At 62.2% G+C, this 115343-nt stretch carries 97 protein-coding genes (2 of these 97 only partly in view); 55 read left to right on the forward strand and 42 right to left on the reverse strand.

The genetic code is table 11. The annotated features are described in order from the left end of the window. Both C8J98_RS04885 and C8J98_RS04890 read left to right on the forward strand, forming a co-directional pair. Positions 1-117, forward strand: the 3' portion of a protein-coding gene (locus tag C8J98_RS04885) for a histidine phosphatase family protein (protein ID WP_107911483.1). The gene continues 420 nt to the left of window position 1, outside the view; 117 of the gene's 537 nt are visible here — the last part of the coding sequence; its start codon lies beyond the left edge, outside the window; its stop codon occupies positions 115-117. Next, positions 117-839 (forward strand): adenosylcobinamide-GDP ribazoletransferase, encoded by a 723-nt coding sequence (locus tag C8J98_RS04890; protein WP_107911485.1) that lies wholly within the window; start codon positions 117-119, stop codon positions 837-839. The genes C8J98_RS04885 and C8J98_RS04890 overlap by 1 nt, the downstream gene beginning before the upstream one ends. A gap of 19 nt (positions 840-858) precedes the next feature. On the opposite strand, the gene C8J98_RS04895 is transcribed toward C8J98_RS04890, so the two are convergent. After that, positions 859-3315, reverse strand: coding sequence for a TonB-dependent receptor (locus C8J98_RS04895; protein WP_107911487.1), 2457 nt, complete (start codon positions 3313-3315; stop codon positions 859-861). 128 nt (positions 3316-3443) lie between these two features. Between C8J98_RS04895 and C8J98_RS04900 the strand changes: the two genes are divergently transcribed. The 21 genes from C8J98_RS04900 to C8J98_RS05000 all read left to right on the forward strand — a co-directional run bounded on the left by C8J98_RS04900 (position 3444) and on the right by C8J98_RS05000 (position 29943). Further along, complete coding sequence (locus C8J98_RS04900) at positions 3444-4235, forward strand: TOBE domain-containing protein (RefSeq protein ID WP_107911489.1); 792 nt, start codon at positions 3444-3446, stop codon at positions 4233-4235. Between the two features lie 229 nt (positions 4236-4464). Then, positions 4465-4980 (forward strand): type VI secretion system contractile sheath small subunit, encoded by a 516-nt coding sequence (gene tssB / locus C8J98_RS04905; RefSeq protein ID WP_107911490.1) that lies wholly within the window; start codon positions 4465-4467, stop codon positions 4978-4980. Positions 4981-4983: 3 nt separating this feature from the next. Further along, positions 4984-6477: a type VI secretion system contractile sheath large subunit gene (tssC, locus tag C8J98_RS04910; RefSeq protein ID WP_107911492.1), complete on the forward strand. Its 1494-nt coding sequence runs from the start codon at positions 4984-4986 to the stop codon at positions 6475-6477. Positions 6478-6516: 39 nt separating this feature from the next. Next, positions 6517-7023 carry a type VI secretion system tube protein Hcp gene (locus C8J98_RS04915; protein WP_107911494.1) on the forward strand — a complete coding sequence of 169 codons (507 nt, stop codon included), beginning with the start codon at positions 6517-6519 and terminating at the stop codon, positions 7021-7023. A 7-nt stretch (positions 7024-7030) separates the two neighbouring features. Beyond that, positions 7031-7534, forward strand: a complete 504-nt coding sequence (gene tssE, locus C8J98_RS04920; RefSeq protein ID WP_107911496.1) for a type VI secretion system baseplate subunit TssE — start codon at positions 7031-7033, stop codon at positions 7532-7534. A 4-nt stretch (positions 7535-7538) separates the two neighbouring features. Next, on the forward strand, positions 7539-9404 hold the full coding sequence (tssF, locus tag C8J98_RS04925; protein ID WP_107911498.1) for a type VI secretion system baseplate subunit TssF: 1866 nt from the start codon (positions 7539-7541) through the stop codon (positions 9402-9404). Between the two features lie 2 nt (positions 9405-9406). Then, complete coding sequence (gene tssG, locus C8J98_RS04930; RefSeq protein ID WP_199229849.1) at positions 9407-10408, forward strand: type VI secretion system baseplate subunit TssG; 1002 nt, start codon at positions 9407-9409, stop codon at positions 10406-10408. Beyond that, positions 10405-13113 carry a type VI secretion system ATPase TssH gene (gene tssH, locus C8J98_RS04935; RefSeq protein WP_107911501.1) on the forward strand — a complete coding sequence of 903 codons (2709 nt, stop codon included), beginning with the start codon at positions 10405-10407 and terminating at the stop codon, positions 13111-13113. The genes tssG and tssH overlap by 4 nt, the downstream gene beginning before the upstream one ends. A 20-nt stretch (positions 13114-13133) precedes the next feature. Then, a complete protein-coding gene (locus tag C8J98_RS04940) occupies positions 13134-14177 on the forward strand; it encodes a hypothetical protein (RefSeq protein WP_107911503.1) in 1044 nt (347 codons plus the stop codon). Further along, on the forward strand, positions 14170-14823 hold the full coding sequence (locus tag C8J98_RS04945; RefSeq protein WP_107911505.1) for a hypothetical protein: 654 nt from the start codon (positions 14170-14172) through the stop codon (positions 14821-14823). The genes C8J98_RS04940 and C8J98_RS04945 overlap by 8 nt, the downstream gene beginning before the upstream one ends. A gap of 53 nt (positions 14824-14876) precedes the next feature. After that, positions 14877-15491, forward strand: a complete 615-nt coding sequence (locus C8J98_RS04950; RefSeq protein WP_107911507.1) for a hypothetical protein — start codon at positions 14877-14879, stop codon at positions 15489-15491. Between the two features lie 4 nt (positions 15492-15495). Then, complete coding sequence (tssI, locus tag C8J98_RS04955) at positions 15496-17457, forward strand: type VI secretion system tip protein TssI/VgrG (RefSeq protein WP_107911508.1); 1962 nt, start codon at positions 15496-15498, stop codon at positions 17455-17457. A 5-nt stretch (positions 17458-17462) separates the two neighbouring features. Beyond that, the gene (locus C8J98_RS04960) at positions 17463-17999 is read left to right on the forward strand and encodes a hypothetical protein (protein WP_107911510.1); all 537 of its coding nucleotides are present in this window, start codon (positions 17463-17465) and stop codon (positions 17997-17999) included. Further along, positions 17996-19369 carry a type VI secretion system-associated FHA domain protein TagH gene (gene tagH / locus C8J98_RS04965; RefSeq protein WP_107911512.1) on the forward strand — a complete coding sequence of 458 codons (1374 nt, stop codon included), beginning with the start codon at positions 17996-17998 and terminating at the stop codon, positions 19367-19369. The genes C8J98_RS04960 and tagH overlap by 4 nt, the downstream gene beginning before the upstream one ends. Positions 19370-19381: 12 nt before the next feature. Continuing rightward, the gene (gene tssK, locus C8J98_RS04970) at positions 19382-20722 is read left to right on the forward strand and encodes a type VI secretion system baseplate subunit TssK (RefSeq protein ID WP_107911514.1); all 1341 of its coding nucleotides are present in this window, start codon (positions 19382-19384) and stop codon (positions 20720-20722) included. Between the two features lie 4 nt (positions 20723-20726). After that, on the forward strand, positions 20727-22025 hold the full coding sequence (icmH, locus tag C8J98_RS04975; RefSeq protein ID WP_107911516.1) for a type IVB secretion system protein IcmH/DotU: 1299 nt from the start codon (positions 20727-20729) through the stop codon (positions 22023-22025). Next, the gene (gene tssM, locus C8J98_RS04980; RefSeq protein WP_107911518.1) at positions 22022-25573 is read left to right on the forward strand and encodes a type VI secretion system membrane subunit TssM; all 3552 of its coding nucleotides are present in this window, start codon (positions 22022-22024) and stop codon (positions 25571-25573) included. Before icmH ends, tssM begins: the two co-directional genes overlap by 4 nt. After that, a complete protein-coding gene (gene tagF / locus C8J98_RS04985; RefSeq protein ID WP_107911520.1) occupies positions 25570-26160 on the forward strand; it encodes a type VI secretion system-associated protein TagF in 591 nt (196 codons plus the stop codon). Before tssM ends, tagF begins: the two co-directional genes overlap by 4 nt. After that, positions 26157-26888, forward strand: a complete 732-nt coding sequence (locus C8J98_RS04990; RefSeq protein WP_107911522.1) for a PP2C family serine/threonine-protein phosphatase — start codon at positions 26157-26159, stop codon at positions 26886-26888. The genes tagF and C8J98_RS04990 overlap by 4 nt, the downstream gene beginning before the upstream one ends. Further along, on the forward strand, positions 26885-29623 hold the full coding sequence (locus C8J98_RS04995) for a bifunctional serine/threonine-protein kinase/formylglycine-generating enzyme family protein (protein ID WP_107911524.1): 2739 nt from the start codon (positions 26885-26887) through the stop codon (positions 29621-29623). The genes C8J98_RS04990 and C8J98_RS04995 overlap by 4 nt, the downstream gene beginning before the upstream one ends. A gap of 17 nt (positions 29624-29640) precedes the next feature. Next, a complete protein-coding gene (locus tag C8J98_RS05000; RefSeq protein WP_146171536.1) occupies positions 29641-29943 on the forward strand; it encodes a hypothetical protein in 303 nt (100 codons plus the stop codon). Here the strand turns inward: C8J98_RS05000 and tssA are convergent. Together tssA and C8J98_RS05010 are read right to left on the reverse strand one after the other, a co-directional pair. Continuing rightward, positions 29940-30971 carry a type VI secretion system protein TssA gene (gene tssA, locus C8J98_RS05005; RefSeq protein ID WP_107911528.1) on the reverse strand — a complete coding sequence of 344 codons (1032 nt, stop codon included), beginning with the start codon at positions 30969-30971 and terminating at the stop codon, positions 29940-29942. The two genes, C8J98_RS05000 and tssA, sit on opposite strands and share 4 nt — an antisense overlap. Further along, complete coding sequence (locus C8J98_RS05010; protein ID WP_146171538.1) at positions 30971-31987, reverse strand: LysR family transcriptional regulator; 1017 nt, start codon at positions 31985-31987, stop codon at positions 30971-30973. The genes tssA and C8J98_RS05010 overlap by 1 nt, the downstream gene beginning before the upstream one ends. Before the next feature lie 236 nt (positions 31988-32223). Here C8J98_RS05010 and C8J98_RS05015 point away from each other — a divergent pair, with 236 nt between their 5' ends. The 21 genes from C8J98_RS05015 to C8J98_RS05115 all read left to right on the forward strand — a co-directional run bounded on the left by C8J98_RS05015 (position 32224) and on the right by C8J98_RS05115 (position 56526). Next, complete coding sequence (locus C8J98_RS05015; protein WP_107911532.1) at positions 32224-32931, forward strand: SGNH/GDSL hydrolase family protein; 708 nt, start codon at positions 32224-32226, stop codon at positions 32929-32931. A gap of 51 nt (positions 32932-32982) precedes the next feature. Beyond that, a complete protein-coding gene (locus C8J98_RS05020; RefSeq protein ID WP_233260114.1) occupies positions 32983-33978 on the forward strand; it encodes a sigma-54 dependent transcriptional regulator in 996 nt (331 codons plus the stop codon). Positions 33979-34153: 175 nt separating this feature from the next. After that, positions 34154-34423, forward strand: a complete 270-nt coding sequence (locus C8J98_RS05025) for a hypothetical protein (RefSeq protein ID WP_107911534.1) — start codon at positions 34154-34156, stop codon at positions 34421-34423. A gap of 33 nt (positions 34424-34456) precedes the next feature. Continuing rightward, positions 34457-36031: a phage tail sheath C-terminal domain-containing protein gene (locus tag C8J98_RS05030; RefSeq protein ID WP_107911536.1), complete on the forward strand. Its 1575-nt coding sequence runs from the start codon at positions 34457-34459 to the stop codon at positions 36029-36031. A 10-nt stretch (positions 36032-36041) separates the two neighbouring features. Further along, positions 36042-36569 (forward strand): phage tail protein, encoded by a 528-nt coding sequence (locus C8J98_RS05035; RefSeq protein ID WP_107911538.1) that lies wholly within the window; start codon positions 36042-36044, stop codon positions 36567-36569. 3 nt (positions 36570-36572) lie between these two features. Then, positions 36573-37313 carry a hypothetical protein gene (locus C8J98_RS05040; RefSeq protein ID WP_107911540.1) on the forward strand — a complete coding sequence of 247 codons (741 nt, stop codon included), beginning with the start codon at positions 36573-36575 and terminating at the stop codon, positions 37311-37313. Continuing rightward, on the forward strand, positions 37310-38044 hold the full coding sequence (locus C8J98_RS05045) for a hypothetical protein (protein WP_107911542.1): 735 nt from the start codon (positions 37310-37312) through the stop codon (positions 38042-38044). The genes C8J98_RS05040 and C8J98_RS05045 overlap by 4 nt, the downstream gene beginning before the upstream one ends. Beyond that, the gene (locus tag C8J98_RS05050; RefSeq protein WP_107911544.1) at positions 38041-39285 is read left to right on the forward strand and encodes a DUF4255 domain-containing protein; all 1245 of its coding nucleotides are present in this window, start codon (positions 38041-38043) and stop codon (positions 39283-39285) included. The genes C8J98_RS05045 and C8J98_RS05050 overlap by 4 nt, the downstream gene beginning before the upstream one ends. Next, positions 39282-41294, forward strand: coding sequence for an ATP-binding protein (locus C8J98_RS05055; protein ID WP_107911546.1), 2013 nt, complete (start codon positions 39282-39284; stop codon positions 41292-41294). The genes C8J98_RS05050 and C8J98_RS05055 overlap by 4 nt, the downstream gene beginning before the upstream one ends. Beyond that, positions 41291-41599: a hypothetical protein gene (locus C8J98_RS05060; protein ID WP_107911548.1), complete on the forward strand. Its 309-nt coding sequence runs from the start codon at positions 41291-41293 to the stop codon at positions 41597-41599. Before C8J98_RS05055 ends, C8J98_RS05060 begins: the two co-directional genes overlap by 4 nt. Then, entirely contained in the window at positions 41592-43409 is a 1818-nt protein-coding gene (locus C8J98_RS05065) for a DUF4157 domain-containing protein (protein ID WP_107911550.1), read from the forward strand. Before C8J98_RS05060 ends, C8J98_RS05065 begins: the two co-directional genes overlap by 8 nt. A 40-nt stretch (positions 43410-43449) precedes the next feature. Further along, positions 43450-44106, forward strand: coding sequence for a hypothetical protein (locus C8J98_RS05070; protein WP_107911552.1), 657 nt, complete (start codon positions 43450-43452; stop codon positions 44104-44106). A 7-nt stretch (positions 44107-44113) separates the two neighbouring features. After that, positions 44114-44434: a LysM domain-containing protein gene (locus tag C8J98_RS05075; RefSeq protein WP_107911554.1), complete on the forward strand. Its 321-nt coding sequence runs from the start codon at positions 44114-44116 to the stop codon at positions 44432-44434. Continuing rightward, positions 44427-45563, forward strand: a complete 1137-nt coding sequence (locus C8J98_RS05080; RefSeq protein WP_107911556.1) for a hypothetical protein — start codon at positions 44427-44429, stop codon at positions 45561-45563. Before C8J98_RS05075 ends, C8J98_RS05080 begins: the two co-directional genes overlap by 8 nt. After that, the gene (locus C8J98_RS05085; RefSeq protein WP_107911558.1) at positions 45560-46066 is read left to right on the forward strand and encodes a phage baseplate assembly protein V; all 507 of its coding nucleotides are present in this window, start codon (positions 45560-45562) and stop codon (positions 46064-46066) included. The genes C8J98_RS05080 and C8J98_RS05085 overlap by 4 nt, the downstream gene beginning before the upstream one ends. Positions 46067-46078: 12 nt before the next feature. Next, positions 46079-46402 (forward strand): hypothetical protein, encoded by a 324-nt coding sequence (locus tag C8J98_RS05090; protein WP_107911560.1) that lies wholly within the window; start codon positions 46079-46081, stop codon positions 46400-46402. 13 nt (positions 46403-46415) lie between these two features. Continuing rightward, complete coding sequence (locus C8J98_RS05095; protein WP_233260115.1) at positions 46416-46781, forward strand: GPW/gp25 family protein; 366 nt, start codon at positions 46416-46418, stop codon at positions 46779-46781. Beyond that, complete coding sequence (locus C8J98_RS05100; RefSeq protein WP_107911562.1) at positions 46778-49450, forward strand: putative baseplate assembly protein; 2673 nt, start codon at positions 46778-46780, stop codon at positions 49448-49450. The genes C8J98_RS05095 and C8J98_RS05100 overlap by 4 nt, the downstream gene beginning before the upstream one ends. Positions 49451-49515: 65 nt before the next feature. Next, positions 49516-52620 (forward strand): putative baseplate assembly protein, encoded by a 3105-nt coding sequence (locus C8J98_RS05105; RefSeq protein ID WP_233260116.1) that lies wholly within the window; start codon positions 49516-49518, stop codon positions 52618-52620. Then, the gene (locus C8J98_RS05110) at positions 52620-54866 is read left to right on the forward strand and encodes a hypothetical protein (RefSeq protein ID WP_107911565.1); all 2247 of its coding nucleotides are present in this window, start codon (positions 52620-52622) and stop codon (positions 54864-54866) included. The genes C8J98_RS05105 and C8J98_RS05110 overlap by 1 nt, the downstream gene beginning before the upstream one ends. A 10-nt stretch (positions 54867-54876) precedes the next feature. After that, positions 54877-56526: a DUF6519 domain-containing protein gene (locus C8J98_RS05115; protein WP_107911567.1), complete on the forward strand. Its 1650-nt coding sequence runs from the start codon at positions 54877-54879 to the stop codon at positions 56524-56526. 1 nt (position 56527) lies between these two features. Here C8J98_RS05115 and mgrA read toward each other — a convergent pair whose 3' ends face one another. Next, positions 56528-57568, reverse strand: a complete 1041-nt coding sequence (gene mgrA, locus C8J98_RS05120) for an L-glyceraldehyde 3-phosphate reductase (RefSeq protein ID WP_107911569.1) — start codon at positions 57566-57568, stop codon at positions 56528-56530. Positions 57569-57644: 76 nt separating this feature from the next. Next, complete coding sequence (locus C8J98_RS05125; protein ID WP_107911571.1) at positions 57645-58832, reverse strand: porin; 1188 nt, start codon at positions 58830-58832, stop codon at positions 57645-57647. A 360-nt stretch (positions 58833-59192) separates the two neighbouring features. Here C8J98_RS05125 and C8J98_RS05130 point away from each other — a divergent pair, with 360 nt between their 5' ends. Continuing rightward, entirely contained in the window at positions 59193-59594 is a 402-nt protein-coding gene (locus tag C8J98_RS05130; RefSeq protein WP_199229818.1) for a DUF1622 domain-containing protein, read from the forward strand. A gap of 55 nt (positions 59595-59649) precedes the next feature. On the opposite strand, the gene C8J98_RS05135 is transcribed toward C8J98_RS05130, so the two are convergent. The 9 genes from C8J98_RS05135 to C8J98_RS05175 form a co-directional block, all read right to left on the reverse strand. Further along, on the reverse strand, positions 59650-60477 hold the full coding sequence (locus C8J98_RS05135; RefSeq protein WP_233260117.1) for a transporter: 828 nt from the start codon (positions 60475-60477) through the stop codon (positions 59650-59652). Positions 60478-60838: 361 nt separating this feature from the next. Beyond that, positions 60839-61153 carry a hypothetical protein gene (locus C8J98_RS05140; RefSeq protein ID WP_107911573.1) on the reverse strand — a complete coding sequence of 105 codons (315 nt, stop codon included), beginning with the start codon at positions 61151-61153 and terminating at the stop codon, positions 60839-60841. A 121-nt stretch (positions 61154-61274) separates the two neighbouring features. Next, the gene (locus C8J98_RS05145; protein WP_107911575.1) at positions 61275-61502 is read right to left on the reverse strand and encodes a phosphopantetheine-binding protein; all 228 of its coding nucleotides are present in this window, start codon (positions 61500-61502) and stop codon (positions 61275-61277) included. After that, positions 61499-61828 carry a hypothetical protein gene (locus C8J98_RS05150; RefSeq protein WP_107911577.1) on the reverse strand — a complete coding sequence of 110 codons (330 nt, stop codon included), beginning with the start codon at positions 61826-61828 and terminating at the stop codon, positions 61499-61501. The genes C8J98_RS05145 and C8J98_RS05150 overlap by 4 nt, the downstream gene beginning before the upstream one ends. A gap of 3 nt (positions 61829-61831) precedes the next feature. Further along, positions 61832-62911 carry a glycosyltransferase family 9 protein gene (locus C8J98_RS05155; protein ID WP_107911579.1) on the reverse strand — a complete coding sequence of 360 codons (1080 nt, stop codon included), beginning with the start codon at positions 62909-62911 and terminating at the stop codon, positions 61832-61834. Continuing rightward, complete coding sequence (locus C8J98_RS05160; protein WP_107912591.1) at positions 62908-63717, reverse strand: SDR family oxidoreductase; 810 nt, start codon at positions 63715-63717, stop codon at positions 62908-62910. The genes C8J98_RS05155 and C8J98_RS05160 overlap by 4 nt, the downstream gene beginning before the upstream one ends. A 2-nt stretch (positions 63718-63719) precedes the next feature. Next, positions 63720-64946 (reverse strand): AMP-binding protein, encoded by a 1227-nt coding sequence (locus C8J98_RS05165; RefSeq protein ID WP_158272601.1) that lies wholly within the window; start codon positions 64944-64946, stop codon positions 63720-63722. Between the two features lie 342 nt (positions 64947-65288). Then, positions 65289-65786, reverse strand: a complete 498-nt coding sequence (locus tag C8J98_RS05170) for a hypothetical protein (protein WP_107911583.1) — start codon at positions 65784-65786, stop codon at positions 65289-65291. Between the two features lie 3 nt (positions 65787-65789). Beyond that, on the reverse strand, positions 65790-66890 hold the full coding sequence (locus tag C8J98_RS05175; RefSeq protein WP_158272602.1) for a porin: 1101 nt from the start codon (positions 66888-66890) through the stop codon (positions 65790-65792). 99 nt (positions 66891-66989) lie between these two features. Here C8J98_RS05175 and C8J98_RS05180 point away from each other — a divergent pair, with 99 nt between their 5' ends. The 3 genes from C8J98_RS05180 to bla all read left to right on the forward strand — a co-directional run bounded on the left by C8J98_RS05180 (position 66990) and on the right by bla (position 71062). Then, the gene (locus C8J98_RS05180; RefSeq protein ID WP_146171540.1) at positions 66990-68762 is read left to right on the forward strand and encodes a sensor histidine kinase; all 1773 of its coding nucleotides are present in this window, start codon (positions 66990-66992) and stop codon (positions 68760-68762) included. Continuing rightward, on the forward strand, positions 68759-70135 hold the full coding sequence (locus C8J98_RS05185) for a sigma-54 dependent transcriptional regulator (protein WP_107911589.1): 1377 nt from the start codon (positions 68759-68761) through the stop codon (positions 70133-70135). Before C8J98_RS05180 ends, C8J98_RS05185 begins: the two co-directional genes overlap by 4 nt. 72 nt (positions 70136-70207) lie before the next feature. Then, positions 70208-71062, forward strand: coding sequence for a class A beta-lactamase (bla, locus tag C8J98_RS05190; protein WP_107911590.1), 855 nt, complete (start codon positions 70208-70210; stop codon positions 71060-71062). 63 nt (positions 71063-71125) lie between these two features. On the opposite strand, the gene C8J98_RS05195 is transcribed toward bla, so the two are convergent. Further along, positions 71126-71896: a hypothetical protein gene (locus C8J98_RS05195; protein WP_107911592.1), complete on the reverse strand. Its 771-nt coding sequence runs from the start codon at positions 71894-71896 to the stop codon at positions 71126-71128. A gap of 241 nt (positions 71897-72137) precedes the next feature. Here C8J98_RS05195 and C8J98_RS05200 point away from each other — a divergent pair, with 241 nt between their 5' ends. Then, positions 72138-73175 carry a hypothetical protein gene (locus tag C8J98_RS05200; protein ID WP_107912593.1) on the forward strand — a complete coding sequence of 346 codons (1038 nt, stop codon included), beginning with the start codon at positions 72138-72140 and terminating at the stop codon, positions 73173-73175. A 46-nt stretch (positions 73176-73221) separates the two neighbouring features. Here the strand turns inward: C8J98_RS05200 and C8J98_RS05205 are convergent, their stop codons facing one another. The 3 genes from C8J98_RS05205 to C8J98_RS05220 form a co-directional block, all read right to left on the reverse strand. Then, a complete protein-coding gene (locus tag C8J98_RS05205; protein ID WP_107911594.1) occupies positions 73222-74451 on the reverse strand; it encodes an FtsX-like permease family protein in 1230 nt (409 codons plus the stop codon). A 31-nt stretch (positions 74452-74482) separates the two neighbouring features. Further along, complete coding sequence (locus tag C8J98_RS05210) at positions 74483-75811, reverse strand: ABC transporter permease (RefSeq protein WP_107911596.1); 1329 nt, start codon at positions 75809-75811, stop codon at positions 74483-74485. 1137 nt (positions 75812-76948) lie between these two features. Further along, positions 76949-77869, reverse strand: coding sequence for a DNA-binding protein (locus tag C8J98_RS05220; protein ID WP_107911600.1), 921 nt, complete (start codon positions 77867-77869; stop codon positions 76949-76951). A gap of 104 nt (positions 77870-77973) precedes the next feature. On the opposite strand from C8J98_RS05220, the gene C8J98_RS05225 reads away from it, so the two are divergent. Then, on the forward strand, positions 77974-79059 hold the full coding sequence (locus C8J98_RS05225; protein WP_107911602.1) for a site-specific integrase: 1086 nt from the start codon (positions 77974-77976) through the stop codon (positions 79057-79059). Positions 79060-79109: 50 nt separating this feature from the next. On the opposite strand, the gene C8J98_RS05230 is transcribed toward C8J98_RS05225, so the two are convergent. The 8 genes from C8J98_RS05230 to C8J98_RS05265 form a co-directional block, all read right to left on the reverse strand. Continuing rightward, positions 79110-79778: a hypothetical protein gene (locus C8J98_RS05230; RefSeq protein ID WP_107911604.1), complete on the reverse strand. Its 669-nt coding sequence runs from the start codon at positions 79776-79778 to the stop codon at positions 79110-79112. Between the two features lie 30 nt (positions 79779-79808). Beyond that, a complete protein-coding gene (locus C8J98_RS05235) occupies positions 79809-80534 on the reverse strand; it encodes a hypothetical protein (protein ID WP_107911606.1) in 726 nt (241 codons plus the stop codon). Positions 80535-80708: 174 nt separating this feature from the next. Continuing rightward, positions 80709-81629, reverse strand: coding sequence for a gamma-glutamylcyclotransferase (locus tag C8J98_RS05240; protein WP_107911608.1), 921 nt, complete (start codon positions 81627-81629; stop codon positions 80709-80711). Between the two features lie 150 nt (positions 81630-81779). Next, on the reverse strand, positions 81780-82466 hold the full coding sequence (locus tag C8J98_RS05245; RefSeq protein WP_146171542.1) for a hypothetical protein: 687 nt from the start codon (positions 82464-82466) through the stop codon (positions 81780-81782). 193 nt (positions 82467-82659) lie between these two features. Continuing rightward, positions 82660-85623, reverse strand: coding sequence for a lantibiotic dehydratase (locus C8J98_RS05250; RefSeq protein ID WP_107911611.1), 2964 nt, complete (start codon positions 85621-85623; stop codon positions 82660-82662). 42 nt (positions 85624-85665) lie between these two features. Further along, on the reverse strand, positions 85666-86925 hold the full coding sequence (locus C8J98_RS05255; RefSeq protein WP_107911613.1) for a lanthionine synthetase C family protein: 1260 nt from the start codon (positions 86923-86925) through the stop codon (positions 85666-85668). 897 nt (positions 86926-87822) lie between these two features. Beyond that, positions 87823-89259 (reverse strand): DUF1254 domain-containing protein, encoded by a 1437-nt coding sequence (locus tag C8J98_RS05260; protein ID WP_158272605.1) that lies wholly within the window; start codon positions 89257-89259, stop codon positions 87823-87825. A gap of 24 nt (positions 89260-89283) precedes the next feature. Next, positions 89284-90228 carry a transporter gene (locus C8J98_RS05265; protein WP_107911617.1) on the reverse strand — a complete coding sequence of 315 codons (945 nt, stop codon included), beginning with the start codon at positions 90226-90228 and terminating at the stop codon, positions 89284-89286. Positions 90229-90391: 163 nt separating this feature from the next. On the opposite strand from C8J98_RS05265, the gene C8J98_RS05270 reads away from it, so the two are divergent. Next, positions 90392-90694, forward strand: coding sequence for a hypothetical protein (locus C8J98_RS05270; protein ID WP_107911619.1), 303 nt, complete (start codon positions 90392-90394; stop codon positions 90692-90694). A 50-nt stretch (positions 90695-90744) separates the two neighbouring features. Here the strand turns inward: C8J98_RS05270 and C8J98_RS05275 are convergent, their stop codons facing one another. From C8J98_RS05275 to C8J98_RS05290, 3 genes are all read right to left on the reverse strand, one after another. Then, on the reverse strand, positions 90745-94335 hold the full coding sequence (locus tag C8J98_RS05275) for an ATP-binding protein (protein WP_107911621.1): 3591 nt from the start codon (positions 94333-94335) through the stop codon (positions 90745-90747). A 61-nt stretch (positions 94336-94396) separates the two neighbouring features. Then, positions 94397-95518 carry a two-component system response regulator gene (locus C8J98_RS05280; RefSeq protein ID WP_107911623.1) on the reverse strand — a complete coding sequence of 374 codons (1122 nt, stop codon included), beginning with the start codon at positions 95516-95518 and terminating at the stop codon, positions 94397-94399. 442 nt (positions 95519-95960) lie between these two features. Further along, positions 95961-96857, reverse strand: a complete 897-nt coding sequence (locus tag C8J98_RS05290; protein ID WP_343125715.1) for a class II fructose-bisphosphate aldolase — start codon at positions 96855-96857, stop codon at positions 95961-95963. 122 nt (positions 96858-96979) lie between these two features. Between C8J98_RS05290 and C8J98_RS05295 the strand changes: the two genes are divergently transcribed. Continuing rightward, positions 96980-97954, forward strand: coding sequence for a LysR family transcriptional regulator (locus tag C8J98_RS05295; protein WP_107911627.1), 975 nt, complete (start codon positions 96980-96982; stop codon positions 97952-97954). Here the strand turns inward: C8J98_RS05295 and C8J98_RS05300 are convergent. Together C8J98_RS05300 and C8J98_RS05305 are read right to left on the reverse strand one after the other, a co-directional pair. After that, the gene (locus C8J98_RS05300) at positions 97895-99553 is read right to left on the reverse strand and encodes an MFS transporter (RefSeq protein WP_107911629.1); all 1659 of its coding nucleotides are present in this window, start codon (positions 99551-99553) and stop codon (positions 97895-97897) included. The genes C8J98_RS05295 and C8J98_RS05300 overlap by 60 nt on opposite strands. A gap of 171 nt (positions 99554-99724) precedes the next feature. Continuing rightward, entirely contained in the window at positions 99725-100312 is a 588-nt protein-coding gene (locus tag C8J98_RS05305; RefSeq protein WP_107911631.1) for a TetR/AcrR family transcriptional regulator, read from the reverse strand. A gap of 106 nt (positions 100313-100418) precedes the next feature. Between C8J98_RS05305 and C8J98_RS05310 the strand changes: the two genes are divergently transcribed. Next, positions 100419-101657 carry an epoxide hydrolase gene (locus C8J98_RS05310; RefSeq protein ID WP_107911633.1) on the forward strand — a complete coding sequence of 413 codons (1239 nt, stop codon included), beginning with the start codon at positions 100419-100421 and terminating at the stop codon, positions 101655-101657. A 6-nt stretch (positions 101658-101663) separates the two neighbouring features. Here the strand turns inward: C8J98_RS05310 and C8J98_RS05315 are convergent, their stop codons facing one another. The 6 genes from C8J98_RS05315 to C8J98_RS05340 form a co-directional block, all read right to left on the reverse strand. Next, a complete protein-coding gene (locus C8J98_RS05315; RefSeq protein ID WP_107911635.1) occupies positions 101664-103028 on the reverse strand; it encodes an alginate export family protein in 1365 nt (454 codons plus the stop codon). Continuing rightward, the gene (locus C8J98_RS05320; RefSeq protein WP_199229819.1) at positions 103025-104572 is read right to left on the reverse strand and encodes an MFS transporter; all 1548 of its coding nucleotides are present in this window, start codon (positions 104570-104572) and stop codon (positions 103025-103027) included. The genes C8J98_RS05315 and C8J98_RS05320 overlap by 4 nt, the downstream gene beginning before the upstream one ends. A gap of 20 nt (positions 104573-104592) precedes the next feature. Continuing rightward, positions 104593-104835, reverse strand: coding sequence for a DUF1427 family protein (locus C8J98_RS05325; protein WP_107911645.1), 243 nt, complete (start codon positions 104833-104835; stop codon positions 104593-104595). Positions 104836-104887: 52 nt separating this feature from the next. Next, a complete protein-coding gene (locus C8J98_RS05330) occupies positions 104888-105550 on the reverse strand; it encodes a hydrolase (protein ID WP_107911647.1) in 663 nt (220 codons plus the stop codon). Positions 105551-105766: 216 nt separating this feature from the next. Beyond that, positions 105767-106720: a LysR family transcriptional regulator gene (locus tag C8J98_RS05335; protein ID WP_107911648.1), complete on the reverse strand. Its 954-nt coding sequence runs from the start codon at positions 106718-106720 to the stop codon at positions 105767-105769. Then, positions 106717-107739, reverse strand: a complete 1023-nt coding sequence (locus C8J98_RS05340; protein ID WP_107911650.1) for a helix-turn-helix domain-containing protein — start codon at positions 107737-107739, stop codon at positions 106717-106719. Before C8J98_RS05340 ends, C8J98_RS05335 begins: the two co-directional genes overlap by 4 nt. A 686-nt stretch (positions 107740-108425) precedes the next feature. Between C8J98_RS05340 and C8J98_RS05350 the strand changes: the two genes are divergently transcribed. Then, positions 108426-109385: a cyclase family protein gene (locus C8J98_RS05350; protein WP_107911654.1), complete on the forward strand. Its 960-nt coding sequence runs from the start codon at positions 108426-108428 to the stop codon at positions 109383-109385. Here the strand turns inward: C8J98_RS05350 and C8J98_RS05355 are convergent. Next, a complete protein-coding gene (locus C8J98_RS05355; RefSeq protein ID WP_107911656.1) occupies positions 109331-109825 on the reverse strand; it encodes a DUF417 family protein in 495 nt (164 codons plus the stop codon). The two genes, C8J98_RS05350 and C8J98_RS05355, sit on opposite strands and share 55 nt — an antisense overlap. Before the next feature lie 125 nt (positions 109826-109950). Here C8J98_RS05355 and C8J98_RS05360 point away from each other — a divergent pair, with 125 nt between their 5' ends. Further along, on the forward strand, positions 109951-110901 hold the full coding sequence (locus C8J98_RS05360; RefSeq protein WP_107911658.1) for an AraC family transcriptional regulator: 951 nt from the start codon (positions 109951-109953) through the stop codon (positions 110899-110901). Positions 110902-111045: 144 nt separating this feature from the next. On the opposite strand, the gene C8J98_RS05365 is transcribed toward C8J98_RS05360, so the two are convergent. The 4 genes from C8J98_RS05365 to C8J98_RS05380 all read right to left on the reverse strand — a co-directional run. After that, the gene (locus C8J98_RS05365; RefSeq protein WP_107911660.1) at positions 111046-111582 is read right to left on the reverse strand and encodes a carboxymuconolactone decarboxylase family protein; all 537 of its coding nucleotides are present in this window, start codon (positions 111580-111582) and stop codon (positions 111046-111048) included. Positions 111583-111693: 111 nt separating this feature from the next. Beyond that, positions 111694-111975: a DUF2282 domain-containing protein gene (locus C8J98_RS05370; protein WP_107911662.1), complete on the reverse strand. Its 282-nt coding sequence runs from the start codon at positions 111973-111975 to the stop codon at positions 111694-111696. A gap of 81 nt (positions 111976-112056) precedes the next feature. Continuing rightward, positions 112057-113613: a tryptophan halogenase family protein gene (locus tag C8J98_RS05375; RefSeq protein ID WP_107911664.1), complete on the reverse strand. Its 1557-nt coding sequence runs from the start codon at positions 113611-113613 to the stop codon at positions 112057-112059. Positions 113614-113778: 165 nt separating this feature from the next. After that, positions 113779-115343, reverse strand: partial view of a TonB-dependent receptor gene (locus tag C8J98_RS05380; protein ID WP_107911666.1) — the 3' portion only. The gene runs 865 nt beyond the window's last position; only the last 1565 of its 2430 coding nucleotides appear in the window; the start codon falls outside the window, past its right edge; its stop codon occupies positions 113779-113781.

Consider the following 115343-nt stretch of genomic DNA (forward strand, 5'->3'; position numbering starts at 1 on the left):
GTGACACACGGCGGCGCGATCCGCCTGCTGCGCTGCATGGCGGAAGACCGCGGCTTCGGGGACATGGCGGGCATCGACGTGCCGCACGCGTCCCTGCATCCGATTCTCTGGGTCTGATGATGAAGGCGCTGATCGTGGCCTTGGGATTTCTTACGCGGCTGCCCGTGCCGCGTATCGCCATCGATGCGCAGGCCCAGGCGGCCTCGCTGAAGTGGTATCCGCTGGTCGGACTCCTCCTGGGCGCACTACTGATCGGCGCTTTCGCGTTGTTGCATGTGATGCCCGCGCTGCCCGCGGCAGCGATCGTGCTCGTCGCATGGGTCGCCCTGACCGGTGCGTTGCATCTGGACGGCCTGGCCGACAGCGCCGATGCCTGGATAGGTGGCATGGGCGACCGCGAGCGCACCTTGTCGATCATGAAAGATCCGCGTAGCGGTCCTGCAGGCGTCGTCGCCCTGGTGCTGGTCCTGTTGCTCAAGATATCGGCGCTGGCGACGCTCAGGCATTGGGAGTTGTTGTTGCTTCCTCCGCTGCTCGGTCGCGCTGCTGTTGTCGCGTGGTTCCTGACTACGGATTACGTGCGCTCGCAAGGCCTTGGTGAGCCGTTACGAGGTGCGTCGGCGAACGGCTGCCGCGTCGCGTTGGCGCTGACGGTGGCTTTCTGTCTGTGTTTCGGCTGGGCCGGCCTCGTTGCGCTCGTCGCGGCATGCGTCACGGGCTGGGTTTGGAGGAGGGCAGGTATCCAACGCCTTGGTGGCTTCACCGGCGATACGGCGGGTGCACTCGTCGAGATGGTCGAGGCTGTGGCCATCGTCGCCCTGGTCGCGGCGAACGCGTAACACCGACCCCGAAAATAGCTCAGAAATGCGCACGTAGCGTCACGCCCACCATTCTCGGGTCGCTGGGCTGGCCCAGGATCAAACCAGAGTTTCCGGTTTGCACCGTGAGCGCGGTGACGTAGTTCCTGTCGAAGAGGTTGCGCGCGAACACGTCGACCTCCCAGTTGTCGTTGAACCGGTAGCCCACGCTTCCGTTGACGACGGCGTAGCCGGCGATCTTGGTGTAGATGGAGTTGGCCGTATCGGAGTTGTAACCGCTGCGTGCACTCGTGTCGGCATGGACGAGGAAGGCGTCGTTGCCGATCGGCAATTCGTAATCGAAGCCTAGTGATCCTGCCCATTTGGACAGGCCTGCCAGCGGCAACCCGGTCAGGACGTAGGCACCTGGCACGTCGGGGTTTCCGCGTGGATTCGAGGTCTTGATCGCCAGGCTGGCCGGCGCGACGAGTGGCTGGCATCCGCCGACGGCATTCGGGTTCTGCCATTCAAGCGGGCAGGGGCCCTTGGGATAGTCCGTGTATTTGCCATCGGCATAGGCAAACGACGCGCGCAAGGTGAATCCCCTGAACACGAGGGCTGCGAAGTCGGCTTCAGCGCCTTGCACCCGGACTTCCGGAATGTTCGCCGGGTAAGTGCGCAAGGCTGCGGTCTCGGTACTGGACGTGACGTTGGCCTGGTAGTTCTTGACCACGGTCCGATACGCGGCGAGGTTCAATGTGGCGCGACCGTCCCACCAGGCGGTTTTCAGGCCAGCCTCCCGCGTGGTATTCGTTTCGTCCTTGATCACGGCCGTCGCCAGGGCCGGATTGTTCGCAGCATCCAACGGCAGGCCGGACATATTGAGGCCACCGGATTTGTACCCGTACGCATAACTGACGTAACCCAGCACGTTATCGGTGAACTGATAGCCCAGGTTGACGCGACCCGAGGGGTTGCCACCGCTATCCGATGCGCTGTAACTCTGCGGGCGGAACAGCGACAGCTTTGCGTTGTCCTGTATCGAGCCTGGGGTGGTCGGCAGGCCTCCGGATACTGTCGTCGAGTAGTTGCCGTTCTTGTCTTCGTAGGTATAGCGAAGGCCAAGTGTTGCGGTCAGTCGATCGGTGATCTTGTAGTTCGCCTCACCGAAGGCCGCATAGCTCTTCATCCGGTAGTGCGAATTGCCGAACTGGCCGTAGCCGTCCGCAAGGTTGTCCGGCATGCGAGGGAAGCTCGTGGTGCTGACCAGCCAGTACGTGGCGGCCGGGCCATAAATGCTGATCGGCTTGCCGTTGATTTCCTGGGTGTAGAAGTAGAGGCCGCCGACATAGCTGAAGGGGCCGTCACCGTTGGAGGCGACACGGAACTCCTGGCTGTATTGATCCTGGCGCGAGGGGATGCGCTGGACGGTCTGAATCGGCACACCAATGTAGTCACGGTCGTTGGCGACATCCCATTTCCAGTAACGCCAGGCGGAGATCGAGGTCAGCGTAACGGCGCCCACGTTCCAATCGGCGTTGAGGGATACACCTCCGTCTTGCGTGTCGATATGCAGAGGGGCATCGATGTCAGTCAGTCGGTCGTACACATTGCGGCTGGCCGGCGAATAGGCGGGAAGGCCGTGCGCTGGCAGGTTGGCGATCAGACCATTGAACTGTCGCGCTGCACTACGCAGGCTGCTGCCGACGCGCAGGTAGTTCTGCGTACAGCAATCCGAATCCAGATTGGAGACATCCCCGATCAGGCGGACATTGAGGCTGTCGTCCGGTTTGAACAGCAACTGACCGCGCAGGGCGTAGTTGTTGATTTCGTTTTCGTCCTTGCCGGTGGTGACGTTGTGTAGCGAGCCGTCCTTCTCGGTGAACTGCGCCGAGAAGCGGCCGGCCACCGTTTGAGTCAGTGGCCCCGACACCGTGCCTTTCGCCTGGAAAAACCCTTGCTCGCCGTATGAAATCTCGCCGCTGCCCTCCGGCGTGAAGGTGGGTGCGCGACTGGTGATATTGATAGCGCCTGCCGTCGTGTTCTTGCCGAACAGCGTGCCCTGCGGTCCTCGGAGTACTTCGATGCGATCGATATCAGTGAAGTCGAAGGCCGCCGTTGCCGGACGACCGTGATAGACACCATCGACATAGAAACCCACACCGGGCTCGATGCCGTCATTCGCGGCGCTGACCGACAGCGTGTTCGACCCCAGACCACGGATCGTATAAGCCGTATTACGTGGGTTTGCGGAGTTGTAGTAGAGCGATGGGACCAGCTGGCTGAGCTGCTGCGTGTTGACCGTATACGAACGGTCGAGCCATTCGCCGCTCACCACCGAAACCGCGATGGGAACCTTCTGCAGGTTTTCTTCGCGCTGGCGGGCGGTGACGGTGACGCTATCGAGCGTCGTGACGTCTTTCTTGTCATCGGCCGTCGTGGGAGTGTCCGTCGCCAGGGCGGCAGCGGTAAATACGGGACATAACAGCGCCACAGCGCCGAGCACGAGCCGATGCATGGTGTCTCCCCTTTTCCCTGACGGGCCGGTGCGCCCGAACGCAATATAAAGTGGACTATATAGCGAATTATTGAGCCTACAAGCCGTGCCGGAGCTAGACTGATCCCGTCCTACCCATCGGTGACGGCATGCTCCAGTACGAAGGCTCCCTATGGCTCACCGATGGCGCGCGGCGCTGGGGCGGGCTGGACCGTGTCGAACTGCTGTCCCAGATTGGGCAGACCGGGTCGATTACCGCCGCCGCCAAGGCCGTGGGCATGAGCTACAAGGGCGCATGGGACGCGGTCGAGGCAATGAACAACCTCGCGAGTGAACCGCTGGTGCTGCGCGCGACTGGAGGCAAGGGCGGTGGTGGGGCGAGGCTCACCGCGCGTGCCGAGCGCCTCATTAAGTCCTTTCGCAGCATCGAATCGGCTCACCGCCTGTTCGTCGAGCATCTTGCATCGCTCGGGGACGAAGCGACCGATGACATCCATCTATTGAGGCACCTGACCATGCGAACCAGTGCGAGAAACCAGCTTGCCGGTGTCGTTGATCGCGTCCAGCAGGGTGCGGTAAACGACAGCATCGCCATCCGGACCACGGGTGGCGCCACACTCATCGCAACCGTGACTCGAGAGAGTACGGACAACCTCGCACTGACTCCCGGGCGCCCGGTCATCGCGCTCATCAAGGCGAGCTGGATCATGCTCGGTCTGCCTGGGCAGGGGCGGTTATCCGCATCGAACCAGCTGCCTGGCACGGTGGCCCGGATTCATCCCGGCGCGGTGAATACCGAGGTGACCGTGGACATCGAGGGTGGCGGGACGATTACCTCGATCATCACCAAGGACAGCGTTGATAACCTCGGGCTGGTCGAGGGCATGGCTGTACTGGCGATCTTCGATGCTGCCTCCGTGATCGTTGGTGTTACCGACTGAGAGCGGACTGAAAGCAGGCTGACTGTCGCCACGTCGGCAGCGCAACCTTTTACGTCGAAGCCGATTCGACGAGTTTCGATTTCAGCTATCACATCTCCTTATGCCTCCTATACCGAGCAACGATTTCAGCTCGAGGGGGGGCGTGGTCGAGAATGACCGCTCGATTGATGACGTGAAACACCTTCGTCATCTTGATTGATCGTGTCTATCGATTACGTAGGAAAAAACGATGGCCAAGTCGAGCAGCCAGAAGTTCATTGCACGAAATCGCGCCCCGCGCGTCCAGATCGAATACGACGTGGAGCTCTACGGCGCCCAGAAGAAGGTGAGCATCCCCTTCGTCATGGGCGTCATGACCGACCTCTCCGGTGCGAGCGCCCGCGACCTGCCGCCGGTCGAGGAGCGCAAGGCGCTCGAAATCGACGTCGACAATTTCAACGATCGTCTTGAATCGATACGGCCCACGGTGTCGTTCGATGTCCCCAACACGTTGACCGGCGAAGGCAACCTGGCCATCGAGATGCGTTTTGGCCACCTCGACGACTTTTCTCCGGCGGCCATTGCCCGCCATGTCGAACCGCTGGCGAAGCTCCTCGAAGCACGTACGCAGCTAGCCAACCTGGGTACGTACCTGGACGGTAAGGCTGGCGCCGAGAAGCTGATCGCGCAGGCGATCCAGGATCCGGCGCTACTGGCGGCGCTTGCCGCGACGCGTCCGGCCACCACCGACACAAAGGAGGATTGACCGATGGCGACCACGCAAACCCAGGCGGCCGAGGCCGTCGTCGAAACCACCGAGGGCGGCGATTTTGCCGCCTTGCTCAGCAAGGAGTTTCGCCCGAAGAGCGAGCGCGCCCGTGTCGAGGTGGAATCCGCTGTGCGCACGTTGGCCGAGCAGGTGCTCGATCGCGCGGACATCGTTTCCGACGACGTTACGCAGACGATCAACGCCTATATCGCCGAGATCGACCGCAAGCTCAGCGAGCAGGTGAACCTGATCCTGCACCACCCGGACTTCCAGAAGCTGGAAGGTGCCTGGCGCGGCCTGCACCACCTGGTGTCCAACACCGAAACGGATCCGCAGCTGAAGATCCGCGTGATCAACCTCTCCAAGAACGACCTCGGCCGTACGCTCAAGCGTTACAAGGGCACGGCGTGGGACCAGAGCCCCGTGTTCAAGAAGGTGTACGAAGAGGAATACGGCCAGCTCGGTGGCGAGCCCTACGGCTGCCTGATTGGCGATTACTACTTCGATCACGGTCCGCAGGATGTCGAACTGCTGCGCGGCATGGCCCAGGTCGCCGCGGCGTCGCACGCGCCGTTCATCGCCGCCGCCGCACCGGGCCTGCTCGGCATGGACGGCTGGGGTGAGCTGGCCAACCCGCGCGACCTCGCCAAGATCTACTCGACGCCCGACTACGCGGCATGGCGTTCGCTGCGTGACAGCGAAGATGCGAAGTACGTGGCATTGACCATGCCGCGCACGCTGTCGCGACTTCCCTATGGTGCCAAGACCGACCCGGTGGAGGAGTTCGACTTCGAGGAAGACACCAGTGGTGCCGACTCCACGAAGTACACCTGGCAGAACGCGGCCTACGCGATGGGCGTCAACATCAATCGCTCGTTCAAGCAGTATGGCTGGTGCACGCGCATCCGCGGCGTGGAGTCGGGCGGTACGGTGGATAACCTGCCGGCGCACGTCTTCCCCACCGATGACGGTGGCGTGGACATGAAGTGTCCGACCGAGATCGCCATTACGGATCGCCGCTCGGCCGAGCTGGACAAGATGGGCCTGATGCCTGTCGTGCACCGGAAGAACTCCGACATGGCCGCCTTTATCGGTGCGCAGTCGCTGGCGCGTCCGGAAGAGTATGACGATCCGGATGCCACGGCCAACGCGGCATTGAGCGCGCGCTTGCCTTACATGTTTGCCTGCTCGCGGTTCGCGCATTACCTCAAGTGCATCGTGCGGGACAAGATCGGCTCGTTCAGCACGCGTGAGCAGATGCAGGACTGGCTCACACGCTGGATCCTCAACTACGTCGATGGCGACCCGGTCAATTCCAACGAAGAGACCAAGGCACGCAAGCCGCTCGCCGCGGCACAGGTGGTGGTCGAGGAAGTCGAGGGCAACCCCGGCTACTACACCTCCAAGTTCTACCTCAAGCCGCACTACCAGCTCGAAGGCCTCACGGTCTCGCTGCGCCTGGTTGCTCGCCTGCCGTCCGGCAAGGCCGCCTGAGTCCTTCCCTAATTACGCGTCAATCGAGGAAAAGCGTTCATGGCTTTCGACATGCATCTCAAGTTCGGCCCCGGTCAGGTAAAGATCGAGGGCGCTTCCAACCACGCCAAGCATAAGGACCAGGTGCCGATCATCGCGTGGTCGTGGGGCGCCAGTAACTCGGGCAACCTACATACCGGCGCGGGCTACGCGTCCGGCGGTAAGGCCAATGTGCAGGACATCACGATCACCAAGTTCGTCGACTCCTGCTCGAATGCGCTGCTTAACGCGGTATGCACCGGTGCACGCGTCGACAGCGCGACGCTCTATGTCACCAACGCCACCGGCGAGCAGACTGACTTCGTCACCATCGAACTGACCGAGGGCGTAATGATCACCTCGGTGTCCACCGGTGGCAGCGGCGGTGACGAGCGCCTGACCGAAAACATCACCCTGCATTTCGGCAAGTTCAAGTACGCGTTCCAGCCCCAGGACGACAAGGGCAAGGCGACGGGTGGCACCAAGGACTTCACCTACGACATGCAGCAGGTGAAGGGCACGGCCTGATCGCAACATGGCCGAGCTGACCACCCAGGAGCGCCTGCAGCCGTCGTTATTGGACCGCTTGCGCGACGACGAACCGCACGTCGCGCAGGAGAGCCGGGACAAGCGCGTGATCACGGCGGCGCGCCTGCGCGAGTACGTCGTGCGGGACCTTGCCTGGTTGTTCAACTGTACGCGGCACTGGTCCTCGGAAGAGCTCGCCGGGCTGCCGTATGTCGAGGCTTCGGTCCTCGACTACGGCATCCCGGACCTGACCGGCGCCGCCATCGCGGGGTTGGATATCGAAGTGCTTCGCCAGCGCATACGCGCGGCGATCGCGACGTTCGAGCCTCGCCTGGATCCCGCCACGCTGCATGTGGATGTAAGGGCCGACACCGCAAGGATGGATCGCCTGACGCTGTCGTTCAGCATCGAATCGACGATGTGGGCGCAACCGTTGCCTCTCAACCTTTACCTGAAGACCGAGGTCGACCTGGAAACCGCACGTTTCAGTGTTTTCGACGGCCTCGGCTGAGCCCATGGATCCCAGACTCCTCCGGTACTACAACCAGGAACTCCAGCACATCCGTGAATCGGGTGCGGAGTTCGCCAGCGCGTATCCCAAGATCGCCGGCCGCCTGGGCATGGAGGGGATGGAGTGCGCGGACCCTTATGTGGAGCGTCTGCTGGAAGGCTTTGCCTTCCTGTCCGCGCGCGTGCAGATGAAGCTGGATGCACAGCACCCTGTCTTCACCCAGCACCTGTTGCGCATGCTCTACCCGCAGTACCTCGCGCCGGTGCCGTCGATGACCGTGGTCGAGATGTCGCCGGACAGCGGCGAGACCCTGCCAGGCGAAGGCCATCTCGTCCCGCGGGGCACGGCTTTGCGCAGCCAGATCGGCTTCGGCGAGCGCACGGCCTGCGAATACCGCACGGCCCATGCGGTGAACCTGCTGCCTCTGTCGCTCGACGAAGCCCGCTATTTCTCCAGTCCCGCCGCGATCGCGGCGGCGGGCTTGGGCGTTCCGCCAGGGAGCAGCCCGCGCGCGGCGTTTCGCCTGCGCTTCAGACTGGATGCCGGTGTTCAACTGGATGCGCTGTCGTTCGATGAACTGCCCGTGTTCTTTGCCGGGGCCGGCGACCTTGCCAGTCTGCTTTACGAACAGGTCCTGGCCAACGGCACGGGCTTTTCCGTCGTCGCGGGCGATGCCGTCCGGCATGCGACGCAGGCAAACATCGAGCCGCGCGGCTTCACCGACGCCGAGGCGCTGCTGCCGGTGAGCGATCGCTCGTTCAGTGGTTACCGCCTGCTGCAGGAGTACTTCGCCTGCCCCCAGCGCTTCCAGTTTGCCGCGTTCACCGGGCTGCGCCGTCTCCTTCCGCGTTCCAGTGCGACAGGCTTCGACATCGTGGTCTGGCTGGACCGCGCCGTGACCCGGCTGGACAACGCGGTCGATGCATCGTACGTACGCCTGTTCTGCACGCCGGCGATCAACCTTTTTCCGCGGCGGTCGGATCGTATCCACCTTCGCGAGGGTGCTGCCGAATACCACGTACTGGCAGACCGCACGCGACCGATGGACTTCGAGGTCTACGACGTCGAGGACGTACAGGGGTTTGGCGACAGCCAGGAACCCGAGCAGACCTTCTTTCCGTTCTATGGCGGTAACGCCAGGACCTGGCACCAACCGGCGGAAGCGTTCTATTCGCTGCGCCGCGAACCGCGCGTGGCATCGCAACGGCAACGACGCGACGGGCCGCGTTCGAGTTATGTCGGCGGCGAAGTCTTTCTCTCGCTGGTCGATGGACGCGAGGCGCCGTACGCGAGCAGCCTGCGCCAGCTGGGCATGCGCCTGCTGTGCACCAACCGCGATCTGCCCTTGCACATGCCGGTGGGGAAGGGAGCCACGGATTTCATGCTCGACACCGACGCGCCCGTGCGGTCGATCCGCTGCGTGGCAGGGCCGACGCGCCCGCGCGCCGCGATGGCGGAGGGGCAGGGTGCATGGAAGCTGATCAGTCACCTGCAACTGAACTACCTCTCGTTGCTCGAGCACGACGACGGCGCGGCGGCGCTGCGCGAGATGCTCCTGCTCTACAGCGACGAGTACGACGCGTCCTCGCGCCGCCTGATCGAGGGTCTGCGCAACGTACGTTCGTCACCCATCGTGCGTCGCCTTCCCATCGTAGGCCCGGTCACCTATGGCCGCGGCCTTGAAATCAGCCTGACCTGTGAGGACCAGGCCTTCGAAGGCACCGGTGCCTTCCTGTTCGGCTCGGTCATGCAGAACTTCTTCGCGCGGTACGTCTCGTTGAACTCGTTCACCGAGACCGTGCTGCATACCCATGAACGCAACGAGGTGGCACGGTGGACGGCTCGCTCCGGCACGCGCCCGATCCTGTAGGGCTGCTCGACGCGCTGCGTGCCGACCCGTCGTCATTCGACTGGTTCGAGGCATTGCGGCGGGTCGAGTGCGTCTACGCCGAGCATCCGCGCCTCGGCCATTCCGTGCGGCCGGCGGACGACCCGGTTCGCCTTGCGCATACGCCGTCACTGGGGTTCGCCTCACGCACTATCGATCGTGTCGAGACCGATGGTGTACGACCGCCTCGCATCCACAGCCTGATGCTGGGCTTGTGGGGGCCGAACGGCGCCTTACCCCTGCACCTCACCGAGTACACGCTGGAGCGCGAGCGACTTGCGCGCGATTCCACGTTCACCGCCTTCGCGGACGTGTTCCATCACCGCATGCTCAGCCTGTTCTATCGGGCGTGGGCCGACGCGCAACCGACGGTACAGATGGATCGCCCCGCGGACGACGCCTTCGCGCACTTCCTCGGTGCATTGGTGGGTATCGACAGTCCATCGCTGGCCGGGCGCGATGCGTTGCCGGATCGGTTCCGTCGCTACATGGCCGGACGCATCGTCGCCCAGGCGCGGAACGCCGAAGGACTCGTGGCCCTGCTCGCCGCCTTCTTCGCCGTGCCCGTGCACCTGGAGGAATTCGCGGTGACATGGTTACCCCTGCCTGACGATGGGCGGCTGCGCATGGGCGCCGCCATGGCCGGTATCGGTACGACGGCGGTGCTCGGCGCCGCCGTGCGCAGCGCGCAACACCGCTTTCGCATCCGCCTCGGGCCGATGGCATTTGCCGACTACCGGCGCTTCCTGCCCGGCGGAGAAGCCCTTGGTGAGCTGGTCGCCGCCGTGCGCTTCTACGTCGGTGACGGGCTCGACTGGGACGTCCAACCGGTGCTGCGCCGCGACGAGGTGCCGCTGACGCATCTGGGGCGCGGCAGCCGCATGGGCTTGTCCGCGTGGATGGGCCGGTTCGCCGGCCCGGGCGACGCCGACGACCTGGTCCTGCAACCCCTTTCCCTTCCGAATCGATCGAGGACGCCATCGTGACCGACATCAGCCGTACCGCCTTGTTCGGCAAACTCAATGCCGTGGCCTATAAAGCCATCGAGGGTGCCACCGTCGCCTGTCGCCTGCGCGGACATCGCGAGGTCGAACTCGTGCACTGGCTGCAGCAGATCCTGCAGATGGGTGATTCCGATCTCCACCGCATCATCCGCCACGTGGGTATCGATCCTTCGCGCCTGGCACGCGACGTGGACGAGGCGTTGGAGCGCCTGCCGGGTGGTGCGACCGCGGTCAGCGATCTGTCGGCCGATATCGAGGAAGCCGTCGAGCGCGCCTGGGTGTACGCCACGCTGAGCTTTGGCGAGAGCCAGGTGCGCACGGCCTACCTCGTCGCTGGCATCGTGCGCACGCGTCGCCTGCGTCACGTGCTGACCGGCATCTCGAACGAGTTCGCGAAAATCCGCGCGGAGGGTCTGGTCGACGAGCTTCCGGCCATGATCGCCGGGTCGGCCGAGGAGCGGCTCACCGCGTCCGATGGCTTTCGCATGAGCGACGGCGCGGGTAACGCGGGCGATTCGCCGGCGCCCGCGCAGCTGGGCAAACGGGAAGGCCTGCAGCGCTATACCGTGGACCTCACCGCGCAGGCGCGCGAGGGCAGGATCGATCCCGTCGTCGGTCGCGACGACGAGATCCGTCAGGTCGTCGACATCCTCATGCGTCGCCGGCAGAACAATCCCATGCTGGTCGGCGAGGCCGGCGTCGGCAAGACCGCGGTGGTCGAAGGCTTTGCGCAGCGCATCGTCGCCGGCGACGTGCCGCCGGCGCTTCGCGAGGTGGAACTACGCGTGCTGGACGTGGGCCTGCTGCAGGCCGGCGCGAGCATGAAGGGTGAATTCGAAAGCCGTCTGCGCCAGGTGGTCGACGAGGTGCAGGCGTCGGCGACGCCGGTCATCCTGTTCATCGACGAGGCGCACACCCTGGTCGGTGCCGGCGGGGCCGCCGGCACCGGCGACGCCGCCAACCTGCTCAAACCCGCCCTCGCGCGCGGCACGCTGCGCACGATCGGCGCCACGACCTGGGCCGAATACAAGAAGCACATAGAGAAGGACCCGGCGTTGACCCGGCGCTTCCAGACCGTGCAGGTCGGCGAACCCGACGAGGCGAAGGCGGTGCTGATGCTGCGCACGGTGGCCGGGGTCATGGAAACGCATCACGGTGTCCAGGTTCTCGATGAAGCGATCGAGGCAGCCGTCCGGCTTTCGCACCGCTACATCCCCGCGCGCCAGTTGCCCGACAAGGGCGTGAGCCTGCTCGACACCGCCTGTGCGCGGGTGGCTGTGAGCCACCATGCCGTACCGGCGCGCGTCGCCGACTCCCGCCGGCGGATCGAGGCGCTCGAGGCCGAGCACGGGATCATCCGTCGCGAACGCGCGGTGGGCATCGACACCAGCGAGCGCGAGGTAGCGGTCGAGGCGGCGCTGAGCGTCGAAGTGCGGCGCTTGTCCGACCTGGAAGAGGACTGGACCCAGGAAAGCCGTCTTGTCGCGAGCATTCTCGAGCTGCGAGGACAATTGCGTGACGCGGCGCAAGACGAGTCACGTCCCGTCGACATGGATAGTAGCGAGCGCGAATCGTTGCTTGCCCGGTTGCGCACCCTACAGACGGCGCTGGCCGAACGCCAGGGTGACTCGCCGTTGATCCTGCCTGCGGTCGACCAGCAGGCGGTTGCCGCCGTGGTCGCCGACTGGACCGGCATTCCGGTCGGGCGCATGGTGCGCAGCGAACTGGAGACGGTGATGAACCTCGCCTCCTTGATGGGTCAGCGGGTCATCGGCCAGGACCACGCCATGGAGATGATCGCCAAACGCATCCAGACCTCGCGCGCCGGGCTGGACAATCCTCACAAGCCCATCGGCGTCTTCCTGCTCGCGGGCACCTCGGGCGTCGGCAAGACCGAGACGGCGTTAGCGCTGGCCGAGACGCTGTATGGCGGCGAGCACAACCTCATCACCATCAACATGAGCGAGTTCCAGGAGGCCCATACCGTCTCCACGCTCAAGGGCGCGCCGCCCGGCTACGTGGGCTACGGCGAAGGTGGCGTACTCACCGAGGCGGTGCGTCGCCGTCCTTACTCGGTGGTACTGCTGGATGAAGTCGAGAAAGCCCATCCGGACGTGCACGAAATCTTCTTCCAGGTCTTCGACAAGGGCGTCATGGAAGACGGGGAAGGTCGCCGGATAGACTTTCGCAACACGCTCATCATCCTGACGACAAACGCAGGAACCGAGACGATCGAACGTCTGTGCGCCGACGCGGCGCATGTGCCGGAAGCTGAAACGATGGCGACCGCCCTGCGCGTGCCACTGCTCGATGTCTTTCCGCCCGCGTTACTGGGGCGGCTCGTCGCCGTGCCGTACTACCCACTCAGCCAGCACATGCTTGGCGAGATCGTCCGCCTGCAGGTGGCGCGGATCAAGCACCGTATCGAGGAGCGCTACCGCGTGCCTTTCGAATGCACGGATGCGGCGACGGCGCTGGTGGTCAGCCGGTGCACCGAGAGCGAGAGCGGTGGTCGCATGATCGACGCCATCCTGACCAACACGATGTTGCCCGACATCAGCCGGGAGCTGCTCATGCGGACGATCGGCGACGAGCCGGTGCAACGCGTGCATGTGGACGCGTCGGGCGGCGCGTTCGTCTATCGGTTCGACGGCGTCGATGTCGCTTCGGCGATGGTCGCGGCCTGACGCCGGCGAAGGAGACGAGCATGGCAACCCAACTCACCCGCGAAGAGTGGCTGGCCCTCGGCGAGATCGCGAAGTCTCGCAAGCAGCTCATGGCGCAGATGTTCCGTGGCACGCACCTGCACTTTGGCAGCAGTAGTGCGCGCGATGCAGGAGGCGAACTCCTGCAGATGGGCTACGAGCTTTATTCGGCGATCAGCGATCTGGCGACGCATAAGGACTCATCGACGACTGCGTTCAGCGCGTCGGGTACGAATGCCGACATCAAGAGCTTCATTGCAAAGATGGCGGACATCGACAGTTTCGATACGCTCGTCCAGGTGATCGGTAGCGAGCAGGCCAGCAAGCTGCTCGCCGACGTTACCCCGATCGTCGGCGTGGTCAAGGGCGTCTATGACCTGCAGAAAGTGGCCGTGGCGGTCGTGCGTGACGCGAAGCACCTGTACCGGCATGACTTCTACCTGCAAGGCTTTCGTCCCGGCGCGCCCTATGCCGCCGCGGAATCGATCAGGATCATCATCCGGCGTGACCTTACCTCGCACAGCATCGACTTTGCGCAGCAGGGCATGGCGACGGGCCTGAAAATCGCCGGGCTGTTCGTGGATGTCGGCACGGCGACCAACGCCGGTATCGGCCTGGCCGGTGCGGTCGCCAGCCTCGGCCTCAAGCTCTACGGCATCGGCCTGGACATCAAGGACATGCGTGCAGGCAACCTCTGGCTGGAGAAACCGGAGCAGTTGTCCCTGCAGGTCTTCAACGATAGCCCGATCCTTGGCAGCTACCTGCTCGCCAGTGCCAGTACCTCCGACCTGATCAACATGTTCGTGGTCGACATTGGCCTGAAGGCCGATTGGAAGGATGACGTCGAACGCATGTACGAACAACAGATGTCGCCCCTGGTACAGCTTGCTCGCAAGCATATTGAGGCCTCGCCGCTCCAGCTCGAAGGCCACCACATCACGCTCGGGCCCTCGGGAACCCATGCCGGGAAGTCGTTCTTTTCGGGTCTGAAGGCCCGACTGGCGCGGCACATTCATCGTGGAAGTGGAGCGGTGACCCATGCCTAAGGGCAATCATGTCTTCAATGACTTCGACGGGTGTGTCGCTACGAGCTTCAAAAAGCTCTCACGTGAACTCAATCTCGAACAGGTGCTTATTGCGGCGACCGGCGCGGGGAACAGCCCGGAGGCGACGACGATCCGTGGCCACTTTCCAACGTCCTACGCGACACTCATCCAGATGCAGGCGAAAGATCGCGTCAAGGAAATGCACTGGATCCAGGACGATAAGGAAGTCATCGCTAACGACGGCAACTCCATGGCGTTCGGTCGTGAATCGGCGCGCTTCAGTCAAGCCGTCATCGACTGGGCTTGGGGGCGGGATGACAAGGAGAATCCCATGACAGTGTGGCGTGACCTGGTCAATGCCGGCGAGGACATCACGGCCCGAAGGAACTTCGCCAAAGAAAGTTCCCGAAAAGAGGCGCCTAAAACGGAGGCAGGCCGCGAGGAACTCTGTCAGCAGGTCCGCATGTTCATCCGCGGCGAGCTCTCCAAGCTCGTCGGTAAGTGGCTGGTCCAGCTGCGCGACGACATGACGTCGGCGCGGCCCGCAATGAACGGGGTAACGCCGGTACGGGTCGACTACGACACCAGGCGAAAGGCGTGGATGGAACGACTGGGCAGTGCCGGCGTCATACCCATCCCCGATTAATACCGCGAGCACCGGCGATCGAAGCACATCGATCAGGAACACAAGGCACCCCGATGAGAATCATTCTGAGCACCGCGCGCTACACGGAGTTCCTAAAGGAGTTTCGTCTGGCCGACCGCCAAAATGCGGCAGCCAATAACGAAACCGAAGTGGTGTACACCTCGGGCAATGCGACGCGTCGGTATTTCTACCGTGCGCCGAACTTCGAACTGATCGCCTATGACCTTGGCGGCGGGCGGATCAATCTCGTCACCTACAATCATGTAGGAACCCTGGGCGCCACCGTCGGTAGCACGAACTTCGATGGTGCGCTTCTGGCGGGCGGCGGTGGTGGCAACCAGATGACTGCGGACTTGAGCCGCGTGGTGGCGCTGACCTCGGAAGCGGCGCGATCATCGGTGGTGGAAACCGCCATCAAGAACGTCCTGGGTAGCGCCGCTCGCACGGTCAATCTGGACAGGTTCACCTTGCTTTTCACGTCCTACAAGCACACGGCCAAACACGTGAGGTACTTCGATGCGTCCGGCGCGTACGCGCCCGGTTGGCGTCCGTTGCGCCGCGACGACTACCTGCGCTTTTTCTCCGACAGCACCTACACGGGTGATGCCACGACCCATTGTGCGCTGGTGCGCTCGTTGGCCGACGCGCCGAACCGCGAAGACCCGTAACCTCATGCCCCACGCCATAACATTGACGGCGGCTTCCGTTGATCTGCTGATCGCCAACATGAGCGCGACCGAAGAACTCGGGCGGCTGTCCACCTTTCGTATCGAGGCGGTCAGCAAGAACGCCTCGGTCGACCTGCGTGCGCTGCTGGGTACACCGATGACGGTGACCGTGACGACGCCACAAGGGTACGTCCGGTACTACAACGGCATCGTCGCCGAGGCCGAGCAGGGCGCGTTCGTGCAAATAGAGAACGTGCGGTATGCCGTCTATGCCTTCATCGTGGTCCCTAAGCCCTGGCTGCTGCGGCAGACCTCGGACTGCCGCATCTACAAGAACAAGACGGTGCCGCAGATCGTCCGCGAGGTCTTGTCCGAGTTCGGCTACGGCGATGTTCGACTCAGCCTCACGGCGAACTATTCACCGCGTGAGTACTGCGTGCAGTACCGCGAGAGCTACTTCGACTTCATCAGCCGGCTGATGGAGCAGGAGGGCATCTACTACTACTTCACGCACGCGCCGGGAAGCCACACCATGGTGCTGGCCGACGCCCTTGGAGCTCACTCGACAGTAGCCACGTTCGAGACGATTCCTTACGCACCGCCTGCCGAGCGGGGCCACCGGATGAAGGCGTCGATAAGCGACTGGACCACCGGCCGTACCGTCAACCCGACCCGCGTGCGCCTGGACGACTACGATTACCAGCGTCCGCGTGCCTCGCTGCTGGCGACCGAGCAGGCAACGGACAGTGCCGACTCGCATGGCGTCTCGGGTTTGGAAATCTACGACTATCCCCATGGATCCGTAGGCTATGCGCAGCCTCTAGCGGACGGACAGCGTTATGCGCAGGTACGCGCCGATGCGCTGAATGTGCCCCAGGCAACCTCTTCGGGCGCCACCGACGCAGTCGGACTTACCACGGGCGCGTTGTTCCGGTTGAAGGACTTCCCGCTCGCCGAGGCGAATCAGGAGTACCTGGTAGTCGCCGCAACAACGCGCCTGGTCGAGGTCGACTACCAGGGTGGCGGCGTCGAACCGGACAAGGACGAAGCGCCCTTCACCTGTGAGTTCCGTGTGATTCGAAGCCGCCAACCCTTCCGCACGGCGCAGACGACGCCGCGGCCGGTCATAGCAGGCGTGCAGACCGCCGTGGTGTACGGGCAGACCGACGAAGACATCGAGGTCGACAGTTACGGGCGCGTCCAGGTCACGTTCTTCTGGAATCCATCGTCCAAACCCAAGGCGGACCAGTCCTGCCCCGTACGCGTCGCCTCGAGTTGGGCGGGTAAACGGTGGGGGGCACAATTCATCCCGCGTGTCGGCCAGGAGGTCGTCATTGGTTTTCACGAAGGCAATCCTGACCGTCCGCTGATCCTGGGCAGTGTCTACAACCAGGAGCACATGCCACCTTATGCGCTGCCCGAGGATCGCACGCGCAGCGGCGTGGTCAGCCGCAGCTTGCGCGGCGCATCGGGTGAGGCCAACGAGATCCGCTTCGAAGATCGCAAGGGCGCTGAGGAGCTGCTCTTCCATGCGCAGCGCGACCTTCGTCATGAGGCCGAGAACGATCACGTCTCGACGATCGACCGCGACGAGAGCGGACAGATCAAGCGTGACCGTTCGCATGAGGTCGGCCGCGACGACACACTGAAAGTGGGTCGCCGCCTGCGTATCGAAGCGGGGGAGGAGATCGAACTGGTAACCGGTCTGGCGCGCATCGTGATGAAACGCACCGGTGAGATCCAGATCATGGGCACCAGGCTCGCGCTCAACGGCGCGGCGACGATCAACATGGTTTCCGGCGGTGCGACCTCGCTTACTTCCGGCGCCGCTGTGTCCATCACGGCGGGTGCCACCGTGACCGTCAACGCCACCGCGGCCATCGCGGTGACGTCGGGCGCCGCCCTGATGCTCTCGTCCACCCTGGGTCCGGCGGTGCTGAAAGGCATGCCGCCCCTGCTGCTGTGAGCCCCATGCCCCTCACCACCACCCTGGCGGCCCGCGACATGGGGCTGGACGCGAGCGTCGCCGCGCTCCTTCACGACGAGATGACCGAGCGTGCGGCCGTCCGCGCACTGCTCGATCACGGCGACGCCGGTGCCGCGTTGCGCGTCGCCCTCCGCTTGATGCCGCGTGGCTATGTCGTGCCCTGGCTGTGCCAGTGCGTCCGCGGCGAAGCGATCGACGATGATGCCCTGGATGGCTTGCTGGTCGCCGAGGCGTGGTTGCGCGAGCGCGGTGAGCCTCGCCGGCGCGGCGCCCTGGCCTTCGCTGCCGGGCGTCACTACGTCGGCATCGGCGCGCTGGTTGCCGCGAGCGCCGCCTGGTCGGAGGGTTTCCTGCTCGATGGCGAGGGCAGGGAAGTCGCGCCTGTCGCCCCTCAGCTCATGGCCGTGGTGGCCGCGGCCGCGCTGCTCACCCTTGCATCAACGCGTCCCGACTTCGATGCGCAATGCCGCGCGTTTGTCGCCTCGGCGATGGGACTGCTTCCACCGGAGATTTCCGAATGAACTCATCCACCGCGTCGAGCCTCGTGCTCTCGATTCTCGGCGAGCACGCCGGCGATGTGTCCGAACGTACGTCGGTGCGCGTCGAGGGCCACGACCTGAGTATCGGCCGCGCCGAGCACTGCGACTGGGTGCTACAGGCCCAGGGCGTTTCGCGCCAGCATGCGGTCGTGCGCCACCTCAACGGTCTGTACTTCCTCGAGGACCGAAGCACCAATGGCATGCTGCTCAATGGCACGCCGCTGCGTGGCGGTGAGCCGGTATCGCTCAGCGACGGCGACCGCCTTCAGCTGGATACCTTCGAGATCCTGGTGACCGTGGAGGTGCCACCGCAGGTCGCCGAGGCTACCGCGCGGCGGAATCGCGAGGACACCTTGCGTACCTTGCGTGTATCGCAAAGAGAACCGTCCGTCGGTGAGCCGTTGTCGACCCCTGCACCGTCGATGACCCAGGTCGTGTCGCCGACGCTGATTCCCGGCGATGCCAGCGCCGTGGCGTCGCTGGATCCCCTGGCCTGGTTTCCTTCCGTCCCGCTATCGACCCGGGAAGGTTTGGCAGGCGTCGAACCGTCGGCGCACTGGAATCATGGGTCGCCGATGGTGGAGCACTTCGATGCGCCGCACCTGGATCCCGTTGCCGTTGAGCGCCGTGGTTCGTCGGTGCTGCCGGAAAACTGGGACCGAACCCGGAGCGTGTTCACCTTGCCCGTCATGCAGGACAGTGTGGCGTCTGCAGAGGTCGATGCTCTGCTTACACCTGAGCCTGAGCCGGTGGCTCAGCCGGTGCCGGTGCCAACGCCCGGTCCGATTTCGATTTCGGCTCCGACCCCGACTCCGACCCCGACCCCGTTACCAGCTTCGCCTTCGGCACCGGCCACTATCGAATCGCTGTTCACGCTCGTTCTCGACGGTGTAATGGACGTGTTGCGCGCGCGTGCCGAACTGAAGAACGGCTTCCGCCTGCCGGCGACGTTGATCCAGCGTCGGGAAAACAATCCACTGAAATTCGCACCCACGGGCAGCGAGGCGTTATCACGCTTGCTCGCCGCACCCAACGAGGCGTTCCTCTCGGGTGAGGCGGCGGTGGTCGATGCGATGGACGATATCCGGCTGCACCAGGTTGCCTTGTTGGCGGGTGTGCGCGCTGCCTTCGACGACCTGATTGCGCAATTCGACCCGTCGCGTTTCGAAGAGGGCCAGCCGCGTCGCGCGCGCTTCGGCTTTGCCACGGAAGCGGGTCCGTGGGAGCGCTATCGCACGCATTTCCAGGGCCTCGCCGCTGACCCCGAGCAACGTTTCCGCCGCCTTTTCGGCGACGAGTTCGCCCGGGCCTATGAAGACCAGCTGGCGCGCGCCAAGCGCGACGGCCGCTGACCGGAACCGACCATGACAGCATTCAACAAAGTGGTGTGGAGCGAGGGCTTGTTCCTTCGCCCGCAGCACATGCAGCAGCAGGATAGATACACCGAGCGCTACGTGGAACTGCGCGCGGCGACCTTGCGTCCCCACCCATGGGGATTCGACGAACTGGAGATCGAGCGCGACCTGCTCTCGATCGGCAAGCTCGGCATCCGCCGCGCGCGCGGCGTCTTTCCCGATGGCACGCCGTTTTCCATGCCCGACCGCGACCCGCTGCCGCCGCCGCTGGAGATCGATACCCATTGGCGTGACCAGGTCATCTACCTGAGCTTGCCGTTGCGCTCGCCGTCGCAGGCGGAAAGCCTCTGGCCGGGCACGCAGGTGCAGGGCCAGCTGGCGCGTTTCGCGGTGCGCGAGGTGGAAGTGAATGATGCATCGGGCAGTACGCCGGGCGTGGTGGTGCTCGAAGTCGGTGGCCTCAGTACCCGCATGACGGCCGCTTCCCAGGCGCGCGAAGGTCTGGTCGAACTTCCGCTGGCACATCTGGTGGAATGCCGCCCCGACCGCCGCGTCGTGCTCGACGACGCCTTCGTGCCCAGCGCGCTGGCCTGCCGGGCCTCCGAACGGCTGACGTTGTTCCTCACCGAACTGCTCGGCCTGCTGCACCAGCGCGGCGAAGCGTTGGCCGGTCGCGTCGGCGGTACCGACCGGACGAGCACGGCCGAGCTGGCCGACTTCCTCATGCTGCAACTGGTCAATCGCTACCAGCCCCAGGTGGCGCACCTGGCCGAGGCACCCTTGCTCCATCCCGAAGACCTTTACCGCCTGCTACTGGGCCTGGCTGGCGAAATGGCGACGTTCACCACGCCAGGCAAGCGCAGCGAGGCCTTTCCTCCCTACCGCCATGACCGCCTGCGCGAAAGCTTCGAGCCGGTGATCGCGGCGCTGCGCCTGAGCCTGAGCGCGGTGCTGGAACAGACGGCGGTTCCCGTGCCACTGCAACAACGTAAGTACGGCGTCTGGGTCGGTACCGTGGCCGATGGCAGCTTGCTCGATAGCGCGTCCTTCGTGCTGGCCGCCAAGGCCGACATCGCCTCCGCCGACATGCGTCGCCGCCTGCCTTCGCAGTCGAAGATCGGGCCGGTCGAGAAGATCCGCGACCTGGTGAACCTGCAACTGCCGGGCATCGCCGTGGCGTCGCTCGCCGTCGCACCGCGGCAGATTCCGTATCACGCGGGCTACCAGTACTTCGAACTCGATACCGCCTCGCCGATGTGGAAGACGCTGCGTACGTCCGGTGGTGTCGCACTGCATTTCGGCGACGGTTTCGACGGTCTCGCGCTGGAACTGTGGGCGGTGAGGAACTGATGCCATGAAGCATGACGACTTCGACGCATCCCAGGGCTCGGACGCCACCATCGTGCGCCCGAGTGGTGCTCGTTCGCCGGCACCGGCGCCCATGCGTGAACGCGAACCGACGCGCGACCTGAGCCGCGTGCTGCAGGAGCTGCCCTCGGCAGGCGGCAATCCTCTCGTGCGCGCGGCCAATCCGCTGCTGTTGCTCGCGGCGCAACTGCGCGACAGTACCGAGGCGCCGGACGCCGCGCTGTTGCGCGACCGCGCCATCGCCTATATCCGACGTTTCGAGGATACGGGCGCGCGCGCCGGGATTGACGCGCAGACCGCGGTCGCGGCTCGCTACGTGCTGTGCACGATGATCGACGAGGCGGTACTGGATTCGCCGTGGGGCGAGCAGACCGGCTGGAGCCGGCAGACCCTGCTGGTCACCTTCCATGGCGAAACCTACGGTGGCGAGAAGTTCTTCGTCATCCTCGATCGCCTGGCCCAGGACATGGTCCGCCACATCGATCTGGTGGAGATGATGTATCTCTGCCTCGCGCTCGGCTTCGGCGGCAAGTATCTCGTCGAGCCCGGCGGGATGGCGCGACTCGCGGATCGTCGCGAGGACGTCTTCCGGCGGATCATGGCGTATCGCACAGCGACGCCCGCAGCACTGTCGCCGCGCTGGCAGGGAGTCGATCGTCCACTGAAGCCCCGTCGTGGCGTTCCGGTCTGGATAGCGGCGCTGGCGGCGTGCTGCCTGCTCTTCGGTGTCTGGATCTTCCTGCATGCACGGCTCAACGGCATGGTGGAACCGGTGAGTGCGCGCCTGGCGGCCATCGGCCTGCGCGGCGTGCCGTTGCCTGCGGCGGTCGCGGCCAAACCGGCATCGGCCAGCCTGCGCCAGTTGCTAGCCGATGACGCGCGTGCTGGTGCGTTGTCGGTGGACGAGAAGCCGGATGGGCAAGCTACCGTTCGACTGGCGGCCACGGAGATGTTCCCCTCCGGCGGAGCCGAGGTCGCCGCAGACCAGGCTGCGTTGCTTGGGCGTGTTGCGCGAGCCCTGAACCAGGTGCGCGGTCGCGTCATCGTGGTCGGGCACACCGACGATCAGCCGATTCGCTCGCTGCGCTTCAAGGACAACTTCGAACTGTCCGCGGCGCGTGCACGCAACGTCAGTACCATGCTTTCCCACGACCTCGACGACCCGCGTCGCGTGGAGTCCAGCGGTGCGGGCTCGTCGCAGCCCATCGCCACGCCGGCGGACCTGCCCGCCAACCGAGCGCGCAACCGTCGCGTCGAGATCCTGTTCGTCCCGGAGGCCGGATGAAAAACCTGGACGATGTGTTCCGTCACGTGTGGGTATGCACGGCGATCGGCATCTTTCTCTGTGCGCTGCTGATTGGCTTCGGCGGCCCGTACCTCGGCATCGGCGAGCACCAGCCGCTGGCCGGCGTGGCTGCCCGCATCGTTGCCATCCTCGTCGTTGCCGCGATATGGATCGGTGTGGTCCTGTTACGCCAGTGGATGGCGAGGCGGCGTACCCGGCGCATGGGCGACGACATGGCCGCGCAGGACGATCTCCGACGCCAGGATGTCGAGGCGCGCACCCAGGCCGAGCGCGATGGTTTGCGCGCGCGCTTCACCGAGGCGCTTGCCTTGCTGCGCAAGCGGCACGATAACGGGGGCAACCTCGAAGCGTTGCCCTGGTACCTGTTGATCGGTGCACCGGGGTCGGGCAAGAGCACCTTGCTCGAACACTCGGGACTCGAGTTCCCTTTGCTCGGCACCACGGGCAGGCGTTCCGTAGGCGGCATAGGTGGTACGCGCCAGTGCGATTGGTGGTTCACCGACAAGGCCGTCTTCCTCGATACCGCGGGACGCTACACCACCCAGGACTCCGATCCCGGCGTCGATGCGCCGGCATGGGACGCGTTCCTGCAACTGCTGCGCCGTTACCGGCGGGGAAGGCCGCTCAACGGCGTGATCCTCACCGTCAGTGTGGCCGAGTTGCTCACGATGAACCCGGCGGAGCGTCAGCGTCACGGCGACGCGCTGCGCGAACGCGTGGACGAGATCGGCACGCGCCTCGGTATGGCATTGCCGGTATACCTGGTATTTACCAAGCTCGACCTCGTCGCCGGTTTTCTCGACCATTTCGACACGCTGGACGCGGCAGGGCGCGCGCAGGTGTGGGGCGTCACCTTTCCGGAGGATCGCAGCGTCGATGGCGGCGCTCCCGAACTGCTCGGTGGTGAGTTCGATGCCTTGCTCGAGCGGATCGATGGCGCGACCGTGGAGCGCATGCATGCCGACCGCGACGTGCGTCGGCGCGCGCGGATCCTCTCGTTTCCGCAGCAGCTCCGGCATCTCAGGGAGCTTGCACTGCCGCTTTGCACAGCCGTATTTGGCCGTCATGCCTACGGCCGCCCGCCCATCCTGCGTGGCATGTACCTCACCTCCGGCACGCAGGAAGGCACGCCGATCGATCGGGTCTTGTCGGTCGTCGGCCGTTCGTTCGGCATGCACACCGCGACGACCTCGGTGTCTCGCACACCACGCCGGACGTTCTTCGTCGAGCGCCTGCTCAGGGAGGTGATCCTGCCCGAGGCGGGATTTGCCGGCGCCGACAGGGCGGCCTTGCGTCGTCGCCGTCTTGTCGGGGCGGCCGCGATGACCGCCATCGCCGTGGTCACGGCGGGCCTGCTGGTCGGCATGTTCACCAGCGCGGCACGCAATGGCGACTTCGTCGCGAGCGTCGGCCAGATCCTGCGCGACTATCCCGACGATGCACGCACGGCGGTCCCCTCGTCGCTTCGTCAGTACGATGCGCTGGCCCTGCAGCGACTGGATGTGCTTGGGCGTGCCGAACAGCTGGCGGGACAGGTGAGTGGCGAACGCCCGCTGTCGATGCGATTCGGCTTGTTCGAAGGATCCGCGATGTTCGACCAGGTGCGCGAGGCGCACATTCGGGAAGTCAACGCGAGCGTGGTGCCGGGGCTTGCCCTGCAGTTCCGCGACGGCGTGCGCGATGCAGCCAATGATCCCCAGCGCCTCTACTATGCATTGAAGGGCTACCTGATGCTTGGCCAGCCCGAGCATCGCGATGGCAACGGCCTGGCGCTGCTGGCACGTGAGCGCTGGCGTGAGGTGTTCCCCGAGGACGACGGACTGGCCGATGCACTCGAAGGTCATTTCCGTATCCTGTTCGATGGCCGCGACGCATTGCGCACGTTCCCTCTGGATCCCGCACTGGTCGACGCCGCGCGAGCTTCACTTCGCGCCGCAGATCTCGCGACGCTGATCTACGGTGGACTGAAGCTCGATAGTGACTCACGCCAGGATGCGCCCGTGCGGCTCGACCGCACGCTTGGGCTGCTCGGCACGGTGTTTCGTCGGCGCAGCGGTGCACCGTTGTCGAAGCCGCTGCCGGCCTTGTACACACGGCCCGTCTTTGCCGCCATGGTGGAAGAGGGCGGGACCTCGGGAATCGCGGCGCGCGGCGGTATCGCCACGGCGGTGGACGCCTTCGCCAAGGATGACTGGGTCTTTGGCGTGAAAGTGAACGATCCGGTCCGCCGCGCCTCGCTCGCGGCGCAGGTGAGGACACTCTATGTGGCCGATTACATCCGCGCGTGGGACGAGCTCATCGGTGACCTGCAATTGCAGCCGGTGGGCAACGTGCAGGAAGCCAGCGGCGTCGCCGCACGGCTTGCCGGTGCAGGTTCGCCGTTGAAGGCTTTGCTCGCGCTGGTTCGTGACAACACCACGGATCTGCTGCGACAAACACCGTCGGATGGCACCGATCGTGTCGCTGCCGCTGCGGAGCGGCGTGTGGCCGACCGGGTGAAGGGTCGTAGCGAGATCGCCCGCCTGGTCGCCGAAGGCAATACGCCAACGGCAGGCATTACCACGCAGCGCCCGGACGCACCGATCGTCGAGCACTTCGCCACGCTCAACCAGTTGACTGACGGCTCACCGGGCGCGACGCCACTGGATCGCGTGCTCAGCGTGCTGGACCAGATGAGCAAGACGCTGCTGACGCTGCGGCCCGGCGCGGATAGCCTAGGTCAGCCGGATCCTGCCCTGGCCATCGCGCGGCAGGAGGCAGGGCAATTGCCACCTCCGCTTTCAACCTGGCTGGGTAGCCTTGTCGGTACGAGCCAGTCGCTGGTCAGCAAGGGTGCGGATGGCGCGCTCGCCGACGGATTTCGTCAGGCGGCGGGTAGCGACTGCTCGCGCTTCGTCCAGGGGCGCTACCCGTTCACATCGGAAAGCCGCTCGGACATCCCCTTGCAGAACTTCGCCGACCTGTTCGGCCACGGTGGCCGCTTCGATGGATTCTTCAAACAGGTCCTTTCGAAATCGGTGGATACCAGCGGTAGCACGTGGACCTTCCGCGATGCCGACGGTGTGCGTTCGGGTGGCGCGGTGCTCGCACAGGCCCAGCTCGCCGACGCGATTCGACAGGCCTATTTCCGCGACGGTCCTGCGCCGCAAGTGGGCTTCACGTTGTCGATCACCACGCCTCCGCCGGGCATCGGTCGTTTGCTCATCGAGATCGACGGGCAGCGCTTCGAGTACAAGGCCGGCGAAACCAGTACGCCGGTAACCATGCGCTGGCCGGGCCCGACGCCGGGGACCACGCGGATAAGCGCGTGGGACAGCGCCGGCAATCCGCTGCCCACGCTGGATTATCCGGGCGAGTGGGGCTGGTTCCACGCGCTGGACGCGGCGTCGCTGCAGCGGCGCACCGAGACCCGCTTCGGGGCGAACTTCGGTTTCGGTGCGGTACGCGCGACCGTGGACATCGAGGCATCCAGCCTGCACAACCCGTTCGGTGATACCAGCGTGCGCCGTTTCCGGTGTCCGGCATGAACCGCATACTGGTGGGATTCCACGGCAAGCTGCCGAACGTCGGTGACTTCGTGCAGCGCCGCTTGCCGGCCAGTTTTGTCGATCGGTGGGACGCGGCAATGCAGTCCGCCCTGGCGAAGGCGTCCGCCGTTGTCGGCGAGTCATGGCGGGAGGTGTTCCTCGCCTCGCCACCTTGGCGCTTCGCCTTGACCACGCAGGTTTGTGGTCACCTTCCCTGGGTGGGCGTGGTGGTGCCGTCGTTCGACCGGGTAGGCAGGGTCTATCCGCTGGTCCTGGCGGTCTCGCCACCGCGCAGCGCGGACGGCTGGCCACACATGCCGGCTAACGCGTGGTTCGACACGCTCGCCACCGCCGCATCGCGCACACGCGATGGCATGGACGTCACCATGTTCGATGCCCTGGTGGCGATGTTGCCGGACCCGGCACGGTCGCCGCCGCAGAGCCTGCCTCCCATTGTCGGCCTCAGCACCCGAAGCCTGTGGTGGCAGGGTGACCAGCCTGCCGATGGCATCGCCTTGACCGGAATGCCCGATGCCGCCGACTACCTTCGCCTGCTCGGCGTCGAAATCGACGAGGAACCCGCGTGAATCCGCCCTATCTTTCCGCCGGTCGTACCGAGACCGGCCACGTACGTCGCCACAACGAAGACGCAATCCTCGTCGCTGACGTGACCGGCCTCTGGGCCGTCGCCGATGGCCTCGGCGGGCACGCCGCGGGCGATGTCGCCAGCGCGCTGATCGTCGAGCAGCTTGGCTCGATGCGATTGTCCACGGATATCACCGAGACGATGGACGCGATCGAGGATGAGCTTCTGCGGATCAATCACCGTCTTCGAACCATCGCGCGTGAGCGCCGGGCTGACGCCGTCGCCTCGACGGTCGTCGTGCTGGTACATACCCGGGATCTCGTGGCGGTGGGCTGGGTCGGCGACAGTCGCGCCTATGTCTTCGAAGACGGCCGGCTGCAGCAGGTGACGCAGGACCACGTCCACGGCGACCGCAGTGACGAGACGCGATTCGGCGGCGGCAACGCTCGTGCGCCAGCTGGCGTGCTTACACGCGCCGTCGGCGCCGAGGATCGCCTTTACGTCGATTGGGTGGTCCGCGCGCGCCGGCCGGGAACGTGCTTCGTGCTGTGTTCCGACGGCATCAACAAGGAACTCAGCGACGCCGATATCGAACTCCATTGCCGACGCCATGCGGACCCGCAGGCGCTGATCGACGCGCTGGTGGGTATGGCGCTCGATCGCGCGGGGCGGGACAACGTGTCGGCGGTCGCCGTGAGGCTGGACCCTTTTCTGGAAGTGCACTCATGAAACCATCCGACGACGAAGCAACCCGCGTACTGCCGGTGCAAGCGGCCGATAGCGACGCCACCGTGTTCAAGCCATTGCATGCGCAGGCCGGGGAGGGCACCGCCACCGGCTCGGCATCACAGGGCACCGGCGACAGCTGGCGACACATGGCCGACCTTGCGCAGGGCGAACACATCGGCGTAGGCAGCCTGCTCAAGGAGCGGTTCTTCATGGAGCGAGAGCTCGGTCGTGGCGGCATGGGCGTGGTGTACCTCGCCCGCGACGAGCGCAAGGTGGAAGCACGTGACCGCGATCCCTACGTGGCCGTCAAGGTGCTCAACGACGAGTTCCGCAAGCATCCGGACGCGCTGATCGCCCTGCAGCGGGAATCGCGACGCGCGCAACACCTGGGTAACGACCACATCGTTCGCGTGTACGACTTCGACAAGGACGGCACCAACGTCTTCATGACGATGGAGTACGTCGAAGGCCAGGATCTGCGCACGATCATTCGCACGAAGGCGCGCGACGGCATGGCCTTCGACGAGGCGTGGCCGTTGATCGCGGACATGGGCGAGGCACTCGTGCGCGCGCATGCGGCGGGTATCGTCCACTCGGATTTCAAGCCTGGCAATGTCATGGTCACTCCGTCGGGCATGGCGAAAGTCTTCGACTTCGGCATTGCCCGGGCGGGCAAGATCGGCGCGGAGCACCGGGACGACCGCACGGTGTTCGATGCCGGCACGCTCGGGGCCATGACCCCTGCTTACGCCAGCCTGGAGATGCTGCAGGGGAAGGCGCCGACACCATCGGACGATATTTACGCATTCGCCTGCGTGGTATTCGAATTGCTGACAGGACGCCACCCCTTTGACAAGCAGAATGCCGAGGAAGCGCTGGCCGCGGGTCGTCGCCCACCCGCCGTGCCGGGGCTCGACAAGCGTCAGTACCGTGCACTCGTCGACGCGATAGCCTTCACCGCCGACAAGCGCAGCGGCGACATAAGCGTCGTGATGGCCGGATTGCGCAAGCGACGCCTGCGCGAGCGTGCAACACCGTGGCTGCTGGCGACCGCCGGGCTGATGGTGCTCGTCGTTGCCGCCACGTGGTTCGGGTCATTGCAGGCCGAGCGGCGCCATACGGCGGATACGCTGCGCCGCTTCGCGCCTGCACAGGTGGACGGTTTCCGTAGCGAGGACGATGTCCGCAACGCCCTCGCAGCACTCGACAATGATGAAAGGCGGCATGTCGTGGTCGACGGCGCGGATGCCATCGACGGCTTCCTGGTTCGCCTGGTGGCGTCGCGTTGGGATCCCGCGCACGACCACTATGACTACGCCGGCGCCCAGAAGGTGTTTACCCTGCGCGCGGAACTGAAGACCTTCGCGCCGAAGCTCGATCGTCGCCGCGAGGAAGTCGCGCACGAACGCGACGAAGCGCTCAACCACCTCGACACGCGACTGAGCCAGGCCATCCTGGCCAATCGGCTCACCGGAAACGGCGCCGATGACGTACCCGCGATCCTGGCGACGATTCGTGCGATCGATCCCTCCAGCCGTCTGCTGGCAAACCCGGAGTTGAAGCTGAAGCTGGCCGATGCCGCGAGTACCGTCGCGACGCCGGCCGACCATTCCCCGGCCGAGATGCAGGAAGCGGAAAGGGCGGCGCGCCTGGAATCGCTGCGCCAGGCGTCCGCCGCCGGCGATTTCGGCAAGGCGCTGGATAGCTACAACCAGCTGCGCGGCACGGACGGCGGTGCACCGGTATCGACCGACGAACCGGCCAACCTGCTCGCACGTGCTGCCCTCGACGCGGCGCGTGCGGCTTGCGGTGCCGGACACTGGAAGGAGGCTTCGGACACGGTCGCCGCGGGAATTGCCGCAACCGGCGACCGGCCGGACCTGGCCGCCGCCAATACGCGCTATCAGTTGGCACTGGCCGTGATGACGGCAGCCAAGGGACCGGCCGTTTCGGTCGCCGACCAGGAGGCGCTACGCAAGCAGCTGGATGCGGTGAAGGCTACCGACCCCGATGGGCTCAAGGAACTCGAGGCCGCCATGAGATCCTCGAAGGCCCTGCCGGAAGGTTCCCTTGCGAACGTGGTGAGTCGGCTGCGTTCGACACCGGTCGCCGCGCCCCGCGTCGACCCTTGTGCGCGACGCGGCCTGGCAGGTAGTTCGCGGGAATGCTTCGACACGTTCTCAGCCGGTGCACATGGACCCGCCCTGGTCGTCATCCCACATGGTCGCAAGCCTTTCGCGATGACCCGGACGGAGATCACCGTCGCCGACCTGGACCAGTACTGCCGTGCAACGCGCACCTGCGCGATCACCCGCGGCCAGGTGCCGACCCAGCCGGCACGTTCGATTCCCGTCGCGTTCGCACGTCGTTACGCCGCCTGGTTGTCCCAGGTCAGCAGTTACAGCTATCGCTTGCCGACGGACGACGAATGGATGCTGGCCGCACGCGCGGGAAGCGACTGGGACAGCAAGGATGCAACCTGCGGCACCGCATCGACCGGGCTCGGGCGCTTCGTCCGCGGTGACGAGTGGAGCAGCAAGAGCGTGACCAACCCCTGGGGTCTGGTCGACATGGTCGGCGGCATCTGGGAATGGACGACCAAGGGTGCGGACCTCGCCGTTCGAGGCGGAAGCTACCGCAGCGGGCCCGACGCCTGCTCCGTCACGAGCATGCACGCGAGCGACGGCTCCGCCGAGCGCGATGTCGGTTTCCGCCTGGTGAGGGACATCGAATGATGGCGTGGGAAACGAAGGTGAACCGTGAGTTGGAGTATCTGAACGACGCCCACAGCGCGGCACGCATGGGCACGCCCGAGTATCGGCAGCGTCGTCGGGCCTTACTGCAGGCCGCGCTGCTTGCCGAAGGCGCGGCCTCGCACACGCTGCGGCGTCCCGCCGGTGGCCGTGCACTTGCCGGTGGCGAGGCGCCAGGCCGTGCGCTGCCGATGCGGCGTGCCGTTACGGCCACCGCGCCACGCGCCTTGGGCGCTCTGCCATGGTGCCTGGGCGGCGGTGTGGTGATCGCCGGGCTGCTTGCCTGGATGTTGCTGCGTTAGCCCGGATTGTCGTCGCCGGATAACTGCTGGAACTCGGACAGGCCACCTGGTGCAAGAGTCCGCAACAGCTCGGCAAAACTCAGGCCGACGAGGCGGCTGGCACGACGTAGCAGGGGTGGGACCGGGCTCGATGGTTCGTTTCGCGCATACCACGCGCAGATTTCGTCGAGCATGCGCCGCACATCGTCGGTATCGCGAACGCCTCGTCGTGCCTCGGTGGGCGCGCCGACGCCGGGCTCGCCCCGCTCGTCGCGTGCCTGGGCCTGGTCATCGGCGACGAGCGCCTGTGGTGCGCGGATCGCCAGCTGCGTGCGCAGGAAAGCATCCACGTCGCGCAGATCGCGCTCGAGTGTGTCGAGGTCCGGTCCCATACCCGGCGTGCGTTCGTCGAACTGATGACCGATCGAGCGGACGTGCACCAACGCGGCGGTGATCGCCGCCCCGGTGGACACCAGAAGGTCGACATCGACGTGCTGGACGACGGCGTCCACGATCTCCTGGGAGACCGGCGTCGCGTCGGAGGTGCCGTCGGCGGACTTGATCGTTCCATTGAGCACACGCAGGTCGCGCAGGGAGAAAGCGCCGATGCGCTCGGCACGCAGCAGCGGTACGCTGCGAAGGTAGCCCACGGTGCCGTCGATCGCCGCGAGTGCGGCCAGTGCGTTGATCCGTTCGACCGGATCGCCCCCGTCGACGCGGGGATGCACATCGTCCCAGTAATGGGTAAGCAGGTCCGCGACGAGCCCCACCGTGGCACTCCAGGAAGCGAAGCCCTCGGTCTTCAGCCGCGCGTTGCCCCAATGGATGGCCACGCGCAGATCACGCGTACGCTCGGCTACCTGCTCGGCTTGGCGGGCGACCTCACGCCAGTCGGGTTCCTCGGCCTGCTTCACCGTATCGCCTATCGCGCGTTCGGTACCTGGCGCCGCGAGGCTCTCCAGGGCGAGAAACGCCGGGTCGTATTCCAGGTTCGGCCCGCATGGCGCGCTCTCATCGATCGGATCGAGAAATCGGTCAATGGTATCCATCAAAGTACGAGGTCCAGTAAGGGGGAGGGGACAGCGGGGGCGTGCGTGTGTCGTGTCGGCCGCAGCCCGCTGCTGATCCGGACCAGCTCGTCACGCAACCATCGATGCGCGGGCTGTTTGTCCAGTCGACTGTGCCAGGCCATCGCCAGCGACATGTCCGGCTGGTTAAAGGGCAGGGCGAAAGGCTCCACGCCGGGGCCCACGGCCTGGATCATGCTCTGCGGGAGCGTACAGACAAGGTCGGTCGTGTTCAGGAGCGAGCCGATCGTGTCGCCGTAGGGCGCGGAAACCAGCACGTCCCTCGTCCGGCCCAGCTCCTTCAGACGGATGTCCATCAAGCCGTCCATGCGTCCGGATGAGGAAACGACAAGGTGTCCCAGCGAGCAATACTCGTCGATGGTCAGCTCGAAGTTACCTCGCGGGTGGCCGATACGCTGCAGCATCACGAATTCGTCCGCCAACAGCGCTCGCATCTTCAATGACGGCGGTACCTGCTCGGTCGGTACGAGGAGGATGTCGAGCTCGCCGTTCTCGAACTGGCCGAGCACGTCCGCATCTTCGCTGCCGCTGGGGAAGGCCAGCCGCAGCTGGCGGTTATCCTTGTCATGGAACGAGCGGATCAGGGGGCGGGCGAAGGTGCTGATGGCGCTGAACGAGCCGCCGACGCGAAACATGGCGGTATCCCGCGTGGGATCGAACGAATTGACCGGATCGGCCAGGGTGCCAAGTTGTGCGAGCGCGTCCCGGAGTGAGACGGCCATCTCTTCCGCCTTGGGCGTCGGCACCATGCCGCGCCCGGTTTCGGACGGAATAAGCAGGGGATCCTTGAACAGGCGGCGAAGCCGGGCTAGCTGGGCCGATAACGCGGGTTGACTGACATGTAGCCTGGAGGCCGCGCGTGTGACATTGCGTTCTTCCAAAAGCATATCGAGCGAGACGAGCAGAGGAAGGTCACTCGGTTTCAGATTCATGTCTACTGCTTGATTGCGCTCGTGGGGGACGGCGCGGGCTGCCACATACCTCTTCGATTCTAGGCTGATTCGAAGGCTGCGCGTCAAAAAAATGACGTGCCGGATGCATTTCGTGACCTGTGTCGCAATTGCTTGCGCACGTCGGTTCTAACGCGCGCTAATCCCTCAAAAGGGTGATGCGTCGGCAGTATCCGGGGCGTTGGTTGATTTCAAGGCGTCCGTATGGTCACCTCCGTGGGACCGGCTGTCGCTGACTCGTTTCTCTGGGGCTTGACGAAAGAATGATTCGTAAACACTGCAGGGGTTGGATAGCGACTGGCCTGTCGGTACTTTTTTTCGTATCGGCGTGTTGCCAGGCCCAGGTAGCGTCCCGCCCTGAAGTCACCGAATGGACCTGGGAAGTCAGGCCCGACCAGGTCGATCAAAAGCTGCCGAACGTTCTTCTGGTGGGCGACTCCATAACTCGCAACTACTTCCCGGAAGTGCAGCATGAGCTCAGTGGCAGAGCGAATGTCTACCTGTTTGCTGCGTCGACCAGCCTGGGAGATCCACGGCTGGATGCGCAGTTGAACGAGTTCGCCGCGTTGCAGGGTGTGACATTCAGCGTGGTCCATTTCAATAATGGGATGCACGGCTGGGCGTATACCGAGAAGGAGTACGCGGCATCCTTCCCTGGCTATGTCGCGACACTTCGGAAGATTGCCTCCGGTGCCCGTTTTATCTGGGCGTCCACGACTCCGGTCAGAAAAGACGGTTCGCCTGGCCCCACGAATGCGCGTATCAAGGTGAGGAATGCCCAGGCGCTGCAGATCGTGAATCGCGAGTCGATCCTCATTGACGACCAATATGCGCTGATGCTGCGTTATCCGAATCTCTATATGGATGATGTCCACTTCAACCCCGAAGGGTCGACGGTACAAGGCAGGCAAGTGGCCAACGCGATCGGGAAATACCTCCCTGGGGGGTGTTACCGATGTTCCATGCCCTGAAATGTGATATGAGTCACATCAGGGTGGAATTGCTTTGCCGGAAAAGCGACGATGCGCGCCATGCTCGGCCAATCTGCGGCGTTCCTGGCGGCTCGTGAACAATGTCGCCGCTATGCCGCATGCGATGTGACGGTGCTCGTCGAAGGCGAAACCGGCACGGGCAAGGAGTTGGCTGCACGCGAGATCCACTACGCAAGCTATCGGTGTGACTGTCCCTTTGTCCCGGTGAACTGCGGCGCCTTGCCCGACAATCTGATCGAGAACGAGCTGTTCGGCCACGAGCGCGGGGCCTATACCGATGCAAAATGTGCTCAGCCTGGCCTGATCGATCACGCTCGCGGCGGTACCTTGTTTCTCGACGAAGTCGACTCGCTCTCTCCCAAAGCCCAGGTCACGTTGCTGCGCTTCCTGGAGAACAACGAGTTCCGCCCGATCGGCGGCGGCAGCTCACGGGTTTCCAATGCGCGAGTCATCGCGGCGACCAATCGCAGCCTGCACCAATGCGTGGCGGACGGCGAGTTTCGCCAGGATCTGGAGTACCGCCTGAACGCGCTGTCCGTCAGGCTACCGCCCTTACGCGAGCGGGATGGTGATGTACCGCTGCTCGCCGCGCATTTCCTCCACCAAGCGGCACAGCGGCTCGATGGCCCCGGCAAGACCTGGACGGACGAAGCCATGCAGATGCTTTGCGCCTACCCGTGGCCGGGCAACGTGCGGGAGGTCGAAAACGTGGCGTTGCGTGCATACATGCGCACCGATCAGTCGGTGGTGGATATTTCGGCGATCGCCGAGCTGGTCGACATCGTCTGCGACTGCGAGATCGAGGCGTCCGACGACCGTGCAGCCGAACCGATGGACATGCGCTATCTGGTGGCGAAGGGTCACGCCATGGTCGCCTTCGAGCGCCACTACCTCACGCGGCTGATGACACGCACCAGCGGTAACGTCAGTTCGGCAGCCCGCCTCTCCGGCACCGAGCGCAGGCAACTGGGCAAGCTGCTGAAGAAGCACGGCATAGATACGCAGCGCTTCCGCGCGCAGCCGTAACCGCCTCGCTGGCGTTCGAGTGGGTGCAGGCAGACCCACTTTTCGCTGAATCCGGGTCAAAGATGACCCGGGAGTCTGGCTGTCAGACCTCGCCAGAGCCCCATCTGATCGCATTTTCCTGCGCTCCACCCGTGGCATGCGACTTGCGTCGCCACGACGGACTGTGGAGACGCCCGTGGTCGAGAGCAAAGCCAGCGACGAGGCAGGCAGGAACGAGGTGGCGAGTGCCGTGCTCACCTACCTGCAACGTCATCCGAATGCTGCCGACACCCTCGATGGCATCGTGACCTGGTGGCTTCCACAACAGCGTTACGAGACAGAGCGGCAGCACATCAAACGAACGCTTGGCGAGATGGTGGAGCGTGGGGAGCTTCGCCGCGACCGCCTGCCTGATGGCGCCGTGCTTTACGCGCTCAATCATCCCGGACGCAAGCCACCGGGATGATGCTCGAACCCGGCCATACACGAGGAAACCGTCATGCCTGTCACGCTGAGTTACCCGGGCGTCTATGTCGAAGAGATTCCCAGTGGTGTACGCACTATCACCGGGGTGGCAACGTCGATTACCGCCTTCATCGGTCGAGCCGCGCAAGGCGCTACGGATGCGGATCTCGACGGGCCGGTGATCATCAACAGCTACGGCGATTACGAGCGCAATTTCGGCGCGCTCGATCCGAATTACCCGATGGGCTACGCGGTTCGTGATTTCTATCTCAATGGTGGTTCGAAGGCGATCATCGTTCGTCTTTACAAAGGCGATGCCAGCGAGGCCAAGGCGCAGATCGAGGTGACGGGCGTGCCCCTGGAGGCAGCCACGGCGGGCACCTGGGGCAACAAGCTACGTGTTCGCATCGATAACCAGGTGTCGGCCGATGTGGCAGCCCTGTATGGCCTGGCGGCAGCGGACCTGTTCAACCTGACCGTGCGCAACATGACCACCGGTGCGCAGGAGAGCTTCCTCAACCTGAGCGTGAAGGAAAGCCCGCGTCGCGTCGATCGCGTTCTGCTTGCCGGGTCGTCGCTCGTTCGCGTGTCCGCGCCGGCGACGGCGGTACCCGCGAACATGCCGAACAATCCGCCAGCGGGCAAGACGGTGTGGGACCAGGACGGCACGTCGGCCGGGGTGACGGGCCAGGCCGTCGACAGTGCCGTGCTGGACGCCACCACCTACAAAGGTAGCGAAAGCGCGAAGACCGGCATGTACGCGCTCAAGAAGACGGACCTGTTCAACCTGCTATGCATTCCCGCCGATCTGCGTGGTGGCGACACTGACACCGGCGTTTACCAGGCGGCCCTGGAACTATGCGTGGCCCGTCGGGCCATGCTGATCGTGGATCCTCCGTCGGCGTGGAGCAGCGCGGGCAACGTCGACCTGTCGACACTCAATCTCAGCAGCGTGTCCGCGCGCAATGCGGCGGTGTTCTTCCCGCGGGTGATCGAATCGGACCCGGCGCGTCAGAGCCAGCTGGATACCTTCGTGCCGTGCGGCATCGTTGCCGGCATCATGGCGCGTACCGACAGCCAGCGAGGCGTGTGGAAGGCACCCGCTGGCCTCGATGCGTCGCTCAATGGTGTGCAGGGTCTGTCGACCGTGCTGACCGACGATGAAAACGGCATGCTCAATCCCATCGGGGTGAACTGCCTGCGCCGTTTTCCGCTCAGCGGCCCGGTGGTGTGGGGTTCGCGGACCTTGCGCGGCGCCGATCTGCTGGCCGACGACTACAAATACATCCCGGTACGCAGGCTGGCGCTGTACATCGAGGAAAGTCTGTTCCGCGGCACGCAATGGGTGGTGTTCGAGCCGAACGACGATCCCCTGTGGGCGCAGATTCGACTCAACGTCGGCGCGTTCATGCAGAACCTGTTCCGCCAGGGCGCCTTCCAGGGCAAAACGCCTACGGACGCCTATTTCGTCAAATGCGATGGCGAAACCACCACGCAGAACGACATCAATCTCGGCATCGTGAACATCGTGGTCGGTTTCGCGCCGCTGAAGCCCGCCGAGTTCGTGGTCATCCAACTGCAGCAGATGGCCGGCCAGATCCAGACCTGAGGACAATGTCATGGCTCAGTTCAGCGTCAATGCGCAGCGCTTCGATCCCTACAAGAACTTCAAGTTCAGGGTGAAGTGGGACGGCCGCTATGTGGCGGGCGTCAGCAAGGTTTCCGGGCTCAAGCGCACCACGGAGGTGGTGAAGCACCGCGAAGGGGGCGATCCGAGCAGCAGTCGCAAATCGCCCGGACGTACCGAATACGAAGCCATCACGATCGAACGTGGTGTCACCCATGATCTTGAGTTCGAGAAGTGGGCGAACAAGGTGTGGAACTTCGGCGCGGGACTCGGTGCCGAGGCCTCGTTGAAGGATTTTCGCAAGGACCTGATCCTGGAGGTTTACAACGAAGCAGGGCAGCTGGCGATCGCCTATCGGCTCTTTCGTTGCTGGGTCTCCGAATATCAGGCACTGCCGGATCTGGATGCGAACGCGAATGCCGTGGCGATCCAGCATCTGAAGCTGGAGAACGAGGGCTGGGAGCGCGACGTCAACGTGCAGGAGCCGACCGAGCCCAGCTTCACGGTGCCGGCGGGCTGATCCATGCATACCCCCTCGGCCAGCGAGTTGCTGCAGACCTGGGAGCGGGGCGCTGAGTCGTCCGCGGCCGCCCGCGGGCTGAGGCTGCTTGATACCAGTTGTGAGGACCTCGACATGGCGTCGCTGCTTGCGTTGCCGTTGGGGCGGCGTGACGCGCTGCTTCTGGATCTGCGCAAACGTCTGTTCGGTCGATGGATGCACGGCGTTGCCTGCTGTCCGGCATGTGGCGCGACTGCCGAGGTCGACCTGGATGTCGATAGCCTGCGACAAGAGGACCAGGCTGGCGCCGGGACACCGGACGCCGATGACATATCGATCCGGGTGTTGCACGTCAGTGGCCACGACGAGCCGATTCGCTTTCGCTTGCCGGACAGCCGTGATCTGCTGGCGATGCAGGCGAGCGAGGATGCCGCCGGCGCGCGGCGCCTGCTTCTGCAGCGCTGCGTGCCCGACACTGGCGGAGCACCGCTAACGGACGATATGCAGTTCGCTCTGGCCCGTGCGATGGCGGATGCCGATCCGCAGACCGACCTGGCGCTCGCGTTCACCTGTCCCGATTGCCGTAATCAGTGGGAGCCGATGTTCGATATGGCGCGCTTTCTGTGGCAGGAGCTGCATGCATGGGCGCTGCGGCTGCTGCGTGATGTCGACACCCTGGCACGCTCGTATCACTGGAGCGAGGCGGACATCCTCGCCATGAGTCCACGCCGTCGTCAGGCCTATCTCGAGCAGTGTGTGTCGTGAGGGACTTCATCGACAGGGTGACCGCACGTGCGCTGGGCAGCGAATCGATGCTTTCACCCCGGCTGCCATCGTTGTTCGAACCGCAGCGGAGCTCGCCGACGGGCATGCCGGAAGAGGCCCGGGAGATGGCCGCACCTGCAGCACATCAGGCGATGCTGGTCGAGCGTGAGGTGGCGACACCCGGGGAGACGCCAGTCTCCCCGGTAAACAACGTCGTGCGGGAGGCCGCGACGGTGCCCTCGATCACGATGCCGGAGCCACACCCGTCCGTTCGGCATGGCGTGGAGGATCAGCACACCCTGGTAACACCGATCGCGCGCAGTACGGGACTGGCGCCAGAAGAACCCCGACTTTCGTCTTCGCGGCGTTCGCCTGCGTTGCTGGAGCGACCGATTCCGTCCGCGCACGTGCAACGGGAGCGATCGCCGAATGACCCATCGGCCACGGAGGGTCGCACGGTAGCGGATGAGGGCAGCTTGCTGGTGCCGGCGCAATCGGTGTTTCGCACGCCGACTGCACCCACGGGCACGGTGGGGACGCGTTTTCAGGCTGCGCATGCCGGGCAGGCGATGCGGGCCGAAACAACGCACGAGCCGGTCGTACATGTGAGCATCGGTCGGCTGGAAGTACGCGCGACGCCGACGCCTGGCAAGCTTGCACAGCGCCAGGACGCCCCGCGCACCAGCCCGCTCGATGACTACCTCCGCCAACGCGGCAAAGCATCGTCATGAGCAATGTCCTCGCCATTGCGGCCGCCACGCGGACGTTGCGCAACCTGCTGATGACACAGATGCCGGTGCTCGACAGCGACCTGAGCGACCTCGAGGTCACCACGCAGCCGCTGGATGTCGCGCGCAAGGGGATCAGCAAGGCGCAGTTGAACCTGTACCTCTATCAAGTGGTCTACAACGCCGCGTGGCGCAACCTGGACATGCCTGGCCGCACGCTCGCCGGCGAAGCCGCGCAGCCGGCGCTGGCGCTGAACCTGCACTACCTCATTACGGCCTGGGGACGCGGCGAAAGCGATACCGATGCGGTGAACCACCGCGTGCTCGCCGCCGCGATGAGCACCTTGCACGATCGTCCGGTGCTCGATGGCAATGACATCCGCAACGCGTTGCCCGACAACGATCTTGCAAACCAGATCGAGCGCATCCGATGCACGCCGCTGCCGCAAAGCATCGACGAGATCTCGAAGCTATGGACCGCGTTCCAGACCAACTATCGCGTGTCGTCGGCCTACGAGGCCACCGTGGTGTTGATCGACAGCCAGGGTCCCTCGAGGGCCAATCTGCCCGTGCTCAGGCGCGGTGCGCAGGATCAGGGCGTTTTCAGCTCGGTGTCCGCGGCGCCCGCACTCACCGCGCTTGCGCTGCCGCAGCAGCAGACGGCTGCTCGCCTGGGCGACCGCATCGTGCTGCGTGGAAGACAGTTGACCGTGACGAATGCCATGCTGCGCTTCAGCAGCCTGCGCCTGGATGGTCCGGTCGAGGTGGCACCCGTGCCGGGCGATGCGCCGGGTAGCCTGGGTGTCCATCTTGCCGATGTCTCGCAGGACGCGGATGCTCCGTCACGCTGGGCGCCGGGAATCTACACCGTGGCCTTGTTGCTGCGCACACCGGGATTGCCGGCTGTGATGAGCAACGAGCTGCCGCTGGCCCTGGCGCCATCGATCAGCGTCAGCCCGCAGACTGCGCCTTCCGGCACGATCAACCTCACCATCGATTGCCTGCCGCGCGTGCGCGATGGGCAACGCGTGTTCCTGCTGTTTGGTGATCAGCTGGTTTCGCCATCGGGCATTAACAATCCGGCGGATCTTCATCAACCCACCTCGATCACGTTCAGCGTGGCCGACGTGGCCAAGGGTACCTATACGGTGCGGTTGCGCGTGGATGGCGCGGACAGCATTCCGGTCGATTTCAGCGGCAGTGTGCCGGCATTCGACACGCATCAGCAGGTGGTGGTGTCATGAGCGACAACACCGCCTGGCTTGCCGCCAACGACCAATACCTTGTCACGGCACTGGCAGGGTTGCGCGATCGTCTGCAGCGCGCCGCCTCGCAGGCGGAGAGCGGGGGTAGTGGTGGTGGCGGTCAGGCTTTGCAGCCTGCCGAGTCCATCGGGTCTCCCGGGAAGGATGGCGGTGCCGACGGCGCTGAGGCGTCCGTGCCCGCGCTGGTGCTGCTGGCCCAGCGGCTTGGCCTGACCGATTTCGAGCGTGAACTCCTGCTGCTTTGCGTCGGCATGGAGCTGGACACGCGCATGCCTGCCTTGTGCGCGCAGGCCCAGCACGATGCGAGCAAACCCTGGCCTACCTTCGCCCTGGCTTTCGTCGTACTAGACCAGCCGGCCTGGGATGCCTTGTCGCCCGAGCGGCCGCTGCGCTACTGGCGCTTGCTCGAGATTCATCAACCGGGTCCGCAACCGCTGATCGCCGCCGCATTGAGCGCCGACGAGCGCATTGTCAACTTCGTCAAAGGCATGAACTACCTCGACGACCGGTTGGCACCCTTGCTGGTGCCCTTGTCGCCGGCCACCTTGCCGCCTTCACAGCAAGCGGTAGCCGACCGCCTGGTGGATACCCTGCATCACGTGACGGCGGGGGAAGCCCTGCCCACGGTGCAACTGATCGGCAGCGATGGCCCCAGCAAGCAGGCCATTGCTTATGCCGTGGCCGCCGCGCTGGGTGTGCGTCTGTATCGATTGTCGGCCGACCTGCTGCCGGGCGATATGGCGGAACAGGAAACCCTGCTGCGCCTTTGGCAGCGCGAAAGCCGGCTACTACCGATCGCCTTGTATGTGGATGCCGCCAACACCGAGCGCGGCGATGCCGTAGTGGCACAGATCAAGCGCTTCCTCATGCGCGCAGGTGGACTCACCTTCATCGACACGCGCGAGCCCTGGAACAACGACGCCGTAGACACCTTGAGTGCGGACGTGGCCAAGCCCACGCCGGTCGAACAACGCAACCTGTGGCAAAGCCTCCTGGGTGAAGCAGCCGGTGATCATCCACAGCAACTGGCCGGCCATTTCGACTTCAACCCGGGCAAGATCGAGCAGATAGCGCACGCCGCGCTGGCTATGCCCGGTCAGGATGCCGATGCACTGGGCCGATCCCTGTGGCATGGCGCGCTGGCGCGCACACGGCCGGCGCTCGACCAGCTCGCCCAACGGATCGAGCCAAAGGCGGACTGGCACGATATCAAGCTGCCGGGACCGGAGCTGGACATGCTCCGCCAGATGACCGACCAGGTGGCCCAGCGCAGCACGGTCTACGACGACTGGGGCTTCCGCGAGCGCATGAATCGCGGCTTGTCGATCAGCGCCTTGTTCGCCGGCGAAAGCGGCACCGGCAAGACCATGGCCGCCGAGGTAGTCGCGAACGAGCTGGGGTTGTCGCTGTATCGGATCGATCTGTCCGCGGTGGTGAGCAAGTACATCGGCGAAACCGAGAAGAACCTGCGCAAGCTGTTCGACGCCGCCGAGGAGGGTGGGGCGATCCTGTTCTTCGATGAGGCCGATGCGCTGTTCGGGCGCCGTAGCGAGGTGAAGGACAGCCACGATCGCTACGCCAATATCGAAGTGAACTACCTGTTGCAGCGACTCGAATCCTTCCACGGCCTGGCCATCCTGGCCACCAACATGAAGAGTGCGCTCGACAGTGCCTTCCTGCGCCGCATCCGCTTCGTGGTGAATTTTCCATTCCCTGGCACCGCCGAGCGCAAGGCGATCTGGGCTTCGGTGTTTCCGGCCAGGGCGGCGGCGGGGGCGCTCGACATCGAACGCCTTTCCCGGCTCGCGCTCACGGGAGGCAGCATCCAGGGCATCGCCCTGAATGCCGCTTTTGCGGCCGCCAGCGCCGGTGCGCAGATCACCATGCCGCTGATCCTCGATGCGGCGCGCGCCGAATTTCGCAAGCTCGACAAACCTATCAACGAAGCCGACTTCCGCTGGCTGGAGAGTGCGGGAGGGAAGCCATGAGCATCGTGTTGCACATCGAGCGCCTGGTGCTGGACGAGGCCGTGCTCGGCGGCGAACGGGCGAGCAAAGTGCGCGCAGAGCTGGAGCGCGAGTTGCAGCGCCAGCTGTCATCCCCCGGTGCCGCCCATGTGTTGCCCGGCATCGGCAGCGTGGCCTCACTATCGTCCTGCGAGCTGCCCGCTGCGGGACAAGTGCGTAGCGGCGTCGGTGGACGTATCGCTGCCGCGGTCGGGCAGAGCCTCGGCGTCGAGGCCGCGGCGCATGGCGTCGAAGCTTCCCGAGTGAACGGAGGGCGCCATGGCTGAGCGCGCGGCGAGCTTTGCGACCAAGAGTGGCGCATCGGTGTCGGCGGCTGTTCCTCTGTTGCAGCGCAAGTGCGCCTGCGGAGCACATAGTCATGGCCAACCTGAGTGCGCAGAGTGTGCAAAAAAGCACGGGGGCCTTCAGCGCAAGCTTGCTGTGGGCGCGAGCAACGACCCGCTCGAAGCCGAGGCGGATCGCGTCGCCGATCAGGTGATGGCGAGTTCGATGGCGCCCGGTACCGGGGTGGCCGGACCACGGATCCAACGATTCAGCGGCGGCGGGGACGTTTCAGCGATGGCGGTGCCAGACAGCGTCGATGAAGTCCTTTCAGGACCCGGTGAGCCCATGCAGGCCGAGTTGCGTAGCGACATGGAGTCGCGCTTCGGGCATGACTTCAGTGCCGTACGCCTGCATACGGGCGAATCGGCGGCGCGGTCGGCGCGCGACGTCTCAGCCAGCGCCTATACCGCGGGGCATCACGTCGTACTGGGGCCAGGCGTACCCTCATTCGGGGCATCATCGGGACGGCGCCTGTTGGCGCACGAGTTGACCCACGTCGTGCAGCAGACATCGCCCACGCCGTTGCCTGCCGGCGGCGGGGAGGCACAGACAACGTCCTCGCCCGGTCACGATGCAAAACAGGTGCAGCGCTTCGTCAACTGCGAGCAACCATCGTTGTCACTGGACCCGTGCCCGCCACGCGAGAAGGGCGAGATCGACGCATCGAACTCGGATCCGATGACCGTTCACGATTATGCGCAGCTTTCCGACGACGGCAGCACGGTGAACGGTTTCGCTGTGGTCGGCTTCGCCATCGACAGCGGCGTCGTGAAGAGAAATCTGCACGACACCGCGAAATGGAAGTCGCTGGTGAATTTCATCGCCAAATCGAACGTTCAGTGGAATCTGCACGGATTATCCGATTGCTCGGGAAAGCAGGGAAAAAATCTGAGTCTGCGGAAGGCGCGCGCGCAAGCGTTGTACGTGGCGCTGCCTCCCGAAGCGCGGAAGAACGTCGTTTCGGTCGACGCCGCCCCCATCACCGACTGCATCACCGGGAATCGGCGAAAGCTAGACCGTACGCTGAACCGGGCCGTCGTCATCGAGCAGTCGGGCCGTAGCGTCGATATCCACTCGTCAGAGGAGAAGCCCGTCGAGGGGACTGCGCCAAAATTCGTCTGCGGGCCTGACGTGACGGCTCAGGTTGGCCAGGCGGTAGGGCGTGCCCGTAGCCTGTTCGCCGGTTGGACCAAGGATCAGCGCGAGGATGCCTGCGACGCACTCATCGCTCTGCGCGTGGGCTACTGCTCGTGGGACATCCGCGAACTCCACAACGACATGTGGATCAGCAAGGATTACCAGCCGAAGCATTGCGCGACGACGGGTGCGCCAAAGGGTCAGGAATGTGGTGAGTCCGTAGAGGTCAATGGCGAATGTTACTACGCAGGAACGCCAAACTACGTGATCTACGGAACCATGTTCAATCTGTGTGCGCTGGAGGACCCTGACGCCCATTTCGCTTTTTCCAGGTCGAACATGAAGACCCTTGTCGATCTGTACAAAGGCACGGGCGTGTCTGGCCTGGCGACGCCTTCGGCGAACTTCAACGCCACACTTGCCTGGGCATTCGCCGGATACGACGGTTGGCCTTCAGGTGGATCGACTCCGCCCGGCGACAGGAGCAATTGCAAGCCAATGTGTCCGTCGCAGTACACAGGGAAGTCGTTCGATATTCATTGGTATCCGCATCATATTACGGAGGGTTGCTCGCCCTCGCTCAATAAGGCGGTCAGGAAGGGGGCGAAATCATGATCGGCGACATACGTGATCTTCCCGCCTCAGGACACGCCCGATGAGCGCATTCCCCGGCTCGCCGCGCATCCTCAAGGGCGGCATCGTACTGATCGATCCGGACAGCTCTGCGCTGTTGCGGGTGATCGCGCTGCAGTACAACCCCGATTCGATCACGCGCTCGTTGCAGGTGCAGTCGATCAGCGCGGATGGTGGCGACCGGTCCGAGGTGCTGCGGCTCAAGGGGCCGCCGGTGGAAACGATCAAGCTTGAAGCGGAAATCGATGCCACGGACCAGCTGGAGTTTCCCGGCCAGAACAGCACGACGACGCAGTCGGGCATCTTCTCCCAGCTCGCGGCGCTGGAGACCTTGATTTACCCAACGAGTTCGCAGCTGAGCCTGAACAGCACGCTGGCGCAGATCGGCACGCTGGAAATCATTCCGATGGAAACGCCCTTGGCGTTATTTGTCTGGAGCCGGTCGCGCATCCTTCCGGTACGGGTGACCGAGCTGAGCATTACCGAGGAAGCATTCGACACGTCGCTCAACCCGATTCGCGCCAAGGTGAGTCTCGGTATGCGCGTGTTGTCGGTGAACGACGTGCCAACGGGGCACAAGGCAGAAAGCTTGTTCATGAGTTACCTGCAGCAGAAGGAACGGTTGGCCGGTCTGGCGCCGGGCCAGTTGTCGGGGCTGGGTCTGACAGGGGTTCCATGAGGGCAGTATGGCTACGAACTTTCCAGTAACCAGTCGCTACGCGCTGACGCCCACGGCTACGTTCGTGCGCGCGGACGGTACGCCGGTGGTGTACCTGAAGCGCCGGTTTGTTCCGGCGCCGGAGAAGTTTTCACTGTTGCAGTGGCATCGCGTGGTGCAAGGCGAGCGACTGGACAACATCGCGGCCCGCTACCTGGGTGATCCCGGGCAGTTCTGGCGCCTATGTGATGCGAACCGCGCGTTGCGGCCGGACGAGTTGACCGAAACTGTCGGGCGACGCCTTGCCATCACCTTGCCCGAAGGTATCCCGGGAGTGCCTCATGCTTAAGGGCGTGCACCTGACCTTGCTGGTCGGACCGGTGGTGCCGGTGCCGGTGCCGCAGATCGTGCTGGATGCGCTCACCCAGGTCGAAGTGGTGCAGCCGGACGAAGCTGCCGGTGCATTCACCCTGGAATTCACCCTCAGCGTGCAATCGCCCCTGCACACCTTGTTCCTGCTCAGCGGCGGCGGTGTGGTTCCTTTGTTGCGAGTCATCGTCGTGGTGACGGTCAACGGGATGCCTCAAGTGCTGATCGATGGCGTGGTCACCAAGACCCAGGTCATGCCCGGTGCGGATCAGCGTCACGCCAGGCTGCAGGTGAGCGGGGACGATCTCACCACGGTGATGCAGAAGCTAGAGTTCTCCGGACTGGATGGCTTGCCTTACCCGGCCATGCCTGCCGAGGCCATCGTCGTGTTGTTGTTGGCCAAGTATGCGTTCCTGGGCATCGTGCCGCTGGTGATACCGAGCGTGGCCATCGACGTACCGATTCCCACCGAACATATCCCGACGCAGCAAGGCACCGATCTGGAATACATCCGCCTGCTGGCATCGCGCGTGGGCTATGTGTTCTATCTCGACCCGGGCCCGGCACCGGGCATGACCACTGCGTATTGGGGGCCGAAGATCAAGGTCGGCGTACCACAGCCCGCCCTCAACGCCGACATGGACGCAGCCGGCAATGTCGAGAGCCTCAGTTTCAGTTATGACGGCAATGCGCGCACGTTGCCCATTGTCTATCTGCAGAACCTGCAGACCAAGGTTCCGATCCCGCTACCGATTCCGGACGTGGGGCCGCTCAATCCGCCGCTGGGCCTGATCGACCCGCCGCCTCAGCGAGTGCGCACACTGCCCGAGACGGCCAAGTACTCGCCCGTGCGCGCACTCCTGCTCGGCATGGCCGAGGCGGCGAAGTCGGAAGACACCGTGACCGGGCTGGGCACGCTCGACGTGACGCGTTACGGGCGCGTGCTCAAGTCGCGCCAGCTGGTGGGCGTGCGCGGTGTCGGTCCCGCGTTTGACGGCCTGCACTACGTGAGCGAAGTGCGTCACACGATCAAGCGAGGCGAGTACAAACAGAGTTTCAATCTGTCACGCAAAGGACTCATCTCCACCTTGCCCCTGGTGCCGCCATGACCAAGTACTACGGCAAGTACCGCGGCACGGTGCTGCAGAACGTCGATCCGGAACAGATGGGTCGACTCCAGGCGATGGTGCCGGATGTCTCTGGCCTGCTGCCGTCGAGCTGGGCCATGCCTTGCGTGCCCATCGCCGGCAAGTCGAGCGGAACGTTCGTGGTCCCGCAGATCGGCGCGGGCGTCTGGATCGAGTTCGAGCAGGGCGATCCGGATTATCCCGTGTGGACCGGCGGGTTCTGGGGCAGCGCCGCGGAAGTGCCTGCGCTCGCACTTGCGGGCAATCCGGTCAGTCCCAGCATCGTGCTCGCATCGGGGCTGCAGAACATCATCGCGATCAGCGATCTGCCTGGTCCGACCGGCGGCATCATGCTGACCAGCACCACCGGCGCGATGATCGTGGTGAACGACATCGGCATCACGATTTCAAACGGTAAGGGCGCTTCCATCGTGTTGACCGGCCCCACCGTCACCATCAACAACGGCGCGCTCGTCGTTACCTAGGAGAGATGCGTGATGCCAGGTTTCCTGCTTCATGTTGGTGCCAGCGTCCTTTGCTCCCATGCCGGCCAGGCACAGGCGACGGCGCCCAATCCACGCGTCCTGGTCAGCGGCCAACCGACCGTGGCCATGTCGGGTCCGTGGGTGGTGGCAGGATGCATCCTGCCACCACCGACCGCGGCGAACGGACCTTGTGTGACCGCGCAGTTCGTGAGCTCGGCGACGCGTGTCACGTCGAACGGACAGCCGTTGTTGTGCCAGGACAGCCAGGCGATCTGCGCACCGACCGGCACGCCCTTGCTGATCGTCGCCTGTCAAACGCGCGCGAGCGCCATGTGAGGCGGTCATGGTCATGCCGATCTACATCGACTTTCCCTATCACTTCGACCGGCACGGACGCACGGCAACCGCGGTGTACGACGATCATGTCAGGGAGATGATCGAGCAGTTGCTGTTCACCAGTCCTGGCGAACGCGTCAATCGACCGGATTTCGGCACGGGTCTGCTGCAGATGGTGTTCGCCCCGAACAGTCCCGAGGTGGCCGCCGCGCTGCAGTTCGCCTTGCAGGCCGCGTTGCAGCGCTACCTGGGCGATGTCATCACGGTCAGTACGCTTGATGTCAGCAGCGAGGATGCCACGCTGACCGTCGAACTGAGTTACGTGGTGCTTGCCACCGGCGATGCCCGCAGCGCCACCTATAGCCGGAGCGCGCCATGAATGCCCGGCAATCCACCGAGGGTCGCGTCCCCATTGGCTGCCACTGGCAGCCTTCCTGCGCCGAAGATGCGAGGCGTGAGCGTGTGCGCCTTGGCGGTACCTTGAATGGCATCGACTATGTCGAAGTCGGTGATGATGGCGTCACCCTTTGCGTGCATCTGTTCGGCGAGATTCCGGCGGGCATCGGCGTTGCCCATGTGCGCGTGAGCGGGGGCGATCGCATCGTCGGCCTGCGTGCCTTGAGTGTCAGCGAGGAACGCGAGCCCGAGATGCACGACGACGTGTGCCTTCGCGTCGTGTTGGACCGCGAAGGCGACTTCAGCCCGTATTGCCTGTGCCTGGTGGACGCGGCTTCAGGTGCGGACATCGCGAGCTGGATCGCCTATCCCGGTTTCGATCCACGCTATGCCTGCGCGGAACTGCGCTTCCGCCTCGGCTGCGGCCGGGATCTGGATTGCGGCGTGCAGACACCATGCGTCAAGCCAGCTTCACCGTTGCCCGAGATCAACTATCTCGCGCGGGATTACGAGAGCTTCCGGCAGTTGTTCCTGGATCGCATGGCGCTGAACGTACCGGCGTGGCAGGAGCGCCATGTGCCCGATGTCGGTATCGCCATGATCGAGGTGATGGCGTATGTGGCCGATTACCTTTGCTACTACCAGGACGCCGTGGCGACCGAGGCCTATCTGCAAACCGCGAGGCGCCGCATCTCGGTGCGACGTCACGCTCGTTTGGTGGATTACCGGATGCACGAGGGCTGCAACGCACGGGCCCTGGTGACGCTGTCGCTGGCGGCGGGCGAGGTCTCCCTGGCGTTGGACAATCTGTTGTTGATCGCACCTCCGCCAGGGCAGGGCGATGTCACGCCAGGCGCCATCGATGCGATGCAACTGGCCGCGGCCCGGGCCAATGGCGCGATCGTATTCGAGCCGATGGCGCTGGATGGCGCAAGCAGCATCACCGTCGTGGCGGCGCAAAGCAGTATCCATTTCTACAGCTGGGGTGGTGAGCTCTGCTGTCTGCCTGAGGGGACGACACAGGCGGTGTTGCTCGATACGGCGCCCCAACGCGCATTGAAGCTGCGGGTAGGCGATTTGCTCATCTTCGAAGAAGTGCTGGGCCCGGCCACCGGTAATCCAGACGATGCGAATCCCCTGCATCGTCATGCCGTGCGCTTGACGGCGATCCAGGAACTGATCGATCCGCTCGACGGCTCCTTGTTGCTCCGGGTGGACTGGGACCGTTGCGACGCCTTGCCCTTCGACCTGTGCCTGTCGGTACGCATGCCGGCGCCGGATTGTTCGTGGATTCACGACGTCAGTCTGGCGCGAGGCAATGTGCTGCTGGTCGATCACGGTGATCATGTACCCGGGCAATGCCAATGCGCTGCCCTATGCGTGCCACCGGGCCGCGCGGACCACGCGACCTATCCCGGCCTGGACGTTGCACTGGCCGCCGTGCCGGATGCCTGCACGCGCTGCGGCACCCTGGCCGAAGACTGCTGGCTGGTTCCCGGCACGACACACTACGGCTGTTGCACGTGCGAGGGCGCCGTGCAGGACGTGACACGGCCACCCGGCGATACCGGCCACATGCTGCAAGGCGCGCCGCTGACCTGGGCCGAACCGCTGCCCACGGGCCTTCATGCCCCGGTGTGTCAGTTGCTCGCGCGCGATCCGCACCAGGCGTTACCGCAGTTGCGCGTCTATGGCGGGCCCCTGGCGGACGTGCTCGTAGACGGCCTGCCGGTGGATGCCTATGGCTGGCTGGCACAGGGCGACCTGCTCGAGAGCGGTCCCGACGATCGTCATTACGTCGTCGAGATGGATGACGATGGCGACGCTCACCTGCGCTTCGGCGATGGCGCATTGGGGCGGCAACCCGACGCTGGCGACTTCTTCCGCGCGCAGGTGCGCGTCGGCAACGGCGCCGCAGGCAATGTCGGCAGGGAAAGCATCGTCTGGTTTGCCCTGAAGTCGGACGTTGCCCCGCCTGGGGTGGTGCCGCGCAATCCCTTGGCAGCCAGTGGCGGCAGCGCACCGGAGAATCCCGCGCAGGTAAAGCAGTTCGCGCCGGGCGCATTCCGTGCGAAGCCGCTGCGAGCCATCGTCGCCGACGATTACGCGCACTTTGCCGAGCAGCAGCCCGGCGTGCAGGACGCCGCCTGTCAACTCGCCTGGACCGGCAGTTGGTTCGAAGCAGACGTGGTCCTCGATCCACAGGGGACCGACGTGCTCGATCCCACGCTGGCGACCGGGGTCAAGCGGGCGCTGTGGCCTTATCGCCGCATCGGTCACGATCTGGCCGTGCTGGGCGCCCGCTATGTGCCGGTCATCGTCGAACTGTCGGTCTGTGTGCTGCCTGACTTCCTGCAGGCGCATATCAAGGCGGCACTCGTCGACCGTTTCAGCGCCGGCCTTTTCCATCCGGATCGCCAGCTGCTGGGCGGGGCGGTTCTCGAAAGCGCGCTGATCGCGGAAGCACAGGCGGTCACCGGCGTGGCGCACGTGGAGTTGATCACCCTGGCGCGCGCGGACGGTGGCCAGTCCGGCGCCGTGCCCGCGGATGGCGAACTGCCTATGGCGAGCGTGGAAATCGCCCAGGTCGAGAACGATCCGGACCATCCGGATCGCGGCAGCATGACTTTCACCATGCGAGGTGGCCGATGAGCTGTTGTAGCGCGTGTGGTCAACATGCCTGTGCATGCGGGTGCGGCGAGCCTGCGCGCACACCTTTGCCGCTGTACAACCGTCCTGGGCTCGATGCCCTGAGCTATCGGGTCGGCAGCTATGCCGACTTCATGGCGACCATGCAGATCGACCTGAGTGCCGCTGTGTTACCTGCACTGCGAGGCCTGCGCACGCGCGATCCCGACGACGCCTCGATAGCGTTGCTGGACGCCTGGGCCATCGGCGCGGATGTCATCAGTTTCTACCAGGAACGCATCGCTAACGAAGGCTATCTGCGTACGGCGACTGAGCGCTGCTCGGTCCTGCAGCTGGGTCGCCTGGTCGACTACCGCCTGCGCCCCGGCGTATCGGCGAGCGTCTATCTCGCCTACACCCTCAACAGCAACTCCGGTCCCGTAACCATCCCGGCTGGTTCGAAGGCACAGTCGGTGCCCGCACCCGGCGAGCAGATGCAGACCTTTGAATCGGCCGAAGCATTGGATGCCCGTAGTGAGTGGAATGTATTGAAGCCTCGCCTGAGCCGGCCGCAGGATATTCGCGCCCGGGCACCGACGTCCGATGCAACGCGGAACCTTCCTGTTGCGGTCGTATCGAGCATGAACGAGCTGTGGATCGCCGGTACGGACCAGCATCTGAAGCAGGGCGATCGATTGTTGTTCCTGTTCGGCGACCTCGCGACGGGTGAACAAGCCATGCGTGTGGTCAAGGCGGCGGAGGCGCAGCAAGCCTCACAGATCACCAGGGTCACGCTTCAATCGCTGGATCCGGCTACGGTAGCCATCATCGATGCCGCTGGCGTCGCACTCGACGGCCTGACGGCCTATACGTCACACCCCCACTATGCAACGTGGGAGCGCGCGGCCACCTGGGTGCGTCGGATGCTCCTGCTCGGCGGCGACAACCGCGGCAGTTACGACCAACTGGTGACTGGCGCCATCTTCGGACACGATCAGCCTCCTTCCGGGCCGCCACCTGTCACAGCGTTTATCAAGGCTGTTCAGGCCGCTTTCGGCACGACATCGGTTCCCCCGCCACCGATGTCTGGATCCCCGATCGATGTGCTGTTCAAAGCCTTGAGGCAGGCACCCAACGTGCAGCCCGCGAACAGCCTCAAGCTGACGCGAAGCGCGATCATGTCGCTCGGACCCGCCAGTGATGCGCGACCGCAATTGCTGCTCAACTTCGAATCGCGCCTTATCGGCAGCTTCTATGCGGGCTGGTCAGGGTTGCCGCAGGGAACCCCCTCGCCAGCGCTGTCAGGCGTCTATGTGCTACGGACGCCCGCCTGCCTGTTTGGCTACAACGCCGTCGTTCCGACCGGCCTGAAGACCAATACCGACGCGTCGACCAAGGCGTCCTTGCCGTTTGTACCGGGTCCTGCACCCGACTGGAATCCATCGACCCAGAACGAGTCCCCGGATGTACTGCAGCTGGACAACGCCTATGACAGCATCGAGGCGGACAGCTACGTCGTCATCCGTCAGCCGGACGATGATCCGGGTTCATTGCCCGTCGTGGCCAGGGTACGCAACGTAACGGTGCATCCGCGCACCGCCTATGGCATGAGCGGCAAGACGACGGAGATTGCCCTCGCTAACGATTCCGGAACGTCCCTGTGGGACATCTCCGGCGACACCGACACCGCGACGCTGCGTGGCACGCAGGTCTATGCGCAAAGCGAGCCGCTGAATCTGGCCAATGTGCCTATCGATGACGTGGTCGGCAATATCAGTCCGGCCAACCTTCCCACGGATAGCTTCACCCGCCTGACCTTGGATGGGGCGATCGAAGGCATGAAGGTGGGACGCTGGGTCATCGTCCAGGGTCGGCGCGCCGACGTGCCGGGCTCGAACCCGGTCAATGCCGCCGAACTGGTGATGATTGCCGGCATCGAGCAGGGCTCCAATAGCCAACTTCCCGGCGACACCGTCCACAGCACCCTGGTGTTCGCCAGCAAGGGCCTGGCGTATCAGTACGTGAGAAGCACGGTCAGCATCTATGCCAACGTCGTTCGCGCGACCAACGGTGAGACCCGTAACGAAGTGCTGGGCAATGGCGACGGTACGGTCGCCATGCCGACATTCGCCCTGAAACAGGCACCGCTGACCTTTGTCTCCGCGCCGACCGTCGATGGCGTGCAGAGCACGTTGAAGGTGGTCGTGAATGGCGTGCGATGGCACGAAGTAGACAGTCTTGCCGGCGCGACAAACGCCGACCGCAGTTTTGTGACCTCAACCGCCGATGACGGCAAGATCAGCGTGACTTTCGGCGACGGTGTTCATGGCGCGCGCGTGCCTACCGGCATCGAGAATCTTCTCGCCACCTATCGCAATGGCATCGGCACGCCGGGCAATGTCGAAGCGGGTCAGATCAGTCTGCTGGCCACCAAGCCGCTGGGCGTGAAGGACGTCATCAATCCGCTACCTGCGACCGGCGGTGCGGATGCCGAAACACGCGATCAGGCACGGCGCCATGTGCCGCTGGCGGTGCTCGCGCTCGATCGCCTGGTCTCCGTCGCAGACTATGCTGATTTCGCCCGGACATTCGGCGGCGTTGGCAAGGCGTCGGCGGTGAAGCTGGGTGGGAAAGTGTGGGTCACCATAGCGGGTGCCGGCGATGTGCCCATCGATGAGACCTCCGATCTCTACGTGAACCTCCTGCAGGCCATGCAGCGCTATGGCGATCCGTCGCTGTCCGTGGGCCTCAATGTGCGTGAACTGCTCGCGCTGACGCTCAGCGCAAAGATCGGGCTGCTGGACGACTTCACCTGGGATGCGATTGAGCCGGTCTTGCGAGCACGCCTGCTCGAACGCTTCGGCTTCGAGCGACGCGAGTTGGCCAAGGGCATCTATCTCAGCGAGATCATTGCTTGCATGCAGGGCGTACGTGGTGTGGCGTGGGTCGACATGGATGTATTTGGCAGTCTGGACGAGACCGCCATCCTGACGGGTTTCGGCATCGGTACCCAGGACGAGGGTGACGACCTCACCGGGGTCAGCCGCGCCGCTGAGCAACCGGCCACCGAACTGAACTCGTCCGTGCCCGTACTGGGTACGCGCTATGACGCCAACGGCGTGCTCAAGCCGGCCCAACTCGCGTATTTCCTCGCCAATGTGCCGGACACCTTGTTGCTGCAGGAGACCTCGTGATGAGCGCGAACCCCGATCGCCTCTACGACTTGATGCCTGTCGTCTACCGCATGCGCGATGCGGAGGTCGGCTATCCGCTTCGGGATTTCCTGAAGGTCATGACGATCCAGGCCAATCTGCTGGAGGCGGATATCACGCGGCTCTACAACAACTGGTTCATCGAGACCTGCGATGACTGGGTCGTTCCCTACATCGGCGACTTACTCGGGTATACCCTGCTGCCGGAAGCGCTGGCCCTGGGGGAAGGCGGTGCGCCGGTGGCGAAACTCGGCCGCGTGCTCGCGCCGCGTGCCGACGTGGCGAACACGATCGACGCACGCCGCCGCAAAGGGACGCTCGCCTTACTGGATGATCTGGCCCGCGACGCCGCCGGCTGGCCAGCGCGGGCCGTGGAGTTCTATCGACTGCTTGGCTGGATGCAACACCTCGACCACCCACATCGACACCGGGGCGGCACCGCCAATGTGCGCGATCCGGGCGTCATGCAGCGGATCCGTTGGGCCAACGGCGCTTTTGACCCGCTGGCACACAGCGTCGATGTAAGGCGCATGGGCAGCCATCATCGTCGAGGACGTTATGGCGTGCCCGACCTGGGCCTGTTCGTCTTCCGGCTGCGAAGCTATGCGGTGACGGCGACAGCGGCCTATTGCGTGGAAGACATCGGGCCGCATTGCTACACGTTCAGCGTGTTGGGTAACGATACGCCCCTGTTTCAGCGCCCCGACACCCAGGCGGCAGCGACCACCGTAGCGCAGGAAAGCCAGTTGCCGGTGCCGTTGCGCCGTTATCGCTTCGCCGATCGCGGACCGCTGGCCGACTACGCGAGTGTGTCCGACGCTCTCTACGGAGACGGCAAGAGCGTGCTCATCTATGCCCCGGATTGGCCATCCAGGGGGCAGGGCATGCCGGTGCCTCGGTCATCCTTGATAACGGCGGAGCTGTCGGGGTGGCGCTACCAGATTCCCAAGGGGCGCGTGGCGGTCGATCCCGAGCGTGGGCGCCTGATGTTTCCGGCCAACTCGCGCCCCAAGCATGGCGTATGGGTGAGCTATCAGTACGGTTTCGCCGCCGACCTTGGCGGTGGCGAGTACGCGCGGACAACCCCCGAACTGGAGAACGCCACGCGCTACATCGTGCATACGGTGCTTCCGACCCGTGATCCAACCCCGGGCAGTCTTCCACCGGGGCATTTCGCCAGCATCGGCGCCGCGCTCGCGGCATGGTCCACGGCCAGGACGGTGACGCCGGACCTGAAAGCCCTGGTCATCGAGCTGGCCGAAAGTGGCGTATACGACGGCAGCATCGACCTTCAACTGGCCGCTGGCGAAGCGATCCAGCTGCGCGCAGCGGATCGCACACGGCCGGTGCTCCGTCTGCTCGATGCGCGCGCCAACCAGCAAGATGCGCTGAGCGTAAGCGGCGGCGCCGGCAGCCGCCTCTTGCTGGACGGCCTGTTGATCATGGGTCGAGGCGTCGAAGTGCACGTCGACGGTGAAGACACCGACGGCGCTACGCCGGCGGCAGACCTGTGCGAGTTGGTGATACGCCACTGCACCCTGGTGCCGGGCTGGACGCTGCAATGCGACTGCGACCCCAGGCGTCCCGGCGAGCCGAGTGTAACGCTGGATGGAACGCGTGCGTCGCTGCGTGTGGAGCACAGCATCATCGGGCCCATTTCGGTAATCAGTCCACCTCGTCGTGGCGAGCCACCGCTGCTGCAGCTGTGCGACAGCGTGCTGGATGCCACCGGCACCGAGCGCGTGGCGATTGGAGCGCCCGACGAAGCGGTGGCCTATGTGACCGCCAGCATTCGGCGCTGCACGGTCATCGGCGAAGTGCAGGCACACAGTATCCAGCTGGCCGAGGACAGTATTTTCGTGAGCCTGGTGCGTGTGTTGCGCCGCCAGCTGGGCTGCATGCGCTTTTGCTTTATACCGCCCGGCTCACGCACACCTCAGCGCTTTCATTGCCAGCCTGATCTGGCGACCGCGGCGGTACCACTGGCGCAGCGTCCCACGGAAATCCTCCGCGTCGTACCGCTATTACTCAGCCTTCGCTATTCAACGCCCGACTATGTACGCCTGCACGACCGTTGCTGCGAGGAGATCCGCAGCGGCGCGTCCGATGGCTCGGCGATGGGCGTCTACCACGACTTGTACGAACCGCAGCGCGAGGCCAACCTCGCCGTGCGGTTGCAGGAATACGTGCCGGCCAACACCAACGCCGGCATCCTCTTCGCGAGCTAGGAGATCGACCATGAAGGGTGACTTTGCACGCGTCACGTTCGATCCGGGCAATCACCGGACGCGCGTGCTGCAGCAACAGGGCAGAGTGCTGCTGGAAGCGGACTGGAACGAGCAGGTGGGCATCCAGCTGCACCTCATGCACACGCTGATACGCGACCTGGTGGGTCCGTGTTGGGCAGTCGGTAGCGGGTTCCAGGTGACGGCCGGCCCCGGCAGCCTTTCGGCGTGGCCGGTGAAAGCAGGCCACTTCTATGTCGACGGCATCCTTTGCGAGAACGACGTCGACTGCACGCTGGCTGGCCAGCCCTATGCCCCTGCGCCGCTCGACAGCGCCGGCAGCTGGAATCAGCCGCCGCCGGGTTTCGCGTTATGGCTGGATGTATGGGAGCGGCATCTGTCGGCTATCGAAGCACCGTCGGTGCTCGACGTCGCGCTGGATGGCGTGGATACGGCATCGCGCGCCCAGACGATCTGGCAGATTCGGCTGCTCGGGTTGGATGCGAGCGGGTTGGACAACATCGCCGCGGCGCTCAAGCTACGCCTGCAAGCCGCCGGCAACGATGCCAGGGCGTCTGCGGCAATCAACGCCCAGCTCGGGCAAGTCGATGCGCTTCGCCGGGCACTTGTCGCCGGTGTCGCCAGCGGCAGCAACCTGTGCCATTCGATCGGCGGCATCCTTGCCGCCCGCGCCACTTATGCATGGCCGCTCATGCAGGCCCGATTGGGGCCGCTACCGTCGGAGAGCGATCCGTGCGTCATCGCCGCAGACGCCCGTTATCGTGGGTGCGAAAACCAGCTGTATCGCGTGGAGATTCACCAAGGTGGGCTGGCAGGCAGCACCGGCGCCGCGAGTGGCGCCAGTGGCGCAAGCTTCAAGTTTTCCCGCGAGAACGGCGCCGTGATCTTCTCCGTGTTGCAGACGGCCACCACCTCGCAGGCCGATGGCAGCGCACTGATCGCCGTGACCGTGGCAAGCCTTGGTCGCGATCAGCGGCTGGGCCTCGCCGTCAATGACTGGGTCGAACTAGTCGACGATGACTACACGCTGGGCCAGTTGGCTGGTCCTCTGCTGCAAGTCACCGCTATCGACATACCCCATGGCCTGGTGACCCTCGCCGCGCGGAACGGGGTGGCGGCCTATGCGATAAGCAACAGCCCACAGAAACATCCGCTCATGCGTCGCTGGGACCAAAACAAGGAAGTGGATGCGCAGGGCTGCGTGCCGCTCACCGAGGGCACGCCGTTCGACCTGGAAGACGGTATCCAGGTGACATTCTCCGCGGGCGGTGTCTACGCCACGGGGGATTACTGGCTCATACCGGCCCGTGTGGCGGGCAATGGCAGCCTCGACTGGCCGCAGAGCAGCGGCCAGCCAGGTGCATTGAGGTCTCGTGGCATGCACCACTATGCGACTCTCGGCATCAGTCAGGGCGCTGGAACGTACGCCGAGTGCTGTTGTCGGTTCGATTCACTTTGTGCGTTGCTGCAGCGCTCGACGAATCGCCTGGCGTCGAATGAGGCGGCGCCATTGGCAAGTCCCGCCGCCGGGGCCGCGGTTGCCGGCACGCCGACCAAGGCCAGGGCCAAGGCCAGCGCGAAGGTCAAGGCCACCGCGAAGGCGAAGGTGAATGCGAAGCCAAACCGTAAAAAGGGGGGCTAGACTAGAGTGAGGAAGATCCCCGCCAAAGGTCTGTCCCGCCATCGACCGCATGGATATTGATCTCCGCGAGCTCGTCCGCAGAGAAATCCAGGTTAGCCAGTGCACCGAGTGAATTGTCCAGTTGCTCGACGGTCCGCGCACCGATCAAGGCCGAGGTGACGCGGGGGTCGCGAAGCGCCCATGCAATCGCCATCTGTGCGAGCGTCTGGCCGCGGCGTATGGCGATTTCATTGAGTGCCCTGATTCGCGCGAGATTCTCCGGGCTGAGCATATCTTTCCGGAACGACCCGTCTCGACCGACGCGCGCGTCCGACGGCACGCCGTTGAGATATTTATCGGTGAGCAGACCCTGAGCGAGCGGCGAGAAAGCAATGCAACCTGCGCCAACGTCGGTCAGGACATCGAGCAACCCGTCCTCTATCCAACGGTTGAACATCGAGTAGTTGGGCTGATGGATGAAAAGAGGGACTCCCTCATCGGCAAGCATGGCCGCGGCCTTACGCGTCAGCTCCGGCGAATAGCTCGATATGCCGACATAGAGCGCCTTACCTTGCCGGTGGATATGCGTCAGCGCACCCACGGTCTCTTCGAGCGGCGTCGTGGGGTCGACACGGTGAGAGTAGAAGATGTCGACGTAGTCCAGACCCATGCGCCGGAGCGACTGGTCGAGGCTCGCAATGAGGTGCTTCCGACTTCCGCCAATACCGCGGGTTCCACCATAGGGACCCGGCCACATGTCCCAGCCGGCCTTTGTCGAAATGATCAACTCGTCGCGGTGGGACTTGAAGTCACTGGCCAGGATACGGCCGAAGTTCTCCTCGGCCGAACCGGGCGGCGGACCGTAATTATTTGCGAGGTCGAAATGCATGACGCCTCGGTCGAAGGCACGCCTCAAGATGGCACGCCCCGTTTCGAAAACATCGGTACCACCGAAGTTCTGCCACAACCCCAACGAAATCACGGGGAGGTCGATGCCACTTTCTCCGCAGCGGCGAACAGGCATCTGGCCGTTGTATCGATCGGGAGAGGGTTGATAGCTCATGATCTGGTTCTCTTCATTGCACCGAAGGAGAAGGATACGACGGAAAGCCGAAGCTGGGACTGCTTCTCAGGCCCGCCTAGAACATGATCTGTGCACGCACCTCGACGATATGGGGATCGACGCGGACATCGCGATGGTCACTGATCGCACGGACGTAGTTGCCCTGCAGCTTGAGGTACTTCGTCAGGTACCAATTGGTGCCGAACGTGATGTCGTGTTCTGTTCCGCCTTGCGTGGGCCCGTCGTCGAGATCCAGCCTGCTGTAGCGAATCAGGAACTCGAGTGCGCCCCAGGGACCCTTCGGCAGGACGTCGGAGACGTTGCCGCCGCTATAGGTCCGTGATTCCCCCGTGGCCACCCAGCTACCGAATGCGTACCAGCCATGTGCTTTGTATGCCGGCTTGTCCTCGAGCTTGACCTTGGCGTCCAGGTACTCGCTCTGCACCGACCACGGCCCGTGTATCCACAGGCCTTCGAGGCCGCGACGGTCCACGTGTTCGGCCACGCTCAGCACGCCTGAGTCGATCAGCCGCTGGGTGGCGAGTCCCGCTTCCGGCAGGGCGCGCAGGCGCGCGTTCGGTGGCGTGTAGTGGCCGCGCCCGTCGGTCGTGCCATATGGCGTTTCACGTGATACCGAGCCGCCGAGATGGAGCACATCGCCGGGATCGTTCAATGGCGTCCACGCCGCACGACCCGCGACCATGCGCCCATCGAGATCACCCTGCAGGTTGCCACCGTTGTAGTAGCCCAATTGCACGAGGTAGGCCCTGCGCGTCAACGCCCAGTCGACGCCGATGCGACGGTTGGCGTAGACGGCTTGCATCGGCAGCGACGGCTCAAGGAATGACGTCGTGCCAGTGCTGGTATTGCCTTCAAAACCCACCGGGGTCTTCATGAAGCCGACACGGACCGCGCCATAGTCGTCGCCCAGGACAGCTTTGCTCTGCAAGCGGAAGAAGACGTCGAGCCAGGTCTTTGCCTGGAAATCGAAGACAGCGGTGGCGTCGTACACACCCTTCTTGCGAATGAAGAAGCCGAACTCCTTACGTCGGTTCGTCTGTGCGTTCTCATACAGACCATCGTCGTGGGAAAAGCGGTCGATGTCGTACTGATACTTCACGGACAGGCCGAGATCCGTGCCATCGGCAAAGACGTAGTGGGTCGGCCAATTGGTGCGCCAGTCGTAGTTGTTGCCAGGCGCATCGGCGGCGGACGCGAACACGGGTGCGATCAGCGCCAGAGCGCTGAGGAAAAATGCCTTCATGCGGTTACCCCTCCCGAGGGTCGGTCGATGCACCGACCGACCGTTTGTAGCGAACTATACCGCCCACTGAATTATTCGATCAATCTGGGAGGTGTGAAACGATCAGGCAAGGTGAGGGTAGGTTGTCCGCGAATCCCATATGTCCAGGCGGGCGGAAGCGCTGCAGACCGGTATTTTTACTGGATGGTTATCCGTAGTTGATCTGTCGCGTACCGAGCTTCGCTCGACAAGGATAGACCTGAGCCATTGTATTCTCCCGTTCGCGAGGCTCTCCGGCCAGGGCCAGGTTGCTCCCACCCCAGGCATTCAAGCCCTGGCTTTCGCGAACAGGCCTCTCTTCTCAGTAGGGGGAAGCGGTCGATGGACCTCGCCAGCAACGCCCACAACCTGATCGATCTGGCTGCGCTCGCGATTGAGCTGTTGGCGACAGCGTTGATCATCATCGCCATTCTCGCCGCGACGTCGATCTACCTGTTTGGTCTCGTCCGACGAATGGCCGATCCACAAGGGCGCTACACACAGTACAAGCGGCGCCTTGGACGGGCCCTCCTGCTTTGCCTCGAGATTCTCGTTGCGGCAGACATAGTACGCACCATTGCGCTCGACAGCTCGTTCCAAAGCGTGATCTCGCTCGGTCTTCTCGTGGTCATCCGCACATTCCTGAGTTGGTCACTCATCCTTGAAGTCGAGGGACGCTGGCCCTGGCAGCGCGAGGAAAAACACAGTCGGGGTACCGCGGCGGGCCCGGGGGATGTCTCTTAATTCGAAGTCCGGGAAGTCCAAGGAGGGCGCGATTCGGCGTGGCTCGGCTCAGGGTCTACTCCGGGAACAGGAATGTCATCACGAAGCGATATCCCCAGCCGTGCGGACTCGTTTCATTCGTGGCCACCCAGTAGCGGACGTCACCCGTGAAGCTGACGGGTTGCTTGCCGAACCGGACCAACTTTCCGACGGAAAGATTTAGCGGTACCGCGGCCTGGTGCGCGTGCCAGTCGTATGACGATTCAGCGTTCACACCGTATGTCCAGGCGGTCGGCGTCGTGTACGACACGAAGGGCTGTAGGAACAGACTGCTGAGGGGGCCGCGGTCCCGATAGTTCTTTACGCTTGCGACCGACCAGATCTGGTTCGTGAGAAAACCGAACGTGAAACCGCGCGATTGCTTCAGGACGACGATCGTTGGACCGAGCCCCCATTTTTTCGCACCGAGCAATTCGTCTGTCGCCGTGGGTAGGAGGAACGCGGGACCAACACCCCATATCACGCCGCTGGCAGTAGGCGCCTTCGGTGAGAAAAAAAGACTTTGCGTTATGTCGCCGAGCCCCGATTGACTCCCTGAGCCCGGCAGGATGTCGCTTTGCGAAGTGACGGGCAAGATCGTCCGCGAGATCATGTTCCAGTCGTCACTGACGGATACCGGTACGACCGGCTGAATATTCACGCCGACCCGATGACCGCGCTCGTCGGGACCTATCGAACTGTCGTAGTTGAACTGGAAAGGCACGCTGATGAGCGAGGCGACCGGGTTGGACAGTTTTGTCGCCAGATCGGCGGCGTCGTCGCCCTGGCTGGGGCTGGACTGAGCGCTCAAGGGGGAGCACCACGCTGTGAGCGCTGCGTAGAACAACAGGCGTCCGATCGTCATGTGCGGGCCCCCGGGAGCCTGGTATCGCGCAGCGGCGCGTCCCAGTGACGTGCCCTCGCAGGGCAGACGCTCCGCCGATTGTTGCCGGTCGACAAGGGCAGAAATACCGATATTGACTAGGCGTTCTTACCTATTCGGCCGCTACGGTCGCACTCAGTAAACCGCCGACGAGGAGAGCGGTATGCAGCTTAGGGGGCAGGGCGGATGGACTCGGCGCCTCGGTATTTTTACGGAGCGAGACTACGCGTTTTGTCGCTGGCGCGTGTCGCTTGTTTGTCACAGGCTTGAAGACGCCAGACTTCCAGGACGGCCGGCGTTGGATCGGAAGCGAGCGCACTCAGGCGTTTGGATCAAACAGCGATCAGGGCTTAGTCACGGAAAAGTAAGCCGCCGATGCTTCGATCTGTGCATCGTCCATTCTGGATGCGACTCCGCTTTCGGCAAGGCGCTTGCCGGCTGAAATCGTGTTCGCCGAAGGGGCGTGCGGTGCAGGCGCAAGCGGTGGACGCTGTGCTGAAAAGTACGTTGCGAGTGCGTGCATGTCGTCGTCCGACAGGCGTTGCGCCACCGGTTGCATGACAACGCTGAGGCGAGTCCCGTCTTTGAACATCGACAAGGCGTGTGCGAGGTAGTCCGGATTCATACCGGCCAATCGCGGCGCGCCGATCGTTATCATTTGGACTTCCAAAGCGCTTGTCGCCTGACCGCTGAGGTTGATGACCCCGTTGACAGCGCCGCGATAGGTACGCGCGTGGAAAGCCGGTGGACCGGGCAGGCGTGAGCGTTCCCGGTGAGCATCAGGTATAGGCGTCGATCATGTCTCCTACAGTGGCGACCTTGAGGTCGCACGCCCCGACGGGCACGTTGATATCGAACAAGTCCTCAATGGCAAAAGTCATCGCGATGCCTTGGCACGAAGCAATCCCCAACACTTCGAGCGTGGCGTCCTGCGTGATCGTCGCCGGATCGGCGCCAACCTGTTTGGCAACGATATCGATTACGCGCTCTTCGATGGGGTCGTTCATCGCTTCGATTCCGGGGCTTGCGGTAACGGCAAAGGAGAGAAATTTCGTACCGCGCGCTCAGCGATGCGATTGCGGATCTGGGCTTCGACCACGCCGGGTACGTCGGCGCAGCTCCCGCTCATTTCCGTCAACACGATCGGCCCGCGCCATACGAGCGCTTCCCACTCCAGGCGCGGCCCGACGCGTTCGAGTGTCACCATCGCCACCAGGTCCTCGCCTGCCTCGCTACCGACGAGGAGCGACAGGCTGGTCCGATGGTCGCGAGCGAATCGCTGGCCGAGGGATATGCCGAACAAAGGGTGCGAGGTACATTGATCGACTTTCATTCGTCAGCCTCCGATGTGAGCTCCATGGGCCGGCTGCGCCGGCGCTCGCCTTGCCCTCGGCACCGCCTTCGGGAGCAGGGGACTGTCGCGTGTGGCCTCGAATAGCTCGATGACACGAAGGGCTGTGTCGCTACCCGAGGCGTCAGCGGTATCGAACCCGATGTTGCACCCACCATAGGGCGCATAGACGTCGAGTGCCGTTGCTTTGAAAAGTCCTATCGTCGTCACGCCGGTCGCCGACCCAAGGTGCATGACGCCGCAGTCGGCGGTGACGAAGAGGTCCAGGCCGGCCAGTACCGCCGCCATGCGGCGAATATCGGATGAGTAATAGCCAGGCCATGCCTCTCGTAACATCGACCGCGCATGGGCGGGAACGATTTCGATGATCGATGCGTGGGGAAGGGTGCCATGCAAAGTAGCCATGAAGTCCATCCACCAGGCTTCGGGGTACCGCTTTGTACCCGTAGCGTTGCCGAAGATGCCGATGACTGGCCCCTTCTTCTCACGGGAGGTAGACGCCATTAACGCGGCGACAACACTGGCCCCTTCTGCGCGCTCATCCCGGGTCAGATGGATCGCAAGCGGAGGATAGAATTGTGACGTCGTCTGTATGGAGTTGGCTGCCCAACGGACAAGATTTATCGGCCGATGCCCCATGTGGCGACCGGCGATGGCGTGAGGCGCGGCATGCGTAAGCGCGCGCGTGGGCTTGTCGCTGAAGCCAATTTTGAAGCGTCCGTGGAGAAGCCGTGTGAGTGCTCTGGCGAAGCCGGAGCCCAGAGTGGGATCGATAATCAGGTCGTAGTGCGTTCGCCTGATCCGGAACAACGTACGGAGCATCGCGATCGGGTGCTTGAACCCTCGTCGCGGCAGGCAAAACACCGTCTTGACGCTGAAGAATCCCCTGAAGACGTCCTCTGCAATCTCGCCTTCACTGACGATATCGATCTCAGCACCTTGGTAGCGTTCTTCAAGCTCGCAGATCAACGGTGTCAACAGTAGGGTGTTACCGAGTCGATGGTTGGGCCGGCAGATCAGGATGCGATAGATGCCCTGCCGAATAGGTGCGATATGCGTGCTCATGACACGCCCCTCGCGTGATACGCCAGGTCAGGCAAGACTTTTTTGAGCGCGCCGTCGACAAGCGAGGGAAATACGCCGTTAAGTCGTGCGAACAGGTTTTCCGGGAAGCCCATGTACGCTTCGCTTTTCTCCTTCTCGATCGCATGCACGATATGCAACGCCACCCAGCCAGGTTCATCCATATGCATAAGCTTTCGTTCCGCCATGAGGTGCACGGCGGGTGGATTGAAAGCCGTTCGGACAGACCTCGGTGCGACATAGGTAACACCCACGCCGGTGCCGTGCAGTTCCCGGCGCAGTGCCTGCGAGAAACCGCGCAGGGCGAATTTGCTGGCCGAGTACGCGGCAAATCCCGGGTAACCGATGCTGCCGAACGTGGAGCCTACGTTGACAATACGGCCCGATCCCCGACCCAGCATGGCCGGCAGTATCTCTCGCGCCATTTGCATGGGTGCCTCAACGTTGATTTGCATGGTCCGGGTGATCGCACTCGCGTCGGACTGGTCGAAGAAGCGGAAATCGAGGACCCCGGCAAGGTTGATCAGGACATCGACGCGACCGTAGGCCTCAACCATGCGAGACACGGCCGAACGGCGTGCCGCGGCGTCGGTGAGATCAGCCTGTAGCACGACCGCATCCATCCGGTGCGTGGCGACAAGGTGTTCGAGGCTGGCGACGGACGCATCCGTACGACCCAGTAATCCCAGCCGCGCGCCCTTTGCACCGAGCGCTTCGGCCAGTTCCCGACCGATACCGCAAGCGGCGCCGGTGAGTAGAATGCGTTTTTCACGTAGGTCGAGGGTCATGGTCATTGGCCCGCGAACACGGCAGTCTGCTGGACGGCTCGCGTAGCAACGAGCTGGCTCTCCACCCACTTCGGCGATACGTTGCGTCCGAGAGTCGCGGTTTTTTTCCTGCCGCTTATGTAGAGAAAGCCGTCCGCGTCCAGCCATCCGGTGTCGCCGGTGTGCCAGACCTGGGGACTCGGGTCGTATAGCCCGAGATAGCCTCCAAAAAGTGCACCGGAAACGACGATTTCGCCGTCGTCGGCGATGCGGACACGGGCATGTGGCAAGGGCATGCCGACGCTGCCGGCACGTTCGCTGCCGGGACGGTTCATGCTCACGACCGACGTGGCCTCGGAGAGGCCGTAGCCCTCGTAGACAGGAATTCCTAGTGCCCGGGCCCGGCGCAGCAGGGAGGCGGAGCACGGCGCGCCGCCAACGGCAACGAAACGCAGGGTGGAAGGCAGGGGCGCACCGGCCTGCGCGCATTCCACGGCAAGCGCCAACAGTGGAGGGACGAGGATCGTTCCGGTGGGCGTGAACCTGTGAAGCGCATCCATGAAGGCCCCGGGTTCCACCGTACTTGAACCGGTGAAGCCACAACGCTCCAACGGGGGGAGGATAGCCGTCGCCCCACGGAGGATTGGCACATAGATGCCGCCGATATTCGCAAGCAGGGTGGACAGCGGAAGGAGCGTAAGGCTGCGATCATCGGAGCGCGTCGACGCTGCGCTCGCCAGCGCCTCGGACACTTCGTCTATCGCGGCGCGCGTGATGCAAACGCCCTTGGGCTGTTGAGTCGTGCCAGACGTGTAGGTGATCTTGCCGGTATCCGAGGGCAGGGTGCGACGGCATGGGGGGAGAAGGCTGTAGAGATGGAGTTCGGTGTGGGCAATCATGATCGTCTCGTGACGCGAGACGCGAGATAGGGGAACGCCGTAGTCCGGACGATCCGTGATGAGAAGGTCCGGTGCCGCATCGGTCAGCAAGTGCGCGAGCTGCTCGTCGCTGAAGAAAGGCGGCACCGGTATTGCAACCGCGCCGCATGCGGCGATGGTCAGATCGACAACAGCCCATGGAATACCGTTTGCCATCATCACGGCAACGCGCCCGGCGGCGATGCGCGAACCGACTTGCGTGATCGTCCGTGAGAGCTGGCGATAGGTCATCGCCGAGGCGGCATCTTCAAGTGCTACCTGGTCCGGTCGCGTCAGCGCATGGTGCTCGAGTTTCTTCAGGATGGTTCGCATCAGGCACCTCCGCAAGACGAGGCGCGAAGGGACCATCCCGGGCTGGCACTTTCCCGACTATCACGGAGCAGTGCGCGCAGACGTGGTTGCGATACGACTATATTGCGCAGTTCAACCAGCAACGGCTCCACGGTATCGAGCACGCAAGGGTCGGACGGTTGCGGCAGCGGGGGCAGGCACATGGAGGATCGCTCGCTGGGAGGAGATAACGCTTACCAAAGCGATATTCGTGCCACCGACGTATCCTATTGAATACAAGGATAATAACTTAAACTTCACTCGTTCTACAGGCCCTCCTTTCTTGCAGTGCGCACGAATTGTCTGCAAGAAATGTCGGGTGATTCAGGGCGTGGCAGTGCGGTCCGAACAGAGGCTCGTCTCGCTGATTGTCGGCGGCAGTGGAACCAGCATCACGACGCGAACGCTCGTGTCGGCGTGGCACGAAGCGACATAGCCGACGGCACCGGGCGTCGCCGCCGCGAAGCGGATAACCGCTTCATCCGATGCCAGTACATAAGGCGGGCTCACGCCCTGGAAGTACTGTTTGTCCCAGTAATCCTGCATCGGTCGTTCGGCCATGTGCAGTACGCTTTTCGTAAAGGCGTCACGCAGCGGGGAGTCGGCAGGCAGATTGACCGGCGTAAGCTTGACGCCGTCGCTGTCGACGAAGATGCGCTTGAGATAGACGTTGCGGAGCGTGTCCCGGTCGAACGACAGACGGGGCGCCGTCGGCGCCGAGATCACGGCAAGCTGCACCTGTGCCGCCCATACGGCCTGGTTCCCGAGAGCCACCCCCCAGAGCAAGAACAGGAGGCGTGCGGCATTGCGGCGCCTTGGCATAAGTCAGAACAACACCGAGAAAGATGCCAGCCAGCCGGCCGGGACGATTTCGCCGTTCTGACCATTGCGATGCTCCAGCTTGAGTACGAGGCCCGGGACGGGGCGATAGTTGAGGGCCTCGGTCCGGACAATCGACGTCGTGTCCGGTACGGACGTGTGATATCGCTCGACACGACCGATCAGGTAGAGATGGGACGCAATGGGGATGCCCGCCTCGACAAAGCCGCCGCGCTCGCTGGAAAGCGGCGACGCACCCGTGCGATAGATGGCCTCGCCGGTGAGCTCCACGTACCGCGTAGTCCACGTGAAGTCGATGCCTGTGAGTTGGTAGTCGTGCCGCGGTTCCTGCAGTTGGTAGGTTATGTAGGACGCGCCCACGGTTAGGCTATCGCCCGCCAGGTGGTACAACACGCGACCGCCGTACGCGTGGAGGAAGTTGTTCCGAGGACTTCGGTCACCCGTGTAGTCGGTAAAGGCATCGTCGGCGTCCTGACCCACACCCAGGTTCTTGCTGTCGTCTGCAAATATCCAATAATCGAGGTCTCGCCCCTTTAAGGCGACCGTACCGAAGGCCATGGCGCCCGCCGCATGGCGGGCGAAGGGGGCGGACGTGGAAAGGGGACGCGAGACGGTCCAGGTCAACGGATCGGCGTGAACGAGGTTCCACTCGCCGATGGGCGTGAGAAACTTGCCGAACCGGAACGTGATGGCCGGTGTCGCGTGGAAATCGGCATAGAGCCGTTCCACATCGACCTCGGCGTGGCCGCCACCGTTCTGCGCCCCGGTCACGTTCGTCGTACGCGAGGTGGCCAGTTCGGTGAAGAATTGCCAGCGGTCACCCAGGTCCTTCGTGACGAACAGGCTGACGTCGCGCAGGCTCGAATCCGCGTGCGAGCCTTGCAGGTCGAAGAAGTGCACGTCGGCATATCCGCCGATCCGCAGACCCTGGTCGGGAAAGTAAAGTCCCTGGCCAAGAGAATAGGGTGCAGGCTGCCATGTATTGCTTCCGGTCGTGTCCGTCGCGCGAGTGCGAGGCGCCAAAAAGAGCGCCGACAGCAGAGCGATCACGCCCAGGACCAGGGGACGATGCGGATGCCGGCTCATGGAGATACCTTCAGGGGTGAAACGTGGACGGGCGCAGGATGGCATAACCCGCGCCCGATTCTGCGACACTGACGCAGGCATTCCCAAAGCTGACCCGCCTTGACGACACGATCGGCCCTCTTCCGGCTCCTGTTCTGGACCATGCTCGGCACGATGACCGTGGTCGGTGCGCTGTCGTTCTTCCAGTTCCGGAGCGCCCTGCAATCCGAGATCGCCGGCAATCTTCGCTTCGGCGCGACCGCGATGATGCAGCGCATCGACACCTTCCTGTTCTCCCACGTCGAGAACATGCGTGTCTGGCGTGGCCTCGAAGTCATGCAGGATATCCGGGTGAAGGATGTCGACAAGCGGTTATCCAACTTCCTTTCCAACCTGCGGGCCGGCCAGGACAAGGTGTACGACGTGCTGCTGTGCACCGACGTGCAGGGGAGGGTAGTGGCCGCTAGTGAGGCATCTTATATCGGCGGTAACGCACCGAGCCTGTCCGGCTGGCACACGGTCCTCGGGCAGGGTCTCGATTCGATCTCGGTGACGTTGTCATCCGGGGGCCTCGGTACGAGCGCTATCGTGTTGCGCAGTGCCATTCCGAATGCCTTTGGCGAAGGCACGATCGGGTATCTCTACGCGTTCCTCGACTGGCGAGCCGTGCAGGATCTGCTCGATGGCGCGGTGAATCACGGTGCCAGAGGGCTTCTCCTCGCCGATCACGGTGGCCACGTGCTCGGCGCATCCGCTGCACTTCGCACTCAGCAAAATCTAAGGCAACTTCGTCTGGACGACTGGGATCTTCCGGTCGAAGGTGCAACGTCTTATGTCCACAAGGGAACGGGCCTGGGGTACGGTGAGCTTCTTGTCGGTGTGGCGACATCCGGCGGCTCGCCGCCCTTTGAAGGTCTCGGGTGGCACACCCTCATGATCGAACCGACCACGGTATCGTTCGGTCCCATCTGGGCGTTGCTCTGGGCCATGGTCGGCGTGTTCATGGTGACGCTGCTAGCCGGGCTATGGATCTCGTCGCGCCTGTCCGACCGCATCGTCTCCCCGATCGTGTCCTTGACGGAGTTCACGCGTAGCTTCCGCCAGGGACAACCTTCGCTTCCGGAAATACCTTCCGGCGCCACTTCCGAAGTCGGTGAGCTACATCGGGCGTACACCGAAATGATCCAGGCGCTCGAGCAATCGCGCGAGCAGGTCGTCCGTGCCGGCAAGCTTGCGGTGGTTGGCGAGATGGCAGCGATCATGGCGCACGAGGTCCGGACGCCGATGGGGATCCTGCGTAGCTCGGCTCAGCTTCTCCAAAGGGAGCCCGACCTCGACGAAAGGCAGCGCGAACTGATCGGCTTCATTTTCAGCGAAACCGAACGACTGAACCGGCTGGTGACGTTGTTGCTCGAATGCGCGCGGCCAAATCCGCCGCATTTCATGTTGCACGACGTCCCTGAGATCGTCGACAGCGTCCTGGCCCTGCTGGAATCCCGTGTCGAGCGCACCGGCGTAACGCTGTCGAGACAGGCCGACGGCGATGACATCTTGCTCAGCTGCGATCGCGAGCAGATGATGCAGGTCTTCTTGAACCTGATCCTCAACGCGCTGTCTTTCGTGGGCGAGGGTGGCCGGGTGCGGGTCAGTACTCATCGTGACGAGGAAGCGCTGTGGATCAGCGTCGCAGACGACGGTCCGGGTGTTGCCTTGGAGTTTCGGGAGCACATTTTCGATCCCTTCTTCAGCCGGCGAGAAGGTGGTATCGGCCTGGGCCTGACCATCGTGCAGCAGATCGTACAGGCGCACGGGGGCACGCTTTCCGTCGGCGAAAGTGCCTGGGGCGGCGCCTCCTTCAATCTCCGCTTCAAACATCAAGAGCCTGTGACATGACGACGAAACGGATCCTGGTGGTCGACAATGAGGCGAAGATGCGCCGCATTCTCGAACTTTCCCTAAGGTCCATGGGGCATGAGGTGGAGCAAGCCGGTGACGGCCAGGAGGCTCTTGCGAAGATCGAGTCTGGCTCATTCGATCTTGTCCTCACCGACCTGCGAATGCCCCGACTGGACGGCATTGGCCTCCTTACCGCCCTGCGCGGTGCCGATAACGATATTCCGGTCATCGTCATGACCGCCTACGGGACCATCGAGACCGCCGTCGCGGCCATGAAGGTGGGCGCGGCCGACTACGTCATCCGACCGTTCGAGATGGAAACCATCGAGATGGCAGTGACACGTGCCTTGACGATGCAGGTGGTCCAGCGCGAGAACCGATTCCTCAAGGACGAGGTGTCGCGTGGTTGGGGAGACTTCGTCGGCACCAGTCGCGCCATGCGGGCGCTCTATGAACTCCTGCAGCAGGTAGCGCCCGCACGCAGCAGTATTTTTGTCGTCGGTGAAACAGGAACCGGAAAGGAACTGGTGGCACGCGCCATCCACGTCGCATCGGGTCGAAGTGGCCTGTTCGTGCCGATCAATTGCGCCGCCATTCCCGCGGACCTGCTGGAGAGCGAACTGTTCGGGCACATCAAGGGTGCCTTTACCGGCGCGGTACGTGACCGGATCGGCAAGTGTGAGCTGGCCAGTGGGGGTACGTTGTTTCTCGACGAGATAACGGAGATGCCGATCGGTTTGCAGGCAAAGCTGTTGCGCGTTCTTCAGGAGTCCGTGATCGAGAAGGTAGGGGGCAACGCGGCCACGCCCGTGGACCTGCGGGTTGTCGCGGCCACCAACCGCGATCCACAGCATTCGGTCGACACCGGCGTGCTTCGGCGCGATCTGTACTTCCGGCTTAACGTGGTGCGCGTCGACGTGCCGCTATTGCGTGACCGACTCGACGATATCCCCTTGCTCGTGGACTACTTCATCAACAAATACTCCATCGAGCTGAGCAGGTCGCCGCCGGCGATGTCACCCGACGCGTTGGCGATCCTACAGACCTATGCATGGCCAGGTAATGTCCGAGAGCTGGAGAACATCATCGAGCGGGCCATGGTGCTGTGCAGGGGAGACGTCATCGCCGCGGCACACCTGCCTGCTGAACTGGCAGCGGAGCCAGCGTTCGCGGGTCGTTCCCCAGTCGATGCTTCCGCCCGGGTAAAGGTCCAATCACTGGCGCTGAGGCCGCACGTGGACGAAGTCGAGCGACATCTTATCGAAGCGGCGCTCGCATCGGCTGGAGGGAACAAGGCTGCCGCAGCAAGGTTGCTTGAGATCAGCGAGCGCGCGCTCTGGTACAAGATCAAGCGGTATGGGTTCACTTGATTGCCTCGATGTAGATCAGCATCGTCCCGAACAGCGGCGCCAATGGGATTATTACAGCCAGGAGAATCTAAATTGAACCGTCGTCAATTCCTGGTCGGTGCCGCGATCGGGACGGCCTTTTTACCACTCGCGACATTCGGGGCTCCATCAACCTACACCACCTTCGCGGAACTGGAGCGTCGTTCTGGCGGTAGGCTCGGTGTCTTCGCGCATGATCTCGAGACCGGTCGACGCTTGGTTCATCGACCGAGCGAGCGATTTCTCATGTGCAGCACGTTCAAGCTGCTTGCCGTAGCGGCCGTACTGAACCGTGTGGATAAAGGCTCGGAATGTCTCGATCGCCGAATCTACTACGGGCGCGATGTGCTCCTTTCCCACGCACCTGTCACCAGCCTTCACGCCGATGGCGAGGGGATGACCGTTGGCCAGCTGTGCGATGCCGCCATTACCGTGAGTGACAACACCGCCGGAAATCTCCTTCTGCAAGCCATCGGAGGTCCGGACGGCTTTAACGTCACGATGCGGGCTTTCGGCGACACCGCCACCCGCCTTGACCGCACGGAGCCAAAGCTCAACATAGCAAGTGGCGTGCTCGACACCACCACTCCTGAGGCGATGGGGCAGGTTGCCGGCAGGTTGTTGTCTGGCGGACTGCTTATGCCCACGTCGGTGGCTAAACTTTCCGATTGGTTGCGTGCCGCCACGCCCGGATTGACTATGTTGCGCGCCGGGTTTCCCGCCGAGGCCGATGCTGGCGATAAAGCAGGGCGAGGCACGGGTGGACAAAACAATGACATCGCCATTGTCTGGAAACAGGGCAAAAAGCCCTTGCTGGTTGCAGCGTACTACGTGAACTCAGATATGGATGACGGCCAGCGGAACGCCGTGCTCGCCGAGGTCGGGCGCGTGGTTGCCGCTCGTATGTAGAGTCATTTCGGTGGCCTCGAACAAGAGCAGGCCATCAAGCCCTACGATCGGACGTGCGATGGCTTACATGGCGTGTGGAGCTACCGGAGTGCCGTCCGAGAACGTGCTTGTTGCGACCAGAAAGACTGAGATAGGCGGAAGGGTGGCGATGTCAGCATCATGGCCCGGAAGCAGGTACCAGTAGTTGCCGCCGATCACGGGTGAACCTGGCAGGTTCGCACCCCAGGTCGTGCCGTCCTTGCTGGGCACATAGAACATGACATGCGCCATGTTGTGTTCGCCCTGTGCGGACAGGTATGCGTTCTTCGACATCATGTAGCACATGGCGCCGGCCGCGAGCGGTGGAATCTCCCTCGCCCGCAGGGCCGCCTTGATGCGATCCATGATCTGCACATCGGTCTTACCCGCGAGCGTAAGGGCGGTGCGCAGCTTGAGGAGGGCCGTCATCGTGGGTACCGCTGGCGGATTATCGCAGGCGGCGGCAAGGATCCTGGTGTCCCAGCGCTCGGGCCAATCGGGCGCGCCGCCGAAGCCGCGGCCCACGTAGCAGACGAAGCCGTTGGTCCCCTTGACCGCTGTTTCGTAGCCCGTACGCGTCAGCACCAGGATGGTCGCATCGTTGGAAATCGCCGCCGGGGCGGCGCTCCTGGCCAGGCTGATCTCCGTCGCCCGGTCCAACAGGTATGCGTCGATCGGCGCCATACCGGGACTGTCTTTCGCGTGTAGCGACCCGCTGGCCAGGCCGAGCAGGAGCGCCGCCGCACATGCAGCTGCGTGACCGACGCGACCGGTCGGAAGACTGCCGAAGATACGCTTGCGGGGACGGGTCGTCATTTTGGTTTCTCCTGGATGGCGGAGGTCGCCATATACAGACGTCGATTGAGCAGAGCGGAAATCGACAGCCTCAAAAAAAGCCGATTGACGTGGCCCAAGTGGAGCGGGCTATGATCCGCTGGAGCCAGGGGAAAATCACAATGCAGCCTCTCACTTTGGACGCCCGACTTCAGACCACTGGAGTGGTGAGATGACATTTATAGCGTTGCGCAAAGCTACTGGACTCTGCCTGGTCGTGGCCATGTGCAGCGTCATCGCCTCCTGGCCCGCCCATGCCGCAAAGCCCAGCCCTGGAGCCTATACCGGAAAGTTGCACGATGCCCTCTACCGCATCGATGTCCCTGCCAACTGGAACGGCGATCTTGTCATGCTTATGCATGGCTATCAGCCCGTGGGAGCTCCTGTCTCGACGCCTATGACGGCGGCAGATGCGACTCCCATGTTCCTCAAGAAAGGGTTCGCCGTCGCCCAGAGCCAATATGCATCGCAGGGTTGGGCGGTGAGCGACGCTATTGCGGACAACGAGCGACTCCGCCAGCACTTTGCTCGAACGTATGTCCAGCCGACCCACACCTATATCTATGGCTTTTCGCTGGGAGGGTTGGCCGTCGCCGCAAGCATTGAACGTTATCCCCATGCGTATACGGGCGCGATGATCACCTGCGGGTTAACGGTGTCCACACCGGATTTCCTGGCCCGAGGCGTAGTGACGCCCCTGGTCGCATTCGATGCGTTGATACCGGGTGTCATTCCCGACCTGGCCGCACCCAATTCTCCACCAGCTATCTCGCCCGACGCCATCGGCCGGGCATTGGAAACGCACCCGAGGGAAGCTGCCGTATTGGCAACGCGTCTAGAGGAAAGGCCGGAAACACTGCCGACATTGGCACTGTATTACATGGCGTTCCGCGAGATCGAAAAGCGTGCGGGCGGGATGCCTGTCGATAACCGGAAGGAGATGTACGAGGGCTTCGGTGACGACGTCGTGTTCAATCATAACGTGCATCGCTACAGCGCCTCACCGGAAGCGATGTCCTATGCCAAGCGCAACGTCACCTTGACGGGCCATATTGAAGTCCCACTCGTGATGCAGTGGAATGCGTTCGATCAGACCATCCCGTCACGATTCCATGGGGTGTACCCGGAGCAGATCAGAGCGGCGGGAGCCAAGAAATGGCTTACCGTGCTCGATCCGGTGGGCGATGGCCACTGCAACTTCACCGAGGAGCAGACGTCTACAGCGTTTGATACATTGGTGCGCAAGGCAGGTGCTGGCTAATCGTAGGACGCTCATCCTTGGCGGCTTTCTTGACCTAAGCTCCAGGTCATTCCGTGCGAATTACAACAACCGGTGGCACCTTTGCCGCGGACCTGGCCGGACCCAACACGGCCAGCTGGCCGAGCAGCCACAGCACCACTGCACCGAGCAAGGGCGCGTAGAGCGGCATGCGCGGCAATTCAAAGAGCTCCATCAGGCTGATATTCGCGTAGAACGCCAGCAAGGCTCCGAGTGCGACCCCACCACTAACGATCAAGAAATTCTCGGTGTGAAAATAGCGCAGGATATCGCCGGTCGTGGCCCCGAGCGAACGGCGGATGCCGATCTGCCGGCGGCGCTGGCTGACCCAGAAGCTGCTCAACCCGACGATGCCACCAGCCGTGGCCGACAGCAGCAGGCCGCAGACAATGCTCATCAGCGTCGCCACACTGTGGTCGTCCGCATACGCGTGCTCGCGCACCTGGGCCATGGTCACGACGCCGCTCTGCGCAGCGATGATGCGCGTACCAGCGCTTGCCTGCAGCGCTTTCAGCGCGGCGGCGATCACCGGCTGCATGTTCGTGGGGTCGGTACGCACCATGTAGTTGACGCCCGCAGGATCGGCTAAGCGCATGGGGACGAGCACCGTGTAGTGATCCAAAGGTCCGCCGTGTAGCAGGGGGCCTTGCAGGCTGCCAACGATACCGATGATGGCGGCAGGCCCATTCGGCAGGTAGACCGTCTTGCCCAGGGCCGAACCGTCGGGAAACAGCTTATCGGCAAGGCTGCGGGTGACGATGATGCTTGGAGGATCCATCTTGTCGCTGGGGCCGGTCGCGGTAACTTCATCGGGATGGAAATTGCGCCCGGCGACCAGCGATATCCCCAGCGTGTCGATGGCGTGCTCGTCCGAAGCGAAGAACGTGACCAATTGCGCGGCAGTCTTCTGGTCCGGGTCGAGCTTGAGATGCGTGACAATATTGACGTTGTATCCCCCCAGCGGAAATCCCTGACTAGAGAACGCGTCGCGCACGCCCGGGACTTGCCGCAGGGTTTGTAGATCGGCACGAATATTCGCATCGACCTGGGTCGCATCCTGGCCCATCGTCCAGCCATTGCGGATGACGAAGAGATGGGGTTCGTCCGTACCGGTGGGGCGGGAGAGATGCACAACGCGCGCGGCCACGATTAGCAGTGTGTTGGAGGCGACCGCCAGCGTCAGCGCCACCTGCAGCACGATCAGTGTGGTAGCGACCTTGTGACGTCTCAGCGCCGTGAGAATCGGGCGCAGTTGCATGAATGTCCTGCTCAGGGCCATGACGGAAACCTCAGTGGATTTTGATCTGCCAGGCGGGCTGGATCTGCGCGGCGCGCCAGGTCGGATACAACGCGGCCGCCACCGTGGCGGACACCGCGACCAGCACGGTTAGCGTGATCAGCGAAATGTCGGCATGCACCAGGCGCGCGATGTTAGGCGCGAAAAGGTGTTCGGCGCCCAGCACACCCAACAGCGTCAGCACGACACCGAGCAGGCCGCCGAATAGCCCCACCGTCACTGCCTCAGCCAGGAACTGTCGGTAGATGGCGGCCCGCGATGCGCCGAGTGCGCGACGCACGCCGATTTCCGGAGCGCGCCGCATGAAGCGCGCCAGCATCAGCCCGACCACGTTCACAAGCACGATCACGAGGAAGCTGCCGGAAACCAGCATCGACAGGCTCGACACCCTGGGCGTGCCCAACTGGTACGACAGCCAGTCCGTCAGGTTGCGCAGGCGGACGTTGGGCGCCCATGCGAAGCGCCCGAGGCGTTGTTGCTCGGCGGCGTAGTTGTGTAAGAACTCCCGGTAGTGGACGACCTCAGCAGGGGTATCGAGCTGCACCCAGGCATCGATGCGGTCGCATTCGCTGTGCAGGTAGGCGTCCCAGTGCACGGTGTCCGATTGCCATGATGCCGTCGGGCAGAACACGAACTTACTGTCCTTCTTCATGTCGGTGGCGCGAGTGAATGGGACGTAGATATCTCCCGCATCATCGAAGCTGTAGGCCGTGGTTCCATGACTGCCGATGTCAAAGAACCGTGGCCGCGGGTTCCAGTCTTTGAGCACGCCGATAATCCTGAACAATTGGCCATCCAGTCGGATCTCCCGCCCTATACTGCTCCGTCCACTAAACAGCATCTCGTTCAAGTGCTGGCTGATCACGGCCACCGTGGCGTGCCGCGCATCATCATCGGCCGTCCAGCCGCTGCCAAAGAGAAACGGCACATCGAACATCGGGAAGAAATCGGCGGTCGCCGCGTTGCCATTGAGCGACATGGCCTGCGTGGGGCGATCAGCCGGGTTCAACTGCCAGGTCGAGGCAAAGAGGATCGTCTGGCGCTTCGCCTCGTGTGCCTTCCATAACGCCATGGCGTCGTTGTAGCTGAGTCCCGCACGTGGATCCCCGTCCCAGTTGTAGGACGGGCCCACATTGTCGACCTGAGGCACGAAAAGCTGGGAAGATTTGGTGGGGACTGGGTTGCCCGTGGTCACACGAAACACGGCATAGGACACCATGCAAGCCGCCACTCCGAAAGCCAGCAACATGATGACCAGTGCCGTCAATGCCTTGTTCCGGCCGCTGCTCCGTAGTGCAAGGCCGAAGTAATAACCCCACATATGATCTCCCATCATGTCCCATAAGCACCGAGAAACGGGCCTTGTCAGGGCTGCCCTTCCGAGGGTGATCATTCGGATGCCCCACGCGCGCGTTCCTTATTGCGGCGGCTTTCCCCAGCGCGGCTAGACGTTACTTCTTATAAGGCGGAATCTCAAGGAGTCGGCCAGTGCGATTCGAGAGACTCATAATTAAAGGGGAGGGGGAGGGGAGCGACTAATGTTGATTGCAAACGGCTGCTTTCGACCCGGAGAAAACATGAACTGATGGCGGACCCAATGGATACACAGTTTCATCAACGTTGTGGGGACTGCGTGGTTGGTTACCATGCGCCGTTCGAAAGGTTTGAGCGCATAGCTGTCATCGAAACCGGTCCCTCCTTTTTGATGCGCTGTCGTACTTGCGGCTCGCTTTGGGACGAAGCGCTTCACGACGCCAAGCTGCTGAGTCAAGCGGACTACGATCACCACATGCACGTGGTTAGCGAACAGTGACCGCCAACGAAGGAGCGTGCGTCGCGCATTTCAGCATTCTATAAGATCGTGCCCAGGCGCCTGTGGAATGCGGCCTCGAAATAGGTGACATGGTTTGGTGGGCCGGCAGGGAGAAATGCGCGCCGCGAAGCCGTTAGCGCTGTGGCAGCAATCCGGGAACATGACATGGTTAGGGGCGCCGGCATGCGAGGGTACGGGCCTGCAGCGTGTCAGCCGGATAAGTTCAATAACTTCGCATAATGTATATTATGTCAAATTTGACGAAACGGCTATGGCGGCACATTTCTCGCTTGCTTGTTGTCGGCTACCTCTCTTTGGTGACACATTGCCGGTAAACCGTGTCATCCCGCCTTATTACGTCACGTTCAATCTTATCGACAACGCTAAGCCGATGATTCTATGCATGTTCGAATGTAAGGCACTAGCGCCGAGATGGGACGTCAATTAGTACTCCAGCATGCTGCTGGGCAGGAAATCGGGTCCGGGCGCCAATTAGCGTCACAACCTCGCAGGATCACAAGCTGGTCGGCTGGACGGCTGTCGGCGCACGCCCACCATCACATTCATTAACGACGTCGTCATTCCTTTCAAGCGACATGGTTAACGACACCGGCGAGGCCACGGCCGCGGATACCCTAGGGTGTCCTACGGCTTTCTCGGCGCACGCGCTGCCATCTTCCGGCTGCGTTTTGCAGCTGCGTCGGCTACAACGACGCCCTTTGCTTTTGAACGTTGTGGCGCGGCAGTCCGGCCTTTGGCCAGCGACTTCTCTAGCGCGGAAGCAATGCCCTTGGAACGAGCCACCTCGTTATCTGCCCTGCGCAATTGATCGCGTAATAGGTCACGCTCCGTCTGAATCGTAACAAGTGCGCTCTGATGCGCTCGTTCTAAGGTTTCGAAACGGTGTTGCCACTGCCTGGCGTCTAGTCGAGCGCGATCGATCTCTTGGTGCGCTCGATCTTCGACGTTCCGTATATAGGTTTCTTTCTGCTCACGATCCCTTCGAAGTTCGCCATCTCGTTCGTCGAGTATCACGCGAAGTTCCTTGATTTCCAGGGCTTGCTGATCGCTAACAGCTTGAAGACGGTCACGTTGCCGCACAAGGTCGGCACGGAGCGCCTGGTTGTCCTGTAGCTGAGTGTCGAGCGCCGCACGGGCGCGCTCGGCCAGCTCCAGAGCAGCCTTAGCCTTGGCGGTTTCGGCGTCGGCTGCCTGCAAACGGGTCTCCCAGCCCTCCTTCTCTCGAACCAACTCGGCGCGCGCCGATTCCAATGCGGTGCCTTCGTTCGTGAGCCGGGCTGTGACTTCACGGTCGGCATGGTCAACGGCTAACCGCCATAGCTCGACCATCGCCTGCCCTACTGAACCCGGAACGTCCGGAAGGGCGCACATCTCGCGTAACCGCTCGCCGAGCCTGTTCCGCCACGCATCGAGCATGCGCGTGACGGTGTTCGGCGAACCTGTACCAAGCGCGGCGCGAATCTTTTCGACCGTCGGATTCTCGCCCGCGCCTAGGATCGCATCCGCGGCCGCGTTGACCTGCTCTTGGGTGATACCAGTACGCATGGAATGGTCTCCTCGATCGACGCCCTGCCCGCTTGGATTTGTACTCGCGATAAGTGATGATTATCGTGGGTAGCGACTCTACTTCGTAGTATACATTACATAGTATGAAAGATAATTCCATCATTCCGACCCTCGCCCATCCGGCCTCCAGCTTGGCGTTGCCGATCCAGCTGGCGCAGCAAGCCGCCGATGCTGTGCGCGAACTGCTTGCCGAGGCGGCCGCCGCCAACACCACGCGCAGTTATGCCAGTGCCCTGCGCTACTGGGCCGGTTGGCACGCGGCGCGCTATGGCATTGACATCACGCTGCCGGTGCCCGAAGCCACGGTGCTTCAGTTCGTGGTCGACCACGTCGTGCGCCGGTCGGCCGAAGGTGAACTGGCGTGGGAGCTGCCGCCGGCCGTCGATCAGACGTTGGTCGCTGCGGAACTCAAAGCGAAGCTAGGCCCTTGGACGCTGGCGACGGTTCGGCATCGGGTCGCCGTCCTGTCCACCGCACACAGGCTCAAGCACCTGACCAATCCGTGCGAACAGCCCGCGATCCGTACGGTGCTGAGCCGCGCGGCGCGCGCCGCGGTCAAGCGCGGTGAACGGCCGCGCAAGAAGACCGCGATCACCCTGGTCGAGCTGGAGGCCATGCTGGCCACTTGCGATGACAGCCTCGAGGGCCTGCGTGACCGCGCCCTACTCTGCTTCGCGTTCGCCAGTGGTGGCCGACGGCGCAGTGAGGTCGCGGCCGCTGACCTGCGCGACCTGCGCCGGATCGGCCCGCAGGGCTTTATCTACCGCCTGGAGCACAGCAAGACCCAGCAGGCCGGCGTGACTGCGACGTCGACGCCGGACAAGCCGGTTCTGGATCGGGCGGCGCAGGCACTGGAGGCGTGGCTAGCAGCAACCGGGATTACCGAGGGGGCGATTTTTCGCAGGCTATGGAAGCAGCGCGTAGGGCCCGCCCTTTCTCCGGCCGCTGTCGGTGAGATCGTCCAACGGAGGGCGCGCCTGGCAGGGCTCGTCGGGGATTTTGGCGGACACAGTCTGCGCTCGGGGTTTGTAACCGAAGCCAGTCGCCAGGGGGTGTCGCTGCCGGCGATCATGCAAATGACCGAACACCGGGCGGTGTCGAGCGTTGTGGGCTACTTTCAAGCGGGGGGCGCGACGGACAATCCAGCTGCCCGTCTTCTTGAAGACTGAGCATCGCCATGGAGTTCGCCGGCGGCACAGAAGCGGCTAGATCGTGCTGCCTATTCGACCCACTTTGTGGCCGACCACACACAGACGATGGCGATGCCAGCCAGCACCAACGGGAAGACGATATCGAGAATGATGGAGATCGCTCGGAGCTTTCGTGTCTTCAGGATTGCACGGATTGCAAATGTCACTTTTTCCCGGAAGAGTTCCGTCCGCCCGTGGACGATCTTCATCAGCTCGAACTGCTCGTTCACAAGCTTCTGAAATCGGTCCGAACCGTCTGGTTCGCGCTTCAATTGCTCCGTTTCCTTCCAGATCTCATCGATTCTCGCGGTCACGCTGTCCTGGGTATGAAATTCATTTGTGGCACGGTCTACATACGGGCGTAGCTGACCAGCGAGAACTCGGATCTTCTCGCGATAAACAAACGTGTCGACCCAAGCCGAAGCCCCGAAAGTTACCGCGCAATATGCAGTCGCGACAATTTCAAAGAAGGATATCCACGACACCTTGCTCGTCACGAGAACGGCCGGCCCTATCGTCAGTTCCTTGACCGAATAAATGCCAAGGGAGGTGACAATTGACAGGAAAGACACGATAAAAAGATACTGCTGGAGCTGTATTGTCCTCGCCCTGAAGACATCAAGTTCTGCCTTGGCCCCTATCGCCGCCACGTCAAGAAAGAAGGCGCGTTCCTCGACCTCGTTTTGTTCCACTTTCATCTCTTGCCCTTGCTTGAGCTGACGGGTGCATCAGTCGTCGGCGTCAGCCTCGCGCTGGAGTTCCGCGTCGTTGTCACGAAGCCACTGTTCAAGTTCAACTATGTTCGCAAGCCACGTTTGGTCATATTCCTCTTCGAACATGCCAAAAACCCAAGCCATGGCCGTAACTTGCTGGTCACCGAACCTGTGCAACCAGTGATTTTCGAAATGGGTCTCATAGCGTTCGGGCTCTGTCGTTGAGTATCCATAGAGTACGCCCGTGTAATTGGGGTGGGCCGACTCACTTAGGTCCTCGTGCAGCCCCTTAAGTTTCGGCCAGCGGCGGTCCGCGTGCTTGAGGACGGTGAGGACGTTCACTGATTCCTGTTCAGTAGTTTTGTTTCGTGACCCTAATAAGAGTTGTCCCGTCAAGAAACCGAATTCTGTCATCGAGATGCGCCCTTCAACAACCGCTGCTGTTTGCTGGTTGAGGTATGAGAGCATCGCAAGCGTCTCGACCGCGCTTCTGAGCAAGATACGCGGTCCCAAAATATGCCCGGCCTCGACTAAGGCAAGCATTTGGACGCCCAGGTCGTGCATTCGCCACAAAAAAGCCTCTCGCAACACCGTGCTTCGGAATGGCGCCTTCCACTTGTATGCGACAGGACACCGCGCGAGCAGCCCCGCAACAGGTATCTCGACGCACCTCGAAATACCCCAGCGCTCGACTGTTGAGCGAAGTTCAGTGACCAGCTCGCCTTTCTCCGCACTGTCCATGACACACCTCGTTATTCGTCTGCCTAAATCCACGCGAGTGTGCCTTGCTGACGTGGTGCAAGCCATAGGCCGGTCTGTTTCGGTTTCCTAAACAATGTCTCCTTGCGGCCAGCAGCAGACGTTCAACGTTTCGCTTAAGCAGCCTCCTGAGGGCAAACCCGCCTAAAGGAGCGGCTAGACCTCAGCCGGGGCGCCTGGATGATCGTTCCAATCGCAGATGCCGCAGCTCGAGAAGTAGTCGCCATCTGGCGGTATCGCACCATCAAAGTGAGTGCGGATGTCGCGGGACTTGCAGACCGGGCACCGGCCAATCCGGTCTGCGCGCTCTGCCTCCAGGATCTGAATGTAATGGCCGATGATGGTCTGGCAGGAGTGAAGAGCAATGGACGAGGCAGTGCGAGTTGCGCTTCGGGCGTGCGTGAGCCAGCTCGTGAGCTGCCAAGTCTCTTTCGCCGTGTTCTTTAGATGCTGCCGAAGGTCCCTGTTGCTGCCTCCAGGGCACAGCTGATTCATCAGTAACTCGCACCAAGCGATGAAGTTTGCATCTTGTGGTTTATCGATGCTTTCGTCGATCGTCACCCGTCTGCGCACGGCCGTTATGAGCGAGATGAGGCTCTCGCGAAGAAGCATGCCGACAGCTTGAAAGTCTTCAACTTCTACTGCAGCGTCATGGCGTTCCTCGGCTTGATCGGCTCGCCGGAGAACCTCGTCGAATGGGTTCGGATCCTGTGGGTCAATGCGGTCAGGCTTGCTACGGAGGCGAGCCATCAGTCCTATATGAAACGAGATCGTGTAGTCGAGGCTTGGGAAGTACTTCTGCGAGTAGAGGTTGGTGAGATTGGTGATGACCCACCAGCGATCCTTGTCGGTCGTTACGTCCCAGATGTCGTATGCATCGCCTAGAACGATTTCGCGCTTCACTCGCTCGACGTGTAGCACGGTCTCGTCTCGAGCTTGTCCCTCGACGTAATTAGCAATGTCTTGCTCCGAATGCGGATCACGATCTACGCTGTACCGTCCGAGCTCACTCGGTGGCACCGGATGATCATGAACTACACATTCGTCCGTGGATTTATCCGGGTCAGTAGAGGACATGCTTCTGAGTCCTAACGCTGGGGTTAAGCAACGGCGTAGCCGTTCGCTTGAACGAACTGTTATGCGTTACCGGTAACCACGATAACACGGGCTAATCGCTCGGCACTTTGGTCTGACGACCATCACAAGACGCGGCTCCACCGGTCAACACTACGCTTCCGTGAGCAATGTCGAGCCCCGTACAGCGAAGCCGGCCGCGTCGATCTCGAAGGGGGTGCCCGCTTGCAGCGCTGCATCCACACCGCGCTTCCACTCCGCCATGCGTTCTTCGGGGACGGACAGGCGAAACGGAACGGTCTCGAGGGCCTCGATGCGAAACCGGGTAACGCCGCCTTGGTGGCTGCTTTCGATATGGAACCGAGGATCGAGCCGCTCCAAGGTTTCCACTGACGCAGCGTGGGCATTCTTTATCAACGACGGTAGCAAACGCTTGGTGTGCCCGGACAACGCCCCGACCAACTCTTCCTGGGCGTCCCCATGGGCTGGGGGCCGTGTGTCCAGCTCGTCGCTTGCGAGATCTTCGGCGCGGGTTTTCCACTGGCGAAGCAGCGTCGCCGGATAGGCCGCTTCGTCGCGATCGACGCGTCGAGCACAGCCACGGCACAGCCAGATGGCGTTGTCGATGGATGCGCGTTCGGCCGGTGACATCTCAGCGTCGTAGCGGGGTCCACCTTGGGCTGCAGCGTGGATGTGGGCCGCCTCCCCCAAAACAATCGTCCCGCGTCCTCCCGATTTCGGGCCGGCCGTCTTCCGGCGGCAATCCGGGTTCGAACAATGGCTTGCCACGCGTTCGCGCAGCTCGCGGATTATCGGCTTTGAAAAGTCATCCCGCGCCACAATGGGCCTCCCTGATTGGCCCCGGCGCACTGGGCGAGCACCGGTACCGCAAGGGTATCAGCACCGATCAAGGTTCTAAAAGACGACCGAAGGCGCCAGCGCCCCGTCCCCTCAATCTTCCGTGTGCTCGATAACACGGTCTAGTCAGCTACGTGTGCGGGATACATTACTTCATAGCTCCTTCTCACGCCGATCATTCTTGCGGATGCATAAGCAGTGATTTTCGAGCCTTCCTGAGTAGCGAAATGACGGTATCTTCCGTTTCTTTCCCGATACCTAGGCTGCGATTCACGTGAAGGTGGGCGAACGATCGCCTTATCGCCGATAGCTCAGCAATCAATCCCCCTTCTTGCTGCAAAAGCACGTAGTCCCTCCAAATCGTCTTCACAGCATTCGTTGCATCGTCCAGTGCTTTCCTAACGTTAGCCGGAACGCTATCAGCCCGGCTTAGCATGTCCCTGAGAATAATTTTTCGTTTGCGAAACTCAGTGCCGAGTCGCTGCCGCTCCTCGATCGGATCTAGACCCCATACGCAAATATCCGACTCATTAAGCCCCATAGCCTGAAGCAATCGATCGAGGGATATAACGCACAAATCGATACCGTCCACTGACAACGGGCCACAATTTCGCGACGCCACAATTTCGACACATAGACGCGTGTCTGCACAGAAGATTGCTTCTGCAAGTTGCATCGCTTTGACGCCACCAAATCGCTCAAACTCCCTTTCGTATCGTAGAAAGCAGTGATCATTGCATAGGCCATTTTCAATGAGCTGATCAGCCCAATTTGCCATGGTCGAAGCAATGTCATCGGACGATCGTGCGCCTCGCAAAACGCGTACGCGTAAGTGCGGTCGCGGGTTCGAGTAGCGTATGTAGAAATACTGAGAGGTTCTTGGCACGAGGCGGTTAAGGATCTCCATACCCTGCGCTATGATCCAGTCTTGCAAGTGCCAATCGGTGTAAAGTGCGATGTAGACCCAGTCGGCCGCCAGCGATTGCGTCCGACCGCTTTCTTCGCAACGCAAGCCTGATTTACGCGTGGGAGCGGTTTTCGTCGGAGATGGTCTCCGCCGAAGGGGTATCGTGAGCTCAGCGAAATGGAAGCCTCCGGGCCCTTTAACCCACGCGTCTCCGATGTCTGGTATGCACTCGTGCAGTAAAAGTGTTTCTCCAGGAGCTAGTCTTCGGGTCTCTGTAATTAGCTCCGAAATGTGCTCTGGATTCGTAAGGTTGAGTAGCAACCTTCGATCCCTGCTAGCGACATAAATGTCCGAAGGGACTTCCAATGCCTTCATCAATGCGAAGAGCTCTGTGGCGTCTGCTACGTTCCATTTTTCAAGCCGCCATTGCGCGGGACGGATAATTGTTCGACCTGATACAACTCGAGGAAGTCGGGGAAACATTTCAGCAAGTCCCCAGTCAAACCCACCTAATGGCCCTGACTGCCAGCCGCCAATTTCGCTGAGGAATTTCACTAGCGACGAGCCCTCGGAATAACTGAGCATGTGGAGTGCCGAAATCTCGACGATCTCCCCCGTCTGAGCCCAAATCAACGCCAATTCGTCGTTTCTCAAGCCAACATAGAGGTCATCCACACGAATCTCAGAGCCCTCGGGCCTCTCGGCCGCGCCAAGCAGAATATGGTGCGACCAGCCAAAAGGGTGCTCCATCACGTTCTGCATTTTTACACGCTTTGGACTGTAGAAAATTTCAGCTCGCAGACGTCCGCGTGGTTGCAAGTACTGTTCATCCGAAAGGCAAACCTCGCGCATTTTTTGATGATCGATGTCTCCAAGCATGGAAAGGAAGCGACCGGACATACGACAGGCCTGCCGAGTACCCGCGAGAGGTGAAAGCAAGAGACGAAATTGTCCACGGTCGATTGCTGCCTGGTCGGATGCGCATACGGTGACAGCTATATCGCAGCTGGTCGGATAGTTTGGCGTGCAACTCGCAGGATCTGAGAGGATATCGATCAGCGCGTCATCGATGTGCACGATGTGCTTCGATCTCGCTAAGCTCTCTGCCGCTAATTTCATCAGCGCAATGTCTCGCTTGGTGACTCGGCTGTTATCGGCGTTCGAGAAGATGAGCTGCGTGTGGTCACGAATGACCGTGTTGACGGGCACGTCTCGACAGATTCCATATCGATCAATGAATGCTGACACCAATTGATCATACCAATATGGTCGCACCGGCGTTGGGTTAATCCGACATAACAGATCAGCGAGTCTTGCTGCTTCGCCAGCGATTTCTCTAGATATCCGGCGACTGGAAATTGCAAGCATTCCATCTATTTTTATTGCGTCGCCACTTAGGCCTGGTGCGATTTCTCTAGCCAGGTTTCGGAGGTGCTCGATGTCTTTCGGTGAGGGTTTAGTTTCGCGTTCAAATGCACACATCGCTCGACGAAGTTTACGAATCGAAGCGACTAAGCTATTTGCGGCTGGAATACGGGATAACTCGTTGATCAAGCCTTCGTCAGCTCGCTTCGAGGCATATACTGGATAAAGGCTACTTATCAGAAACGATTTTTCAAGAAGTGTGGATATTACTGCAAGAAACCGCGTCTCCGTCAAATTCGGAAACGTCTTGGCGAGTCCGGCGTATGTAACTTTAACCGGTGACGTGCTTGATGCTGTCTTGAGTATGAAGTCTATTAGCGGGATGCGTTTGATTGAGAATGATCCAGGCTCATAAATAGAGCTTGCCTCCAGCCAAAGCCGGTCGCCAACCGTTCGAATGAGTGGATTAGGTTTGACACAAAGCTCGCGGAGAATCTCTGGCCTGCACTCGCAATGGCGCCGCACATGATCTAAAAGTTCGGCCGATAGTACTGGCCTCGGAAAGGGAGTTTCGTTCGCAAGCTTGAGATCAGTAGATTCGGACCATTCGATAACTCCGACTCCAGCGAATAGACCAAAAGGAGTCGTGCGCAGTGCCATACGCCTGACGTAGCGTTGAATTTTTCGAATTGCCCGTGCTGTCCGGGTACTGGGACGATAGGCTTCTCTCGATAATGTCGGGCTAGCGATTTCGACAGCTGCGAGCACGCCAGGTGGGGGCTCGGAAGTAAGACACGCATCCGCATAGGCACGTGCAGCGGGTAACATTGGGCATCGGACGACGGCCCATCTGTAAGGTACGAACATAGACTCTGTCAAGACGACCCGCCTCCAGTTGGGCTGCACGAATCAGCTCAGGGCGAACATGTCGTCCCAATCTGATTCGAGACGTGGATTTACGAATCCGAGGATCACTAACAGAATGCCGGCAGTGCCTTGCAGTACGCCCTGTCGATCAACTCTCGCTCCGTTAACGCCAAAATCTCGATATCCGAACTTCGAGAACGGCTGATAGTCATCTATGAGCCTGCGCAACAGAAAGTCAGTTAGTCTTAGGCAATCCCCTGTCTCGAGCGAAAAGCGTCGCGCGATATGGAGTACTCCTGCGGTTCCATGACAAAACGTTGGACTCTCATCCCAGCCGTTCGAAAGCGTTCTAGCCTCCACTGCAGCCATGCCTTCACGTGCAAGGTCCTGCCAGTCGCGTCTACTGGCCACCTTGCCCACATGCCATAGTGCTGCACATACACCGGGAGCTCCGTAGCACCATGCCGTTCTCGAACTCGTGCTCGTGCTCGCCACTTCTAGGTTGCTCGAAGCCCCCCAGGACGCCCAGTCAAGACCAAACTTATCACGTGTAGACAGCCTCTCTAGAAACCCGACGCCGATCTCAAGCGCATCATCGATTCTGTCAATTTGGACGCCAGCGGCTTTTACCTTGCTCAACGCCACAAGAATTCCTGGAAGTCCGTGGGCGAGTCCTAAGTTCAGATCGCTGATCGAACGTTCTTCTTGCAGTAATGCTTCCGGTTGCCGCCAAAGAGGTTTGCCCGGAGACGTTACGACAAATTTGGTCAGCAGTGCGCCTACTTGTTCTAGCATCTCCAGCGAGCCACCTGCATTCGCTCTTCGCGTTAAGAATATGGCGATGCCGGAAAGGCCGGAAATGATATCCACAAGAGAGAAGCAGCATCCCTCAACGGATCGCTCGACGTGAATGCATACGCGGTCCAATTCGCTCTTGAGGGAGAGTTCGATGGAGGCTAGAAATCGTTGATATCGCCGTTGCCCACAAGACAAATAATCCGCAACAAACCCAAGGCCGCAGAGCCCGTCGAAAAGGCCGATACGAGACGAAGCGACTTCCAAGGATGCTTCCAAATACTTGTGTGCTGTCCTATCCCATCCCGAATCCGGATGAGCTTTATGTAGGACGCCGCAGGTCAACGCCAGACCCGCTCTGCCATTCGCTAGGCTTGATTGATGCGCGGCGATCAGCTCGTCCGTCGATGAATTTTCGTTTGCACTTGGCGTCGATCTAGGCGCAGCGCCCCATGCGAGCGGTAGTGAAAGTCGCTTGACTATCCGCTCTAGAGAATCCCTTCCCAAAGGTCGTCTCCCCCGTGCAGGACCGAATGCAAGATGACTTCAATGCACGCGCCTGAAGCTAGCAGGTGCTACATGTATTTCCGGAGCAAGTTCCGCCGCACGAGTTTGCGCACGTGCTTGTGTCGGCTTTACCAGGCTCGGGAGAAAACTCTGGGGACAAGGAGAAGATGAGTTCGAAGTCGAACTCATCGACTGCTTGGTCAATCAGCGAAGCGTTATTCATGGCATTCTCCCCGTGGAACACATCTACTCCTTCACCTAGTACGCCGCTTAATTCGCTATGTCAAGACACGCCGAACTTGTTGGAGCGAGCGATCCGACGTGCTGTTAACTTGGAGAAACACGTCTAAGCAAAAGACGTTCCAATCGGGCATCGATGTGAACGCTCCTTCGAAGACCGGCATATGCTATTTCGGAGGAACGCCTCAGTGGTAGCTGAAAAGCGTTGAAACTTGGTCGCGAGGCATCCCCAACCCTAAAAGCACGGAAAACGCATGACCTTCGCGGCGTCACTGCGGCACAGGCGATGCGCCACGCGAAATATCTCCTCGATCCTATCCAGTGACATATGAATTGCTTGGTTAACGAGGTGCAACGTTGTGCTTACAGGAAAGAGGCGGCGACTTTGGCGGAATGGCTCCGACTTCACCTTGTGATAAGCGAGACAAAGGAAGCGCATATGAAGTTGATGCGGGGCGGGTTGATCGCGAACGCCATCCTAACCCTGATAACCATCCCTAATCGTCCTACTCCGATGTCCTCTTCCGGCCAGACGAACGGTGAACACCGGACATACATGGTCTGCCGCGGGCGAGTATTACCAAGAGGGAACAAGCGTCACCGTGCCCCCTAAGATAGGCCACGTCACGGTTATCCACTCACGTATCAAACCGACGTTTAATGACTCGGCATCTTCTCAAGATCCGGTAACTTCCACGCCCTGTCGAAGAACGGCTTGCCAGGATCGTAGATGCGAAAACCGGCGAACCAGGCGCGACCTGGAGCGGTGAAAATCCAATTCGACTCCTGGCCTTTCGCCGCCACTGGACCAAAGTAGATGTCGACCGATCCGTCGGCGTTTCTTGTCATGGCGTCATTGTACGAATCGAGACCCACGGCGGGTGATTCGCGCACAAAGGCATTGGTCCGACTGTCGTAGGCGATGACTGACCAATACTGCTGTGCCGGGACGTTTGCGGGAACGTGAAGTTTGTAATTATTTTCACCGCTAAGAGGCTCGTGCGTGCTGTCGCTGAATGCGACTAAGTACACAATGCTTCCGCCTTCGCCTACTCGCTTGGGAAACCCGAAGGCGGCGAAGTTGGATAGGCCCCGGGCATCCACGTCGATGGCATCGGTGGTGACGTAGCTGAAGTTCGTCTTGACACCCCGCTTGTCCGGAAGCGCCCAGGCTCGATCAGGCCACCACCGTTCCCCGAAAGTCTTCATACCTTCCATGAAGACAGCCATTTGTTCTTGAGCCGCTCGCGTCAAGATGCGCCTGGTCGCATCGTTGGGCTTGAACTCCTTGCCCTTCTCGATGCCGATGCTCATAAGCATGCCCATCGCGACCAGATCTCGCTCCTGCACCGGCTCCTCTTGAATCATCCGGTTGAGGCTCACGAAGAAGCTGTCGTCGAAGCTGGGTAGACCATCGAACTTCTTGCCATGAATATCAATGAATCGCTGTTCGGGTGGGTGGGCAGCTTGCGCCAGCGGATAGACCCGTAGTTTCTTGACCAATGCCAACGCGGCTGCCGTGTCAGCGTCGCGGGTGCCTGCCCGGATCGCGCGAATCAGCGTGTAACCGTTGTAGGTCGGGAGCCTCACGGCGATGAACCCTCTCGGGACCGCTCCGCTGTAGCCTGGCGGTATTAACAGGTACCTTGCGGCCTGCCCCCTGTTCTCATCCTGCGGCCCGATACCAACCGTTGATACGTCCCATGCGTCCAAGACGGAACCGAGGAGTGCGGCGCCGGCAGGCGCGGGTACATCTATTACTATCGGCCCAGCCTTTAGGTTGAAGTTGAAATAGACGTAGTTCGTGGACGCGTTCGGAGTCGTCACCTGGAAATGCCAGTCGGCAGGTGTGGAGAAATAAAGGATGTCGTTGTATTTCGCCCCTACATCACGCAGATAGGCTTGACGCATCGCATCTGTGTTGACCAGTGGCATGCCCCAGTTGACAGCCTCAATCGCCCGCCGCTCGAGTGTGCGTTGGGTAACGTCCGGCGGTAATGGCGTTTGCATATTATCTTGTGTAGGCTGCGCCGCAGAAGACCACATGGCTAAAAGCGCTACCGCTGTGAATTGGAAGAGAGACGACAAATTCATAGCCATTCTCCTTGAGCTTCATGCTTACAACGAGAGCGACGCCGTCAGCATCGCAGGGTTGCCCTTCAGGCGATTCTTGACGTCAAACTCATGCAGCCAGCGAAAAGAGAACTCGACCTGGCCACCCTCCCATTTCTTCAAATAGGTCGCCGTCGGCCCCAACGCGACGGAACGACCCTTGAAGCCGTTCAAGGCGTCGGCAGTCGGGCCCGTGTCGTCCTCGATCTGCTTGATCCAACCACCTACGGCGCCGATACCCCACCCAGACGGAAGGCGCTTGATAAGAAGTGAGTCGATACGAAATACCGCGCCGTTCTGATAGTCCGTTGCGTAGTCCTTCGTGTAGAGGTCGACAGCGGTCGTGGTGCTCCATTCCAACGAGCCACTCTGGAACAACTGCGTGTAGCCAACAGTGGGCGAGTAGGTCCAATTGTGAAGCGTGAGGTTTGCTAGCTGCCCCTCCTTGTACTCCCCAGTCGGCGCGTAGACATAGAGAGCCAGCGAGATATGCCGCGTTTCGCTGAAGTGGTGGCTCGCGATGACCGGCGCAAAGGCCATGTCGAACAGGCCGGTATTGCTATCTCGGACGCTTCCACTGAAGCGGCCGATACGCGCATCGACACTGAGGTGTCCATTGGCGAACGGCAACGTCACCATGGATGCGTAGTTCCACGACGAAGGTTTGGTCTTCCAGATGTACAGCGCGGTGAACGAGAGCAGCTGGAACTGTCCTTCAAGCCCAAGCGATGTGCCGCCACCAGTCAGCGGCACCTGGCGCGAGGCACCGATCTTCCCATCGTAGTAAGCGTAGGCAGTGGCCCAGATCCATCCCGGCGTGGGCGGGATCAGCCCCGCGTATGACGATGCCTGGAGGCCTGTGATGGGGCGTCCCATGCCGCCCTCGGAGGCATAGGCCGCCGTTGCCGCCGTCAGGGCCAGAAGTGCCGGAACTAACGCGACCCGTTTCATAACGCCTCGTCTCGCAAGGCCCCAAGGTTAGCGAGCATGAGTGCTCTTGGGACTTCGTGAAAGCGTAGTTTCACAAGACCAGAAGTGCGTAGAACTACTACCCATTCCGGCGTGGAACCGCGGATGACGACGGGGAAATTCCGTCCGATACTGCATATGCGGAGTGGCCATTGGCGCCTTGTGCGGTGGTCTCACATACCCGGCCGGCGACGAGGAGAACGCGCTTTATTGGGAGCACAACTACTACAACGATGTCCGCTATCGGGTGGCATCCGAGGGCGTGATCCCGGCCGGGCACCACGTGCTGTTGGCCGAGATTGAAGTCGACGAAGAAGGAAAGTTCGGCACCGGCGGGACCGTGACACTTCGGGTGGATAACGTCACCGTCGGCACCGGGAGGTTTGAACAGCATGTTGCCGGCTACTTCACTGTCAACGAGACCTTCGACGCGCGCCGCGTTTGCTAGTGCCCTTGCGTAGGGGCAGTCCCGTTCTTTGAACGGGGGCGCTGCAAAAATCATGGGCCAGTGGATGATGTGTCTTCAGCGAGAAGCCGGTCGATGATGGGACGAAGCGCCGCAGTTACCTTGGCGAGGGCCTGATTCAGTTCTCCCGTGCCTGCCCCCGCCATGCACGCTTTCTCCAATTGAGCGGCCAGTTCCGCTACTTTCAATGCACCGATGTTTCCTGCCGCGCCTCTTAACGTATGAGCCACTCGCGAGGCGGCGCTGGCGTCGGTACTTTGCCTGGCCGTGGCAAATGCTTCATCGAATTGGGCATAGTTCTGGCGAAACAGGTCCAGCAAGCGACGATACAGCGGTGCCATGTTCCCGCAGGTTGCCAGTCCGGCACGTTGATCGACACCCGGAAGCTCAGGTAGTGGCACTGATGAGGTGCGGGGTGCGGGCATCGACGCTGCTCTAGGCTTGGGCCTCACCCAGCGTCGTATCGTCGAGAACATGGCATCCACATTCAGTGGTTTGGCAATGTGATCGTTCATGCCGGCCGCGATAGCCCGTTTACGGTCTCCCACCATGGCGTCTGCCGTCATAGCGATGATGGGAAGCTTTGTCAGGCCCATCCGGTTGCGAATCAGTCCGGCGGCGGTATAGCCATCCATGATGGGCATCTGGCCATCCATCAGGATGCCGTCGAAGCGTTGATCATGTGCCAACAGATCCAGTGCCTCCTGGCCGTTGCACGCCAGTGCTACCTTCATCCCGGCCTGATGGAGCAGTTCCACAGCGAGCTCCCGATTCAACTCGTTGTCTTCCACAAGCAATATGCGGCAGCCGGCGAGCGTAGCCCCCCGTTGCTCATTCGTATCCTGGGAGTCCTTCTGGGCCTGGAGGCTGTCGGCGGCAGCTACGCCGAACGACGCATGGAAATGAAAAGTGGAACCGCCGCCCGGCTCGCTTTCGACCCAGATCCGTCCGCCCATCAATGTGACCAGCCGACGGGAGATGGCCAGGCCCAGGCCCGTGCCACCGAACCGCCTGGTGGTGGAAGAGTCCGCCTGGACGAATGACTCGAACACCCGGTGGCATTGATCGGCACTCATGCCGATGCCGGTGTCCTTTACCCAGAAGTGCAGTTCAGCGCTTTCCTTCTGAATGGACACCGGGTCCACGCCGACCACGACCGAACCCTGCTCTGTGAATTTGACGGCATTGTTGGTGAGATTGAGCAATATCTGCCCCAATCGGAGCGGATCTCCCACCAGCATGGGGGGTATGTCTGACGCCGGGTAGAACGAGAGCTCCAGGTTTTTTTCTTCTAGCTTGAGTACGACCATGCTGGCCAGCTGGTCCAATACGTCGTCGAGGCGGAAATCCACGCTCTCCATGCGCATATGACCAGCTTCGATTTTGGAGAAATCGAGGATGTCGTTGATGATGCCTAGCAGGTTGCCTGCCGATCGATGGATTTTCTCTAGATAGTCCCGCTGCTTCGGTTCCGGATTGGCTCGCAGGGCCAGATGGCTCATCCCGATGATGGCATTCATGGGCGTACGGATTTCGTGGCTCATGTTGGCTAGGAAATCGCTCTTCGCCTGAGTGGCTTCCTGGGCGATATCCCTGGAACGCTGCGTGGCGGTCTCGGCGGCTTTTCGCTCCGTCATGTCCAGCATCCAACCCAGCACGCCCGCCTCTCCGTCATAGTTGATCGGCAGATAGGTCACCAGCATGTCTCGTTGCAGGCGATCACGGCTGTACATGCGCACCTCGCGGTCTGTAACCGCGCCACCAGCGCTCAAGCTCTCCCATACCTTCTCGCGTTCACCCGGATCGACATACATGCGAGCAGTGGATTCCCCCGGTCCGATGCCGAAAGCATCGACGAACGTCGGGTTGGCAAACCGGATGCGTCCCTTGGTTGCGACCGCGATGGCGATGGGGCTGCTGTCCAGAATGTACTGCAATCGCTCTTCGCTCCTGACGATGACGGCTTCCATGGCACGACGCTCGCTGATGTCGCGTACCGAGGCACACACGCATCGTCCCCTGCCCTCGATATCGGGAAGGAAGGAAAGGCCAATTTCCACGGAGAAGCTCGTGCCATCCTTGCGCATGCCGTGCAAGTCGATGTTGGCTCCTCCCATCTGGCGGCTGATCCCCTGCACGAAGAATTGTTCGCGAAGATCGCTGTGCTTGTGGCCCGACGTGGGTGAAATCAGTCGCTCGATCCGCACGCCGATCAACTCCCCGCTTTCATAACCGAATATCGTTTCCAGCTTTGGGTTCACGAGCATGATCTGCCCATCTTGGTCGGCGATGAGAATGCCGTCCGGAGCGCAATCGATGATGCCCCGGTACCACGCCTTCGCCGCCGCCATGGTCTGTTGCTGGCCCTCCAGCTCAAGCGTCTTAGCCTTCAGGTCTGCCGCCTGCCGCGCCGTCAACTCCGCCTGGCTGCGTGTTTCGTCCAAGAGCTGGCGGGTACACACAGATCGTTCCAGGATTTCCACATTCATAGCCAGCAAGGGCATCAGTTCGTCGAGCAGTTGGCGCTGCCTTGCGTGGAAGGGCGACACCGCTGCGATCTCGACAACGCCGTAAAGCCGTCCGCTTCGTATCACCGGCAAACTCGTGAACTCCACCGGCGTTCCTCCGCCCGCGGGGCTGGTGTGCATTCGAGGTTGACCCGATTGGGGGTCGTGCAAACAGAAAGAACCCTGGACGATATCAAGAAGCGGGGCAATAACGGCGAAGAAGCGCGCTGCCAGATCGTCGAAGTCGTTGGCCGATTGAAGCGAACCCGTGATCGATGCCACGTGGGTCTTTACCCAGCGCTGGTCCGCCAGCTGTTTGGCTTCGCCCTGCAGAGCAACGATGCTGCGCGCCAGTGAGCCGACTTCGTTCGGGTACCCGGTATACGGCACAACGGTATCGAGTTGCCCCGAACTCAATTTGTCCAGCGCTTGCCGCAAGCCCTCCGCAGGGCGACGGATGGAACGGCTGATCAGCCAGCCGAACAGAATGCCGCCCCCGACGCCGAGTGCGAGCAGCCAGACCGTGAGTTGTACCCCTCGACGAAAGCGCTCACCGGCTTCGCGCACCTCTGCGTCGGCTCCGTTACGCTTCATTTCCTCGACGTGCGCGAGGGTCGCGTTGACCGTGGCATCGCTTTGTCGAAATGTTGCCGACGTGAGCAGTTCGGCCGCGGCGGCCTGCCCGTCACTCTGGACGGTGCTCGTGATGAGATCGACCTGCCGCTTGTAGTTGGTGAAGGCCCGTTGGAAGTCTGCGATACCCTGTAAAATCTGATCGCGATAGATGCGCGACCTGGCCTGCTCGATCTGCTGGATCATGAGCGCTTCAGAGCCGGCGAGCCGCCGCAATGCTACGGCCCGATCGTCCGCGCGGACGACCAACACGGCCTCCCTGAGGTTTTGACCGATATCGCCCAGAGCGGCTCTCGCTGCTTCGATATGGACAAGACCCAACATGTCCTTCTCATACAGCCTGTCGATCTGATTTGTCTGCAGTCGCTGCACACCGACGCTGTACACGCCGAGTAGCACCGCGAGCAGAAGAATGCCGCCGAAGCCGAACTGGAGCCGGCGGCGTAAAGGTAAACGTTCCAACCGCTCGAACAGGGCATTCATACAAACTAAGCCCTTGCCTGGTTTTGGTTTTCAGACCCTGGACGGCCCGGCGACATTCCAATTAGCCCGCGGGTGCGGGTATTTCACGGTCGGCAAAACGCCTGGCGATAGCCTGGAACTCACTCTGCAATTGGAGGAACGCGTCAACGACATCGGGGTCGAAGTCCACCCCACGCTTTTCCGCGATCCACGCGGCAGCCTCCTCGTGGGGTGCTCCCTTCTTATAGACCCTTGGGCTGATCAAGGCATCATAGACATCCGCCACCGCCATAAGGCGCGCGGAGACTGGGATATCGTCCCCAGATCGTCCTTCCGGGTAACCACTTCCGTTCCATCTTTCCTGATGACTGTAGGCCATTTCTTTGGCGAACCGAAGGAACGGCACATCCATGCCCAACTGATCCTCAGCACGTTGAATTGCGTCACGGCCCAAAGTCGTGTGTGTTTTCATGACCTCGTACTCTTCCGGCGTCAGTCGACCCGGCTTGAGCAGAATGCTGTCCGGCACACCCACTTTCCCGATGTCGTGCAGCGGTGCCGATTGGAAAAGCAGCCGCTGGGTGGCTTCATCCAGCGTCGACGCGAATCGAGGGTGATTCTTGAGGCCATCCGCCAATGCTTTCACGTAGTGTTGCGTGCGTCGAATGTGGTTGCCCGTCTCGTTATCCCGGGCTTCGGCAAGCGACGTGAGAGCGAGGATCGTGACCTCCTGCACCGCCGTGATTTCCTGCGTGCGCCGGGCTACTTCTTGCTCCAGGTACGCGTTCTTATCCTTCAGGAAATCGGCGGCCTTTTTTAGTCGAAGATGCGTGGCGATGCGCGCTATGAGTATGGGGGGATTGATCGGTTTGTTGATGTAGTCGGCCCCACCAAATACCAGTCCCCGCGTCTCGTCCTCCGTCGCATCAAGGGTGGTCAGGAAGAGCACCGGGATATCGCGCGTTTCCACGCGCGATTTGAGTTTCCTGCACACGTCGAAGCCAGACATCCCAGGCATGACGACGTCCAGTAGGATGATGTCTGGTCGTTCCCCCGCCACGACGGCTTGCAACGCCTCTTCGCCGTTTGCCGCCAACCTGATGTGATAAAGGGGTTGAAGCAGTTCCGACAGAAGCAGAAGGTTATCGGGACTGTCGTCCACTATCAGTACGATAGGCCCTTTCGCGACGTTGTGCGCCTCCACGGGACTCTCCCTTTGTTCGTCGTATGCGTGAGCTGGACGTTGGCGGCACGATGGCTTGGCAACGTACTGGCGAGTATATCCCTTGACCCGTACGGCAGTTTTAGCATGGCCCGGTCTTCGTGCCCTCAGGAAGCGCTAGCTGACACGCCTGAATGTGCATAATCGGCACGTGATTCTGGCTGTTAATGCGTTGTCCGCCCATGACATCGAGTGGATCGTTCCGCGTAAGGGTTGGCCGCTGGCCGGCACTCACCGCGGACATAGGGAGATCGGGTTCTCATAGTCGGCGTTGCGACGGGAGCGATCAAAGCTACGAACAAGGCATTCAAGGACGACTGGACCTTCGCCATCACCGTGCGAGACAGCAAGGTGGCGAAGATCCGCGAGTACATCGATACGCAGGCATTGGCGCGGGCCGCCTTGACAGGCTCGCTCCCGGGGATCAGGCCCTGCCGTTGAACAACCGCATGCGGGCCATTGCAACCTGCTTCACCGCTTCGAGCGCGTGCGGAAGGATCCGATACGGCACCACGTCGTTGGGTCGCTCGGCAAGACCTTCCTCCAGCCCTCGCCGCCAGGCGATGCGCAGTTCCGTGTTTATGTGAATGATGTTGATTCCGGCGCCTATGGCGCGGGTGAATTCGTCATCGGCGGTGCCCGAACCGCCATGCAGGGTCAGGAAGACCCCGGTGGCGGCCTTGATCTTGCCGATGAGCTCGATGTTGAGACGCGGTGGCACCTGTCCGGGCGCAATGCGGAACATCCCATGCAGGGTGCCCACCGCTGGCGCCAGGATGTCGATTCCGGTCGACTCCACGAACTGCGCGGCCTCTTCGGGTGTGGTCAGGCTCTTGGACAGGTCGGGCACCGTGTCGTGTACTTCAGACCCGGTGCCGATGTCGCCGATCTCGCCCTCGACAAGAATCTTTGGGTTGATCGATTTGAGTTGCTCGACGGCATGTCGCGTCATCGAAGCGTTTTCTTCCAGCGACAGCGCCGAACCATCGAAGGCCACCGCGTCGAAGCCGGCCTTGGCCGCCTCGACCGCCTTGGCCAGCGAATGGGTGTGGTCGGCATTGAGGAAGATCGGGAAGTCGAACTCGTCCCTGATACTGCGTACGACCGCTGCAATCTGGCGAACGCCGAAGAACTCTCGCTCGCCCTCGGAAACGCCGATAATGACCGGCACGTCCAATTCCCGCGCCGACAAGGACACCGCCTTGAGGGCGGCCAGCTCGGACACGTTGAAGTGGGCGACGGCAACGCCACGCTCTTGCGCGCGCGTGAGGGAAAGCCTTAGGTCCAGCATAGGGACTCCGTTATCAGATGGATCGCTCATGGGTTCATTGCTTCGATTACCATTCGAACATCATCGGCTTGCAGTCGGCCACCGGGAAGTGAAACCCTTGCAGGTTGCTTATGCACCCGGTGCACTTGCATGAATTGGTGAGGATCGACGGTATGACGGGCACCTTTAACAACTTCGACCTTAACCTGCTCCGCATCTTCGACGCTGTCATGCAAGAGCGCAGCGTCCTTCGGGCCAGCCAGAAACTGTTCCTGAGCCAGTCCGCGGTCAGTCATTCGCTGAGGCGCCTGCGTGAAACGCTGGACGACGAGCTCTTCATCCGCACGGTAGCCGGCATGCAACCCACTGCCCGCGCGCTTCTGCTCGCCGACCCGGTCAGGCGAGCCCTGGCGTCATTGGAAGTGGGCATCGGCTTACAGAAGTTCGACCCCGCCTCGTCGAACAAGGTCTTCACGATTGCCGCGAGCGACTCCATCACCACGGTCATGCTTCCGCGCATTCTCAAGATTCTCGCCGCCGAGGCTCCACGCATCGACATTGTGGTTCGACCATCGACACGCATCGACCTTGCCGAGCAACTGGACCTGGGCAGGATCGACGTGGCGGTGGGAACATTCTCCACCGCGGCATCCCGCTTCCACTCCGACCGCCTGTTTGACTACGACGATGTGCTCATCACCAGAGCGCCTCGTACGCGCACGGTCATGACCATGGAGGACTTTTCGAACTTATCATTGATGGTCGTTTCTCTCGGCGGCGACCACGAGGGCGCGGTTGACGGGTATATCTCCGAACGGGGATTGGCGCGACGCTCCGAGATGTACGACAGGCTGTCCTACGAACGCGCATGCGCGGGTTGCGCGAAGGTGTCGCGCATTGCCGTGGCGCTCCCGCACTTCATGGCCATCCCTGCCCTGCTCGACGATACCCAGCTCGCTGCCATCGTGCCGCGTCCGTTGGCCGCCGTGTTCGCGCAGACCTATCCCATCGGGACTTACGAGCTGCCCTATGCGACGAAGCGCTTCGAGGTCAGTTCGCTGTGGCACGAGCGGCTGACGGGAGACGGTTCACACGACTGGCTTCATGGTGTCATCAGGCGGGCGACCGGGTACTTGCGCGTCGATTGACTCGTAAGTCACTCCTACCTGGACGCGTGGCGGTGCGGGCCCCCTGTGCAATGCCATGACCTGATCGATGACGGCTTTGTCGGCAAGAGTCAATCGATCGAGCATGCGCAAGTGTTGCAACCAGCTTTCGATGAGAAAGACTTCGCGCCAGACTTCTTCGTCATGGATATCTCGGAACAGGCCCCAGAAACGACCGCCGTTCCGTAGCCTCAAGTGACGTAAGGCCACGGTCAGCGAAACGAATTCGTCGGTCCGCTCGCCCGAAACGACGTACTCGATGCTCGTGACGACTTCCCCACGCTCATGATTGAAGGCAACGCCCGGTGCGAGGACCTTGCTGCCCATCACCGGTGACATGCCCGCGGCATCCACCTGTGGAAACTGCGAGTGATAGAGCAACAAAACCGACACAGCCGATACTATCGCGGCACTCAGAATCGCGCCGGACACGCCCATGGTTTCGGCCAGATGTCCCCACAGGAAAGATCCGATCGCCAGTCCTGCATAGAGCGCCGTCTGATAAAGCGCCAACGCCCTCCCCTTCACCCAATCAGGTACCAGGATCTGCACGTTGGCGTTGTATTCGGTGAGTGCGGTTATCCAGCAAGCGCCTGCAACACCCAAAGCCGGCAAAAGTACCGGAAGCGGCGTCGCGTAGGCGAGCAATACCAGCACGACCGATAGAACAGCCCCAGCGGCACTGATCAATCGGCCGGAACCGAGCCAATGGCGCAAACGCGGCACCAACACACTGCCAAGGATGGCCCCTACCCCCAGTGTGCCCAGCATATAACCGTATAGCGCGGCACTGCCGTCATGGCGTTCACGCGCCACCAATGGCAGCAAGGCCCATATCACGCTCGCAACGAACCCGAACATGAAAGACCGGAGCATGGCCAGGCGCGTCACTGTCGAGTTCCAGGTGAAACGCATCGCTGCCACCACGCCCTCACGAAGGCCCTCGGGAGGCAGGCTTCGCTCTGCGACCGCATGTCGCCACCGCCATAACCCCACGAGCAGACCGATATAAGTAAGCGTACTGACCAGAAACACCCAGCTTGGTGCGAGCGAGCTCAGCATCAACCCGCCAAGGGCGGGCCCCACGGCGCGCGCTACGTTGTAGTTCACGCCATTGAGCAACACAGCAGCGCCGACCATATGGCGTGGCACTTGCTCGCCCACGGCGGCTTGCCACGCAGGCTCGGTAATCGCGCTGCCCAGCGCAATCCATAGCACTGCAAGAATAAGTGCGGTTGGATCGAGATACCCAAGGAACGCGAGCACCGTAAGGAAGATTGCGCCCGACATCTCCACGACCTGCCCCACCAGCATGATCGTCCGCTTGTCGTAGTTGTCGGCCAGCACACCCGCAGGAATCAGTAGCACAACCAGCGGCGCTGTCGCCGCCACCTGCACCATCGCCACCATGATCGGCCCGGCGTGGGCAGCTGCAATCACCCACGCTACCGCCACCGATTGCGCCCACACGCCAAGGTTAGTAAGTAGATTGCCGGCCCAGATGTTGCGGAAAACAGGAACGCCCATTGGCGCCAGAACGCCCGGCTCCTGATCTTCTGTAAAGTTGTACTGGGTTGTCATTGGGGCTTGTACGCGACCGATAAGATACGGAAGAAATCGATCGCAGTTTAGATGGGGCAACGAGAACAATCACTTCAAATGTTGGCCTCGAGCAAATTTTACGGAGTCTTTTCGCCCGCGCGATTGCATTCACCTCTCGCACTGTGCGGCGCTGTTAAAGCGCTAACGCTGTTAAAGCCCCAGCGCTGTCAAGAACGCATCGATCTGTCGCTCGAAACCGGGCCGGTCGTACTCCACTAACGCCATGCGCCAGAGACCTTGCACGTAGGTGGTGATCACCGCTGCGATGATCTGCGGAGCCAGCGATGGCGCTAGCAACCCGTTGTCTCGATCCTGGCTCAGACGCTGGCACAGCAGCCCCTGCAGAGTCTCCAGGCCCTCCCGGGCGCGTTTTCGCAATTCGGAATCCTGCAGCACCTCCTCGGTTTCCATGGCGGCCAGCATGCACAGGCGGGACGGCGTCTCCGGATTATCCAGGCGGTCGAGAACGGCGCCGAAGAAAGCGCGGATACCATCGGCCGCTGTGGGCGCGGCCATCAGGGCCGCCAGACGCAGGTGGACCACAGTGTCCTCATAACGCTGCAGACACGTGAGGTAGAGCTGCTTCTTGCTCTTGAGCGTGTTGTAGAACGAGCCCTCGCCGATCTCCATAACCTTCAGGAGATCGCGCAGCCCGGTCTCGGCGTAGCCCTTCTTCCAGAAGAGGTCCGTAGCCCGGTCCAGCGCCCGGTCGTAGTCGAATGCGATCTTGCGTGTCATGGGGCAATCGTACCCTTTTTGTAGCGATCATTAAAATAATTCTTGTGGCATCGGGCTGGCCGGACTAAGCTTGTATCAACTGCTACAGAAACAATTGGAATCGATCATGTCAACTGCGTACGATCCATCCAGCATGCACTCGCTGCCGCCCCTCACGGACGGCATTTCGCCGTTCGAGGCGAACATCCCTCAGGCAGCCATCGACGATCTGCGCCAGCGGCTGAGCCTTGTCCGTTGGCCCGACCGCGAGACGGTGACCGACTGGTCGCAGGGCGTGCCGCTGTCCGCCGCGCGATCCCTGGTCGATTATTGGATCAACGGCTACGACTGGCGGAAGTTCGAGGCGCGCCTGAACCGCTTTCCCCAGTTCCGCACGCGCATCGACGGCGTAGGCATTCATTTCATTCATGTGCAGTCGCCGCATCCGCGGGCGCTCCCCATCCTCCTGACTCATGGCTGGCCCGGTTCAGTGGTCGAATTCCTGGATGTCATCGACCGCCTCACGGAGCCGACAAAGTTCGGTGGGCGGGCCGAAGACGCGTTCCATGTGGTCGTGCCTTCCATCCCGGGCTTCGGCTTCTCCGACAAGCCCTCCGAGCCGGGCTGGAACCCAGCGCGCATCGCGCGAGCCTGGACGGTCCTGATGCAGGACAAGCTCGGTTATGCCGGCTGGGTGGCTCAGGGTGGGGACTGGGGCGCGGCCATCACCCATGCCATGGCCAGCCAGCGCCCGGAGGGCTTGCTAGCCGCCCATGTGAACCTGCCCCTGGTCGTCCCAGAGGTGTTGCCGGTGCAGCCGAGTGCGGAGGAGCAGCGGGCGATCAACGCGATCGAGCGCTACCTCGATCAGATGGCCGGCTACGCCGACCAGATGAACACGCGGCCGCAGACCATCGGCTATGGGCTTAGCGATTCGCCGGTGGCGCTGGCCATGTGGATGTACGAGAAATTCTGGGAATGGACGGACAATGCCGGTCGACCGGAAGACGCCCTCAGCCGCGACCAGATGCTCGACGATATCTCGCTGTACTGGTTCACCGGCACCGGTACGTCCAGTGCCCGCCTGTACTGGGAGGGCGTCGGAAGCACGCTGCGCAGCCACACTTTCTTCTCGCATTCACGCGCCGCGCCGGACCGGATCGAGGTGCCGATGGGGGCCAGCCTGTTTCCACGGGAGACGTTTATCGCGCCGCGCAAATGGGCCGAGGCGGCCTGGCCGAACCTGTTCTATTGGAACGAGGTGGATAAGGGCGGACACTTCGCCGCCTTCGAGCAGCCAGCCCTGTTCGCGACCGAGCTGTGGCGAGCGTTCCGAGCCTTCCGTGGCTACGCCGAAGGACCGTGAGCGCTCTCAGAGACGGAACATCGTCTCAAGCCCGATCATATGGATGATGTGGGCGGGCCCGGTCTGCTCGATGAATGCTCCTGGCTCGAACACGGAATACGACGCCAGGACACTCACCAATGGGTGCGGGTGCCAATTTAGTACGAGTTCCTCCTGGACGCCGATATGGCGGGCATGGTTTGCGCTCCCGCTGCGGAGTAGGTTGCCGGCGATGCCGTAGATCCCATCGCCACGACTTTGACGCCAATAATCGATCACCGCGAGACCCATCGTGAGATCACGTCGCAGGTCGAGATCGACGCCGGGATGTAGATTGACGATGTTGCTCGGTCCGATCGGCGTGAGTTCGCCAAAGTACTTGCCCTTGGGGAACATGGGATCGAAGGTCTGCAACGTGTGATCGCCGGCGTCGTGATCACCGCTGATGGTGTCGGCACGCAGGCGGATAGTCACAGGACTGATGCGATACGACGTTTCTGTGCCCAACGACCATGCATGTACCGGCATGCCCGAGAAATGGCCCGTTTGCAGCATCGCTTCCCAGTTCCAACCCCAGCGCCCTGCATTTCCAAAGTAACGCGCCCCGTAGGTTTCGCGGTGCTCCTTGCCGATGCCCTGCTCCACTTGCTCACTGCGGTTGCGGTAATCAAGCGCGTAGATATCGGTTCCCGACTGGTCAAAGCTAATCGTCGCGTAAACGGCGTCCAACCGCCGCGTTGCCGAGGAACGATCATCGAAATCGTTCGGGCCGATCGTCACCGGGCGCACGCTGAGCAACTGAAGACGAACCGATCCGGTCTGGATGTTCGCATGCATGCCCTGGAACGGCTGCGGAATGTTGGGGCCATACCGAAGACCAACAAGGCGTTCCGAGCCTAGCGCGACCAGTTCCCGCCCGTCGCGAACCTCAATCGCGGTGTCCGCCAACTTCAGCGATACTTCGCCGAAACGCTGCAAAACATCTATACCCGTCTTGTCAGCAGGACCGGGCTGGGTGGCGAGACCGGTGACGTAACCCGCAATACCTTGAACGAACACCTTCAAGGGGCCGGCGCGCAGCGCCGCATAGGGCAGCGCACGGAGCCAGAGGTAACCGTCATTCGGTGCAGGCGCACTGCCCCACCCATTGCCATGGTAGCCCTCGTAACGAGCTCGTATCTCGAGACCGGTCGTAAGCCAGACCTTCCCGCCTGGCGTGAGTTCCACATACTTCCCGGCGGTCCAGGGCGGAAGCCCCGCGGGATCCAGATTCTTCAGAACCGACCAGTCTTCGTCATAGCGCCACGCGACCTGCGCAGGCAGTTGCTGGGCAAATACGGGAGTGGTGGCTAACAGCGTAGCCATCAGGGCCAGCAAGCGCGTTGTTGTCATAACGGTGCTATCAGGTGCCGGACAACGGGCGGCGGGCCGAGATGGTAGTGCTGCGCCGTTTCCTCAAATCCGCGATCGACGGGCGTACCACGCTCGTGCTGACGACGATGCTCAATCCAGCTCTGTACGACGAACGTTTCGAGAAACGTGCCAGGTACCGCGACATCCTCATAGATAGCCCAGAACATCGCACCGCCCCGGAGGCGGCTCCTGCGCACGGGAATCATGGCCTGTACGAAGGCGGCGACGTTCGACGAATCGACGCGATACTCGATAGTGACCAATACTGGCCCACGATCGTTCGACACCTTGCTTCTCACCAACGGCGTCGGCCAATTGGGCGCGGGCGCGAGGTCGAGGGTCGCTTCCATGTCAAACGGAAAGCGCAGCAGCAGTAACTGCACGGCGGCCAGCGATGTACCTGCTGTAATCAACGTGACGGATATACCTGCTTGCGACGCGAGCCAGCCCCAGAACGTGGAACCTAATGTCATTGCGCCCTGGGAAACAAGGATGAAGATCGCCAGCGACCGCGCCTTGACCCAGGCAGGTGACGCCATCTGCGCCGCGCCGGAGAACGACGACATGATGGAGATCCAGGCAAATCCCGCCATGAACACCACGACTGCCGTGGCTGCGAAGTGATGGATCATTCCCAGCAGCCCAGTGGCTAAAGCGAACAACAAGCACGCAATGGTCGCAAGTGAATTAGAAGAGGTTCGCCGCGACAGCTCCGGCAAGATCGCGGCGCCAATCACCGCTCCGAGTCCCAGGAAGCCGAGCAACGCTCCATATCCCATGGGGTCCAGGTGTAGTTCGCGCCGGCCGATCACGGGAAGAAGGGCCCACAACGCGCTCGCGAAGACGAAGAAGGCGACACAGCGCAGCAGCACAGCCAACATTGCCGGTGCCTGCAGCGTATAACGCACGCCAGCACGCAATGCGCCAAGGAAATGTTCAGCAGGGAGATCGCTTCGTGGGGCCTCGCGACGCCAATGGAGCAGGACTACGACGACACCGATACCGGAAACCGCGTTGAGCGCGAAGACGGCCGCCGGGCCACCGGTGATGGCGATCACGAGCCCCCCAAGTGCGGGACCTATCGCGCGCGCGATATTCACGCCCAGGCTTACTAGCATCACTGCCTGAGGCAATGCTGCAGCATCAACCAGTTCGGGTACGGTGGCCTGAAAAGCGGGCGCACTCAGCGCCATCCCGGTCGCAATGGCGCACACCATCGAGAGCAGCAGGCCTGGGCCGGTCAGACCCGCAAACGTTGTAACCGCGAGCAAGGCGGCACCACCCAGCATCCACAACTGCGTGATGATCAGGAGGCGACGCCGGTCAACGATGTCCGCAAGCGCTCCGGCTGGCATGGAGAGCACAAACATCGGCAAGGTTGTAGATGCCTGTACCAGCGCTACCATCAGTGGGCTGGTCGAGAGCGAAGTCATGAGCCAGCCCGCACCGACATCCTGCATCCAGGTGCCGATATTGGAGACGATGGTCGCGATCCACAGCGCCCGGAAGATAGGAATCTTCAACGGCGAATCAGGGGCTCCGTTCAAGGTCGGCGTTTCGCGTCGTCTGCCGCCGCATCCGCGGGAGCGAGACTTTTCTCAAGTGACGCCTCCGCATGCAGCGCGGGGATCAGTTGCTTGACGACGGGCGTGAGCTGCTCGCCGAGCACGATCCCCAACAAGCCGACCAGCGCGACGATGGGCGGCGCGGGCGAACGCACGCCGACTAACGAATAGAAGCAGCCGACGACCAGACCGGCGAGGAGTGAGAAGAGATATAGTTTCATGGGCTACTCCTGCCGGAGCGGAATTCCGCTCCGGCCGAACTAAGCGCTGCAATCAGTCCTTCTTTCCGTCTCTTCCACCGAACATCGCCTTGACGTACTGGAGGCCGATACCGAATGCCCCGCCGAACTTCATGGCGATACCCGTGGTGAGGTCGTAGGTATCCATGCGGGCCCAGTCGCGCTGAAGTTCAAGCAGATAGGTGAGCGACGTAATAGGACGTGCGCCGGCCTGGATCATGCGCTCGATAGCCCGTTCATGTGCCTCCGGCGTGCAATCGCCACAGGCATCCGTCACCACATACACCTCGAAGCCCTGCTCCAACGCTGAAATCACCGGGCCGTTGCAACAAACGGACGTCCACAGACCGCACATCACCAAGCGATCCTTTCCGACTGCGTTGATGCGATCGATGAAGTTCTTGTCTTCCCAGGCATTCGAGGTACTGCGGTCGACGACCTGCGCATCCGGGAAGGCATCGGTTATCTCCGCGAACAACGGACCGGCAAAGGTGTCCTTAGAGATGGTCGAGAGGATCGTGGGCACTTTGAAACCCTTCGCCGTATGCGCGAGGATCCCCGCATTTGTGCGCAGATTAGTCACGTCGATTGACTTGACGTTGAACGCCATCTGCGACTGGTGATCCATCATGACCAACGCATGATCGGTCGGACTAAGCAGCGTTCTGGCGGGCTTTGCGGTGGCTTTGATGCTCATGTGGGAAGTCATCTCTGTAGGCAAGGGGGTACGGCGCATAGAGCCGTTGGGGGAACACAAGAACGCTCGCCAGCATGGCGAGAGTCTGTGTTTGCCAATGGTACGTACGTTGTATGCCCCGCGACCCGGTATTTATGCAGAATCGAATGTGCAGGATTGCAAGCCGGTACGGCCTGTTGTCACGTGCGGCAATGATCTGCGATGACCGCCTTCGCGTTAAAGATTGGACGATTTTTCCGCGAGTAGCGTCGGACCCGCGTGGACTCCCCGACCGGCGATGAAGTCGCGCTGTAGGGTAATCATCTCTGCGCAGTGAGACATGAAGGCAAAGACGCGTCCCGCTTTGCGGATATCCGGATGGGTCAGGATCCAGAGTTCGTCGAATATTTCCGATTCGATCGGTCCTATACGCATCAGACCTGGCACGAGATCTCCATGCATGCAGGGAAGGATGCCAATCCCCATCCCCGCGGAGATACCCGCCGCCACACCGGTAACCGAGTCGCTTCGGTAGCGGATGTTCTCTTGAGATACGCGGTCTTCCACGAAACGGAAGGCCCTCAGACCGCACAGGCGCTTTCCATATGAAACCCAATGCCGCGTATAGAGATCGGCGGCAGGCAATGATGCGTGCGCGTAGTCTGTCTTACGACCGTAGGTGGCCCACGCAACCGTCGCAACCTTCCGCCCGAAGAGGTTTTCAGGCGGGGAAAGCGTGGCTCGGAAAGCGACATCTGAATCCCCCCGTGCAAGATTGAGCGCCTCGTTCGCGACGATCACCTCGATGCGCACCTCCGGGTTCTTCATCTGGAAAGACGCGATGATTGGCGTCAAGAAATCAAGCAGCAATGCGTCGCTGGTCGTGATACGTAAGTCACCACGATGCGTCTGGAGGTTGCCTGACACACGGCGAACTACGCCGACGACGTCTTTCTCAACGCGTTCGCCCAAGGCGACCAACTCGACGCCGGCGCTTGTCGGAACGTAACCGCTGCGACGTCGGTCGAACAGGGCCACGCCGAGGATTTCCTCTAACGCAGATAGTCGCCTGGAGATGGTGGAGTTATTGACGCCAAGCAGCGTGGCGGCGGCGGCAAGGCTGCTACTCTCGCCAATGGCCTTCACAATGCGAAGATCATCCCAAGAGAGCTTGTGCAGGGAATCGCTCATGCTGCCTCGCCCGAACTACAAAGCCGCTCGAGTTGCCCTGCAGTGCCCGAGATCTCGGGGTCAGGATGTTTCCGGTGAGCTGAGCCACAGTCCGCCACGGTCTGGCGCCTCTCGGCTCGCCAGCGGCTGGGGGTTGTTCCCATCTCACGGCGAAACGTTCGCGAGAAGTGCGCCTGGTCCGTCATCCCGCACGCAAGCGCAATGTCGCACAACGACCTGTCGGTCGAAAGCATTAGGTGCTTGCTGCGCGCCACGCGCCGAAGCATCAGATATTCACGGGGTCGCACACCAAAACGTCCCCTGAAGGCCCGGCAGAAATGACCAGACGACAGGTTCGTGGCATTTGCCATGTCACGTAATGACATGTGAGTATCAAGATGCGCTTCGATGAACGAGGTGATGCCTCTTGCTTGCTCATCGCTCAGCCGGAAATCAGGCGCGGGATGAGAGAAGACTCGCGATATGCCACCCCAGCAACCACCGGCATTTAAGACGCCCAACGCTTCCTTCGCTGAGGTCGACCATCCTTGAGCGCCCACGTTCACAAGTCCGATCCCGACACCTACAATCCCACGCATCACGTTTATCAATGAGAGGACATGCGCCCGCATTCGGCGGCCATTGATGCGCGTCGAAACGCGACTTGCCACAGGTGCCCAGATGACCAGTCTCCCCGCATATCGGGCACCTACCAACTCTTCGACGGCCAAGTTGAGCTCTGCGGCGAAAGCAGCCATCAGCTGCTCGAGCGTACTCTCGGCGTGCCGGGGCGTTTCTGGCATCGCCACGATAAATGCAAGACCCACGCGCGGGGTGCTCGAATCCAAACCGGCAAGCCCGCAGGCTCGATCGAAGGTGGCGTCGTCGTCCGGGTAGTTAAGCACCACTGAGATCAGTGCTCGATGGAGTGCGTGGCGTCTCCCTTCGTTCGATTGAAACGCGTACCCATGGTGGAACCGGGTTTCGACAGAATCAGCCGACGGGTCGTACCTTGGTTGCGATAGAACGGTGGCGTTCATTGGGGAATCCTCTCTGACAAACGCGCTATCTCAAGAAGCGCGCGGAGATTCAGGCATGAGCCTGGTAGGCGCCGGCCACATCTGGCTCGAGAATGTTCGCTGCATCGCCAATCACGAATGCCCGGCGCCCGCTTTGCGTAAGGCGCACTCCCTTACGACCCGGCGTGTGGCCAGGCAACGGCACAGATATCAGACAGCATTTGGCGCGCTCTAAGCGTGGCGAAGCATGTAAAGCGTGCCGTGGGGCGTTGGTGGGTCAGAACAATCGGTCGCCGAGAAACGTCGGCAGATGGGTGAAGTCCCGGTAGAAAGCAAACACTTCCCAAATGGGACGATGGATCAGGAGGCCAGCTTCGGTCGTATGAAATTGCGGATGCAGCACGTGGAAGGCACCTTGGTTCTGAAGACACCTGCGCATGCTGGACGCGCAGAGGTCCCGCCGGAAGTGATTAGCTTGCACTATCTGAATGAGCACGCTTCAGCTTGCCAGCGCCGCCTACGCATCGTCCTTTCGGTGAACAACAAGCCGATCGTCCTCCAGCTCGAACAGATAAAGGGGCCATCTCATGCTTGCAACCTCGAAGTGCCCTCGCCCCGACACGGTCCGGTATCTGGCGCGATTTGTCCTGGCCTCCGCGCGGCCCCTCTGATTGAATCAACAGCATCCGACTGAAAAGGGCCAGGCCATGACCGACCGGCGCGTGCGCTTTGACTTTGAGATTACTTTCTCGAACGGAGGCGGTCTCCAGGGCCAGGGTTTCCGCCTGGATATCGAGGGAGAAGACATTGCAGATGATGCGCTAGCGGCCTACGTCATCCGCGACATGAAGTTGCTGATGGTTGCGGACGTGCGGATCCTCAATAAGCAAGTGATCGAGGAGCAGCACAAGCGAGCTGACAGGCGGGACGATGAACCTGGCCATGCGGTCCTCGCTGCCGGCTATGTCGACCTCAGTCATACGATCGAAGACGGTATGGTGACCTATAAGGGACTGCCGGCGCCCCTCATCTGCGACCACCTGTCCCGCGAGAAATCGCGTGGCGTTTATGCCGAGGGTACCGAGTTCCAGATCGGACGGATTCAGATGGTAGGCAATACTGGAACGTACATGGATGTGCCATTCCACCGTTACGCGGATGGCTTCGATCTCAGTGCCTTGAGCGTGGCGACGATGGCGGACGTACCTGCAGTGGTCGTTCGGACCTTCGGCGTCGCAGGGCGCGCGATTGATTGGACGCATTTTGCGCCGGTCGACTGCCGCCATCGAGCCGTCTTGATCAACACCGGGTGGGACCGCCACTGGCGCACCGACCAGTATTTCGAAGGCCATCCCTTCCTCACCGAACAGGCGGCGGTCTACCTGCGCGACCAGGGAGCGCGCGTCGTCGGTATCGATTCGTTGAACATCGACGACACATCCGACGGCTACCGTCCCGTTCACTCGGTTTTGCTGGCTGCGGGCATCCCGATTGTCGAGCACCTGACAGCGCTGGACCGTGTACCTGTCGAGGGCTTCACCTTCACGGCGGCCCCTCCCAAGCTAAAAGGCATGGGCACGTTTCCGGTGCGCGCATTTGACCCACCCCTATCTCAGTTCTTACGCGAAAGGCCCAGCGCACGAATCACGTCTTCTCTGAGCAGATAGACGGAGACCACTAGCAAGACAAGGTCCTTCAAGAGGAATGCCGCATTCATCGCCATCGCGGGGAATCCACCAGCGCCCGCGTCCCATCCATCGGGGACGAACGGAAGGATACTCAGCGTGGATATGAAAGTGGCGATCGAGCCAAGGGCTCCCAACACACCCAGCTTCTTGTTCCAGAAGCCGAGCAGCAACAGCGAGCCGAAGGTCCACTCCGCGGTGCCAAGGAGGATGGCAGTGCCGTGAATGCCCAGGACCGGGATCGTCCAGGAGATCAGCGGTCCATGCGCAATCAGCGGCGCCAGCGCCGTGATCTCAGACTGGAACCATTTGTCGTAGCCAAACCACGCGAAGATGACGACCATCGCCAAACGAAGCAGGTGGTAGTCGAAGTCTTTCTTCAATAGGCCGGATTTGGCTAAGAGCTGGAGTAGCGCGTTCATGGTGCTTCCTTCGTGTGTTGAGTTGATAAACGCTATGCGACTAGACCACTTTACGAAGAACGAGCTATTCTTTCGATATCAATTAATCGCATAAACATGCTCAGAAGTATCAGTAGGTACCCTTGATGTCTCCGCCCCTGGACTGGTTAAGCCGCTTGCTAGAAATGACTCCCGTGCGCGGTCAGCTCGATCTGCGTTGCCAATACGGAGCACCTTGGCGCATCGATCAGGAGGCGTTTGCGGAGGGCGAAATGGCCTATCACATCGTCCTGGACGGGGCGGCCTCGTTGGTCGAGCCCAGCGGAATGAGCCCTCAACATCTGGAGCCGGGCGACATTCTGCTTATCGCCAACGGCGAGGCGCACTCGCTGCACGATCGTAGCGGCGCTCGACCGAAGCCCGCGTCGAGTCGCGTCGCGGCCAACCTGGTGTTCAGCCACAACGCTGGAGACGGGGAGCGCCTCGATATGTTGTGTGGTCGCTTTGTACTGATGCCGCCACACGCCCGGCTTTTACGACGGTATCTTCCGGCGCGCCTGATTATTCACACCGGCGGCATGGCTACAACGTCCGATAACGAGAGCGGCGCCGCGCTACACGGCCTCATGGCCCTGATGCAGGCGGAAAGCGGCGCTGACCATCTGGGTGGTCGCGCCATGCTCGATGCGTTGTCGACCGCGCTGTTCACCCTGACCTTACGTTTTGCCAGTGAGTCACGAGAAGTCCCACCCGGATTACTCGCCCTTGCGGGCTACCCTCGACTCGCCCCGGCTTTGGATGCGATGTTTCACGACCCTGGCCATCCCTGGACGCTTCCGCTTCTTGCAGCGAAGTGCAACATGTCGCGAGCGACGTTCGTCCGTCTGTTCCAGGAAAAGCTCGGCATGTCGGCCAGTGAATTGCTAACGGACATCCGTATGATGGTCTCGGCTAACGAACTACGGGCCACGACCGTCTCTACTGCAGGCATTGCCGAAGCCGTGGGTTACCAATCTGAAGCTGCTTTCCAGCGAGCTTTCAAGCTGCGCATGGGCGTAACCCCGTCTCGCTGGAGAAAGAAGACTGACTCCGTTTAACCGGTAGAAGAAGCGACACCAAAGAGTGTCACTTAAACCAGCATGGGCCCGGAAGCTATCCAGTGGAACTCGCCTGGCTGAAAAACACGAGGGATACCGCACTCAAGGCATCCCTCGCCGGGCAAAAGCCCGTTCAGGAAAACCTTAATCGACAGACGGAAAATCTACAGCGGTATCGTTGATTCGATTAAAGACGTTGGTGAACGACGCCACCGTGATCGCGAGGCTTATGTCCACGAGTTGTTCGTCGGTATAGCCTGCCTCTTTGATGGCATCGAACTCGGCTTGCGAACTTATGCCGCTTGTCGTCACCAGGTCGCGCACGAAATGAATCAGCGCGTTCCGCTTGTCGTCATCTGTAAGCTCCTTCTTGCGAATCTGCCTGAGTACATCCGGTTTCAGGCCACTCAGCTCGCCAAGCATGGTGTATGCGGCGACACAGTAGTCACATCCGGCTTCGGCGCTGACAAGCAGCTTAATGGTCTGTTGGTCCTGTTTGCTCAGACTGCCAGAAGCCAACACGCCATCGGCTTGCAGGATTGCCTTCAGTGCAGCAGGGCCATGTGCGCCGATGGATGCGAAGGTGTTGGGAACTGATCCCGAGGCCTTCTTGATCTGGGCATAGATTTCCGCAGCAGCCCCGGTGGCGGACTCTACCGGGGGGGTGTGAATGCGCGACATGGGAATGTTCTTCGTAGTTTGGGTAGCGGCTAATCTACGAGGAACTAATGGGATGACGAATGTTTCCGGGTGTCACTTACATGCTCTAAAGACTCATCTACCATAGATCCGTCAGCCAACCTTCGTCAGCGATCCATGGCCTTTGGGTGTCTTGATGGCGGTGCACGTGCCGCCAGGAACATTCATCCAGGCATTCTTCTGGTAGTCCGCCTTGGCCGTGCCGGCGCAGATGGTGCCCGGTCCGGCGGAGCAATCGTTCTGGCCTGCTTTAGCGACACCCCAGCATTTCTCCACTGAAGCCTTGACGGCTGGGGCATGCTCTTGTGCATGAGCCACGCCAGCGGCGAGGAAGGCGGCGACAAAGGCCAATGACGTGACGGAACGATGGTTCATGAGGTCTCCAGACGCTCGGACACAATGTCCGTATTCGTGAGGTCATTCGTCCGAGCGCGATGGTCGGTTACATGCGCTGGGCTACCGGCAGTTATGTTCGCGGCACAGCTGTTCAACAAGCTCTCGATGGTCCGGCAGATCGTCAAGCGCCCGAGCGGCCGCTTGCCGAATCATCGTGAACTCCTGGCGCGCCGCCTCCATGTCCGGATAGGCGCTGCGCACAGGCTCCAGGTCGGTCTTGAATTCCATCCCGTACAGCACGTACTGCCAGCTGGAGGTCATGAACATTTCCAGGTCGGAAACGAAATCCAGCCTGTGTGGCGGACGCTGCTTCCACTTCGCGAGCTTTTCCTGCAGGGTCTGCGGAATGCTGGCGACGTCGGCGTTGTCGATCCAGAACGGCGAGTCACGCCGCTGGCTCACGCAATAGTGCATCTTGATGAAGTCGATGATGCGGTCGTAGCGTGCAACCATCATCTCGTTGAAATGACGCGCCGCACTTTCCATGTTGTCCGTGTCGCTGGGCAACAGGTGCGTGAGCAGGTAGGTCGCCAGCTCGATCAGTGCGATGCCCGTGGATTCCAGCGGCTCGACGAATCCTCCGGCCAGGCCCACCGCCACGCAGTTCTTGCGCCAGTGCTCGGGACGGTATCCCGTCTCGAACTTGATATGCATGGCCTTCAGTCCCTCCCCTGCTCTGCCCACATAGCGCCGGAAAACTTCCTCGGCACGATCGTCGGTGGTGTGCCGCGACGAGTAGACATAGCCCGTACCGCGCCGCTTCTGCAATCCGATGTCCCAGATCCAGCCCGCCTCCTGAGCGGTGGAGATGGTGTATGAGGGGATCGGTGCATCGGGGCTTTCGTACGGCACCTGCATGGCCACGGCGCGATCAGCGAACAGCACGTCCGCACGGCTGCGGAACGGGGACTGCATCACGTTGCCGATCAGCATGCTGCGCAGTCCCGTGCAGTCCACGTACAGATCGGCGGTGAGCTCGCCCTCCTCCTTCGTCACCACGCGCGCGATGGCGCCGTGTTCGTCCAGCTCCGCGCGCTCCACCGTCGCCACATGCCGAACCACGCCAAGCGTCTGCTCGCCATGCTCGGCGAGCACGCGTGCGAAGCAGGCGGCATCGAAGTGGAAGGCGTGATTCAACGGCCCCTGATAGTCCGCATCCCTTGCGCGCTTGGGGGCGCGCGCGTGATCGACCAGCGCGCTCTGCATCGACACGGCGTCGGCGAACGACATGCCTTCCGGTGCGGCACCCAGCAGCCAGTACGGCAACAGCTCGGGGCCACCCGGGCGCTGGCTGGGTGCGTTGAAAGGATGAAAGAAGTGATCCGCTCCGGGTGTGCCTGGCGGCCGTACCCAATGGCGATAGTGGATGCCCTGCTTATACGTCGCGGTGGCGCCTACCAGAAAGCGGCGCTCGTCGATGCCGATGGCTGCCAGTGTGCCGCGAATCGAGGGAAACGTGGCTTCGCCCACGCCAAGCAGGCCGATGTCCGGCGATTCCACCAGATGTACCTGCACGCTCCGCGGATCGAACGCGTTGACCGCTTTGGCCAGATAGCACGCTGCAAGCCAACCGGCGGTGCCGCCACCGACGACCAACACCTTCTTCAGACGCGCCATGATGTGTTCCCGCCGGTGTTACACGAAAAAAACGCCGGGCCGCCCCACGCGAACCCGGCAAATAAGCCATTCCCGGGAGGGGATAGGCGACACTCCTGCGAGCACCGCCGGTAGGACGGCAAACGTCAGGCGGCCCGTGCGTCATGCGGGCCGCCCTGTATTACTTCAGAACCACACGCCGACCTGGACGCCATAGGTACGCGGCGCGAGGTATTGCGACACGTACTGCAGCGAGTTGTCGGCCATCAGGAAACGGCCGGCGCTGGTGCGGGTCTTCTTGTCGGTCACGTTCTGCACGTACCCGTTGACCCACCACTTGTCACCGGGCTCGCTGTAACGCAGCGACAGGTCGCCACGCACGTACGCCTTCTGCTTGTCGCCCGAACCCAGGTTGAAGTAGCTCAGCCACTGCGAGCTCTGGTACTGCGCACTGGCGCGAGGCGTGAGGCGTCCGCCGTTGCCAAGGTGGAACGTGTGCTCGTAGATGGCGGTGAGCGACACATCCGGCGCATGCGGCAGATCGTTGCCGGTGACGTTCATGCAGTTGGCGAGGTTGGACGCCGGCGGGCATGCCGGCAGGCCCTGGTAGTCGTTTGAACCGGCATAGATCAGCGTACCGAGCTTCTTCTTCGGAATGGCCGAGAAGATCAGGTTGAAGCGATCGTCCACCTGCTGATACGCCAGCTCGGACTCGAAGCCGAGCACCTTGGTGTTGCCGCCCACGTTGGAGAAGCCCAGGCCATGGTTCCCGTCCGGATAAACAATGGGCGCGGAAAGCTGGAAGTTCTTGAAGTCTTCGTAATAGACGGCCGTGTTCCACGTCATGTGGCCATCGAGGAAGGCGAACTTGCTGCCGACTTCATAGTTGGTCAGGCTCTCGGGCTTGTATAGCGTGCCCGCGTCCTGCGTACCACCTGACTTGTAGCCGGTGGACACGCTGGCGTAGACCATGCCGTTCTCGCTCACGTCGGTATCCAGGCGTACCAGCCAGGTCGGCTTGCTCTTGCTGTACTTGGCGGTGTTCCGCTGCGAGATGCTGAAGCCGTTCGACGGATCCGGATACACGTCCGGCGAGATCGGCAGCTGCGGCACGGTCGGATCGTACGCCCAGCCCCAGTTGATGCCGCCCTTGTTCTCCTTGTCGTCATGCGACCAGCGCAGGCCGCCGGTGAGGCGCCAGTGGTCGCTCATGTGCCAGGTGCCCTGGCCGAACAATGCGTACGACTCCACCGTTTCCTTCGGCTGGATGAAGGAACCCTGCCAGCTCACGGTGCCGTAGCGCGTACCGTTCATGATGGGGATGTCGAAGCGGATGTCGTTGTTTTCGTAGCCGTAGTACGCACCAAGGATCCAGTCCACGGTCTGTGGCCCGGTGGACTTCAGGTTGATTTCCTGGCTCCAGTTCTTGTAGTGGGAACTGTTGGTGCGATCGTCCTGGTAGACGCCATTGGTGGTGAAGCTGGTGGGCACGCTGACACCGACGTCCTGGTCGAAGTCGCTCTGGCCCGAGTACTTGTTGTAGCCGGCGATGTAACTGAGCTGCATGCCGTCGGTGATGTTCCAGTCCATGCGGCTGCGCACCGTGTTGGACGTACGGTGCAGATAGGGCGCGGTGTCGCTCAGCGTGGACCAGAATTTCTCCCCCTCCCGCGGCGTCTGCATCAGGCTCATGCTGGGCGTGCCGCGATCGATGAAGTACTCGTAAGACAGGTTCCACTTGAACGAGTCGC

This window comes from Luteibacter sp. OK325, from assembly GCF_003050935.1.
Classification (GTDB): Bacteria; Pseudomonadota; Gammaproteobacteria; order Xanthomonadales; family Rhodanobacteraceae; genus Luteibacter.

What these genes read in the sequence shown, in the direction of transcription:
- C8J98_RS04890 (WP_107911485.1), top strand. Translation starts at nt 117, where the DNA reads ATGATGAAGGCGCTGATCGTGGCCTTGGGATTTCTTACGCGGCTGCCC.
- C8J98_RS04895 (WP_107911487.1), bottom strand. Translation starts at nt 3,315, where the DNA reads ATGCATCGGCTCGTGCTCGGCGCTGTGGCGCTGTTATGTCCCGTATTT.
- C8J98_RS04900 (WP_107911489.1), top strand. Translation starts at nt 3,444, where the DNA reads ATGCTCCAGTACGAAGGCTCCCTATGGCTCACCGATGGCGCGCGGCGC.
- tssB (WP_107911490.1), top strand. Translation starts at nt 4,465, where the DNA reads ATGGCCAAGTCGAGCAGCCAGAAGTTCATTGCACGAAATCGCGCCCCG.
- tssC (WP_107911492.1), top strand. Translation starts at nt 4,984, where the DNA reads ATGGCGACCACGCAAACCCAGGCGGCCGAGGCCGTCGTCGAAACCACC.
- C8J98_RS04915 (WP_107911494.1), top strand. Translation starts at nt 6,517, where the DNA reads ATGGCTTTCGACATGCATCTCAAGTTCGGCCCCGGTCAGGTAAAGATC.
- tssE (WP_107911496.1), top strand. Translation starts at nt 7,031, where the DNA reads ATGGCCGAGCTGACCACCCAGGAGCGCCTGCAGCCGTCGTTATTGGAC.
- tssF (WP_107911498.1), top strand. Translation starts at nt 7,539, where the DNA reads ATGGATCCCAGACTCCTCCGGTACTACAACCAGGAACTCCAGCACATC.
- C8J98_RS04940 (WP_107911503.1), top strand. Translation starts at nt 13,134, where the DNA reads ATGGCAACCCAACTCACCCGCGAAGAGTGGCTGGCCCTCGGCGAGATC.
- C8J98_RS04945 (WP_107911505.1), top strand. Translation starts at nt 14,170, where the DNA reads ATGCCTAAGGGCAATCATGTCTTCAATGACTTCGACGGGTGTGTCGCT.
- C8J98_RS04950 (WP_107911507.1), top strand. Translation starts at nt 14,877, where the DNA reads ATGAGAATCATTCTGAGCACCGCGCGCTACACGGAGTTCCTAAAGGAG.
- tssI (WP_107911508.1), top strand. Translation starts at nt 15,496, where the DNA reads ATGCCCCACGCCATAACATTGACGGCGGCTTCCGTTGATCTGCTGATC.
- C8J98_RS04960 (WP_107911510.1), top strand. Translation starts at nt 17,463, where the DNA reads ATGCCCCTCACCACCACCCTGGCGGCCCGCGACATGGGGCTGGACGCG.
- tagH (WP_107911512.1), top strand. Translation starts at nt 17,996, where the DNA reads ATGAACTCATCCACCGCGTCGAGCCTCGTGCTCTCGATTCTCGGCGAG.
- tssK (WP_107911514.1), top strand. Translation starts at nt 19,382, where the DNA reads ATGACAGCATTCAACAAAGTGGTGTGGAGCGAGGGCTTGTTCCTTCGC.
- icmH (WP_107911516.1), top strand. Translation starts at nt 20,727, where the DNA reads ATGAAGCATGACGACTTCGACGCATCCCAGGGCTCGGACGCCACCATC.
- tssM (WP_107911518.1), top strand. Translation starts at nt 22,022, where the DNA reads ATGAAAAACCTGGACGATGTGTTCCGTCACGTGTGGGTATGCACGGCG.
- tagF (WP_107911520.1), top strand. Translation starts at nt 25,570, where the DNA reads ATGAACCGCATACTGGTGGGATTCCACGGCAAGCTGCCGAACGTCGGT.
- C8J98_RS04995 (WP_107911524.1), top strand. Translation starts at nt 26,885, where the DNA reads ATGAAACCATCCGACGACGAAGCAACCCGCGTACTGCCGGTGCAAGCG.
- tssA (WP_107911528.1), bottom strand. Translation starts at nt 30,971, where the DNA reads ATGGATACCATTGACCGATTTCTCGATCCGATCGATGAGAGCGCGCCA.
- C8J98_RS05015 (WP_107911532.1), top strand. Translation starts at nt 32,224, where the DNA reads ATGATTCGTAAACACTGCAGGGGTTGGATAGCGACTGGCCTGTCGGTA.
- C8J98_RS05020 (WP_233260114.1), top strand. Translation starts at nt 32,983, where the DNA reads ATGCGCGCCATGCTCGGCCAATCTGCGGCGTTCCTGGCGGCTCGTGAA.
- C8J98_RS05030 (WP_107911536.1), top strand. Translation starts at nt 34,457, where the DNA reads ATGCCTGTCACGCTGAGTTACCCGGGCGTCTATGTCGAAGAGATTCCC.
- C8J98_RS05035 (WP_107911538.1), top strand. Translation starts at nt 36,042, where the DNA reads ATGGCTCAGTTCAGCGTCAATGCGCAGCGCTTCGATCCCTACAAGAAC.
- C8J98_RS05040 (WP_107911540.1), top strand. Translation starts at nt 36,573, where the DNA reads ATGCATACCCCCTCGGCCAGCGAGTTGCTGCAGACCTGGGAGCGGGGC.
- C8J98_RS05050 (WP_107911544.1), top strand. Translation starts at nt 38,041, where the DNA reads ATGAGCAATGTCCTCGCCATTGCGGCCGCCACGCGGACGTTGCGCAAC.
- C8J98_RS05055 (WP_107911546.1), top strand. Translation starts at nt 39,282, where the DNA reads ATGAGCGACAACACCGCCTGGCTTGCCGCCAACGACCAATACCTTGTC.
- C8J98_RS05060 (WP_107911548.1), top strand. Translation starts at nt 41,291, where the DNA reads ATGAGCATCGTGTTGCACATCGAGCGCCTGGTGCTGGACGAGGCCGTG.
- C8J98_RS05065 (WP_107911550.1), top strand. Translation starts at nt 41,592, where the DNA reads ATGGCTGAGCGCGCGGCGAGCTTTGCGACCAAGAGTGGCGCATCGGTG.
- C8J98_RS05070 (WP_107911552.1), top strand. Translation starts at nt 43,450, where the DNA reads ATGAGCGCATTCCCCGGCTCGCCGCGCATCCTCAAGGGCGGCATCGTA.
- C8J98_RS05075 (WP_107911554.1), top strand. Translation starts at nt 44,114, where the DNA reads ATGGCTACGAACTTTCCAGTAACCAGTCGCTACGCGCTGACGCCCACG.
- C8J98_RS05080 (WP_107911556.1), top strand. Translation starts at nt 44,427, where the DNA reads ATGCTTAAGGGCGTGCACCTGACCTTGCTGGTCGGACCGGTGGTGCCG.
- C8J98_RS05085 (WP_107911558.1), top strand. Translation starts at nt 45,560, where the DNA reads ATGACCAAGTACTACGGCAAGTACCGCGGCACGGTGCTGCAGAACGTC.
- C8J98_RS05090 (WP_107911560.1), top strand. Translation starts at nt 46,079, where the DNA reads ATGCCAGGTTTCCTGCTTCATGTTGGTGCCAGCGTCCTTTGCTCCCAT.
- C8J98_RS05095 (WP_233260115.1), top strand. Translation starts at nt 46,416, where the DNA reads ATGCCGATCTACATCGACTTTCCCTATCACTTCGACCGGCACGGACGC.
- C8J98_RS05100 (WP_107911562.1), top strand. Translation starts at nt 46,778, where the DNA reads ATGAATGCCCGGCAATCCACCGAGGGTCGCGTCCCCATTGGCTGCCAC.
- C8J98_RS05110 (WP_107911565.1), top strand. Translation starts at nt 52,620, where the DNA reads ATGAGCGCGAACCCCGATCGCCTCTACGACTTGATGCCTGTCGTCTAC.
- C8J98_RS05115 (WP_107911567.1), top strand. Translation starts at nt 54,877, where the DNA reads ATGAAGGGTGACTTTGCACGCGTCACGTTCGATCCGGGCAATCACCGG.
- mgrA (WP_107911569.1), bottom strand. Translation starts at nt 57,568, where the DNA reads ATGAGCTATCAACCCTCTCCCGATCGATACAACGGCCAGATGCCTGTT.
- C8J98_RS05125 (WP_107911571.1), bottom strand. Translation starts at nt 58,832, where the DNA reads ATGAAGGCATTTTTCCTCAGCGCTCTGGCGCTGATCGCACCCGTGTTC.
- C8J98_RS05130 (WP_199229818.1), top strand. Translation starts at nt 59,193, where the DNA reads ATGGACCTCGCCAGCAACGCCCACAACCTGATCGATCTGGCTGCGCTC.
- C8J98_RS05135 (WP_233260117.1), bottom strand. Translation starts at nt 60,477, where the DNA reads ATGACGATCGGACGCCTGTTGTTCTACGCAGCGCTCACAGCGTGGTGC.
- C8J98_RS05140 (WP_107911573.1), bottom strand. Translation starts at nt 61,153, where the DNA reads ATGATAACGATCGGCGCGCCGCGATTGGCCGGTATGAATCCGGACTAC.
- C8J98_RS05145 (WP_107911575.1), bottom strand. Translation starts at nt 61,502, where the DNA reads ATGAACGACCCCATCGAAGAGCGCGTAATCGATATCGTTGCCAAACAG.
- C8J98_RS05150 (WP_107911577.1), bottom strand. Translation starts at nt 61,828, where the DNA reads ATGAAAGTCGATCAATGTACCTCGCACCCTTTGTTCGGCATATCCCTC.
- C8J98_RS05155 (WP_107911579.1), bottom strand. Translation starts at nt 62,911, where the DNA reads ATGAGCACGCATATCGCACCTATTCGGCAGGGCATCTATCGCATCCTG.
- C8J98_RS05160 (WP_107912591.1), bottom strand. Translation starts at nt 63,717, where the DNA reads ATGACCCTCGACCTACGTGAAAAACGCATTCTACTCACCGGCGCCGCT.
- C8J98_RS05165 (WP_158272601.1), bottom strand. Translation starts at nt 64,946, where the DNA reads ATGCGAACCATCCTGAAGAAACTCGAGCACCATGCGCTGACGCGACCG.
- C8J98_RS05170 (WP_107911583.1), bottom strand. Translation starts at nt 65,786, where the DNA reads ATGCCAAGGCGCCGCAATGCCGCACGCCTCCTGTTCTTGCTCTGGGGG.
- C8J98_RS05175 (WP_158272602.1), bottom strand. Translation starts at nt 66,890, where the DNA reads ATGAGCCGGCATCCGCATCGTCCCCTGGTCCTGGGCGTGATCGCTCTG.
- C8J98_RS05185 (WP_107911589.1), top strand. Translation starts at nt 68,759, where the DNA reads ATGACGACGAAACGGATCCTGGTGGTCGACAATGAGGCGAAGATGCGC.
- C8J98_RS05195 (WP_107911592.1), bottom strand. Translation starts at nt 71,896, where the DNA reads ATGACGACCCGTCCCCGCAAGCGTATCTTCGGCAGTCTTCCGACCGGT.
- C8J98_RS05200 (WP_107912593.1), top strand. Translation starts at nt 72,138, where the DNA reads ATGTGCAGCGTCATCGCCTCCTGGCCCGCCCATGCCGCAAAGCCCAGC.
- C8J98_RS05205 (WP_107911594.1), bottom strand. Translation starts at nt 74,451, where the DNA reads ATGCAACTGCGCCCGATTCTCACGGCGCTGAGACGTCACAAGGTCGCT.
- C8J98_RS05210 (WP_107911596.1), bottom strand. Translation starts at nt 75,811, where the DNA reads ATGTGGGGTTATTACTTCGGCCTTGCACTACGGAGCAGCGGCCGGAAC.
- C8J98_RS05220 (WP_107911600.1), bottom strand. Translation starts at nt 77,869, where the DNA reads ATGCGTACTGGTATCACCCAAGAGCAGGTCAACGCGGCCGCGGATGCG.
- C8J98_RS05225 (WP_107911602.1), top strand. Translation starts at nt 77,974, where the DNA reads ATGAAAGATAATTCCATCATTCCGACCCTCGCCCATCCGGCCTCCAGC.
- C8J98_RS05230 (WP_107911604.1), bottom strand. Translation starts at nt 79,778, where the DNA reads ATGAAAGTGGAACAAAACGAGGTCGAGGAACGCGCCTTCTTTCTTGAC.
- C8J98_RS05235 (WP_107911606.1), bottom strand. Translation starts at nt 80,534, where the DNA reads ATGGACAGTGCGGAGAAAGGCGAGCTGGTCACTGAACTTCGCTCAACA.
- C8J98_RS05240 (WP_107911608.1), bottom strand. Translation starts at nt 81,629, where the DNA reads ATGTCCTCTACTGACCCGGATAAATCCACGGACGAATGTGTAGTTCAT.
- C8J98_RS05250 (WP_107911611.1), bottom strand. Translation starts at nt 85,623, where the DNA reads ATGTTCGTACCTTACAGATGGGCCGTCGTCCGATGCCCAATGTTACCC.
- C8J98_RS05260 (WP_158272605.1), bottom strand. Translation starts at nt 89,259, where the DNA reads ATGAATTTGTCGTCTCTCTTCCAATTCACAGCGGTAGCGCTTTTAGCC.
- C8J98_RS05265 (WP_107911617.1), bottom strand. Translation starts at nt 90,228, where the DNA reads ATGAAACGGGTCGCGTTAGTTCCGGCACTTCTGGCCCTGACGGCGGCA.
- C8J98_RS05275 (WP_107911621.1), bottom strand. Translation starts at nt 94,335, where the DNA reads ATGAATGCCCTGTTCGAGCGGTTGGAACGTTTACCTTTACGCCGCCGG.
- C8J98_RS05290 (WP_343125715.1), bottom strand. Translation starts at nt 96,857, where the DNA reads ATGAGCGATCCATCTGATAACGGAGTCCCTATGCTGGACCTAAGGCTT.
- C8J98_RS05295 (WP_107911627.1), top strand. Translation starts at nt 96,980, where the DNA reads ATGACGGGCACCTTTAACAACTTCGACCTTAACCTGCTCCGCATCTTC.
- C8J98_RS05300 (WP_107911629.1), bottom strand. Translation starts at nt 99,553, where the DNA reads ATGACAACCCAGTACAACTTTACAGAAGATCAGGAGCCGGGCGTTCTG.
- C8J98_RS05305 (WP_107911631.1), bottom strand. Translation starts at nt 100,312, where the DNA reads ATGACACGCAAGATCGCATTCGACTACGACCGGGCGCTGGACCGGGCT.
- C8J98_RS05310 (WP_107911633.1), top strand. Translation starts at nt 100,419, where the DNA reads ATGTCAACTGCGTACGATCCATCCAGCATGCACTCGCTGCCGCCCCTC.
- C8J98_RS05315 (WP_107911635.1), bottom strand. Translation starts at nt 103,028, where the DNA reads ATGACAACAACGCGCTTGCTGGCCCTGATGGCTACGCTGTTAGCCACC.
- C8J98_RS05325 (WP_107911645.1), bottom strand. Translation starts at nt 104,835, where the DNA reads ATGAAACTATATCTCTTCTCACTCCTCGCCGGTCTGGTCGTCGGCTGC.
- C8J98_RS05330 (WP_107911647.1), bottom strand. Translation starts at nt 105,550, where the DNA reads ATGAGCATCAAAGCCACCGCAAAGCCCGCCAGAACGCTGCTTAGTCCG.
- C8J98_RS05335 (WP_107911648.1), bottom strand. Translation starts at nt 106,720, where the DNA reads ATGAGCGATTCCCTGCACAAGCTCTCTTGGGATGATCTTCGCATTGTG.
- C8J98_RS05340 (WP_107911650.1), bottom strand. Translation starts at nt 107,739, where the DNA reads ATGAACGCCACCGTTCTATCGCAACCAAGGTACGACCCGTCGGCTGAT.
- C8J98_RS05350 (WP_107911654.1), top strand. Translation starts at nt 108,426, where the DNA reads ATGACCGACCGGCGCGTGCGCTTTGACTTTGAGATTACTTTCTCGAAC.
- C8J98_RS05355 (WP_107911656.1), bottom strand. Translation starts at nt 109,825, where the DNA reads ATGAACGCGCTACTCCAGCTCTTAGCCAAATCCGGCCTATTGAAGAAA.
- C8J98_RS05360 (WP_107911658.1), top strand. Translation starts at nt 109,951, where the DNA reads ATGTCTCCGCCCCTGGACTGGTTAAGCCGCTTGCTAGAAATGACTCCC.
- C8J98_RS05365 (WP_107911660.1), bottom strand. Translation starts at nt 111,582, where the DNA reads ATGTCGCGCATTCACACCCCCCCGGTAGAGTCCGCCACCGGGGCTGCT.
- C8J98_RS05370 (WP_107911662.1), bottom strand. Translation starts at nt 111,975, where the DNA reads ATGAACCATCGTTCCGTCACGTCATTGGCCTTTGTCGCCGCCTTCCTC.
- C8J98_RS05375 (WP_107911664.1), bottom strand. Translation starts at nt 113,613, where the DNA reads ATGGCGCGTCTGAAGAAGGTGTTGGTCGTCGGTGGCGGCACCGCCGGT.